Origin of the sequence: Mesorhizobium sp. CCNWLY176, from assembly GCF_037153935.1 — a bacterium.
In the GTDB taxonomy this organism is placed as follows: domain Bacteria; phylum Pseudomonadota; class Alphaproteobacteria; order Rhizobiales; family Rhizobiaceae; genus Mesorhizobium_M; species Mesorhizobium_M zhangyense.
In genome coordinates this window covers 54,721-169,678 of sequence record NZ_JBBBDZ010000005.1, presented here as the reverse complement: position 1 = coordinate 169,678, position 114,958 = coordinate 54,721, and the positions used below count along the sequence as shown (strand labels likewise).

The 114,958-nt window shown below is 62.9% G+C and carries 98 protein-coding genes, 1 tRNA gene and 2 pseudogenes (2 of these 101 running past the window's edge); 32 read left to right on the top strand and 69 right to left on the bottom strand.

Annotated features, from left to right (window positions below; all coding sequences use genetic code 11):
• Together phbB and WBQ96_RS10525 are read right to left on the bottom strand one after the other, a co-directional pair.
• Positions 1–408: the 5' portion of an acetoacetyl-CoA reductase gene (phbB, locus tag WBQ96_RS10530; RefSeq protein WP_336549956.1), read on the bottom strand. Its footprint begins 315 nt before the window's first position; the window shows 408 of its 723 coding nt (coding positions 1–408); its start codon is at positions 406–408; its stop codon lies off the left edge, out of view.
• Positions 409–553: 145 nt separating this feature from the next.
• Positions 554–1,738, bottom strand: coding sequence for an acetyl-CoA C-acetyltransferase (locus WBQ96_RS10525; RefSeq protein WP_336549958.1), 1,185 nt, complete (start codon positions 1,736–1,738; stop codon positions 554–556).
• Between the two features lie 278 nt (positions 1,739–2,016).
• On the opposite strand from WBQ96_RS10525, the gene phaR reads away from it, so the two are divergent.
• Entirely contained in the window at positions 2,017–2,616 is a 600-nt protein-coding gene (phaR, locus tag WBQ96_RS10520; protein WP_336549960.1) for a polyhydroxyalkanoate synthesis repressor PhaR, read from the top strand.
• Between the two features lie 225 nt (positions 2,617–2,841).
• Here the strand turns inward: phaR and WBQ96_RS10515 are convergent.
• The 3 genes and pseudogenes from WBQ96_RS10515 to WBQ96_RS10505 all read right to left on the bottom strand — a co-directional run bounded on the left by WBQ96_RS10515 (position 2,842) and on the right by WBQ96_RS10505 (position 6,329).
• A pseudogene (locus WBQ96_RS10515) lies at positions 2,842–4,209 on the bottom strand (PepSY-associated TM helix domain-containing protein).
• Between the two features lie 62 nt (positions 4,210–4,271).
• Positions 4,272–4,670: a DUF2946 family protein gene (locus WBQ96_RS10510; protein WP_336549962.1), complete on the bottom strand. Its 399-nt coding sequence runs from the start codon at positions 4,668–4,670 to the stop codon at positions 4,272–4,274.
• Positions 4,671–4,742: 72 nt separating this feature from the next.
• Entirely contained in the window at positions 4,743–6,329 is a 1,587-nt protein-coding gene (locus tag WBQ96_RS10505) for a gamma-glutamyltransferase family protein (protein ID WP_336549964.1), read from the bottom strand.
• Between the two features lie 127 nt (positions 6,330–6,456).
• Here WBQ96_RS10505 and WBQ96_RS10500 point away from each other — a divergent pair, with 127 nt between their 5' ends.
• The gene (locus tag WBQ96_RS10500; RefSeq protein WP_336549967.1) at positions 6,457–6,885 is read left to right on the top strand and encodes a GlcG/HbpS family heme-binding protein; all 429 of its coding nucleotides are present in this window, start codon (positions 6,457–6,459) and stop codon (positions 6,883–6,885) included.
• Between the two features lie 345 nt (positions 6,886–7,230).
• A complete protein-coding gene (locus tag WBQ96_RS10495; protein WP_336549969.1) occupies positions 7,231–7,866 on the top strand; it encodes a DUF1062 domain-containing protein in 636 nt (211 codons plus the stop codon).
• 5 nt (positions 7,867–7,871) lie between these two features.
• Here WBQ96_RS10495 and WBQ96_RS10490 read toward each other — a convergent pair whose 3' ends face one another.
• From WBQ96_RS10490 to mtgA, 3 genes are all read right to left on the bottom strand, one after another.
• Positions 7,872–8,276 (bottom strand): hypothetical protein, encoded by a 405-nt coding sequence (locus WBQ96_RS10490; RefSeq protein ID WP_336549971.1) that lies wholly within the window; start codon positions 8,274–8,276, stop codon positions 7,872–7,874.
• A 142-nt stretch (positions 8,277–8,418) separates the two neighbouring features.
• Positions 8,419–8,601 carry a 50S ribosomal protein L32 gene (rpmF, locus tag WBQ96_RS10485; protein WP_008834724.1) on the bottom strand — a complete coding sequence of 61 codons (183 nt, stop codon included), beginning with the start codon at positions 8,599–8,601 and terminating at the stop codon, positions 8,419–8,421.
• A gap of 144 nt (positions 8,602–8,745) precedes the next feature.
• Complete coding sequence (mtgA, locus tag WBQ96_RS10480; RefSeq protein ID WP_336550295.1) at positions 8,746–9,453, bottom strand: monofunctional biosynthetic peptidoglycan transglycosylase; 708 nt, start codon at positions 9,451–9,453, stop codon at positions 8,746–8,748.
• 156 nt (positions 9,454–9,609) lie between these two features.
• Here mtgA and WBQ96_RS10475 point away from each other — a divergent pair, with 156 nt between their 5' ends.
• Together WBQ96_RS10475 and WBQ96_RS10470 are read left to right on the top strand one after the other, a co-directional pair.
• A complete protein-coding gene (locus WBQ96_RS10475) occupies positions 9,610–10,527 on the top strand; it encodes a polyprenyl synthetase family protein (protein ID WP_336550068.1) in 918 nt (305 codons plus the stop codon).
• 248 nt (positions 10,528–10,775) lie between these two features.
• Positions 10,776–13,133 carry a response regulator gene (locus WBQ96_RS10470; RefSeq protein WP_336550070.1) on the top strand — a complete coding sequence of 786 codons (2,358 nt, stop codon included), beginning with the start codon at positions 10,776–10,778 and terminating at the stop codon, positions 13,131–13,133.
• Positions 13,134–13,139: 6 nt separating this feature from the next.
• On the opposite strand, the gene WBQ96_RS10465 is transcribed toward WBQ96_RS10470, so the two are convergent.
• The 5 genes from WBQ96_RS10465 to ispG all read right to left on the bottom strand — a co-directional run bounded on the left by WBQ96_RS10465 (position 13,140) and on the right by ispG (position 18,747).
• Positions 13,140–13,601, bottom strand: a complete 462-nt coding sequence (locus WBQ96_RS10465) for a hypothetical protein (protein ID WP_336550072.1) — start codon at positions 13,599–13,601, stop codon at positions 13,140–13,142.
• Between the two features lie 149 nt (positions 13,602–13,750).
• Entirely contained in the window at positions 13,751–15,496 is a 1,746-nt protein-coding gene (gene ggt, locus WBQ96_RS10460) for a gamma-glutamyltransferase (protein ID WP_336550074.1), read from the bottom strand.
• Positions 15,497–15,608: 112 nt separating this feature from the next.
• Positions 15,609–16,475: a hypothetical protein gene (locus tag WBQ96_RS10455; RefSeq protein ID WP_336550076.1), complete on the bottom strand. Its 867-nt coding sequence runs from the start codon at positions 16,473–16,475 to the stop codon at positions 15,609–15,611.
• 166 nt (positions 16,476–16,641) lie between these two features.
• A complete protein-coding gene (locus WBQ96_RS10450) occupies positions 16,642–17,493 on the bottom strand; it encodes a lytic transglycosylase domain-containing protein (RefSeq protein WP_336550078.1) in 852 nt (283 codons plus the stop codon).
• Between the two features lie 3 nt (positions 17,494–17,496).
• Positions 17,497–18,747 carry a flavodoxin-dependent (E)-4-hydroxy-3-methylbut-2-enyl-diphosphate synthase gene (gene ispG, locus WBQ96_RS10445; protein WP_336550080.1) on the bottom strand — a complete coding sequence of 417 codons (1,251 nt, stop codon included), beginning with the start codon at positions 18,745–18,747 and terminating at the stop codon, positions 17,497–17,499.
• 38 nt (positions 18,748–18,785) lie between these two features.
• On the opposite strand from ispG, the gene WBQ96_RS10440 reads away from it, so the two are divergent.
• Together WBQ96_RS10440 and WBQ96_RS10435 are read left to right on the top strand one after the other, a co-directional pair.
• Complete coding sequence (locus tag WBQ96_RS10440) at positions 18,786–19,259, top strand: ArsR/SmtB family transcription factor (protein ID WP_336550082.1); 474 nt, start codon at positions 18,786–18,788, stop codon at positions 19,257–19,259.
• Positions 19,256–19,663 carry a VOC family protein gene (locus WBQ96_RS10435; RefSeq protein ID WP_336550084.1) on the top strand — a complete coding sequence of 136 codons (408 nt, stop codon included), beginning with the start codon at positions 19,256–19,258 and terminating at the stop codon, positions 19,661–19,663. The genes WBQ96_RS10440 and WBQ96_RS10435 overlap by 4 nt, the downstream gene beginning before the upstream one ends.
• Positions 19,664–19,666: 3 nt before the next feature.
• Here WBQ96_RS10435 and WBQ96_RS10430 read toward each other — a convergent pair whose 3' ends face one another.
• Complete coding sequence (locus WBQ96_RS10430; RefSeq protein ID WP_336550086.1) at positions 19,667–20,599, bottom strand: bifunctional helix-turn-helix transcriptional regulator/GNAT family N-acetyltransferase; 933 nt, start codon at positions 20,597–20,599, stop codon at positions 19,667–19,669.
• Between the two features lie 167 nt (positions 20,600–20,766).
• On the opposite strand from WBQ96_RS10430, the gene WBQ96_RS10425 reads away from it, so the two are divergent.
• Both WBQ96_RS10425 and WBQ96_RS10420 read left to right on the top strand, forming a co-directional pair.
• Positions 20,767–21,549: a 3-hydroxybutyrate dehydrogenase gene (locus WBQ96_RS10425; protein ID WP_336550087.1), complete on the top strand. Its 783-nt coding sequence runs from the start codon at positions 20,767–20,769 to the stop codon at positions 21,547–21,549.
• 153 nt (positions 21,550–21,702) lie between these two features.
• The gene (locus tag WBQ96_RS10420; protein ID WP_336550089.1) at positions 21,703–22,833 is read left to right on the top strand and encodes a patatin-like phospholipase family protein; all 1,131 of its coding nucleotides are present in this window, start codon (positions 21,703–21,705) and stop codon (positions 22,831–22,833) included.
• A gap of 9 nt (positions 22,834–22,842) precedes the next feature.
• Here WBQ96_RS10420 and WBQ96_RS10415 read toward each other — a convergent pair whose 3' ends face one another.
• Complete coding sequence (locus WBQ96_RS10415) at positions 22,843–23,439, bottom strand: TetR/AcrR family transcriptional regulator (protein WP_336550091.1); 597 nt, start codon at positions 23,437–23,439, stop codon at positions 22,843–22,845.
• 115 nt (positions 23,440–23,554) lie between these two features.
• Between WBQ96_RS10415 and WBQ96_RS10410 the strand changes: the two genes are divergently transcribed.
• From WBQ96_RS10410 to WBQ96_RS10385, 6 genes are all read left to right on the top strand, one after another.
• On the top strand, positions 23,555–24,016 hold the full coding sequence (locus tag WBQ96_RS10410) for a (2Fe-2S)-binding protein (protein WP_336550093.1): 462 nt from the start codon (positions 23,555–23,557) through the stop codon (positions 24,014–24,016).
• A 2-nt stretch (positions 24,017–24,018) separates the two neighbouring features.
• On the top strand, positions 24,019–26,292 hold the full coding sequence (locus tag WBQ96_RS10405; RefSeq protein ID WP_336550095.1) for a xanthine dehydrogenase family protein molybdopterin-binding subunit: 2,274 nt from the start codon (positions 24,019–24,021) through the stop codon (positions 26,290–26,292).
• A complete protein-coding gene (locus tag WBQ96_RS10400) occupies positions 26,289–26,882 on the top strand; it encodes a hypothetical protein (RefSeq protein WP_165118266.1) in 594 nt (197 codons plus the stop codon). Before WBQ96_RS10405 ends, WBQ96_RS10400 begins: the two co-directional genes overlap by 4 nt.
• A gap of 259 nt (positions 26,883–27,141) precedes the next feature.
• Positions 27,142–28,275 carry an efflux RND transporter periplasmic adaptor subunit gene (locus WBQ96_RS10395; RefSeq protein ID WP_336550097.1) on the top strand — a complete coding sequence of 378 codons (1,134 nt, stop codon included), beginning with the start codon at positions 27,142–27,144 and terminating at the stop codon, positions 28,273–28,275.
• A gap of 15 nt (positions 28,276–28,290) precedes the next feature.
• Positions 28,291–31,461, top strand: coding sequence for an efflux RND transporter permease subunit (locus WBQ96_RS10390; RefSeq protein WP_336550098.1), 3,171 nt, complete (start codon positions 28,291–28,293; stop codon positions 31,459–31,461).
• A gap of 120 nt (positions 31,462–31,581) precedes the next feature.
• The gene (locus tag WBQ96_RS10385; protein WP_091909152.1) at positions 31,582–31,740 is read left to right on the top strand and encodes a DUF3309 family protein; all 159 of its coding nucleotides are present in this window, start codon (positions 31,582–31,584) and stop codon (positions 31,738–31,740) included.
• A 73-nt stretch (positions 31,741–31,813) separates the two neighbouring features.
• On the opposite strand, the gene WBQ96_RS10380 is transcribed toward WBQ96_RS10385, so the two are convergent.
• The 11 genes from WBQ96_RS10380 to WBQ96_RS10330 form a co-directional block, all read right to left on the bottom strand.
• Positions 31,814–32,995: an MFS transporter gene (locus WBQ96_RS10380; protein ID WP_336550101.1), complete on the bottom strand. Its 1,182-nt coding sequence runs from the start codon at positions 32,993–32,995 to the stop codon at positions 31,814–31,816.
• A gap of 202 nt (positions 32,996–33,197) precedes the next feature.
• Positions 33,198–36,656, bottom strand: coding sequence for a pyruvate carboxylase (gene pyc / locus WBQ96_RS10375; RefSeq protein WP_336550102.1), 3,459 nt, complete (start codon positions 36,654–36,656; stop codon positions 33,198–33,200).
• A gap of 169 nt (positions 36,657–36,825) precedes the next feature.
• Complete coding sequence (locus WBQ96_RS10370; RefSeq protein ID WP_165118258.1) at positions 36,826–37,944, bottom strand: branched-chain amino acid ABC transporter substrate-binding protein; 1,119 nt, start codon at positions 37,942–37,944, stop codon at positions 36,826–36,828.
• A gap of 135 nt (positions 37,945–38,079) precedes the next feature.
• Entirely contained in the window at positions 38,080–38,427 is a 348-nt protein-coding gene (locus tag WBQ96_RS10365; RefSeq protein WP_165118257.1) for a DUF6867 family protein, read from the bottom strand.
• A 138-nt stretch (positions 38,428–38,565) separates the two neighbouring features.
• Positions 38,566–39,294, bottom strand: a complete 729-nt coding sequence (locus tag WBQ96_RS10360) for an ABC transporter ATP-binding protein (RefSeq protein ID WP_336550108.1) — start codon at positions 39,292–39,294, stop codon at positions 38,566–38,568.
• Positions 39,294–41,087 (bottom strand): ATP-binding cassette domain-containing protein, encoded by a 1,794-nt coding sequence (locus WBQ96_RS10355; RefSeq protein WP_336550110.1) that lies wholly within the window; start codon positions 41,085–41,087, stop codon positions 39,294–39,296. The genes WBQ96_RS10360 and WBQ96_RS10355 overlap by 1 nt, the downstream gene beginning before the upstream one ends.
• 17 nt (positions 41,088–41,104) lie before the next feature.
• Entirely contained in the window at positions 41,105–42,673 is a 1,569-nt protein-coding gene (gene livM / locus WBQ96_RS10350; protein ID WP_336550113.1) for a high-affinity branched-chain amino acid ABC transporter permease LivM, read from the bottom strand.
• Between the two features lie 4 nt (positions 42,674–42,677).
• Entirely contained in the window at positions 42,678–43,580 is a 903-nt protein-coding gene (locus WBQ96_RS10345) for a branched-chain amino acid ABC transporter permease (RefSeq protein ID WP_165118253.1), read from the bottom strand.
• 328 nt (positions 43,581–43,908) lie between these two features.
• Positions 43,909–44,910: a 4-hydroxyproline epimerase gene (locus tag WBQ96_RS10340; protein ID WP_336550116.1), complete on the bottom strand. Its 1,002-nt coding sequence runs from the start codon at positions 44,908–44,910 to the stop codon at positions 43,909–43,911.
• Between the two features lie 6 nt (positions 44,911–44,916).
• Positions 44,917–46,173: an NAD(P)/FAD-dependent oxidoreductase gene (locus WBQ96_RS10335; protein ID WP_336550118.1), complete on the bottom strand. Its 1,257-nt coding sequence runs from the start codon at positions 46,171–46,173 to the stop codon at positions 44,917–44,919.
• Between the two features lie 30 nt (positions 46,174–46,203).
• Positions 46,204–47,097 carry a dihydrodipicolinate synthase family protein gene (locus WBQ96_RS10330; RefSeq protein ID WP_336550119.1) on the bottom strand — a complete coding sequence of 298 codons (894 nt, stop codon included), beginning with the start codon at positions 47,095–47,097 and terminating at the stop codon, positions 46,204–46,206.
• Between the two features lie 109 nt (positions 47,098–47,206).
• Here WBQ96_RS10330 and WBQ96_RS10325 point away from each other — a divergent pair, with 109 nt between their 5' ends.
• Positions 47,207–47,878, top strand: a complete 672-nt coding sequence (locus tag WBQ96_RS10325; RefSeq protein ID WP_165118248.1) for a GntR family transcriptional regulator — start codon at positions 47,207–47,209, stop codon at positions 47,876–47,878.
• Between the two features lie 436 nt (positions 47,879–48,314).
• Here WBQ96_RS10325 and WBQ96_RS10320 read toward each other — a convergent pair whose 3' ends face one another.
• Complete coding sequence (locus WBQ96_RS10320) at positions 48,315–49,811, bottom strand: CoA-acylating methylmalonate-semialdehyde dehydrogenase (RefSeq protein ID WP_336550124.1); 1,497 nt, start codon at positions 49,809–49,811, stop codon at positions 48,315–48,317.
• Positions 49,812–50,151: 340 nt separating this feature from the next.
• Here WBQ96_RS10320 and WBQ96_RS10315 point away from each other — a divergent pair, with 340 nt between their 5' ends.
• Positions 50,152–51,033, top strand: a complete 882-nt coding sequence (locus WBQ96_RS10315; protein WP_336550126.1) for a LysR family transcriptional regulator — start codon at positions 50,152–50,154, stop codon at positions 51,031–51,033.
• A 24-nt stretch (positions 51,034–51,057) separates the two neighbouring features.
• Here the strand turns inward: WBQ96_RS10315 and WBQ96_RS10310 are convergent, their stop codons facing one another.
• The 8 genes from WBQ96_RS10310 to rsfS form a co-directional block, all read right to left on the bottom strand.
• On the bottom strand, positions 51,058–52,311 hold the full coding sequence (locus tag WBQ96_RS10310) for a D-amino acid dehydrogenase (protein ID WP_336550128.1): 1,254 nt from the start codon (positions 52,309–52,311) through the stop codon (positions 51,058–51,060).
• 41 nt (positions 52,312–52,352) lie between these two features.
• Positions 52,353–53,486, bottom strand: a complete 1,134-nt coding sequence (gene alr, locus WBQ96_RS10305) for an alanine racemase (protein WP_336550129.1) — start codon at positions 53,484–53,486, stop codon at positions 52,353–52,355.
• A gap of 263 nt (positions 53,487–53,749) precedes the next feature.
• Entirely contained in the window at positions 53,750–54,271 is a 522-nt protein-coding gene (locus WBQ96_RS10300; RefSeq protein WP_336550130.1) for an RNA pyrophosphohydrolase, read from the bottom strand.
• An 8-nt stretch (positions 54,272–54,279) separates the two neighbouring features.
• On the bottom strand, positions 54,280–55,452 hold the full coding sequence (locus WBQ96_RS10295) for a divergent polysaccharide deacetylase family protein (RefSeq protein WP_336550131.1): 1,173 nt from the start codon (positions 55,450–55,452) through the stop codon (positions 54,280–54,282).
• Between the two features lie 212 nt (positions 55,453–55,664).
• Complete coding sequence (locus tag WBQ96_RS10290) at positions 55,665–56,993, bottom strand: S41 family peptidase (protein ID WP_165118234.1); 1,329 nt, start codon at positions 56,991–56,993, stop codon at positions 55,665–55,667.
• On the bottom strand, positions 56,983–58,302 hold the full coding sequence (locus WBQ96_RS10285; protein WP_336550132.1) for a murein hydrolase activator EnvC family protein: 1,320 nt from the start codon (positions 58,300–58,302) through the stop codon (positions 56,983–56,985). The genes WBQ96_RS10290 and WBQ96_RS10285 overlap by 11 nt, the downstream gene beginning before the upstream one ends.
• 143 nt (positions 58,303–58,445) lie before the next feature.
• On the bottom strand, positions 58,446–58,928 hold the full coding sequence (gene rlmH / locus WBQ96_RS10280) for a 23S rRNA (pseudouridine(1915)-N(3))-methyltransferase RlmH (protein WP_336550133.1): 483 nt from the start codon (positions 58,926–58,928) through the stop codon (positions 58,446–58,448).
• Positions 58,929–58,976: 48 nt separating this feature from the next.
• Positions 58,977–59,354 carry a ribosome silencing factor gene (gene rsfS, locus WBQ96_RS10275; RefSeq protein WP_165118228.1) on the bottom strand — a complete coding sequence of 126 codons (378 nt, stop codon included), beginning with the start codon at positions 59,352–59,354 and terminating at the stop codon, positions 58,977–58,979.
• Between the two features lie 277 nt (positions 59,355–59,631).
• On the opposite strand from rsfS, the gene WBQ96_RS10270 reads away from it, so the two are divergent.
• Positions 59,632–60,441: a mechanosensitive ion channel family protein gene (locus WBQ96_RS10270; protein WP_336550136.1), complete on the top strand. Its 810-nt coding sequence runs from the start codon at positions 59,632–59,634 to the stop codon at positions 60,439–60,441.
• 14 nt (positions 60,442–60,455) lie between these two features.
• Here the strand turns inward: WBQ96_RS10270 and WBQ96_RS10265 are convergent, their stop codons facing one another.
• From WBQ96_RS10265 to obgE, 4 genes are all read right to left on the bottom strand, one after another.
• Positions 60,456–61,046, bottom strand: a complete 591-nt coding sequence (locus WBQ96_RS10265) for a nicotinate-nucleotide adenylyltransferase (protein WP_336550297.1) — start codon at positions 61,044–61,046, stop codon at positions 60,456–60,458.
• A 244-nt stretch (positions 61,047–61,290) separates the two neighbouring features.
• Positions 61,291–62,577, bottom strand: coding sequence for a glutamate-5-semialdehyde dehydrogenase (locus WBQ96_RS10260; protein WP_336550138.1), 1,287 nt, complete (start codon positions 62,575–62,577; stop codon positions 61,291–61,293).
• A 3-nt stretch (positions 62,578–62,580) separates the two neighbouring features.
• Positions 62,581–63,726, bottom strand: coding sequence for a glutamate 5-kinase (proB, locus tag WBQ96_RS10255; RefSeq protein WP_336550299.1), 1,146 nt, complete (start codon positions 63,724–63,726; stop codon positions 62,581–62,583).
• A 13-nt stretch (positions 63,727–63,739) separates the two neighbouring features.
• Complete coding sequence (gene obgE / locus WBQ96_RS10250) at positions 63,740–64,774, bottom strand: GTPase ObgE (RefSeq protein WP_336550140.1); 1,035 nt, start codon at positions 64,772–64,774, stop codon at positions 63,740–63,742.
• A gap of 113 nt (positions 64,775–64,887) precedes the next feature.
• Between obgE and WBQ96_RS10245 the strand changes: the two genes are divergently transcribed.
• The gene (locus tag WBQ96_RS10245) at positions 64,888–65,748 is read left to right on the top strand and encodes an endonuclease/exonuclease/phosphatase family protein (RefSeq protein ID WP_336550141.1); all 861 of its coding nucleotides are present in this window, start codon (positions 64,888–64,890) and stop codon (positions 65,746–65,748) included.
• Between the two features lie 29 nt (positions 65,749–65,777).
• On the opposite strand, the gene WBQ96_RS10240 is transcribed toward WBQ96_RS10245, so the two are convergent.
• The 3 genes from WBQ96_RS10240 to rplU all read right to left on the bottom strand — a co-directional run bounded on the left by WBQ96_RS10240 (position 65,778) and on the right by rplU (position 67,215).
• On the bottom strand, positions 65,778–66,368 hold the full coding sequence (locus WBQ96_RS10240) for a GNAT family N-acetyltransferase (protein ID WP_165118216.1): 591 nt from the start codon (positions 66,366–66,368) through the stop codon (positions 65,778–65,780).
• A gap of 118 nt (positions 66,369–66,486) precedes the next feature.
• Complete coding sequence (rpmA, locus tag WBQ96_RS10235) at positions 66,487–66,756, bottom strand: 50S ribosomal protein L27 (protein ID WP_165118214.1); 270 nt, start codon at positions 66,754–66,756, stop codon at positions 66,487–66,489.
• Between the two features lie 24 nt (positions 66,757–66,780).
• A complete protein-coding gene (rplU, locus tag WBQ96_RS10230; RefSeq protein WP_091909049.1) occupies positions 66,781–67,215 on the bottom strand; it encodes a 50S ribosomal protein L21 in 435 nt (144 codons plus the stop codon).
• 272 nt (positions 67,216–67,487) lie between these two features.
• Between rplU and WBQ96_RS10225 the strand changes: the two genes are divergently transcribed.
• Positions 67,488–67,577: transfer RNA gene (locus tag WBQ96_RS10225), tRNA-Ser, on the top strand.
• Positions 67,578–67,625: 48 nt separating this feature from the next.
• Here the strand turns inward: WBQ96_RS10225 and WBQ96_RS10220 are convergent.
• Together WBQ96_RS10220 and WBQ96_RS10215 are read right to left on the bottom strand one after the other, a co-directional pair.
• A complete protein-coding gene (locus WBQ96_RS10220) occupies positions 67,626–68,198 on the bottom strand; it encodes an alpha-ketoglutarate-dependent dioxygenase AlkB (protein WP_336550145.1) in 573 nt (190 codons plus the stop codon).
• 33 nt (positions 68,199–68,231) lie between these two features.
• Positions 68,232–69,323, bottom strand: a complete 1,092-nt coding sequence (locus tag WBQ96_RS10215) for a helix-turn-helix transcriptional regulator (protein ID WP_336550146.1) — start codon at positions 69,321–69,323, stop codon at positions 68,232–68,234.
• A gap of 243 nt (positions 69,324–69,566) precedes the next feature.
• On the opposite strand from WBQ96_RS10215, the gene WBQ96_RS10210 reads away from it, so the two are divergent.
• A complete protein-coding gene (locus tag WBQ96_RS10210; protein WP_165118208.1) occupies positions 69,567–69,812 on the top strand; it encodes a hypothetical protein in 246 nt (81 codons plus the stop codon).
• Positions 69,813–69,837: 25 nt separating this feature from the next.
• Here the strand turns inward: WBQ96_RS10210 and WBQ96_RS10205 are convergent, their stop codons facing one another.
• The 14 genes from WBQ96_RS10205 to WBQ96_RS10140 all read right to left on the bottom strand — a co-directional run bounded on the left by WBQ96_RS10205 (position 69,838) and on the right by WBQ96_RS10140 (position 87,339).
• Positions 69,838–70,530, bottom strand: a complete 693-nt coding sequence (locus tag WBQ96_RS10205) for a response regulator transcription factor (RefSeq protein ID WP_336550147.1) — start codon at positions 70,528–70,530, stop codon at positions 69,838–69,840.
• Positions 70,527–73,223 carry a sensor histidine kinase KdpD gene (locus WBQ96_RS10200; protein ID WP_336550148.1) on the bottom strand — a complete coding sequence of 899 codons (2,697 nt, stop codon included), beginning with the start codon at positions 73,221–73,223 and terminating at the stop codon, positions 70,527–70,529. Before WBQ96_RS10200 ends, WBQ96_RS10205 begins: the two co-directional genes overlap by 4 nt.
• A 90-nt stretch (positions 73,224–73,313) precedes the next feature.
• On the bottom strand, positions 73,314–73,916 hold the full coding sequence (locus WBQ96_RS10195; RefSeq protein WP_336550150.1) for a K(+)-transporting ATPase subunit C: 603 nt from the start codon (positions 73,914–73,916) through the stop codon (positions 73,314–73,316).
• Between the two features lie 11 nt (positions 73,917–73,927).
• Positions 73,928–76,024, bottom strand: a complete 2,097-nt coding sequence (gene kdpB, locus WBQ96_RS10190; RefSeq protein ID WP_336550152.1) for a potassium-transporting ATPase subunit KdpB — start codon at positions 76,022–76,024, stop codon at positions 73,928–73,930.
• A 72-nt stretch (positions 76,025–76,096) separates the two neighbouring features.
• Positions 76,097–77,800 (bottom strand): potassium-transporting ATPase subunit KdpA, encoded by a 1,704-nt coding sequence (gene kdpA / locus WBQ96_RS10185; RefSeq protein WP_336550153.1) that lies wholly within the window; start codon positions 77,798–77,800, stop codon positions 76,097–76,099.
• 34 nt (positions 77,801–77,834) lie between these two features.
• Positions 77,835–77,924 carry a K(+)-transporting ATPase subunit F gene (kdpF, locus tag WBQ96_RS10180; RefSeq protein ID WP_165118196.1) on the bottom strand — a complete coding sequence of 30 codons (90 nt, stop codon included), beginning with the start codon at positions 77,922–77,924 and terminating at the stop codon, positions 77,835–77,837.
• Between the two features lie 411 nt (positions 77,925–78,335).
• Positions 78,336–78,734 carry a F0F1 ATP synthase subunit epsilon gene (locus WBQ96_RS10175; protein WP_165118192.1) on the bottom strand — a complete coding sequence of 133 codons (399 nt, stop codon included), beginning with the start codon at positions 78,732–78,734 and terminating at the stop codon, positions 78,336–78,338.
• 253 nt (positions 78,735–78,987) lie between these two features.
• Complete coding sequence (gene atpD, locus WBQ96_RS10170) at positions 78,988–80,634, bottom strand: F0F1 ATP synthase subunit beta (RefSeq protein WP_165118190.1); 1,647 nt, start codon at positions 80,632–80,634, stop codon at positions 78,988–78,990.
• Between the two features lie 77 nt (positions 80,635–80,711).
• Entirely contained in the window at positions 80,712–81,593 is an 882-nt protein-coding gene (locus WBQ96_RS10165; RefSeq protein WP_336550159.1) for a F0F1 ATP synthase subunit gamma, read from the bottom strand.
• A 16-nt stretch (positions 81,594–81,609) separates the two neighbouring features.
• Positions 81,610–83,139 carry a F0F1 ATP synthase subunit alpha gene (gene atpA, locus WBQ96_RS10160; RefSeq protein WP_165118186.1) on the bottom strand — a complete coding sequence of 510 codons (1,530 nt, stop codon included), beginning with the start codon at positions 83,137–83,139 and terminating at the stop codon, positions 81,610–81,612.
• Positions 83,139–83,699 (bottom strand): F0F1 ATP synthase subunit delta, encoded by a 561-nt coding sequence (locus WBQ96_RS10155; protein ID WP_165118184.1) that lies wholly within the window; start codon positions 83,697–83,699, stop codon positions 83,139–83,141. Before WBQ96_RS10155 ends, atpA begins: the two co-directional genes overlap by 1 nt.
• Before the next feature lie 237 nt (positions 83,700–83,936).
• On the bottom strand, positions 83,937–84,332 hold the full coding sequence (locus WBQ96_RS10150; protein WP_165118182.1) for an AGROH133_08824 family phage infection protein: 396 nt from the start codon (positions 84,330–84,332) through the stop codon (positions 83,937–83,939).
• Between the two features lie 96 nt (positions 84,333–84,428).
• On the bottom strand, positions 84,429–85,124 hold the full coding sequence (locus WBQ96_RS10145; RefSeq protein WP_336550162.1) for an aspartate/glutamate racemase family protein: 696 nt from the start codon (positions 85,122–85,124) through the stop codon (positions 84,429–84,431).
• Positions 85,125–85,155: 31 nt separating this feature from the next.
• Positions 85,156–87,339, bottom strand: coding sequence for a primosomal protein N' (locus tag WBQ96_RS10140; protein ID WP_336550164.1), 2,184 nt, complete (start codon positions 87,337–87,339; stop codon positions 85,156–85,158).
• A 94-nt stretch (positions 87,340–87,433) separates the two neighbouring features.
• Here WBQ96_RS10140 and fsa point away from each other — a divergent pair, with 94 nt between their 5' ends.
• Complete coding sequence (gene fsa / locus WBQ96_RS10135) at positions 87,434–88,090, top strand: fructose-6-phosphate aldolase (protein WP_165118177.1); 657 nt, start codon at positions 87,434–87,436, stop codon at positions 88,088–88,090.
• A gap of 58 nt (positions 88,091–88,148) precedes the next feature.
• Here the strand turns inward: fsa and WBQ96_RS10130 are convergent, their stop codons facing one another.
• The 3 genes from WBQ96_RS10130 to leuS are packed head-to-tail and all read right to left on the bottom strand — an operon-like array spanning position 88,149 to position 92,519.
• The gene (locus tag WBQ96_RS10130; protein ID WP_336550166.1) at positions 88,149–89,285 is read right to left on the bottom strand and encodes an AAA family ATPase; all 1,137 of its coding nucleotides are present in this window, start codon (positions 89,283–89,285) and stop codon (positions 88,149–88,151) included.
• A gap of 50 nt (positions 89,286–89,335) precedes the next feature.
• Positions 89,336–89,902, bottom strand: coding sequence for a hypothetical protein (locus tag WBQ96_RS10125; RefSeq protein ID WP_165118173.1), 567 nt, complete (start codon positions 89,900–89,902; stop codon positions 89,336–89,338).
• A complete protein-coding gene (leuS, locus tag WBQ96_RS10120; RefSeq protein WP_336550169.1) occupies positions 89,889–92,519 on the bottom strand; it encodes a leucine--tRNA ligase in 2,631 nt (876 codons plus the stop codon). The genes WBQ96_RS10125 and leuS overlap by 14 nt, the downstream gene beginning before the upstream one ends.
• Before the next feature lie 144 nt (positions 92,520–92,663).
• Here leuS and WBQ96_RS10115 point away from each other — a divergent pair, with 144 nt between their 5' ends.
• The 3 genes from WBQ96_RS10115 (at position 92,664) to WBQ96_RS10105 (ending at position 94,053) form a co-directional block, all read left to right on the top strand.
• A complete protein-coding gene (locus tag WBQ96_RS10115) occupies positions 92,664–93,326 on the top strand; it encodes a YggS family pyridoxal phosphate-dependent enzyme (protein WP_336550171.1) in 663 nt (220 codons plus the stop codon).
• Between the two features lie 71 nt (positions 93,327–93,397).
• Positions 93,398–93,652 (top strand): type II toxin-antitoxin system Phd/YefM family antitoxin, encoded by a 255-nt coding sequence (locus WBQ96_RS10110; RefSeq protein ID WP_336550172.1) that lies wholly within the window; start codon positions 93,398–93,400, stop codon positions 93,650–93,652.
• Positions 93,652–94,053 carry a type II toxin-antitoxin system VapC family toxin gene (locus tag WBQ96_RS10105; RefSeq protein ID WP_336550174.1) on the top strand — a complete coding sequence of 134 codons (402 nt, stop codon included), beginning with the start codon at positions 93,652–93,654 and terminating at the stop codon, positions 94,051–94,053. Before WBQ96_RS10110 ends, WBQ96_RS10105 begins: the two co-directional genes overlap by 1 nt.
• Positions 94,054–94,086: 33 nt before the next feature.
• Here the strand turns inward: WBQ96_RS10105 and WBQ96_RS10100 are convergent, their stop codons facing one another.
• Positions 94,087–94,359, bottom strand: coding sequence for an usg protein (locus tag WBQ96_RS10100; RefSeq protein WP_336550176.1), 273 nt, complete (start codon positions 94,357–94,359; stop codon positions 94,087–94,089).
• A 301-nt stretch (positions 94,360–94,660) separates the two neighbouring features.
• Here WBQ96_RS10100 and acs point away from each other — a divergent pair, with 301 nt between their 5' ends.
• Positions 94,661–96,616, top strand: coding sequence for an acetate--CoA ligase (gene acs / locus WBQ96_RS10095; protein ID WP_336550178.1), 1,956 nt, complete (start codon positions 94,661–94,663; stop codon positions 96,614–96,616).
• 387 nt (positions 96,617–97,003) lie between these two features.
• On the opposite strand, the gene WBQ96_RS10090 is transcribed toward acs, so the two are convergent.
• The 3 genes and pseudogenes from WBQ96_RS10090 to WBQ96_RS10080 all read right to left on the bottom strand — a co-directional run bounded on the left by WBQ96_RS10090 (position 97,004) and on the right by WBQ96_RS10080 (position 100,045).
• Positions 97,004–98,386, bottom strand: coding sequence for a TadE/TadG family type IV pilus assembly protein (locus WBQ96_RS10090; protein ID WP_336550179.1), 1,383 nt, complete (start codon positions 98,384–98,386; stop codon positions 97,004–97,006).
• Positions 98,387–98,676: 290 nt separating this feature from the next.
• Positions 98,677–99,546: pseudogene (locus WBQ96_RS10085) on the bottom strand (transglutaminase-like domain-containing protein).
• A gap of 280 nt (positions 99,547–99,826) precedes the next feature.
• Positions 99,827–100,045, bottom strand: coding sequence for a DUF1674 domain-containing protein (locus tag WBQ96_RS10080; RefSeq protein ID WP_165118157.1), 219 nt, complete (start codon positions 100,043–100,045; stop codon positions 99,827–99,829).
• Between the two features lie 110 nt (positions 100,046–100,155).
• On the opposite strand from WBQ96_RS10080, the gene htpX reads away from it, so the two are divergent.
• The 4 genes from htpX to purH all read left to right on the top strand — a co-directional run bounded on the left by htpX (position 100,156) and on the right by purH (position 106,116).
• Complete coding sequence (htpX, locus tag WBQ96_RS10075) at positions 100,156–101,175, top strand: zinc metalloprotease HtpX (RefSeq protein ID WP_336550180.1); 1,020 nt, start codon at positions 100,156–100,158, stop codon at positions 101,173–101,175.
• Between the two features lie 2 nt (positions 101,176–101,177).
• Positions 101,178–102,566: an RsmB/NOP family class I SAM-dependent RNA methyltransferase gene (locus tag WBQ96_RS10070; protein ID WP_336550301.1), complete on the top strand. Its 1,389-nt coding sequence runs from the start codon at positions 101,178–101,180 to the stop codon at positions 102,564–102,566.
• Positions 102,567–102,671: 105 nt separating this feature from the next.
• Positions 102,672–104,396 (top strand): heparinase II/III family protein, encoded by a 1,725-nt coding sequence (locus tag WBQ96_RS10065; protein WP_336550181.1) that lies wholly within the window; start codon positions 102,672–102,674, stop codon positions 104,394–104,396.
• A 103-nt stretch (positions 104,397–104,499) separates the two neighbouring features.
• A complete protein-coding gene (gene purH, locus WBQ96_RS10060; RefSeq protein ID WP_336550183.1) occupies positions 104,500–106,116 on the top strand; it encodes a bifunctional phosphoribosylaminoimidazolecarboxamide formyltransferase/IMP cyclohydrolase in 1,617 nt (538 codons plus the stop codon).
• A gap of 152 nt (positions 106,117–106,268) precedes the next feature.
• Here purH and WBQ96_RS10055 read toward each other — a convergent pair whose 3' ends face one another.
• Both WBQ96_RS10055 and WBQ96_RS10050 read right to left on the bottom strand, forming a co-directional pair.
• On the bottom strand, positions 106,269–107,645 hold the full coding sequence (locus WBQ96_RS10055) for an MFS transporter (protein WP_336550185.1): 1,377 nt from the start codon (positions 107,643–107,645) through the stop codon (positions 106,269–106,271).
• A gap of 119 nt (positions 107,646–107,764) precedes the next feature.
• Positions 107,765–108,844 (bottom strand): adenylate/guanylate cyclase domain-containing protein, encoded by a 1,080-nt coding sequence (locus WBQ96_RS10050; RefSeq protein ID WP_336550187.1) that lies wholly within the window; start codon positions 108,842–108,844, stop codon positions 107,765–107,767.
• Positions 108,845–108,960: 116 nt separating this feature from the next.
• Here WBQ96_RS10050 and WBQ96_RS10045 point away from each other — a divergent pair, with 116 nt between their 5' ends.
• The gene (locus tag WBQ96_RS10045) at positions 108,961–109,395 is read left to right on the top strand and encodes an SRPBCC family protein (protein ID WP_336550188.1); all 435 of its coding nucleotides are present in this window, start codon (positions 108,961–108,963) and stop codon (positions 109,393–109,395) included.
• Positions 109,396–109,441: 46 nt separating this feature from the next.
• Here the strand turns inward: WBQ96_RS10045 and WBQ96_RS10040 are convergent, their stop codons facing one another.
• Positions 109,442–114,247, bottom strand: coding sequence for an NAD-glutamate dehydrogenase (locus tag WBQ96_RS10040; protein WP_336550190.1), 4,806 nt, complete (start codon positions 114,245–114,247; stop codon positions 109,442–109,444).
• 275 nt (positions 114,248–114,522) lie between these two features.
• Here WBQ96_RS10040 and WBQ96_RS10035 point away from each other — a divergent pair, with 275 nt between their 5' ends.
• On the top strand, positions 114,523–114,849 hold the full coding sequence (locus WBQ96_RS10035) for a hypothetical protein (RefSeq protein ID WP_336550192.1): 327 nt from the start codon (positions 114,523–114,525) through the stop codon (positions 114,847–114,849).
• 9 nt (positions 114,850–114,858) lie between these two features.
• On the opposite strand, the gene WBQ96_RS10030 is transcribed toward WBQ96_RS10035, so the two are convergent.
• Positions 114,859–114,958 carry the 3' portion of a LysE family translocator gene (locus tag WBQ96_RS10030; protein WP_336550194.1) on the bottom strand. 512 nt of this gene lie beyond the right edge of the window, so 100 of the gene's 612 nt are visible here — the last part of the coding sequence; its start codon lies off the right edge, out of view — the gene reads right to left on this strand; it ends in the stop codon at positions 114,859–114,861.

Sequence of the window (114,958 nt, the reverse complement as noted above, 5' to 3'; positions counted from 1 at the left end):
GTTGATCGAGGAAATGGTAATGACGCGACCGAACTTACGCTCACGCATGCCGTTCCACAGCGGATGCGTCATGTTGAAGACGCCGTTGAGGTTGGTTTCCATCACCTCGCGCCACTGGTCGCGCGTCATCTTGTGGAAGGGCGCGTCCCGCGTGATGCCAGCATTGTTTACCAGCACATCGACCGGACCGAGATCGGCCTCGACCTGTTTGATGCCGGCCTCGCAGGCGTCGTAGTCGGCGACCGACCATTTGTAGGTCTTGATGCCGGTGTCGGCGGTGAATTTCTGCGCCGCCTCGTCATTGCCGGCATAATTGGCGGCAACCTTGTAGCCGGCATTCTTCAGCGCGACGGCGATCGCCGCCCCGATGCCACGCGATCCCCCGGTGACGAGTGCTGTTCTGGTCATGAAGTGCTCCTCCTCTTATTTTTATGGGAGTAGGGGAATAGGGGAGTAAGGCAGTAGGGAAACAAGCGAGGGGTGACATGCACTCCGAGGCTAATCGCGACTGTTTCTTCCACCTACTCCCCTACTGCCCTATTCCCTTATTCCCCTAAATCGCTTCCACACACATCGCCACGCCCATTCCGCCGCCGATGCACAGCGTGGCGAGGCCCTTCTTGGCGCCGCGGCGCTTCATTTCGAAGACCAGCGTGTTGAAGATGCGCGCGCCCGAAGCGCCGATCGGATGGCCGATAGCGATGGCGCCGCCATTGACGTTGACAATGGCCGGATCCCAGCCAAGACCCTTATTGACCGCGCAGGCCTGGGCAGCGAAAGCCTCGTTGGCTTCGACGAGGTCGAGATCGGCCACCGACCAGCCGGCCTTTTCCAGCGCCTTCTTCGATGCCGGGATCGGGCCTGTGCCCATAATCTGCGGATCGACGCCGGCGGTTGCCCAGGAGACGATGCGGGCAAGCGGGGTGATGCCGCGCCTCTCGGCTTCGGCCTCGGTCATCAGCACGGCTGCGGCCGCGCCATCATTGAGGCCGGATGCGTTGGCGGCAGTCACCGTGCCGTCCTTGTCGAAGGCGGGTTTAAGCTTCTGCATCGCGTCGATCGTCGCGCCGATGCGGATATATTCGTCCTGGTCGACGATGGTGTCGCCCTTGCGGCTCTTGACGGTGAAGGCGACGATCTCGTCCTTGAATTTTCCCGCTTTCTGCGCCGCCTCGGCCTTGTTCTGCGAGGCGAGCGCGAATTCGTCCTGATCGTCGCGGGTGATCTGGAACTGGCGTGCGACATTCTCGGCGGTGTTGCCCATGTGATAGCCGTTGAAGGCGTCCCACAGACCGTCCTTGATCATCGTATCGATGAGTTTGAGGTCGCCCATCTTGGTACCGGCGCGCAGATGCTGGCAATGCGTGGACAGCGACATCGATTCCTGGCCGCCGGCAACGATGATCTTGGCGTCACCCGTCGCGATCTGCTGCATGCCGAGCGCGATGGCGCGCAGGCCCGAGCCGCAGACCTGATTGAGGCCCCAGGCGGTGGTTTCAATGGGCAGGCCGGCGGCGATGGAGGCCTGCCGCGCCGGGTTCTGCCCCTGCCCCGCCGTCAGAACCTGACCGAGGATGACTTCATCGACTTCAGCCGCCTCCACACCGGCACGCGCCAGCACTTCCTTGACGACTACCGCGCCCAGTTCATGGGCCGGCGTGTTGGCGAATGAGCCGTTGAAGGAACCGACCGCGGTGCGGGCGGCGCTGGCGATGACGATGGAATTAGAGGCGGGCATTTCACTCTCCAGAACAGTTAGGGCGTGACCGAAGACGGTCTCCTCAAGGGCTTTTCTTGCCCGTTAAAGAACCCGAGTCAAACTGGAAATCGATTGGTCAGGATTGCTGCCGCAATAAAACGCCGCCAAAAAATCACCCTATGCTGCGCAGCATTTGCGGGCAAATTTCCCGCACTGCACAAAGCGCTTGGAATTGCAGACGTTTTGCGCATATCCTCGCCATGGCGCAATCGTTACCGGCTGCATACTTCGCGTTCCGGTCCCTGGGGAGGAATTTGATGCCCGCAAAAGACGATCCGGTCGTGATCAAGAAATACGCCAACCGCCGCCTCTACAACACTGGCACCAGCACCTATGTGACGCTCGAGGACCTGGCCGAGATGGTCAAGAAGGGCGAGGAATTCACCGTGCAGGACGCCAAGACCGGCGAGGACATCACCCACCCGGTGCTGACGCAGATCATTTTCGAGCTGGAGAACAAGGACGGGCAGAACATGCTGCCGATCCCGTTCCTGCGCCAGCTCATCGCTTTCTATGGCGACCAGATGCAGATGATCGTGCCGAGCTTCCTCGAACAATCGATGGTGGCCTTCGCCAAGGAGCAGGAGCGCTTTCGCGAGCAGATGAAAACCTCCCTCGGCAAGTCGCCGGTGGAGATGATGAAGCTTGCGCCGATGAAGGCGCTGGAAGAGCAGACGCGCCGCAACATGGAAATGTTCCAGAACGCCATGCGCCTGTTCACCCCCTTCCCGCAGGGCGGCACGGCATCTGCACCCGCCGAGCCGGTAAAGCAGGAAAGTTCCGAAAAGCCGGGCGACCTTCAGGAACTGAAGGAACAGATCGCCGCCATGCAGCGGAAAATAGATTCTATGGGGTGAGGAGCGGTCGCCACAGGCGATCAATCGACAACGATTTGTCGATTGAAGCGACGAACGCCCGGAGCCCTAGCGAAGGGCCGGGGTAGCGGTGACGTTTCCGAAGCGTGCGAACCGCCGGAGGCCTGATCATTTCAGCTTTTGATGGAAACAGCCCCTCACCCTTACCCTCTCCCCGTGAAGGACGGGGAGAGGGGGTCGTCAGCGCTGCGGCTAGCCTCCTTCCCTTCACGCCCTTCCCGCTCTCCTCGCCCGCGACCAGCCCCAATCCAACACCAGCATCACCACCAGCGAAGCCCCGACCAGCGGAAACACCACCCCTCCAACGGCAAGGATCGCAATCAGGCCACGAAACACCCGACTGTCCGAAGGCATCGGCGGCACGCCGAGCGAGCCTTGCGGGCGGCGCTTCCACCACATCACGCCCGCCGAAACCGCAAGTGCAACGATGGCGATGCAGGCTGCGAGCAGCACAAGCTGATTGGCGAGGCCGAATTGCTGCCCCATGTGAACATTGATCCCCCATTCCAGCTATTTGCCGAGTAGCCCGTAATCGGCATAGCTCATGTCGATCAACGGCTTGCCCGTATACTGGTCGAGGTGAACCACCCGCTGCTGCGCCACGTCGTCGGGATAGACCGAGCCGGTAAAGACGCCGGTCGGTGTCGACGGAATGTTGACGGCATAGCCGCGGTGCAGGCCGAGCCGGTCGAACGTCGAAACCGCGTCATCCAGGCTGATCGGGGCGGCACCGTGATGACCGGCAGGCGACTCCGGGACCTGCGCCTGCTCGAGCGACCATGATGTCTTGGCGACATGATCGAGATGTTCGTCCGACATAGGCACCGCGATCCGCACGCCGGCAGGGTAGCCGAAATTGTTGCCGTTGGCCCACTCATTGACCTTGCCGCCCCAGACGCCAGACCAGGGCATGCCGGTGACCGCCAGAAAGACGATGAAGAAGCCGACGAAAACGCCGGTGACGGCATGGGTATCGCGCCAGAACACCCGCTTCTTCGGCGTTCCGCGCACGCTCAGGACACCGCCCGTCTGCCGCCGCGGCCACCAGAGATAGATGCCGGTGCCGACAAGCAGGATCGACCAGCCGGCAGCGATCTCGATCACCATGCGGGCGGTTGGACCGAAATATTTCAGGCTGTGCAGATAGCGGATGGTCCACATCACCGTGCCGCGATCGGGGAGTGAGCCGAGCACCTTGCCGTCGTACGGGTTCACATAGACCGCCAGCTTGCCTTCTGACGGCGTGTTGACGGTGATCTCGGCCGATGCATCAGGCGAGCCGGGGTCGGTGAATTTAAGGGCAGCGCCCGGATGCGCGGCCAGTGCTGCGGCCACCATCGCCGAGGGCGCAACCTTGCCACTCTCCTGAATTTCGACACGCTTGAGGTCAGCGTGAATCAGGGCGTCCAGTTCGTCCCGGAACAGATAGAGCGCGCCGGTGACGGCCAGCGTAATCATGAAGGGCAGGACCAGCAGGCCTGCATAGAAATGCCAGCGCCAGACGGCGCGGTAGAGGTCGGACGCGGATTGCGCGGCAATGCCAGCACTTTCCCGCCCGATGGTCAGATCGGACATGGGTATCTCCATAGGCGTGAAATATCGAACGGCCTGTCAGGCCGGTTTCGTATCGTTCGACGTCACATGGAGAGTGGTGGTGCCCGGGCTTCTGCGAGAAGGCCCCGCAAGGCCGGTTGGAAAACGCCGGCTGGCTCGAAACGAACCGTATTCGTATCTTTCGGCGCGGCATAGGCAAAGACCGCGAGTTCACCGAGAACCGCCGGCGTGGCGGTCGCAGCAAGCTGGCAGAGCGTCGCGCAAGGACACTGGAACGCCTTGTCCACCGGCGAGCCGCCGGGCTCTTTCGCGGCGGTAGAGATCGTGCCGTCCGAAGCGCAGATGACATGCAAGGGATCGAGCGCCGAAGCGGCCATGGCCCCTTGCGAGAAACCGGCAATCAGCCCCTGAAGCAACAGCATGTAGCCGATCAGCGCAGCGATTGCGCCGACCGACAGCCTGTCCTTCAGTAGGTGCCGCATGAACTTCATGCAGCGTCAATGACATGCCCGCGCCGCGAAGTCACTGCGGCGCGATGTGCCGGGCCAGAGCCCTCACCAGCCCAGCGCCAGCCCGTCCTTGCGCGGGTCAGAGCCGCCGATCAGGAAGCCGTTCTTGTCGTCGATGACGATGACCTGTCCGCCGCCATGCGGCTTGGCCGCGTCGCGCAGCGTGTGGCCTTTATCAGTCAGCGTCTCGCGCACGTCCGCCGAGATCCCGGCCTCGGCCTCAAGCACGCCATCCTCGGCCCAGAACAGCCGCGCGTGATCCAGCGCTTCCTGCGGGTCCATGCCGTGATCGGCAAGGTTGGAGAAGACATGAGCGTGGCCCATCGGCTGATAGGCACCACCCATGACGCCGAACGAAACAGCCGCCTTGCCATCCTTCAGCGCCATCGCCGGAATGATGGTGTGCATGGGCCGCTTGCGCGGGCCGAGCTCGTTGGGATGGCCCTCTTCCAGCGAGAAGCAGGCGCCGCGATTCTGCAGCGCGATGCCGGACTTTTGGGTCACGATCTTGGAGCCGAAACTGTCGTAGACCGAGTTGATGAAGGACACGGCGCGACGGTCGCGGTCGACCACAGTGAGATAGACCGTGTCGGAGGCAGGCGTCTTTGGCAGCACGATCTTTGCGTTGCGCCGCGCCGGATCGATTCCTTCGGCAAGTGCAGCGGTATAGGTGTCCGAGAGAAGCTGCGCCGGCGTGACCGCCATCGACTTCGGATCGGCCACCAGATGGTCGCGCACCGAATAGGCCAGCCGCGCCGCCTCGATCTCGAGATGATAGCGCTCGGCACTGTCGGGAGCGAGCCTGCCGGTGCCGACCTTGGCCATCAAATTGAGCAGGATGAGCGCGGTGATGCCCTGCCCGTTCGGCGGGATTTCGAGGACGTCGTAGCCGCCATAGCGGGTCGAGATCAGCTCGACCCAATCGGCGGAGGTGGCGGCAAGATCGTCTTCGGTCATGAAGCCGCCCTTGGCGCGGATCGTGGCGGCGATTTCAGCGGCGATCTCGCCTTCGTAGAAAGCTTTCGCGCCTTGCGTGGCGATCTTGCGCAACGTTGCCGCCAGCGCCGGCACCTTGTGGCGCGTGCCGAGAGCAGGCGCCTTGCCGTCGACCAGATAGTGCCGGGCGGCACCCTCGTCTGTCGCGAGTTCCTCGACGACACCCGCCCAGTCCGAGGCGACGCGCGGATGCACCGCATAGCCGTTCTCGGCATAGCCGATCGCGTCCGCAAACAGGCGCTCGAAGGAGAGCTTGCCAAAGCGGGCATGCAGCGTTTCCCATGCGTTCACCGCACCCGGCACCGTCACCGAATGCGGTCCGCTTTCCGGCACGGCGCTGTAGCCGAGATCGCGCAAGCGCGCGGCATCGGCGCCAGCAGGCGCGCGGCCGGAGCCGTTCAAGCCATGAATCGAACCATCTGGCTCAGCGAGGATAACAAAACAGTCGCCGCCTATGCCGGTCATATGCGGCTCGACCACCGTCAGTGTTGCGGAGGCGGCGATGGCCGCATCGACGGCATTGCCGCCTTCCTTCAGCACGGCGATTGCCGCGGCAGTTGCCAACGGGTGCGAGGTCGCGGCCATGCCGTTTTCCGCGTAGACGGGCGAGCGCCCCGGCACATCGAATCTTCTCAAGCGTCAATCCCCTCTTTGCGGCTGGTCATGGCCGGTTTGGTAAAACAGCTTCTTTTCCGGAAGGCATACAAATTTCACGTCCCGCCGCATAAAAGCAATGGGCCAAATCGGCCTCACAGGAGAAACCATGCCAAGCCTGACACTCGCCAAAGCCAATGAAATCACCGAAGCAGCCTTTGCCAAGGCGAAAGAAGCCAATCTCAAGCCGCTTGGCATCGTCGTGTTCGATGCCGGCGGGCACGTCATCGCTTTCCAGAAGCAGGACGGCGCATCGTTTTTGCGATTCGAGATCGCGTCCGGCAAGGCCTATGGCGCGCTGGCGGTAGGCGCAGGCTCGCGCCGGGTCGAGGCGATGGCCAAGGAGCGTCCGCATTTCATGCAGGGCCTGTCCGGCGTTTCCGGCGGCAAGGTCGTGCCGGTTGCCGGCGGCGTGCTGATCCGCTCGCAGGGCGAGGTCATCGGCGCGGTCGGCGTTTCCGGCGACACCTCCGACAATGACGAGCTGGTGGCCATCGCCGGCATTCAGGCCGCTGGTTTCGAAGCCGACGGCGGCTGATCTTAGCCCCACATCTTGAGCCGCTGCGACCACTTCCCAACTTGCACGGCTTTCGCTAAAAGGCGCTCCAACGCAACAATCCCAGGTTCGGCTCGTCTTGCCTTTGTAATTCCGGTCTCGTCAGTTCCACCAGAAACGCGGCATGGCGCAGGCCTGTCGCAATCGCGAATTTGCGTGTTCTTCAGGTGGCGGATCGAGACCGGGATGGCATGGCTGGACCGCCGCCGGTGTCATCGCCGCCGGCTCGTCCTTGATCCGCACCCGACTTCTGCCAAACCGTGCCTCGCCTGAGGCTCTCCGACACCGCCGTCTTGAGGAACTTCCGACCAGGAAGATCAAGCCGGCATGTCAGCCCTCCTCTGCGTCCAATGGACCATCATCTCCCAAACCGCCCCGCAACCCTGGCTCCCATGCCGCCGATGCGGCGGCATCAGGCCTTTCAGCAGTTCCGGCAAGGCGCGGGTCAACGCCAATGGCAAGCGCATCGACGCGTGGCTGATCTATCGCTGCGTCGATTGCGACGGCACCTGGAACCGCTCACTGCTGGAACGCCGCAATGTCCGCTCGATCGATCCGGACCTGCTGCATGCGCTGCGCACGAACGATCCCGAATGGACAGCGCGTCTGGCCTTCGATCTCGACGATCTGCGCCGCAGCGCCGAGCGGGTCGAAGAGTTCGGCGATGTCGAAGTTCGAAAGAGCGTTGTCTCAGGCGATCTCTACTCGGTAGCGAAAATGGAAATCCATCTCACTGCGCCGTCCAAAACCAGCTTGCGCGTCGACCGCCTTCTTGCGAGCGAACTCGGCCTGTCGCGAAGCCGCATCCAGGCATTGCATGACAAGGGGCGCCTGAGCGCCTCGACGGACAGGCAGTTCATGCGCCGCCCGGCAAAGGATGGGATGCGCATTGCCGTCGACCTGTCGGCCGAAAGCGACGGTCCGCTTATCGCGATGACGACTTCCGGTGTCGACAGCAGCTGAACGGGTCAGCTCAGATTGACGTCACGCCCTGCCGAGCGCAGCGAGACCGAGAAGCCGCCAAGCACGTCGATCAGCGCGATCACCATCAGCGTGAAGAAGACGGGATGCGCCGCACTCCTGACCAGCAGGAACTCGACCAGAAAGGCGACGAAGACGAAGGTCGACAGCAGGTGATCAACGATCGAGGCATTGGAGGTGCGGGTCGATTTCATCATCTCGACGAAGAGCAGAAGCAGCGCCACCACGATCAGCAAATCGCCGACCGTCATCGTCCAGATGCCGCCCGACATCATCGACACGGAAAACATCTCAGTGGCGAAGGGATCGCCTGTGCCCGTTCCGAACAGGCCGGCTAGGCCAAGATTGAACAGGATGAAGGGGATGATCAGCAGCGGCACAAGGGACAGCATCTATTCTCTTCTCTCGCAAAAGATGGCGAAGTGCGTTGATTGGTTATCACATGGCCGAACCGAACGCCCGACAAACGAAAAAGGACCGGCGCGCGGCCAGTCCCTTGATCGTTCCACCGCATAACGGCGCGAGGAAGGCTTCTCAGCTTTCCTTGGGCGTCAGAACCTGGCGACCGCGATACATGCCGGTCTTCAGGTCGATGTGGTGCGGACGGCGCATTTCGCCCGAGTTCTTGTCTTCGACATAGGTCGGAGCCTTCAGCGCATCCGCCGAACGGCGCATGCCGCGCTTGGAAGGCGAGGTCTTTCGTTTTGGCACAGCCATGGAATTGCTCCATCCATCGTAAAAGCCCCGACTGCCCTCGCTAAAGGGCCGCACGTAACAGGCCGTAATCTGAGATAAGTGGCGTGCCTATACACGGCAAAGCGGGGGTTGACCAGCACCGCGGCGAATTTTTTTCAATCTCGCTCAGTCGACGCAGCCGACATAGGCGCCGGACCGCGAGGCCCGCCGCTGGACGAGGTTGGCGAGCCGCTTCAAACCGGCACCGGCTTTCGCCGGATTGCGGTCGATGGGATTGGGTAGCGTCACCGCCAGCAGCGCCGCCTGCCGTGCCGTCAGCTGCTTGGCCGGGATGCCGAAATGGTGCTGGGCGGCTGCCTCGATGCCATAGATGCCCGGTCCCCATTCAGCGATGTTGAGATAGATCTCCATGATCCGCTTCTTCGACAGGACAGCGTCGAAATAGACCGCCAGCGGCACCTCCAGCCCCTTGCGGATCATCGAGCGCCCTTGCCAGAGATAAAGGTTCTTCACCGTCTGCATGGGAATGGTCGATGCCCCGCGCGTCGCCTCGCCGGACAGCGCATCGTCGATCACCAGGCGCAGTTCACCCCAGTCGATGCCCCGGTGCGAGCAGAACTGGCCGTCTTCCGACATGATGACGGAGTGCGCCAGCACCGGCGCGACATCGTCGATCGAAACCCAGCGGCGGTCGTAGCCCGAGAAAGTCGCCAGATCCTTCAGCATCAGCGTCGAGACCGGATGCACGAAGGGCAGCATATAGAGAAACGTCAGCACGGCGGGAATCAGCGCAAGGGTGATGGCGGCGAGAACGGCGCGGCGAACCCACACGCGCATATCGCCGAGCGATCTTGCCTTCCGCCTCGGTGCCATTTCGAGCCCCCGCGTCTCGGGATCGATTATTGGTTCGTCCAAGCCTTCTGTCCCTCAGCGCTCCTTGCCTTCGGCATAATGGCGCTTGGCCGGCAGCGCAATGTCTCAATGCGACGAACTTGACCGCGGCTGCGATTGCCGTAAACCGTGGCGGCCATGATCGAGGAAGAAACCTTGCCCTTCGAAGCCCACCTTGAGTTGCGCGCCCAGTCTGTCGAGGCGCTGTTGCGACGCCTGCTCGACGAGCGCATCCTGCCCGGCGAGATTGTCCGGCCAGGCACGCTGCTGGCTGCCATGCGCCATGGCGTGCTCAACGGCGGCAAGCGCCTGCGGCCCTTTCTGGTGCTGGAAAGTGCAGCCCTTTTCGACGCTGACGGCGAGGCCGCACTGCGTGTCGCCGCAGCGCTCGAATGCGTACACTGCTACTCACTGATCCATGATGACCTGCCGGCGATGGACGACGATGATTTGCGCCGCGGTCAGCCCACAGTGCACCGCGCCTTCGACGAAGCCAGCGCCGTTCTGGCCGGCGACAGCCTCTTGACCTACGCCTTCGACATCATCGCCGATGAAGCAACCGAACTGCCGGCGCAGCGTAAGCTCGACCTCGTGCTCGGCCTTTCGCGGGCAGCCGGCATCGGTGGCATGGCCGGCGGCCAGGCGCTCGACCTCGAAGCCGAGCGCAAGCGTCCCGACGAGACCGGCATCATCACGCTTCAGGCGATGAAGACCGGCGCGCTGATCCGCTATGGCTGCGAAGCCGGTGCTATCCTTGCCGGTGCTGCACCCACCGATCGCGAGCGGCTTGCCGAATTCGGCTCGGCCATCGGCCTTGCCTTCCAGCTTGCAGACGACCTGCTCGACCTGACCTCCAACGCCGAGACCATGGGCAAGGCGACCGGCAAGGACGCCGCCGCCGGCAAGGCGACGCTGGTCGGACTGCATGGCGCGAACTGGGCCCAGGACCAGCTGCACGGCCTGGTGGAACAGGCGCACCTTCTGCTTGAACCTTATGGCGAGCGCGCAACTCTCTTGAAAGATGCGGCCAGCTTCGTCGCCAACCGGCGCAACTAGGGTATGTGGATATTCACGCCATGACGACCTGCAAACGGTAATTTTCTGCGCTTCCGGTGCTCATGGACCCAAATGTCCACTCCGCTCCGGTTCTCGAAAACCACCATTTTCGGTTCGTCCTGACCTGAATCTGCACACACCCTAGCGCAACCTGCGGAAGAATCGGGAAACCTCGATCACGAAATTTTAATGTAAATCAAGCGTAATCCGGCTCTGTAAAATTGTGCGTATGTGTCCGGAGTGTGTGCGTGCCTGATTATTCGCTGTTCATCCGTTCGATACGGATCAGATATCTGTCGGGTCTGCTGATTTTCGCGCTGACCTCGGGCGCGATCTTCTACATGCTGAACAGCATGAACGACCTGCGCAACGCGATCGACCAGATCGGCGGCAACCTTACCACGCTCGGGCGTGACCTGCGCAACGCCACGACATTCTCCGAGACCGCAACCACCGCCTGGCGCGCGGAAACCCGCGCCGACCTCTCCAATGCGGCGAGCGGCCACGCCAATCGGCTGCAGGAAAAGATCGACGCACTGACCGCCGATCTCGCGGCGGTGTGGCCCGATCTTTCGACGATGACCCTGGAAGACCTCAAATCCGCTTCGGTCAATGGCGACCTGTTCTGGTCGGCGCGCGATATCGTGCGCAATCTCGGCGTGCTTGCCGGCGCGCAGAAGATCGACGAGTGGGGCAACCGCGAAATCCGCAACCAGAACGATCTTTTCGCCCAGCCGCTGCTGATCCGCGCGCGCACCTCACTCGATCGCGAGCGCGCATTCGTCGAGCAGCGCAGCGACACCTTCCTGTCCTATGCCGGACTGGCGCTGATCGCTGTGCTTGGGCTGGTTGCACTGTGGATATTCCGGCCGATGGAAACGGCGATCCGCAAGGCCTTTGCCGAGTCGGCGGAATCGCTGTTCCAGGCCGAGGCCGCCGACCGCGCCAAATCCGAATTCCTGGCCAATATGAGCCACGAAATCCGCACGCCGATGAATGGTGTTCTCGGCATGGCCGAGCTTCTGGCCAAGACCGAGCTGACGCCGCGCCAGAAGACCTTTACCGACGTGATCGTCAAATCCGGCAACGCGCTGCTGACCATCATCAACGACATCCTCGATTTTTCGAAGATCAATGCCGGCCAGCTCACGCTCGACCCCGCCCCGTTCCGGCTTTCGGAGGCGGTCGAGGACGTCGCGACGCTGGTTTCAGCCCGCGTCGCCGAAAAGAACCTCGAGCTCATCGTGCGCGTCGATCCGCGCCTGCCGGCCCATGTCGTCGGCGATGTCGGGCGCTTCCGCCAGATCATCACCAACATGCTCGGCAATGCGGTGAAGTTCACCGAGAAGGGCCACGTGCTGATCGACGTCTCCGGCATCGTCGAGGACGGCACCGTTCAATTGAAGGTTCGGGTCGAAGACACCGGCATCGGCATTCCCGCCGACAAGCTGCAAAGCGTGTTCGAGAAATTCGCGCAGGTCGACAATTCTTCCACCCGCCGCCACGAAGGCACCGGCCTCGGGCTGGCGATCGCCGCACGGCTGGTCGACCTGATGGGTGGCACGATCGGCATCGAGAGCGAAGTCGGGCGTGGCTCGGTGTTCTGGTTCACAGTGCCGCTGCCAGCGCATGAGGCCACCGCACAGACGGAGATCGTGCCCACCGACGTCACCGGCGCGCGCGTGCTGGTCATCGACGACAATCCGGTCAACCGCGACATCCTGCTCGAGCAGCTCAGAAGCTGGGGCTTCGACTGCGCCGCCGCAGAAACCGGTGCCATCGGCCTCGCCTTCCTCGACCGCGCCCACCAGCTTGGCGCGACGGTGGACTGCGTCATCCTCGACTACCAGATGCCGGGCATGAACGGCGCCGACGTCGCCAAGGCGATGTCGTCAGACAGCAGGCTCGCTTCCATTCCGGTCGTGCTGCTGACATCAGTCGACCAGGTCGATTTCGGCCGCCTCGTGCTCGACTACGGCATCGCCGCGCACCTGACCAAGCCGGCCCGTTCGGCGATACTTCTGGGCACCGTCATCGGCGCCATCCAGAAGGCGCGCACCGTGCTTGGGAAAGCGCAGTTCGTGCGCGAGGCCGCACCTGTTGTCGCAGCCGCACCCGCGCCCAAACCCGCAGCACCCGCCTTCACCGTTTTGCGCGGCTCGGCTGCCGCGACGCCCATGCAGAGTGCGGCCCAGCCCTCGGCCAATGTACCGCTCGACATCCTCGTCGCCGAGGACAACGAGGTGAACCAGCTCGTCTTCGGCCAGATCCTCGACGGTCTCGGCCTATCCTACCGGATCGCAGCCAATGGCCGTACCGCGGTGGAGATGTACCGCACCTTCAGCCCGCGCCTGATCCTGATGGACGTGTCGATGCCGGAGATGAACGGCTATGAGGCCACGCGCGCCATACGCAGCATCGAAGCGGCAATAGGCGCGCATACGCCGATCATCGGCGTCACCGCGCATGCGCTGAAGGGTGACCGCGAGAAATGCATCGAGGCCGGCATGGACGATTACCTGCCCAAGCCGATTTCGCCCGACCGCCTCGGCACCAAGATCGGCGCGTGGCTCAGCGAAACGACGGAGCTCGCGCGGACGGCCTAGCGCCTGTTACGGCCCGTCCTGAATCGTAACGACCTTGGCATCGAAAGCCTTGCAGGCGCTGTCCTTGCAGATGCCGTTCATCCAGACCTGGCCGTCGCCGAACATGATGCCCTGATAGTTCACGAACAGGTCTTCATATTTCTGGTCCTCGACCACCTTGGCGATCTTCGGCGTGAAGATGGCGTCGTAGTGAGTGATGAAATCCTTCGCGGATTTGATCTCCGTCGCCTTGCCTTTGATGTTCACATTGATCGGATAACTGACCAGCGCAGCAACCGTCTTGGCGTCCTTGTCCTTGACGCCCTGCTGCAGGGCCTTGATCGCGGTTTCATACTGGACGTGGTTGCCGAGTGCGTCGTCGATCTCCTGATTTGTCGTCTTCGAGTCCTGTGCGAAAGCTGTCAGCGAAAACGGCGTCATGAGAGCTGTCAGACCCGCAGCCAGAACAATGGATCGCATTCCTGTCATTTTCATCCTCGTCAAAAGCGCAGGCAGCCCCGCAGACATGGCAGCCTAAACCGAACCTGTTCGCGGACTCAATTCAAACCCACGAACATCCCTCTTCCTCGAAGGAACAGCGTTAACGCTCGAAAAAGGCAATAAGCTGTCAGGGCCTTTTAATAGCCACGAGGCGCTCCCGCAGCGGCGCGGCTGTCCATCGCACCGTAATAGCGAGCCCCGCCGCCCTTCTCGATTTCGGCCAGGCTCTTGCCGCCGATGAGTATTCCGGCGGCCTGCCCCCATATCGTCCAGTCCGGGTCGATATCGACATCGTGCCCCATGCCGGTGAGCAGCCGCCGCGTGTCGGGCGACAGCGCATAGGGCTCCATATAGACCTTGTCCGGCAGCCACTGGTGGTGGATGCGCGGCGCGTCGATCGCTTCCTGGATGTTCATGCCGTGGTCGATGATGTTGACGATCGCTTCCAGCGTAATCGTGATGATGCGCGCGCCGCCAGGGCTGCCGATGACCATGAACGGCTTGCCGTCCTTCGAGACGATGGTCGGGCTCATCGAGGACAGCGGCGTCTTCTTCGGCTCGATCGCATTGGCTTCGCCCTGCACCAGCCCGTAGAGATTGGGTACCCCCGGCTTGGCTGTGAAATCGTCCATCTCGTTGTTGAGCAGGATGCCAGTGCCCGGCGCCACCACGCCGGCGCCGAAGGAGCCGTTGAGCGTGTAGGTGACGGCGACCGCATTGCCCTCGTCGTCGACGATGGAGTAATGCGTCGTCTCGTTGCTCTCGCCAAAACCTTCCGGCTTCAGATCCTGCGAAACGCCGGCCTTGAACGGACTGATCTTGCCGCGGATTTCCTTGGCGTAATTCTTGTCGAGCAGCTTCTCGACCGGGTTTTTCACGAAGTCGGGATCGCCCAGCGCCGTGTTGCGGTCGACATAGGCATGGCGCATCGCCTCGATCATGACATGCGTCGTGTCGGCAGAACCGTAACCGAGATAGGAAAGCGGATAGCCTTCCAGCACGTTGAGGATTTCGCAGATGATGACCCCGCCCGAGCTCGGCGGTGGCGACGACACGATCTCATAGCCGCGATAATTGCACTTGATCGGCTCCAGCTCGCGCACCGAATACTGCTCGAAATCCTCCTTCGCCAGAATGCCTTTCATGGACATGCTGGCGCTGACGATGGCATCCGCGATCGGCCCCTTGTAGAAAGCGTCCGGCCCCTTTTCCGAGATGCTGGAGAGCGCCGTGGCGAGGTCAGGCTGAACCAGCGTCTCGCCGGCGGCGTAAGTCTTGCCGTCCGGCTTGAGGAAAATAGCTGCGGCCGCCGGGTCCTTCGCCAGTTTCTTGGCACCGCCTTCCAGCGACGTCACATCGCCTTCCTCAAGGACAAAACCTTCCTTGGCCAGGCGAATGGCCGGCGCCATCAGATCCTCGCGCGACAGTTTTCCATATCTGGTCCGGGCCGTCTCGAAGCCCATGACCGAGCCCGGCACGCCGACGGCCAGATAACCGCTGGTGCTGAGGCCCTTTATGAATTCTCCCTTGTCGTCGAGATACATCGTCTTGGTCGAGGCAAGCGGCGCGCGCTCGCGGAAATCGAGGAACGTCGTCTTGCCGTCCTTCAGGCGGATGGTCATGAAGCCGCCGCCACCGATATTGCCGGCAGTCGGGTAGACGACGGCCAGCGCGTAGCCGACGGCCACCGCCGCATCCACGGCATTGCCGCCCTTCTTCAGCACGTCGACGCCGATCTCCGACGCCAGATGCTGCGCGGTGACGACCATGCCGTGCTCTGCCTCCAGCGGCTCGGGCGATACGGCGAAGGCGGGTGACAACGGGATGAGGCCGACCGCGCTGCCAACGGCAAGGACAATCGATCTGCGAAAGGATTTTTCCATGTGGCTGCCTCCGAGGATTCTGATCTCCGACAGACAAGCCCGTCACGCCGGCCGTGTCCAGCACGAATGAACAGGGCAGCATCCGCTCAAGGACACGTTGAATGATGCCGTGTCAGGCTGGGTGATCGGCGCCGCAATCCGCCCGCAGAGTGGCGAAGGCGGCCTGCGCAATGGCGTCCTGACCCGCCTGCATATCGGCAAGGAAATTGTCATAATCCTGCCAGAGAGGCTGCAAGATCTCGACCGGACTGCCCGGCTTGCCTTCGCAGCTGACAAACCCCGCGGCCTCCGCATCGACAAATATATTGCGGATATGCGTTCGCGAGACGCCAAGACGATCCGCGATGGAGCCGAAACTCTGTTCGCGGGGGTAGCGCGAGAGTGCGGCCTGCGCCACGAGCAGGAACGCGCAGTAGCCGGCATTGCGGGTGAGAAAGGTCATAATCGGTTGGTGGCGCGTGAAAACCGTGGCCTTGTCGAGTGCCAGAAACATCGCTTTGCGTATTTCGAAATGCACGCGGGGGTCCTGCCGCAAGGCCCAGTCGTAGCCGCGGTCGGGATAAAGATCGTGCAGGAAGCGATGGTAGACGGCGAGATGATCGCGATCATGCGCCAGCAACTGCTCGGTCGGCTTGAGGATGCGGACCCTGATATCGGATGGGGATTCAACAGAAACGACGTAGCCCACCTGACGAAAGCGGGCGACAAGGTCCTCGACACGGCGCGCACTTGCCAGGCCGCGCTCGACAAGGACATTTTGAACCTGCCCGAGCGTTGCCCAGGTCGTGCGGTCGTCCTCGTCATGGGAGACATGAAAGCCGACGAGCAGCGCCCTCAGCATGATCGTGCCGGAATCGATCATCAGCCGGGTGACGAAGCGGTTGTCGGCAAACAACCCGACCAGGGCATCAATATGGGCGCGCCGAGCCTCAGCAAAACGAGGATGAGCCAGAATCTCTTCCGCCGTCTTGCTGTTCATAGGCACGGCGCGGCAGCGTAAGCGTGCGGCGCCTCCACCTTCCCACTGCTTCCCATCCCGCAACTCGATCACATCGGGCTTGCAACCGCAAGATGCTGTTGTCACGTCGGATGTCGCGAATCAGACATAGCCACGCGTTACCGGAACCACACCGGAAAGATCTGGCCTACCGGTTTCGCATCACCACGCAGGCACCGCCGGCGCCGCGCAATTTCTGGCAGATGATGTCGGCAGTGGCGCGGCTGTCGGCGCCTATCCTGACAGCATAGATGCCGCGCCGGCCGATGGGCGAGCGTATGCGGCTGACCACCGGATCATAGCCACGCAACAGCGCCGGAAATTTCGCCCTCTCGCGCTGCCATTGGCGGATCGCCGCCGACTGGCGGAAATTGCCCGCCACCTGAATGCCCCACGGCTTGACGTTGATGCGGGCCATGGGGATCGTCGCGGCTTTGACGATCGGCAGTCGTCGGCAGGCTTCGGAAAAATCCTGCTTCTTGTCGAGCGGATGGATCGTGCCGGCATAGGAAGCGTTGGTGAAATTGTCCGCCGGCTCGCCCATGATGTCGAGCACGTAGTTTTCTGTTTCCATGGGCAGGAAGCCGCCGGAAGAGAGCCAGCGCGACACCCGGGTCTCGCCGGCATTGTAGGCAGCCGCCGCCAGGCCGAGATTGCCGAAGCCTGTTTTCAGCTCGCCGAGATATTTGGCCGATGCCTCGATCGCCTGCTCGATGTCGAACGGGTCGGCAAGCCCGCGTATCCTGGCCGTACCGGGCATGAACTGGGCAATGCCTTCCGCGCCCGCCGGGCTCACCGCATTGGCGTCGAAGCGGCTTTCCTTCCAGATCAGGCGGGCAAAGAAATCGCGCGGCACGCCGAAGCGGCCGGCATGGGTGTCGATGAGATTGCAGATGCGGCCGACAGTCGCCGGTTTTGTTCTTCCGGGCGGGTCGGCAAGGGCCGTCTCGCTCCAGGCGATCGCGCAAAAGAGCAGGGCTGCTTTTGCGAGGCTGCGCATGCGCTATTCTGCTGCCTGCTTGCCGCGGCCGAAGCGCTGCTCGATATAGTCGGCGACCAGCCTTTCGAAATCCTCGGCGATGGCGGGACCACGCAACGTCATCGCCTTCTTGCCGTCGATGAAGACGGGAGCCGCCGGCATCTCGCCGGTGCCGGGCAGCGAAATGCCGATATCGGCATGTTTCGACTCGCCGGGTCCGTTGACGATGCAGCCCATGACCGCGACCTTGAGCTCTTCGACGCCCGGATATTTCTCGCGCCACACCGGCATGTTCTTGCGCAGGTCCGCCTGGATGTTCTGGGCCAGTTCCTGAAACACCGTCGAGGTCGTGCGGCCACAGCCGGGGCACGCCGCCACGATCGGCACGAACTGCCTGAAACCCATCGTCTGCAGAAGTTCCTGCGATACCTGCACCTCGCGGGTGCGGTCGCCATTCGGCTCCGGCGTCAGCGAGATGCGGATCGTGTCGCCGATGCCCTGCTGCAGCAGGATACCCATGGCCGCCGACGAGGCGACGATGCCCTTGGAGCCCATGCCGGCTTCTGTCAGGCCGAGATGCAGCGCGTGGTTGGAGCGCTGCGCCAGCATCGTGTAGACGGCGATAAGGTCCTGCACTTGGCTGACCTTGGCCGACAGGATTATTTTCTCCCGCGCGAGACCGATCTCTTCAGCCGCTTCCGCCGAGATCAGCGCCGACTGCACGATCGCCTCGCGCGTCACTTCCTGCGCTGTCAGCGGCGAGCCGCTGTTCTGGTTCTCGTCCATCAGCTTCGTCAGAAGCTCCTGGTCGAGGGAACCCCAGTTGACGCCGATGCGCACCGGCTTGTCATATCTGATCGCCATTTCGACGATCGCCGCGAATTGCTTGTCCTTCTTGTCCTTGAAGCCGACATTGCCCGGATTGATGCGGTATTTCGCTAGGGCCTCGGCGCAGGCCGGGTGATCGGCAAGCAGCTTGTGGCCGATATAATGGAAGTCGCCGACCAGCGGTACATTGATGCCGATCCGCTCCAGCCTCTCGCGGATCGCGGGTACCGCGGCAGCCGATTCGTCGCGGTCGACCGTGATGCGCACGATCTCGGAACCGGCACGATGAAGGGCGGCCACCTGCGCCACGGTCTGGTCGATATCGGCCGTGTCCGTATTGGTCATCGACTGCACGACGACCGGCGCACTGCCGCCGACGATCACGCCACCGACGTCGACGCCGACCGAGTGGCGGCGGGGAAAGGGGGAGGAAAAATATCCGGTCATTACCGGCAGCCTCTTTGCGAAAGGTAGTCACGCCTGACGTGGAGGACGCCGCGCCCGATGTCAATGGCCGCGACGTTTCGCTCACCCGTCAGTCTATATCGAGCGGCATTATTGAACCAAAGGGTTTACAGTTTTTTATCGGGCTGATATTGAACCATATGGTTTTAGATGACACCCCCGCCCTGGATGGTATTTTCCGTGCGCTGTCGGACCCGACGCGGCGGGCGATGCTGCGCAGCCTGACGGCCCGCGAGCAGAATATCGGCGAGCTTGCCGCCCCCTTCGACATGTCGTTTGCCGCAGCCTCGAAGCATATCCGCGTGCTGGAAGCGGCCGGCCTCATCCAGCGTCGCGTCGAGGGACGCTCGCATGTCTGCCGCATCGAGCCCGCCCCTTTGAAAGCCGCCGACGAATGGCTGCGCTTCTACGAGAATTTCTGGTTGGACCGGCTCGACACGCTCGAAGCCATCTTGCGGGCCGAGGACGAGCAAAAGCAGGGAGAGAAGCCGTGATCCGGGTAAAACTCACCAGCGTACTGGTCGAAGACCAGCAGAAGGCAAAGGCTTTCTATACGGAAACGCTTGGCTTCGCGGTCAAGCGCGACATTCCCTTCGGCAATGGCGCAAGCTGGCTGACTGTGACGGCCGCCGACGAACCGGACGGCACCGAGCTGTTGCTGGAGCCGGTGCATGGCGTTGCCGAGGCGGTGACTTTTCAGAAAGCCCTGTTCGCCGCCGGCATTCCGATCACGGCCTTCGGCGTCGACGACATCCACGCCGAATGTGCGCGGCTGACATTGCTCGGCGTCGAGTTTCGTGGATCGCCGACGAAACCGGCAAGCGGCCCCACGACCGTCGCGCTCAACGACACTTGCGGCAATTACATCCAGCTGTTCCAGATCGACGAAGCGAACTGAGCCTCAAAGTGCGAGCTCCCAGGTCTGGCCGACCAGATCCTGGCCGAAGGAGTGGTGACGGTCTTCCTCGACCAGCTTGAACCCCGCCGTCTGATAGATGTGCCGGGCAGCCAGGAGTATGTCGTTGGTCCATAGCGTCATGGTCTTGTAGCCCTTGGCGCGGGCAAAGCCGATGCATTCCTCGACCAGCCGACGGCCGAGGCCGAGACCCCGCGCCGAGGGATCGACATAGAGCAGCCGCAGCTTGGCGACGGTTTCGGATTTACGCACGATAAAGACCGAGCCGACCACTTCGCCGTCCCGCTCGGCAATCCAGGCCCGTTCCCATTCAGGATCGAAATCCCTGACGAAGGTGCTGAGGATTTCAGCCACCAGCGCCTCGTAGCTCCCGTCGAAACCATATTCCTGCGCATAAAGCACGCCCTGCCGGTGCGTGATCCAGCCGATGTCGCCGACCTGCAACGGCCGCAGGCTATAGGGTTCCTTCGGTTCCGCACCGCCAAGCAGGCGCTGCATCGTCTGCATCGCCTTCACTGCCTTTTCCCGATCTTCGACGGACAGACGCCCCAGCAGCGTGGCGACCTCTTCTGCGGATGCAAGGTTCAGCGGCGCGAAAGCTGCGCGGCCGGCAACGGTCAGCGACAGAACCGTCTGGCGACCATCGAGCGTGGACGGTACGCGCGTCAAAAGACGACGGGTCTCGAACTTCTTTAGAAGCCGGCTGAGGTAGCCGGCATCGAGCCCCAGTTCCCGCGTCAGGTCGCTTGCAGTCAGGCCGTCGCGGTTCGCCAGCTCATAAAGAACCCGCGCCTCGGTCAGCGAAAAATCGCTTTTGAGCAACCCCTCTGTCAGCAAACCGATCTGCCGGGTGTAGAAACGGTTGAAGTTCCGCACGGCAGTGATCTGGTCTTCTGTGGGAGTGAGAATTTTGAGCATTGGAGCACCATGGAAAGCGTCCATCCTCGTCAAATTACTTGACTTAGTCAAGTAATTTTCGGCTTGTGGCACGTCCTTCCGTGCCGTCCTGTCGCACCACATTCGCAATTTTGCTGCAATGCAATATATAGAGTGCGCCGCACCATCATCGACAAAGGACATTCGTCATGGCCGCAACAAGAACAGCAATCGTCACCGGCTCGACCTCCGGCATCGGCCTTGCGATCGCCCATGCGCTTGCAGCACAAGGCTGCAACATCGTCGTCAATTCCTTCTCCGACACGGCTGACGACCACGCCACCGCGGACAAGATCGCGAAAGATCATTCGGTCGAGACGATCTACGTCCAGGCCGACATGTCGAAGCCGGCCGAATGTCGCGCGCTGGTTGCCAAGGCCGCCGAAAAATTCGGCTCGGTAGACATTCTGGTCAACAATGCCGGCATCCAGCATGTCGCGCCGGTCGAGGATTTCCCGATCGACAAATGGGATGCGATCATCGCCATCAACCTGTCGTCGGCCTTCCACACGATCGCGGCCGCGCTTCCGCTGATGAAGAAGGCCCGCTACGGCCGCATCGTCAACATCGCCTCGGCCCACGGCCTTGTCGCCTCGCCGTTCAAGTCTGCCTATGTCTCGGCCAAGCACGGCATCATGGGCCTGACCAAGACGGTAGCGCTCGAAGTTGCCACCGACGGCATCACCTGCAACGCCATCTGCCCCGGCTATGTGCTGACGCCGCTGGTCGAAGCCCAGATCCCCGACCAGATGAAGGCCCACAACATGGACCGCGAGACCGTCATCCGCGAGGTCATGCTCGACAAGCAGCCGACCAAGGAATTCGTCACCGTAGAGCAGATCGGCGCAACCGCCGCCTTCCTCTGCTCAAACGCCGCCGCCCAGATCAACGGCACGCATATCTCCGTCGACGGCGGCTGGACGGCCGAATGACAGCGCACTTTCCTTCTCCCCGTTTACGGGGAGAAGGTGGCCCGAAGGGTCGGGGCAGCGTCTCGTTTTCAAAAGCTGGCTCCGCCCCTCATCTGCCTGCCGGCATCTTCTCCCCGTGAACGGGGAGAAGAAAGCAATTGAAAGGACAACGCCATGACCACAAACGGCAAGGCGGAAGACAAAAAACCGATCAATGTCGCCCTTCAGGGCGGCGGCTCGCATGGCGCCTTTTCCTGGGGCGTGCTCGACCGCCTGCTGGAAGACGGGCGGCTTGATATCGCCGCTGTGTCCGGCACCAGCGCCGGCGCCATGAATGCGGTCGCACTCGCCGATGGCTGGGTGCGCGACGGCGCCGACGGTGCGCGGCAAAAACTTCACGATCTGTGGCGCGCGGTGGCGCGGAAGGGCCGCTTCAGCCCGGTGCAGCGCGCACCGTGGGATGTGGTTTGGGGCAACTGGTCGATCGAGAACACGCCGGGCTACATCTGGTACGACATGGTGTCCCGCTCGCTGTCGCCCTATCTCGCCAATCCGCTCAACGTCAATCCGCTGCGCGACGTGGTCGAGGCCGAGATTGACTTCGACAATGTCCGCTCCCGCAAGGCGATCAAGCTGTTCATCTCGGCGACCAATGTCGAGACCGGCCAGTTGCGGGTCTTCGACCACAACGAGATCACTCTCGACGTGGTCATGGCTTCGGCCTGCCTGCCGCAGATTTTCCAGGCCGTGGAAATCGAGGGGCAGCCTTATTGGGATGGCGGCTATGGCGGCAATCCGGCGATCTTTCCTTTCTTCGATCAGGCCGCGACCGAGGATGTGCTGCTGGTGCAGATAAACCCGGTGGTGCGCGAGGAAACGCCTAAAACCTCCAACGAGATCCAGAACCGCATCGACGAGATCACCTTCAACGCAGCCCTGCTGCGCGAATTCCGCGCCATCGCCTTCATCAAGGAGATGATCGCTTCCGGCCGCCTGCCGCATGGCGAGTATCGCGATATCCGCATGCACCGCATCGATGCCGACGAGGCCTTCAAGAATCTTTCGGCGTCATCGAAAATCAATGCCGAATGGGCCTTCCTCGAATATCTGCGCGATCTCGGCCGCAATGCTGCCGGCGACTGGCTGGAGGAGAATTTCGATGCCATCGGCAAGCGCGCGACGCTCGACCTGACCGACGAATTCGAAGGCCGCTTCGGCCCGCTGCATCGCAAGGATCCAGGCAAGCGTGTGCGCGAATTCTTGGCGACGCGCAAGAAACCGGCTGGCGCCCGTCCTCATGTCTGAGCGTGCGCCTCAGGGTCGGATAGCGAGTTCGACGACTTTGACGAGCCCGCGCACCGCCTTGCGCTGCTCTTCCGCACCGGTGATCCTCATCTTCATGCCTTCGAGACCGTCGAACAGCATGTCGGCGAGCACCATCGGCGACAGGCCGCGAGCGGCCAGATCGGCACCGGTGCTCTTGGCTTCGCTCTCGATTGCAGCCGCGAAATGACCGACCAGCATCGAGCGCCACGCCTCGACCACATCGCCTGCAAGGCTGCCCTTCATGTCGAGGATTTCCGCGCCATGCGGCGATTCCGAAATCTCCGCCATGACCGAGATGATTGCCGTGTCGATCGCAAGCCACATGCGCTCGCTGAGCGGCTTGCCGGTGGTCAGCGCAGCCTTTGCCCTGGCGTATGAGCCTTCAAGCAGGACCGACGCCAGCGCGCGAAAAATGTCGGTCTTGTTCTTGAACAGGAGATAGAGCGCCGGGCGTGAAACCTCGGCCGCCCGGGCAATGTCGTCCATGGTCGTGCGCGAGAAACCATAGGCGAGAAACATCTTCATCGCCCCGTCGAGAATGCGGGCACGTTTCGGGTCGATGGCTGTTTCTGCGGTCTCGGTCACGGCAAATCTGTCCTTGCAAACGTCTATTGACATAATGACGAATTTTGTCAAGATGTAGAAACATCGGAAGCGCAGGCTTCACGGCAGGCTGTGGACGACAACAAAGGGTATCCCCATGCGCCTCATCGTCGACGGAAAACCAATCGACATCGAAGCCGATCCGGAGATGCCCCTGCTTTGGGCGCTGCGCGACCTCGCCGGCAAGACAGGGCCGAAATTCGGCTGCGGCATCGCTGCCTGCGGTGCCTGCACCGTGCATATGGACGGCACACCCGTCCGCTCCTGCATCCTGCCGCTCAGAGAGGTGCATGGCGAAATTACCACCATCGAAGGCATCTCCACAGACGGCAAGCTGCACCCGGTGCAGCAGGCATGGCTGGAGGAGCAAGTCGCCCAATGCGGCTACTGCCAGGCCGGCCAGATCATGAGCGCGGTGGCGCTGCTCGACGAGATCGAGAGCCCGAGCGACGAGGACATCGACAACGCCATGGGCGGCAATCTCTGCCGCTGCGGCACCTATCCGCGCATCCGCGCCGCGATCAAGAAAGCGGCAGCACTCAAGACGGCGGGGATCTGACCATGGCCAGCGTTGGCAAGATCGCCCGCCGCACATTCCTGATCGGCGCAGCCGCCATCGCCGGCGGCGTCGCCATCGGCTACTACTATTACCGCAAGCCCTACCCCAACCCGCTCGAAGGCGAGCTTGCCGAGGGCGAAGCCACCTTCAACCCCTATGTGAAGGTCGCCTCCGACAACACCATTACCGTCATCGCGCCGCGCGCCGAGATGGGCCAAGGCGTTTCAACCTCGCTTGCCGCTCTGGTCGCCGAGGAACTGGATGTCGGCCTCGACCGGATCAAGGTCGAGCACGGCCCGGCCGCCTACGCCTACTACAATTCCGAAATGCTGGCCGAAGGCGGCCCCTTCGCCTTCTACAATGACGGCCTCGTCGCCGAGACGGCGCGTGGAGCCATGGGCGCGCTCGGCAAGATTCTCGGCTTCCAGGGCACCGGCGGTTCCTCCTCGATCCGCGACGGTTTCGACAAGATGCGCCAGGCCGGCGCCGCAACCCGCCATGTCCTGGTGGAAGCAGCAGCGAAGAAACTTGGCGTGCCGGCCTCCGAACTGGAGACGGCCGACGCAACCATCACCCACAAGGCATCCGGCAAGAGCGTCACCTATGGCGAGGTCGCGGTTGCAGCCGCGCAGATCGAGCCGCCGGCAACGCTGAAGCTCCGGGAAAAGGCCGAGTGGAAGCTACTCGGCAAGCCGCAGATGCGCACTGACATGCTGGCTAAGGTCACCGGCGCGCCGATCTTCGGCGTCGATGTCACCTTGCCCGACATGCTGCACGGCACGGTGAAGATGAGCCCGCGCTTCTGGTCGAAGCCGGTCAAGTCCGACCTCTCCAAGGCCGAAAAAATGTCCGGCGTGATCAAGATCGTACCGCTCGACACCACCTACGGCCATGGCTTCGGCGTGATTGCCGAAAATACCTGGGCGGCGTTCAAGGCTGCCGAAGCCATCGAGGTCGAATGGACTGAGGCCGAATATCCCGCTGACAGCACCGCAATCTCCAAGGCCCTGGCTGACGCGCTCGCCACGCAAGGCTCGGCGCTGCGCGACGACGGCAATGTCGACACCGCCTTCGCCGACGCGCCGCGTGAAAGGATCGTCGAGGCCGACTATGCCGCGCCCTATCTCGCCCATGCCTGCATGGAGCCGATGAACGCCACGGCCCGGCTGAAGGACGGCGTGCTCGATATCTGGTCGCCCAACCAGATGCCGACCATAACCCGCCAGCTTTGCGCCGGTGCTGCCGGTATCGAGCAGGACAAGGTCAATGTCCACACGACTTTCCTCGGCGGCGGCTTCGGCAGGCGCGGCGAGATGGATTTTTCCATCTATGCCGCCCTTCTGGCGAAGGAAGCCGGCGGGAAACCCGTGAAGGTCATCTGGACACGCGAGGAGGACACCCGCCACGATGTCTACCGCCCTGCGGCAGCTGGAAAATTCCAGGCCCGGCTCGGTGATGACGGCCTTCCGGTGGCCATCGACATGACGATCGCCTCCCCCTCGATCATCGCCAGCGTGCTGCGGCGGACGTTTCCGTCGCTGTCGCCCGTCGGACCGGACAAGACCATCGCCGAGGGCTCGTTCGACCAACCCTATGTCGTGCCGAACTATCGCGTCGCCGCGATCCCTGCGCAGATTTCGGTGCCCGTCGGCTTCTGGCGCTCCGTCGGCAATTCCTACAACGGCTTCTTCCACGAAGCCTTCATGGACGAGATCGCGACCGCCGGAAAAACCGACCCGGTCGAGCTGCGCCGGAAGCTGATGACGGCACACCCGACCGCGCTGAAGGTCGTCGAGAAAGTCGCCGAGATGTCGAAATGGGGCGAGACGCTGCCAGCCGGCAAGGCCAAGGGTTTTGCCTTCACGCTGAGCTTCGGCAGTTGGGTCGGTGAGGTCGTCCAAGTTGCCGACACGCCGGCTGGCATCCGCATCGAAAAGGTCTGGATCGCCGCCGACGTCGGCACGGCGATCGATCCCGGCATCATCGAGGCACAGCTGGTCTCCGGCGCGATCTACGGCCTGTCGGCGGCGATGGGCCAAGAGATCACCTTTGCCGACGGCATGGTGGAGCAATCGAACTTCCACGATTTCGACGCCATGCGCATCTTCCAGTGCCCAACCTTCGAGGTCGCCATTCTGGAGAACGCCAAGAAGATGGGAGGCGTCGGTGAGGTCGCCACGCCCCCGGCCATTCCCGCACTCGCCAACGCCGTCTTCGCACTGACAGGCAAGCGCATACGCAGCCTTCCGCTCTCGAAGGAAGTGAGTTTCGCATGAGGGCATTCATCGTCATCGCGACCTCGGCCATCATGGTCTTTGCCATGGCGACATGGGTTCTGGCGCAGGAAACCCAGACGCCGGCGACTGTCGATGCAGCGGCGGGATTGCCGGAATGGGAAAAGATCTACGCGGTGTTTTCGCATCCGCGCTGTGCCAACTGCCATGTCGAGGATGATCATCCGCGCTGGTCGGGCGCGCATTACGGCAAGACCCGCTTCCACGCCTTCAACGTTCAGCGCGGCATTGACGGTTCGGGCTTGGGCAATCCGGGGTTGCGCTGCATGACCTGCCATTTTGAGACCAACTCCGCCGTGCTGCACGGCCCGCCCGGTGCCGAGAACTGGCATCTGGCACCAGCCGAAATGGTCTGGTTCGGAAAGTCGTCCGGCGAAATCTGCGCCCAGATCAAGGACCCGGCGCGCAATGGTGGCAGGACGCTCGCCGAAGTCGCCGAGCATGTGCGCAGCGACAAACTCGTCGGCTGGGGCTGGAGCCCCGGGCCTGGGCGCGAACCGGCTCCCGGATCGGCCGAGGAAACCTATCAGGCAATAGAGAAATGGGCGGCCGCCGGCGCGCCCTGCCCGTAATCTGCAAACCGTCGGCCTGGATATGCAAGGCTGACGTCATCTTCGCCGGTTAACCAGAGCTCCTGACAACCCAATGTCAGGATTGGGCGACCTATGAATTTTTCTGACTATTTTGCGTCACAAACTTGCGATAAAAGGCGCTCACCGTTCAACTTTTCGCGAACGAACCGATTGAACCCGGCGATAGGCGCACCCATATCCGGCGGCGCGCCTCAAGCACGAGAGTGGCCTCGCCGGGGCCCTTACATTGGAAATGGTCATGGCCAAGATTAGGTTCCACAAGCTTGCCGCTATCATTGTGCTCATCGGCTTTGCCGCCTGGATGGGCACGGGCGAGTTCTCCTCCGTCGGCAGTGCTGCCACCGAAGCCGAAAAGAAGAAGGCCGAGACAGAGGTGCCAAAGGCTCCGCCCCGCACCGTCGCCGTCATCACGCCGCCGCAGCGCACCTATGCGCGCGTCATCCGCATCTCCGGATTGACCGAGGCCGACAAGCGCGCTGTTCTGGCGACCCGCGTCGCCGGCGTCATCGACAAATTGCCGGTCAAGCAGGGCGATCGCGTCAAGACCGGCGATCTCGTGCTGATGCTGGCGGCAGAGGAAAAGCTGTCGGCGGTTGCCAACGCCAAGCAGGTCCTGGTGCAGCGCAAGGCAGAGCTGGACGCGGCCGAGCGGCTGGCCAAGACCGGCAATCTGGCAAAACTCCTGCTCGACACCGCGCGCTCCAATCTCTCCTCGGCCCAGTCGTTGCTCGACACAGCCCAGGCCGAACTCGACCGCAACGAGGTGAAGGCCCCGTTCAACGGCGTCATCGACCGCGTTCCGGTGGAACTTGGCAGCGCCGTCATGCAGGGCGGCGAGGTTGCGACCATCCTCGCCCTCGACCCGGTGATCGCGCGCGGCGAAATCAGCGAGCGCGACCTGCGCTACATCAAGATCGGCGACGAGGCCGATGTGCGCATGGTCAACGACCAGACGGTCAAGGGCAAGGTGCGCTACATCAGCCGCGATGCGTCTTCGGCGACCCGCACCTTCCGCATCGAAATCGCCATCCCCAATGCCGACGGCGCAATTCCGGCCGGCATGACCGCCGAAATCGCGCTGAGCGCACAGCCGACCGACGCAGTGATGCTGCCGCGCTCGGTGGTGACGCTGGGCGACAAGGGCGATCTCGGCATTCGTTCCGTCGACAAGGATGACAAGGTCACCTTCTTCCCGATCGATCTCGTCGATGATTCGCCGAAAGGGCTGGTGCTCGGCGGCATTCCAAGTGACGCCCGGATTATCGTAGCTGGCCAGGAACTGGTGAAGGAAGGCGACGTGGTCAAGCCCGTCGATGCCGACCAGGAAACCTTGCGCAAGCTGATGGGCGAAACTACCGGCAGCACGCAATAAGCGGGACCACAGAGCATGAATATCGTCAAGCTCGCAATAAACAACGCGCGCCTAACAATATCGGTGCTGTTCTTCCTCGTGCTGGCGGGCGCCATCGCCTATGAGTCCACGCCCAAGGAAGCGGAACCTGACGTTCCGATTCCGATGATGTATATCAGCCTGATCTACCAGGGCATTTCGCCGGAAGATTCCGAGCGCCTTCTGCTCCGGCCGATGGAAAGCAAGCTGAAAAGCCTCAAGGGCCTGAAGGAAATGCGCTCTGCCGCCTTCCAGGGTGGTGGTTACGTGCTGGTCGAATTCCAGCCGCAGACCGATCTGGCGACCGCGTTGCAGGACACCCGCTCCAAGGTGCAGGACGCCAAAGCCGACCTGCCGCAGGCGGCAGAAGAGCCGACCGTCAACGAAGTCAACATCTCGGAGTTTCCCGTCCTTGTCGTGACGCTGTCGGGCGACGTGCCGGAGCGCGTGCTGACCGCTGCCGCGCGCGAACTGCGCGACCGCATCGAAGAGATCCCCGGCGTGCTCGAAGGCTCGCTGCAGGGCGCCCGCGACGACCTTGTCGAGGTGCTTATCGACCCGATGAAGCTGTCGTCCTACGGCCTGCAGCTCGACCAGCTGATCCAGGGCGTTGCGGCGTCCAACAGCCTTGTCGCCGCCGGCAACATCGAAGGTTCAGAAGGCAAATACGCGGTCAAGGTACCGTCCCTGATCGAGACGCCCGAGGATGTGGCCTCACTCCCGATCGTCGCCGGCCCGAACGCTGTAGTCCAGGCCAAGGACATCGCCACGGTGCGATCGACCTTCGCCGACGCAGAGACGATCACCCGGCTTAACGGCAAGCCGGCCATCGCCATCGAGGTCAAGAAGCGTATCGGCTCCAATCTTATCGATACGATCGGCCATGTGAAGGAAGTGGCCGACGCCTATATCAAGGTCATGCCGCAAGGCATGAACGTGACCTACACGCAGGACAAGTCGGTTTTCGTCAACCAGTTGCTCGGCGACCTGCAGAACCACGTCATGATCGCCGTGATCCTGGTGTTCATCGTCATCCTCTACGCGCTGTCCGGCCGGGCCTCCCTGCTCATCGGCCTGGCGATCCCGTCCTCGTTCCTGATGGGCATCCTGCTGCTCGCCATGATGGGCTTCACGATCAACATGATCGTGCTGTTCAGCCTGATCCTGGCGGTCGGCATGCTGGTGGACGATGCCATCATCGTCACCGAATTCGCCGAGCGCCGCATGAGCGAAGGCATGCCCAAGGAGGAGGCGTTCGCGCTGGCCGCCCAGCGCATGGCCGGCCCGGTCATCGCCGCCACCATGACCCGCATCGCCGCCTTCTCGCCGCTGCTGTTCTGGCCCGGCATCATCGGCGATTTTATGAAATACCTGCCGATCACACTGATCGTCACGCTTGCAGCGTCCATGCTCTATGCGCTGGTGTTTGCGCCGACGCTCGGGGCCATCTTCGCCAAGGCGCCTGTCCACGAGGAAGAACATCGCGACGGCCGCTACATGGCCATCGTCAAGCAGGCCGTGCGCTATCCGATTACCGTCTGCCTGCTGACCGTGGCGCTGCTGGTGGGCGTGTTCATGGCCTATGGCAAATATGGCGCTGGCGTCGAATTCTTCCCCAATGTCGAGCCCGACTACGGCCTTCTCTACGTCCATGCGCGCGGCAACCTGTCGCTCGCCGAAATGGACGCCGCCACCAAGGCTGCCGAAAACAGGCTGCTCGGCTGGCCCGGCATCAAGTCGGTCTACACCCGCGTCGGCAAGACGCAGGGCGGCGGCCAGGACATACCGGAAGACGTCGTCGGCGTAATCCAGTACGAGTTCGTCGACTGGCGCGAGCGCAAGTCGGCCAACAGCATCCTCGACGATCTGCGTGGCGTGATGGCCGGCATTCCGGGCGTCGACGTGGAAGTTCGCGTGCCTGACGCCGGCCCGCCCACAGGCAAGCCGGTGCAGATCAGGCTTTCCGCCGCCGACCCGGCCGGCCTCGACCAGAAGGCGCGCGACGTTGCTGCCCGCATTGCCCAGGTACCCGGCGTCATCGACATTTCGGACGGCCTGCCGCCGCCCGGCGTCGACTGGGCGCTGACCGTCGATCGGGCCAAGGCCGCGCAATACGGCATCAGCCCGACTTCGGTTGGAACGGTCGTCCAGCTGGTGACGAACGGCCTGAAGCTCAGCGAGTACCGGCCCGCCGGCGCCGACGACGCGGTCGACATCCGCCTGCGCCTGCCGGAAGACCGGCGTACCCTGTCGGCGCTCGACGAACTCCGGGTCCAAACGAGCCAGGGCTCCGTGCCGATCTCCAACTTCGTCGTCCGCAAGCCGGAGCCGACCACCGGCATCCTCCATCGCATCGACGGCGCCCGCACAGTGGTGGTGCAGGCAAACGTCGCCGCCGGCCAGCAGGTCGCCGCGGTGCAGGCGCAGGTCAGCCAGGCAGTCACCGACATGAAGCTGGAAGGCGTGCGCTGGAAGCTCGCCGGCTCCAACGAGGACAGCGAGGAGGCCAGCGCCTTCCTCAGCAAGGCCTTCGGCGCCGCGATCTTCCTGATCTTCCTCGTGCTTCTGGCGCAGTTCAACAAGTTCACCAGCGTCTGGCTGGTGCTGTCCTGCGTGGTCATGGCGACGATCGGTGTGTTCCTCGGCCTGCTCCTGACCGGTGGGGCTTTCGGCATCGTCATGTCCGGCATCGGCGTCATCGCGCTGGCCGGCGTGGTGGTGAACAACAATATCGTGCTGATCGACACCTACGACCGGCTGCGCGAGGAAGGCTGGGACAAGACAGAAGCCGTCCTTCAGACCTGCCGCGAGCGTGCACGGCCGGTGGTGCTGACCGCGGTTTCGGCCATCCTCGGCGTTCTGCCGATAGCCTTCGGCCTCGGGCTGGAAATCTTTCACCACGAGACGACGATCAACGCGCCGTCGACCCAGTGGTGGATTTCGCTGTCCAGCGCCATCGTCTTCGGCCTGTCGTTTGCCACCGTGCTTACGCTGGTGGTGACGCCGGCCATGCTGATGGTGTTCACCCGCGCAAAGCGCCAGCCCGGCGCGCAGCGCAACTGGTTCAGCCGGCTGTTCCGGCGCGGCAAGAAGGCCGACGCGACCACCGAGGGAGCTCCCGTGGTGACCACTGCCGAACCGGTCGCCTACCCCAAGGCCGCCGAATAAATCGAAGCGAAAGCGACCGTCCCGGGCAATCGGGGCGGCCGCTGTTTCGCAGCTGGCGGAACAATGTGGCGCGATTGCGCATTGTCAGTTCATTGCAACACTCCACACGAGGGAATTGCCATGACGCTGACAACACTTCTGATCATCATTCTCATTCTGATCCTGATTGGCGCGGTTCCCGCCTGGCCGCACTCTCGCGCCTGGGGTTATGGCCCATCCGGCATCGTCGGCATCATCCTCGTCGTGCTGCTCGTCCTGCTTCTGATGGGACGGATTTGACAGGCAATCTGCCTGCAACAAAAAAGCGCGCCGCATAACGGCGCGCTTTTTTGTATGGCCTTGAAACCCAAAGCTATTCGGCAGGCTGCGCCGCCGGCACAAAATCAGCCGAGCGTGCCAATCCGGCAAGCAGGAACACCACGACCAGCAGTGCCGAAACCGCCACGAACACCGGCGCAAAACCGGTGTGCCCGCCGATGAAGCCTATGGCGGACGGCGCCACCAATATACCGGAATAGCCCATGGTGGTGACGACGCTCATGCCGGCACCCGCCGACATGCCGGGCTGATTGCCGGCAGCCGAAAAGGCGATCGGCACCATGTTCGCAATGCCAAGGCCGCAGAAGGCGAAGGCGGCGATGGCAATCCACGGCGTCGGCGCAAAGCCCGCGACGAGCATGCCGGCAGCCGCGATCAGGCTCGAGACCCTGAGCGTGGTCACGGCACCATAGCGGTTCCTGATGGCATCGCCCAAAAACCGCACCAGCGCCATGGTGCCGGCAAAGCAGCCGAAGGCGAAACCGGCCGTAGCGATATCCGCACCAAATTCCTGCTGCAGGTAAAGCGCCGCCCAGTCGAGCACGGTACCCTCCGGGATCATCGAGAACAGGGCCATCACGCCGACCAGGTAGATCGCCGGATTTCTCGGCAGCGAGAACTTGCGATGCTCGGCCGCGACATGCCTGTCCTCTACGATGAGGTGGCGCAGCGCAAATCCCAGGACGACAAGCGCCACCACGGTGACGCCCACCGCATGGGCGAGATAGCCATAGGTCTGGATCGCGATGCCGCCGATGCCGCCGCCGACGAAACCGCCAAGGCTCCAGAAGCCGTGCGAGGACGACATGATCGCCCGCGAAAGCTTCTTCTCGACGGCAACCGCATTGGAATTCATCGCCACATCCATGCCGCCGATGACCCCGCCGAACAGCAGCATCGAGAGTGCGGCCAGAGGCACATTGGGCGCGAGTGCCACGATCAGCAGGCCGAAGGCGGCCGCAATGCCGAACCAGCGCATGACGCTGCGCGAGCCGTGACGCGCGATAAGATGACCGCACCACGACATGAAGGCGATGGCGCCGATGCCGAACACGAGGATCAGCAGGCCAAGCGTGAATTCGCTGATCTCGAGCCGCGTCAGGAAAACGGGAATCTGCGGCGCCCAGCTTCCGGTGACGAAGCCATTGGCGAAGAAGGCGGCGGCAACTGCCCAGCGGCCTTTCTTCGCGGCAGCGATCGTGTTCGATGCGTTCATAGGCGATTCTGCGTCCGGATTTACGATTTACCGACAATTAAATCGGTTTAATTGCTTGTCAACGCATAAAGCCCGGCGAAATATTGGGCCAGCCGCGTTGTCCAGCCCGCTTATTTCGCGCCAATGCGGCAAGAGTAGGAAGTCGTTGAAACTTCTCCCTGCCGATACATTTGGCGGCAGGGTAGAATTAGCGAGCGGTCTCTCAGCCGAAGACCACCAGCAGATCCTTGGCGTCGATCTGGTCGCCCGCCTTGACCAGCACTTCGACTATCGTGCCGTCGCGCTCGGCATGGAGCGCGGTTTCCATCTTCATCGCCTCGATCGACAGAAGCACGTCGCCGGCCTTCACCGCTTGCCCAGCCGCCACCGCCAGCGTCGAGACGACACCCGGCATCGGCGCGCCGACATGGGCCTCGTTGCCCGGCTCGGCCTTGCGGCGGGCCTTGGCTGCAGAAGCGCCATGGGCGCGATCCGGTACCTTCACGCGGCGAGGCTGGCCGTTGAGCTCGAAGAAGACGGTGACCATGCCCTTTTCATCGACATCGCCGATGGCGAGGCAACGAATGACCAGCGTCTTGCCTTTTTCGATGTCGACGAAGATCTCGTCCTCGGACGCCATGCCATAGAAATAGACCGGCGTCGGCAGCACGCTGACCGGACCATAAGTGTCCTGCGCGCCGGCGAAATCGGTGAACACCTTGGGGTACATCAGCCATGACGAGAACTCGAATTCGCTCAGTTCGCGGCCAAGCCTTTCCTCGATCTCCTTGCGGTCGGCCTTGAGATTCGCAGGCTTGAGCAGCGAGCCGGGGCGCACAGTGATCGGCTTTTCGCCCTTCAGCGCCTTTTTCTGCAACGCCTTCGGCCAGCCGCCCGGCGACTGTCCGAGATCGCCGCGCAGCATCGACACGACCGAGTCCGGGAACGCGATGTCCTTGTCGGGGTTTTCGACATCGGCCACCGTCAGGTCCTGGCTCACCATCATCAGCGCCATGTCGCCGACGACCTTGGAGGACGGCGTCACCTTGACGATGTCGCCGAACATCAGGTTGACGTCGTGATAGGCCTGCGCCACCTCGTGCCAGCGCGTCTCAAGCCCCAGCGAGCGCGCCTGTTCCTTGAGGTTGGTGAACTGGCCGCCCGGCATCTCGTGCAGATAGACCTCCGAGGCCGGACCCTTGAGGTCGCTTTCGAAGGCGGCATACTGGTTGCGTACCGCTTCCCAGTAGAAGGAGATGCGGCGGATCCATTCCGGGTCGAGGCCGGGATCGCGAGGATCGCCCTTCAGCGCCTCGACGATCGAGCCGAGACAAGGCTGCGAGGTGTTGCCGGACACCGAATCCATCGCCGCATCGATCGCATCAACGCCGCTTTCCACGGCAGCAAGCACTGTCGCTGCAGACAGGCCGGACGTGTCATGCGTGTGGAAATGGATCGGCAGGTCGGTCGCCTCGCGCAGCGCCTTGAACAGCACCCGCGCCGCTGCCGGTTTGAGCAGGCCGGCCATGTCCTTGACGGCGATGATATGCGCGCCGGCTTTCTCCAGTTCGCCGGCGAGGCCGACATAATATTTGAGATCGTACTTTGCCCGCGCGGGGTCGAGGATATCGCCGGTATAGCAGATCGCCGCCTCGCAGAGCTTGCCCTCGGTGCGCACGGCGTCCATGGCCACGCGCATGTTCTCGACCCAGTTCAGGCAGTCGAAGACGCGGAACAGGTCGATGCCGCCATCGGCTGCCTGTTTGACGAAGTGCTGGACGACATTGTCGGGATAGTTGGTGTAGCCGACGCCGTTTGCACCGCGCAGCAGCATCTGCAGCAGCAGGTTCGGGGCCGCCTCGCGCACCAGCGACAGCCGTTCCCACGGATCTTCGGTGAGGAAGCGCATGGAGACGTCGAAGGTCGCACCGCCCCAGCACTCCAGCGACAGAAGCTGCGGCAGGGCGCGGGCATAGGTGCCGGCAATGCGAGCGATGTCGTGGGTGCGCATGCGCGTCGCGAGCAGCGACTGGTGGCCGTCCCGCATCGTTGTGTCGGTAACGAGAACCTGCTTCTGATCGCGCATCCAGGCCGCGAACTTTTCAGGCCCGAGCGCATCGAGTCGCTGCTTGCTGCCGTCCGGAACCTTGCCGTTGAGATAGGGCACGATCGGGGCTGCCGCATCATCCTTCGGTGCGGGACGGCCCCGCGTTTCGGGATGACCGTTGACCGACACATCGGCCAGATAGTTGAGCAGCTTGGTTGCGCGGTCCTGCCGCTTCACCTGCGCGAACAGTTCCGGCGTCGTGTCGATGAAACGCGTCGTGTAGGAATTGTCGTGGAAACTCGGATGCGTGATGATCGCTTCGAGGAAGGTCAGGTTGGTTGCCACGCCGCGGATACGGAACTCGCGCAACGCCCGGTGCATGCGGGCGATAACTTCGGTCGGCGTCGGCGCCCAGGCGGTGATCTTCTCGAGCAGCGGGTCGTAGAACCGCGTGATGACCGCCCCCGAATAGGCTGTGCCGCCGTCGAGACGAATGCCGAAGCCGGTCGCACCGCGATAGGCAGTGATGCGGCCATAGTCGGGAATGAAATTGTGCTCCGGGTCTTCCGTCGTGATGCGGCATTGCATGGCATGGCCGTTCAGCCGGATTTCCGACTGCGACGGCACGCCCGATTCCGGCTTGCCGATCTCGAAGCCGTCCAGGATATGGATCTGCGCCTTGACGATGTCGATGCCGGTCACCTGCTCGGTAACCGTGTGCTCGACCTGGATGCGCGGATTGACCTCGATGAAATAGAATTTGCCGCTGTCAGCATCCATCAGGAACTCGACGGTTCCCGCGCCGATATAATTCGTGGCGCGCGCGATCTTCAGCGCATAGTCGCAGAGCTCGCCACGCTGGATAGCGTCGAGATAGGGCGCCGGCGCGCGCTCGACGACCTTCTGGTTGCGGCGCTGGATCGAGCAGTCGCGCTCGAACAGATGGACCGCATTGCCATGCGTATCGCCCAGCACCTGCACCTCGACATGGCGCGCGCGCTCGATCAGCTTTTCGAGATAGACCTCGTCCTTGCCGAAGGCAGCCTTGGCCTCGCGCTTGCCTTCCACGACTTCGCGGGCAAGATCTGCCTCCGAGCGAATGGCGCGCATGCCGCGTCCGCCGCCGCCCCAGGATGCCTTGAGCATCACCGGGTAGCCGATCCCGGCAGCAAGCTTCTTCACCACCTCCATGTCATCGGGCAGCGGCTCCGTGGCGGGCACCACCGGCACGCCGACCTCGATGGCCAGGTTGCGCGCCGCCACCTTGTTGCCGAGGCGGCGCATCGTCTCCGGCTTCGGGCCGATGAAGGTAATGCCTGCCTCGGCACAGGCGTCGGCGAATTCCGGGCTTTCCGAAAGCAGGCCGTAGCCGGGATGGATGGCATCCGCGCCGGACTGCCTGGCGACCCGGATCACCTCCTCGATCGACAGATAGCTCTCGATCGGGCCCATGTCCTTGGCGAGATGCGGCCCGCGCCCGACCTGATAACTCTCGTCTGCCTTGAAGCGGTGCAGCGAATATTTGTCTTCCTCGGCCCAGATCGCGACCGTTTTCAGCCCGAGTTCATTGGCGGCGCGAAACACGCGAATGGCAATCTCGGAACGGTTGGCGACGAGGATCTTCGAAATGGGCACTAGCAAGGCTCCATACACCGAGGGAAATTGGCCGGCGCATGATTAGCGGGAAATTGCTGCAGTGCAACCCAAATCGAAGAACTAATTTCAATCGATTTAATTTGCAGCAAGAAAAAATGCCCGACGCAAGCGCCGGGCATCTGTTCAAGACAGTCTGAAGCCAGTCGGCTTACATCTGTGGCTTGTAGGTGTACTTGCCGTCGTCGCCCTTGACCCACTCATACATGATGTAGCCCGGCAGCTTCGGGTCGCCCTTCTCGTCGAACGACATGTCGCCGAGCACCGTCGGGAACGGAGCGAGGCCCTTCATGGCTTTCGCAACTTCCTGTGGATCGACCGACTTGGCGGCGGCAGCGCCGGCGGCCAGCGACTGCATGGCAGCGTAGGAGTACAGCGTATAGGCTTCCGGTTCGAAGCCCGCGGCGCGGAACTTGTCCACCAGTTCCTTGTTGGCCGGGTTCAGGCGCGGATCGGGGCCGAACGTGTTCAGCGTACCCGCGACTGCGTCGCCGGCGATCGAGGCCAGTTCGTTGGAGACGATGCCGTCGCCCGAAACCAGCGTCGCCTTCAGGCCCTGGTCAGCCGCCTGGCGGATGATCAGGCCGGCTTCGGTGTGCAGGCCGCCCCAATAGATGATGGTAACGCCGGCTTCCTTCATCTTGGCGATCAGCGCGCCGAAATCCTTGTCGCCGACATTGATGCCTTCATACATCACTTCGGTGACGCCGGCGGCATTCATCGCCTTCTTGGTTTCGTCGGCAAGGCCCTGGCCATAAGGCGTCTTGTCATGGATTACGGCAATCTTGCCGTCCTTGAACTTCGCCGCCAGGTAAGCGCCGGCGATGCCGCCCTGCTGGTCGTCACGGCCGCAGGTACGGAACACATTCCACAGGCCGCGCTCGGTGAAGACCGGGTTGGTCGCGGCAGGCGTGATTTCCAGGATGCCGTTTTCGGCATAGACTTCCGACGCCGGGATCGAAACGCCCGAGTTGAAGTGGCCGACAACGAATTTGACGCCATCGGCGACGAACTTGTTGGCGACCGAGATGCCCTGCTTCGGATCGGAGACGTCGTCGCCGATCGCGATCTTGATCTGCTCGCCATTGATGCCGCCAGCCGCATTGATGTCGGCGGCCGCCTGTTCGGCGCCCTTCTGGAGCTGCGCGCCGAAGGCGGCGTTAGGTCCCGTCATCGGACCGGCAACGCCGATCAGGACGTCCGCCCATGCGCTGCCGCTGAACGCCACGAGAGCGGTCAGTGCAACTGCGGACAAAAGTGATTTTCTCATTGAAACACTCCCATTAACTGAGTGGGCGTGGATGATGCTTTCATGCGATGCCCACCCTATCGCAGAAAGATGAGTTTGCCGATTTTCCGGCCGTTGTCACGCCGTTTCACGAGGACGCGGCGTTAATCATGAACGTCAACCTTTCGGCTTCCAGCTCAACAGTGAAGCTCTCTCGTAGAGCCAATTATATTGCGTCACCATCTGGTTGGTGCGCGTGTATCGAAAGCCGATCGATCCCAGGACCAGAAGGATGATCGTGTCGACGATGTAGAAATGCAGCGAAAACATCGTGCCGTTGAACAGCGCATGATGGATGAACCGGATCGCGATGCCGAGCAGCAGCAGATAAAACACCAGCGCGACATAATTGCGCCAGGTCTGGGCGCAGGCGCGCCCCGTCATCCACGCCGCCCACCCGCCGAGCAGGCAGGTGACGAAGAAGAACTGCCAGATCGAGGGTTCTTCATAAAGAATGCCCTGCATTTTGCTTCCCTCCGGACAGACCTTGAAGGGTCCGTCTCCTTTTCTTCACCGCGCCGAAACCGTCATCGCGCCGACACTCTTCTTTTTCTTGACCATGATCTTGTCCGAAAACCGGTTTCCACTTTTCGGGATCATGGTCTAATGACGCCCGCCTTCCAGATAGGCTGCGCGCACTTCCGGATTGGCGAGCAGTTCCTTGCCCGTGCCGCTCATCGTCACATTGCCGTTGACCATCACATAGCCGCGGGTGGCCAGCTTCAGCGCGCCGAACGCGTTCTGCTCAACGAGGAAAACGGTCAGCCCCTGCGTCTTGTTGAGCACGCGGATGGCGTCGAAGATCTGCTTGACGATCAGCGGCGCCAGGCCGAGCGACGGCTCGTCCAGAAGCAGCAGCTTCGGCCGCGCCATCAGCGCGCGCGCAATCGACAGCATCTGCTGCTCACCGCCCGACAGCGTGCCGCCGCGCTGGCCGATGCGTTCCTTCAGGCGCGGAAACAGCGTGAACACCTTTTCGGCGTCCTCGTCGTAATGCTTCAGATTGTCGAGGCTCGCGCCCATCTGAAGATTTTCCAGCACCGTCATGCGCGGAAAGATGCGGCGTCCTTCCGGCGACTGGGCAATCCTCAGCCGCGCGATCTCATGCGTCGGCATTTCGGTGATGTCGGTTCCGGCAAACGTGATCTTGCCGGCGCGCGCACGCGGCGAACCGAAGATGGTCATCATCAGCGTCGACTTGCCGGCGCCATTGGCGCCGATCAGGGCAACAATCTCGCCCTCCTTGACCGACACGTTGACGCCGTTGAGCGCGCGAATGTTGCCGTAGTAGGTCTCGACGCCCTCGACCTGAAGCAGGGTTTTGCCGGTCATTATTTACGCTCCCCGCTCTTGGCCGCTTTCGGCGCGGCGCTCTTGGGCTTCTGCGAAGGATGGCTGGTCGCGACCTTGCCGGCGTCGACGCGCTTCGAGAACTCCGTCTCCTTGCCCTTGTCCAGCAACGCAGCCTGCTTCACCCACTCCTCGCGCGCGATGCGCCCGTCGAAGGCAAGATAGGCTTCCGCCGCAACCACATCCGCCTTCTTCCACGCCGCTATCTGGTCGAAATGGAAGATGCCGTGCTCGTTGAGCTTCTTCTCGTTGACGAGGCCGATGCCCTTGATGCGGGTCAAGTTATCGGCCCTGTTGCCGCGCGGCGCGGCGAGCCGATTGGAAACGCCGGCTGCCTTGGGCGCAGGCGCGGCCTTGGCGGCTGGCTTGGCACTGGCTGGCTTGGGTGCTGCCTTCACTGGCTTGCTGGTGGCGGCCTTAGCGGAAGCAGCAGCCTTGGCCGACGCAACCGCCTTGGCTGCAGGCTTGGCGGGCGCAGCGCTCTTGGCCGAGGCCTTGCCAGCGGAAGCGGCTGCCGGCTTCGGGGGAGCTTTCGCCGCCGTAGAAGCAGGTTTCGCTGTCGCGACCGGTTTGGGCGAGGCAGAGGGCTTTGCCGGCTTCGCCGCCGCTTCAGATATCGCCGCGGCTTTCGGCTTTGCTGCCTTTGCTTCGGGCTTCGCCGCGGCGGAAGCAGGTTTCGCCTCGACCGGTTTTGCGGCGGGCTTCCTGGCAGCCGACTTGACTGGTGCCGCTTTGGGGGCTGCTGCCAGCGGGGCGGGTGCGGATGCAGCTCTGGCTGCCCGGGCATCGACCTGCGAGGCCTTGGATGCGCCGTCAGCTACCGTGATGCGTTCGCCTTCGCTGTGGCCGATCGTGTCGCTTACCGGCCCCGCGAGCATGGAAGAGGACGTGCCCGGACCGTGCGCGGCATCCGGACCAACATCCAGCTGCTCGATGACGTGATCGTCGCCGACCGCTATCAGGACGTCCTCTACCTCCTCGTCGTCGACGCCGAGATAGGCGGCGATGACGCGCGGGTCGTTGCGAACCGATTCCGGATTGCCGTCGGAAATCTTGCGGCCATATTCCAGGACCACGACGTGGTCGGAAATCTGCATGACCACCGACATGTCGTGCTCGATCAGAAGGATCGACGTGCCGGTATTGTCCTTGATGTCGATTAGCAGCGTATTCAGCGCCAGCGATTCCTTGGGATTGAGGCCGGCTGCCGGCTCATCCAGGCACAGAAGCTCCGGCCCCGTGCACATGGCGCGTGCGATCTCCAGGCGCCGCTGCGCGCCATAGGGCAGGTCGCCCGCCGGATCGTCGGCGCGGTCGATCAGTTCGGCTTTTTCGAGCCAGAACTTCGCCAGATCGACGGATTCGGCCGAAGCCTTGCGATAACCGCCAATGCCGAGCAGGCCGAGCACCGTGTAGCCCGAGGCCTTCATGAGCTTGTTGTGCTGGGCAACGAGCAGGTTTTCCAGAAGCGTCATGCCCGAAAACAGGCGGATGTTCTGGAAGGTTCGCGCCACCTTTGCCTGCGCCGTGATGCGGAAGTCCGGCATGCGTTCCAGCAAGAACTCCTTGCCGTCATGCCCGCTCAGCCGGATCATGCCTTCCGACGGCTTGTAGAAGCCGGTGATGCAGTTGAACACCGTGGTCTTGCCCGCACCGTTCGGCCCGATCAGCGCGGTGATCTCGCCGCGCTTGGCCTCGAAGGAAAGGTCGCCGATGGCGACCAGCCCGCCGAACTTCATCGAAAGATGCTCGACCGAAAGTATCGGTTTGCTCATGTCTGTTCCCGTAGCCATCAGCCGTGCCCTTCCTTGGTGAAGGAAGCTGAAACGGATTTTCGTTCATTCAGGAAGGCGGTTGGTTCCCGGCTGCCGACGAAGCCGCGCGGCTTCCATAGCATGACGATCACCATGGCGCAGCCGAACAGCAGCATGCGATAGAGTTCCGGCGTGAAGCTGTCGCCGAAGATCGCCTTCAGGAACTGCATTTCACGCAGGATCTCGGTGCCGCCGATCATCACCAGCGCCGCGATGGCGATGCCGGTGAGCGAGCCCATGCCGCCAAGGACGACGATGGCAAGGATGATCGCCGATTCCAGGAACACGAACGATTCCGGGCTGACGAAGCCTTGCCGTGCGGCGAAGAACGAGCCGGCGAAGCCGCCGAACATCGCGCCGGTGGCAAAGGCGGTGAGCTTGGTGGTGGTCGTGTTGATGCCGAGCGAGCGGCAGGCGATCTCGTCTTCGCGCAGCGCTTCCCACGCACGGCCGACCGGCATGCGGCGCAACCGGATGGTGACGAATGCGGTGAGCAGCGCCAGAGCGAGGATCAAATAATAGAGGAAGATCTTATAATAGGCGCCGGACTGGGCGATGTTGAAGACCTTGGCGATGTAGTTCGGATCGCTGACGTTGAACGAGAACAGGCCGAAGAAACTGACCTTGGGAATGCCCGAAATACCGGCCGAACCGTTGGTGACTTCGCGCCAGTTGATCAGCACGAGGCGGATGATCTCGCCGAAGGCCAATGTGACGATCGCCAGATAGTCGCCGCGCAGGCGCAGAACCGGAAAGCCGAGGATGACGCCCCAGAAGGCGGCCATCAGGCCGGCAGCCGGCAGCAATATCCAGAACGACCAGCCGAAATGCGTACCGAGCAGCGCATAGGAATAGGCGCCCACCGCATAGAAGGCGACATAGCCCAGATCGAGCAGGCCGGCGAGGCCGACGACGATGTTGAGGCCCCATGCCAGCATCACGTAGATCAGGATCTGGATGCCGAAATTGTCCACCCATTTGAGCGAACCCTGGAAGCCGAACATCAGCACCATGGCGACCGGGTAGAGCACCAGGAGAATGACCGACAGCAGCGAAAAATGCGCCAGGATGAAGCTGCGGAAATAGAACAGAACCGACGCCAGCGCGTAGATGATGGCAACGCCGCGCAGCAGGCCGACATAGGCGGCCGACTGCGGGCTGAGAGCACCCGCCAGCGTGCCGCTGAAGAACAGCAGAACGGCGGCAATGACGACGGCGGCGATGAAATAGGGAAGCCGGAAGAAGCGCGTCGCAGCGCTGTCGGGAAACAGGCCGGTCGCGATGTTGGCGATTTTTTGGTTCGCCACGAACGGGCGGATATAGGCGACGGCGACGAAACGCCCGATCATAACCAGCGCCACGACGATGGCGAGCAGGCCCCAGCGCTGGACGAGGATCAGTTCGTTGCGGATGTTCTGGTCGCTCTTGAGGCCGATGAACAGAACGAACAGGCCGAAGGAGATCGCGCCGGCATAGAGCGCTTCACGGATAGCCTGCGGGAAGGGGTTTGCGACCTCTTCCCGGCTGGTGGAGACGGTTTGAACCATGATGTCAGACCTTTTCCACTTCTGGCCGGCCAAGAATGCCGGAAGGCAGGAAGATCAGCACGATCGCCAGGATGGAGAAGGCGGCCACGTCCTTGTAGTCGATGGAGAAATAGGCCGACCACATCGATTCGATGAAGCCGATCAGCAATCCGCCGAGCACAGCACCGGGTATGGAGCCGATGCCGCCGAGAACGGCCGCGGTAAAGGCTTTCACCCCGGGCACGAAGCCGTCGGAGAAAACCACGACGCCGTAATACATCAGGAACAGCGTGCCGGCGACGGCGGCCAGGCATGCGCCCATGATGAAGGTGATCGAGATCGTCCGGTCGACATCGATGCCGAGGAGTGCCGCCATCTTGCGGTCCTGCTCGCAGGCACGCTGCGCGCGGCCCAGCGAGGTCTTGTTGACGAGGTACCAGAAGATCGCCAGCAGGGCTGCGGTCACCACCACGATGATGATCTGCTTCAGCGATACGCTGATGCCCTCGATCGTGTAGACTTGGCTGACCATCGGCGGGATCGGCTTGTTGCGCGGGCCTTGCGTGACCTGCACGAAGTTCGACAGCGCGATCGACATGCCGATGGCAGTGATCAGCGGCGCGAGCCGGAAGGAGCCGCGCAAGGGCCTGTAGGCGACCTTTTCGATCGTCCAGTTGTAGAGGCTGGTGAGCAGCATCGCCACGATCATCATGATCAGCAGCGCCACGACCACGGGCACCGAATAGAACAGTCCGACCAGGATGAGGAAGACGATGAGCGCGGTGAACGCGCCGACCATGAAGATATCGCCATGGGCAAAGTTGATCATGCCGATGATGCCGTAGACCATCGTATAGCCGATTGCGATCAGCCCATAGATCGATCCCAGCGTCAGCCCGTTGATAAGCTGCTGGATAAAATATTGCATCTAGCTGCGGCTCCCCTGGAATGTCGCCTTTTGGGTCGCATTCCTTTTCGTATTTCCCCTAGTCCTAAAGCCTCGCACTCGGATTGCAACGTCAATTTTCGCGACCGGGCGGAAAGGCTTCAGGCATGCGTCCAAGCTGCTTGTTTTTGATCCTGGCTTGCTGGACTATAGCGAAAGCTAGCATTGGCCCAACGCAATGTCCTTGCTGAATTTGTGATACCTTTTCCATTCTATCGTACAATCGTGCGCCCAATAGGCAAATCACGACGAATTGTTGCATCAATCGCGGCAGCATTGTTTCGGCAACCCCTGCGTGCTGCGGCCCCTTTCAAGTAACAACGAAGCCATGGGCGAAGGGATCGCGATCATCTATGAAGATTGTATTCAATCCCGTCATCCGCGCCCATCCGCCGATGGAGGGAACGATCGCCGGCTTTTCGGCAACGCGCGTTTCGCTTTCGACCCGGCCCTTGAACAGCGAGCCGATGATCGATTCGTGGATGAAATCGTCCCCGGTCTTCAGCCTGCCCTTGGCATGGAGTTGCGCCATGCGCGCCGAGGTGCCGGTGCCGCAAGGCGAGCGGTCGATCGCCTTGTCGCCGTAGAAGACGGCATTGCGCGCATCCGCTTCCTCGTGTTTCGGCGCGCCGGTCCACAGCATGTGCGACAGCCGGTTGATGCCGGGATTTTCGGGATGCACGAAGGTGTATTTCTCGTTCAGCCGCTGCCGCACCACCGGGCTCCAGGCGATCAGGTCGCCGGCCGAATGATCGGCCATGTCGCGGTAGTTGTCCTGCGGCTCGACGATGGCGTAGAAGTTGCCGCCATAGGCAACATCGACCTTGATCTCGCCGAGCACCGGGCACTCCACCGTCAACCCTTCCGCATAGAGGAAGGACGGGACGTTGGTGATGCGCACCTCCTCGACATATTCGCCGACCTGTTTGTATTCGGCGATGACCAGTCCCGCCGGCGTATCGAGGCGCAGCGTGCCCGGCGTCTTCGGCTTCACCAGCCCATGTTCGATCGCCATCGTCACCGTACCGATGGTGCCGTGGCCGCACATCGGCAGGCAGCCGGAGGTCTCTATGAAGAGGATTGCGATGTCGCAATCCTCGCGCGTCGGCGGATAAAGGATCGAGCCGGACATGACGTCGTGACCGCGCGGCTCGAACATCAGCCCGGTGCGGATCCAGTCATATTCGGCGAGGAAATGTGCGCGCCGCTCCATCATGGTCAAGCCGTGAAGCTGCGGCCCGCCGCCGGCAACGAGCCGGACCGGATTGCCGCAGGTGTGACCGTCGATGCAGAAGAAGGAATGCCGAGCCATGATGCCTCAGAAGCGTTGAGCAGAAAAAGGTGACAGGTCGATTTCCGGAGCCTGCCGCAGAACGAGGTCGCGGATCAAGGCGCCAGTGGCCGCCGATTGCGTCAGGCCAAGATGGCCGTGGCCGAAAGCGTAGAAGACATTGTCACGGCCCTTGGCGTGGCCGATGACCGGCAGCGAATCCGGCAGCGACGGGCGATAGCCCATCCATTCGCGCCCGCCCGATGGATCGAGCCCCGGCATGAATTTCTGCGCCTTTTTCATCATCGCTTTTGCGCGGGCGAAATTCGGCGGACGATACAACCCGCCAAGCTCGACCGCGCCGCCGACGCGGATGCCGGTTTCCAGCGGCGTGACGACGAAACCCTGATGCGAGAAGATGATCTGGCGCTTCAGGTCGAAGGCGGTTGCCGGTAGCGTCGTGTTGTAGCCACGCTCGGTTTCGAGCGGAATCCGGTCGCCGAACTGTCGCGCCAGAAGATGAGACCACGCGCCGGCAGCAATGACGAGTTTATCCGCCAGGATCGTGCAGCCCTGTTTCAGCTGTATCGTGATCCTGCCGTTCGACGGCATGGCGAGCGCGACGTCGCCCTGCACGAACTTCGCGCCTCTGCTCTCAGCATATTTCCAGATCGCCTTACCGAGCAGTTTCGGATCCGAAACGGTCTTCCAGCCCGGAACGAAAGTGCCGCGGACCAGATCCGGCGACAGGCCGGGTTGATAGGCCGAGATTTCATCCTTCTCGAGATGGCGATAGCCGATACCAAAACGGTCGCGCGCGGCCCAGCCAGGCAGCGAGTCGCGAAACTCCTGCTCGCTCTCATAGAGTTCCAGCGAGCCGTCCTCGCGCAGCATGGATTTCGTGCCGGAGCGCTGCATCAGCCCGGCCCAGGCAGCCTCGGCGAGCTTCATCAGGCTGGCCTGCGCGACCAGCCCGCTCTCATACTTGTCAGCCGCACCGGCGCGCCAGAAGCGATAGAGCCAGGGCAGAAGCTTTGGGAAATAGGCCGGCGGAATGGCCAGCGGGCCGAGCGGATCGAGAAGCCATTTCGGCACCTGCGCCAGCATGCCCTTATGCGCCAGCGGCAGCACATCGGAAAAGGCGAGTGCTGCAGCATTGCCGGAACTGGTTTCTTCGCAGATGCCGGTGCGGTCGAACACCGTCACCTTGAGCCCGGCCTCAGCGAGATGAGCCGCAGCACAGATGCCGACGATGCCGGCACCTATGATGGCCACTTCCACCTCGCCTGAACTGCTTCCACTCATGACGCCTCCCGCCGTCTCTGATTTCAGCGATCAGAAGGACGGCAATACCGGCCTGACTGCAAGTGCATCCCTAACGATCTTCTCGACCGCGTTGCGGCGCTCGCCCGAAAGCGGCTGGCGCGGCATGCGTACGCGGTCATTTGTGCCGATGGCGTGAACCTCGGCAAGCTTGATGTTCTGGACCAGATAGCTCGAGACGTCGAGGTCTAGCAGCGGGCGGAACCAGCGATAGATGGCGAGTGCCTCTTCCCGGCGACCCTGCTTCATGAGCTGGTAGATCGCCACCGTCTCGCGCGGAAAGGCCGTGACAAGACCGGCAACCCAACCAATGGCGCCAACGCTGAGCGCCTCGAAGGCCAGATTGTCGACGCCGGTGAAAAGATCAAAACGGTCGCCGAAGCGGTTGATGATCTCGGTCGAGCGGCGGATGTCGTCTGACGATTCCTTGACCGCCACGAACAGCGGATCGGATGCCAGTTCCTCCATCACCTCGACGGTGACATCGACGCGGTAGGCGACGCGGTTGGAATAGATCATCACCGGCAAGCCGCCGCCTGCGGCCATCGCCTTCAGCGTGGCGACCGTCTCCTGCGGGTTGGTGTGATAGATCGGGCTCGGCACGATCATCAGGCCGTCAGCACCTGCAGCCGCCGCCTGCTTGGCAATCGCAGCACCCTCACGCGTTCCCGCCTCATTGATGGTCAGAAGCACCGGCTTGCCATTGGCCACGCCCTGCGCCGTCTTCAGCACCGAAAGCTTTTCCTCGACCGACAGCATCGGCCCCTCGCCCAGCGAACCGGCGACGATGATGCCGTCGCAACCCGCCTCCATCTGCAGCGTAAAGCAGCGCTCCATCTCGGCATGGTCGAGGCGGTCGTCCTCGGTGAATTTGGTCGTTACTGCGGGAAAGACTCCGGTCCACATATCGGTCGCTCCATCTGATATACCACAGATATATCTGTAAAGAATTCCTTCTGTCAATTGGCTTTACAGCCTGATATATCAAAAAATATATCAACCGGAATGAGCAGCCTTGAATACCGTCGACAGCAAGCCGGAACGCGTGGACATCGCCGAATCCGCCAGCGCGAAAGCCTATCGCGTGCTCGAAAAAATGATCGTCACGCTCGAACTGGCGCCCGGCAGCGTCACCACCGAGAAGGCGCTGATCGAAAAATTGTCGCTCGGGCGCACCCCCGTTCGCGAGGCGATCCAGCGCCTGGCATGGGAAGGGCTGGTCTCGGTGCGTCCGCGCGCCGGCCTCGAGATCGCACCGCTGCATGCCGGCGACTGGCTGCGCGTCCTCGATGCACGCCGTGGCGTGGAGGTGATTCTGGCCCGTTCGGCCGCGCGCTTCGCCACCGCTGAAATGTCCAGCCGTTTCCAGGAGACGGCGATGGCCATGCACGATGCCGTGCTGACCAACGACGTCGCCGGCTATCTCGAGGCCGACAAGTCGCTCGACGAGGCCATGGCGCTCGCCGCCGACAACCGTTTCGCCGCCCAGCTCGTCGCCCCGCTACAGACGCATAGCCGCCGCTTCTGGTTTCGCTTCCAGAGCGGAACGGGCCTCGCCGAGGCCGCCGGCAACCACGTCTCACTCATCCGCGCCATCCTCGAACGCGACGAGGAAGCCGCCGGCATCGAAGCCGACCGACTGATGGCGCTCCTGCGCTTGCACGCGCAGGCCGCTGCGATGCGGTGATTCCCACGCCGAAGCAGCGGTTCCTCGCCCCCGCTCTTGCGTGGGAGAGGTGGTTTGCGAAGCAAACCGGAGAGGGGGAGGATGAAGCGCGGTAGGCTGGCGGAGGGGCGTCGATCATATCGGTATTGCCGAGATCAACGAGACCCCCTCTCCGTCTTGGGCTTCGCCCGAGCCACCTCTCCCCCACTTCGTAGGGGCGAGGAATCGCTAATCGCCAACCCCGCGCCCCCCACAAACAAACAAAAAGAGCGCGGACGATGCCGCGCTCTTTGAAATCAATTCATCGCAGGCCCGGAGGCTGCTTGATAACTCGCCCTGCCGAGTCATATGGGGTGGTTTTCGAGAACCGGAGCGGAGCGTACATTTAAGTACGTGAGCACCGGAAGCGCAGAAAACCGCGTCAGATGGCCAGCAGGGTAGAGTTAGCGGGCGGTCTCTAGTTCATCGTCGGAATGACGAACTCGGCTCCATCCTTGACACCCGACGGCCAGCGCGAGGTTACCGTCTTGGTCTTGGTGTAGAAGCGGAAGGCGTCCGCGCCGTGCTGGTTGAGGTCACCGAAGGACGAAGCCTTCCAGCCGCCGAAGGTGTAGTAGGCGATCGGCACCGGGATCGGCACGTTCACGCCGACCATGCCGACCTGAACGCGGGATGCAAAATCGCGTGCCGCATCGCCGTCGCGGGTGAAGATGGCAACGCCGTTGCCCATTTCATGATCGTTGGCGAGCTTGATGGCGTTTTCGTAGGTCGGCGCGCGGACGACCGAAAGCACCGGCCCGAAGATTTCTTCCTTGTAGATGCGCATGTCGGCGGTAACATTGTCGAACAGGCAGCCGCCCATATAGTAGCCGTTCTCATAGCCCTGCATCTTGAAGCCGCGGCCGTCGACGACGAGCTTGGCGCCTTCTTTCACGCCGATGTCGACGTAATCCTTGATGCGCTCCAGCGCCTGGGCGGTCACGACAGGACCGAAATCGGCCGAGGAGTCGGTCGAGGGGCCGACCTTCAGGCTTTCGACGCGGGGGACCAGCTTTTCCATCAGGCGGTTGGCGGTGTCCTCACCGACCGGAACGGCAACCGAGATGGCCATGCAACGCTCGCCGGCCGAGCCGTAGCCGGCGCCGATGAGGGCGTCGACGGTCTGGTCCATGTCGGCGTCGGGCATGATGATCATGTGGTTTTTGGCGCCGCCGAAGCACTGCACGCGCTTGCCGTTGGCGCAGCCGCGCGAATAGATGTACTGCGCGATCGGCGTCGAGCCGACGAAGCCGATGGCCTTGATATCGGGATCGTCGAGAATTGCGTCGACCACCGTCTTGTCGCCATTCACGACATTGAGCACGCCTGCCGGCAGGCCGGCCTCGAGGAACAGTTCGGCGATGCGCAGCGGCACGCCCGGATCGCGCTCGGATGGCTTGAGGATGAAGGCGTTGCCACAGGCGAGTGCCGGGGCGATCTTCCACAGCGGGATCATGGCCGGGAAGTTGAAAGGGGTTATGCCGGCAACGACGCCGAGCGGCTGGCGCATCGAATAAACATCGATGCCGGTGCCGGCATTGTCGGTGAATTCGCCCTTCATCATATGCGGCGCGCCGATGCAGACCTCGACCACTTCGAGGCCACGCTGGATGTCGCCCTTGGCGTCGGCAATGGTCTTGCCATGCTCGCGGGCCAGAAGTTCGGCCAGTGAATCATATTCGCGGTTGGCCAGTTCGAGGAATTTCATCAGCACGCGCGCGCGGCGCTGCGGGTTGGTCGCGGCCCAGCCGACCTGAGCGGCCTTGGCGTTCTCGACGGCTGCGCGCAGTTCGGCAGCCGATGCCAGCGCCACCGTACCGCGCACCGTGCCATCCATCGGCTGCATCACGTCCTGCTTGCGTCCGCTGGTGCCGGCGACATGCTTGCCGCCGATGAAATGACCGTAATCGACCATGATTTCTCTCCCTGGGGATTGTTGATTAAGGCCATTGTCCTGCTTTGCGGACCACATTGCAACGCGAGCAGAAAACCAACCGTTGTGCAGAAAGTAGAGTACAGCGCGCTGCGGAATATGATTTAATGCAAATAAGAGGACGCTGGCACTTCCTTCTCCCCGTTCACGGGGAGAAGGTGGCCTCCCCGGGTCTTGCCTTTGGCAAGCCCAAGGACAGGCTAAGGGTCGGATGAGGGGCAGCGCCTGTGCTGGCAGGGTTCGCTCCGCCCCTCATCTGCCTGCCGGCATCTTCTCCCCGTATAGAGACGGGGAGAAGAAGGCTTGCCGCAATGGAGGCTCGATGAACTGGGACGATGTAAGAATATTCCTCGCGGTCGCGCGCGCCGGCCAGATCCTGGGTGCGGCACGCCGTCTGGAACTCAACCACGCCACCGTATCGCGCCGCGTTGCAGCCCTTGAGGAAGCGCTGAACACAAAGCTGTTCCGCCGCCTCACCACCGGCAGCGAACTGACGCCTGCCGGCGAGCGCTTTCTGGAAGTCGCAGAGCGCATGGAAGCCGACATGATCTCGGCGCGGGCCGAGATTGCCGGCGAAGGCGACGCGGTTTCGGGCACAGTGCGCATCGGCGCGCCGGACGGTATCGGCGTTGCCTTCCTCGCATCGCGTCTTGGAAAACTCACCGCGATGCACCGCGACCTGAAGATCCAGCTCGTGCCGGTGCCGCGCTCCTTCTCGCTGTCGCGGCGCGAGGCCGACATCGCCATCACCGTCGAGCGGCCGAGCGAAGGCCGCCTCGTCGCCGGCAAGCTGGTCGACTATACGCTCGGCCTCTTCGCCTCGCGCGCCTATGCCGAGGAAAACGGCCTGCCGCAGACGGTGGCCGAACTCGCCAATCATCGCCTCGTCGGCTATGTGCCGGACCTCGTCGTCAGCCCCTCGCTGGACTATGCCGCCGAATTCAGCCCGGACTGGAACGCCGGCTTTTCCATCTCGTCGAGCCTCGGCCAGACCGAAGCGGTGCGGGCAGGCGCCGGCATCGGCATGCTGCACACATTCATCGCCCGCTCGCTACCCGAACTCGTGCCGGTGCCGGCGGCAAAACCGATCCGCCGCGCCTATTGGCTCGTCTACCACGAATCCGTGCGCCCGCTGCGCCGCATCCAGACTGTCGCCGGCTACATCACCAAGGCGGTGGAAGCGGAGCGCGCGCTGTTCGTGTAATGCACCGGGGGCACCGGGGACAGTTTAGCCGTAGCGGCTGAGGTTGAGTGCGCCCGTATCGATCTCCGGCTTCGTCCCGGAGACGATATCCGCAAGCACACGGCCCGAGCCGCAGGACATGGTCCAACCCAGCGTGCCGTGGCCGGTGTTGAGGAAGAGATTGTCATAGCGCGTCTTGCCGATGATCGGCGGGCCGTCCGGCGTCATCGGGCGCAGGCCGCACCAGAAGCTCGCTTCCTTCACCGCGCCGCCATTCGGGAACAGGTCGGAGACCGAATGTTCCAGCGTGTCGCGCCGCGCCTGGTGCAGGCTGAGGTCGTAGCCCGAGATTTCCGCGGTGCCGCCGACGCGGATGCGGTCGCCGAGACGCGTGATCGCGACCTTGTAGGTTTCGTCCATGACCGTCGAGACCGGAGCGCCGTCAGCATTGGTGATCGGCACGGTGATGGAATAGCCCTTTACGGGATAAACCGGCACGGAAAGCCCTAGCGGCTTCAAAATGATCGGCGAATAGCTGCCAAGCGCCACGACATAGGCGTCGGCGGTCAGCACCCCGGCGCTGGTGGCGACGCCGGTGATCCGCCCGCCTTCGGTGATGATCTTCTCGATCTTCGTGTTGAAACGGAAGCTCACGCCGCGCCCGGCGCAATGCGCGGCCAGACGCTCGGTGAACATCTGGCAGTCACCCGTCTCGTCGCCCGGCAGCCGCAGGCCACCGACGAATTTTCCTTTCACGGCGGCCAGCGCCGGCTCAGCGCCGATGCAGCCGGCAGGGTCCAGCACCTCGAACGGCACGCCGAACTGCTTCAGCACCTCGACGTCGCCGCCAATGCCGTCGAGCTGCTTCTGCGTGCGGAAAAGCTGCAGCGTGCCCTGGCTGCGCTCGTCATAGGCGATGCCGGTCGAGGCGCGCAACGCCATCAGCATGTCGCGGCTGTATTCGGCAATCGGCACCATGCGCGCCTTGTTGACGGCGTAGCGCGCCGAGGTGCAGTTGCCGAGCATCTTCAACAGCCACGACCACATCGCCGGATCGAATTTCGGGCGAACGACCAGCGGGCCATGGCGCATCAGCAGCCATTTGATCGCCTTCATCGGAATGCCGGGCCCGGCCCAGGGCGAGGAGTAGCCGGGCGACACTTCGCCGGCATTGGCGAAGCTGGTTTCCAGCGCCGGGCCGCTCTGGCGGTCCACCACCTCGACCTCATGGCCGGCTTCCGCCAGATAATGCGCGCTGGTGATACCCACCACGCCGCTTCCCAGAACAAGAACCTTCATTGCAGAACCCCTTGAAAATTGCCTGCGGCGGGAGAGCCCCCTCAGCCGCCTTCGTAAATCCGATGAAAACGATGGCCGAGCCCGGTCAGCACCTCGTAGCCGATGGTGCCGGCATGACCGGCAACGTCGTCCACCGTCTGGTGGCTGCCGATCATCTCGACCAGATCGCCGGCCTTCAGCGCGCCTTCGGGCAGCGCCGAGATGTCGATGATGATGCTGTCCATCGAGACGCGGCCGACGAAGGGCAGCCTGACGCCGTTGAAGAAAGCACCGGCAGCCGCACGGCGATGCCAGCCATCGGCGTAGCCCAGCGAGATGGTAGCCACCCGCAGCGGTCCAGTGGTGCGAAAAGTGTGGCCGTAACCGACGCCGATATCCGTCTCCAGCGTGCGCGTCTGGATGACTTTTGCCGAAAGCCGGATGACCTCGCGCATCGGGTTCGGCTTGCCCGGGGTCGGATTGATGCCGTAGAGCGCCGCACCCGGCCGGGCGAGATCGTAATGATAATCCGGCCCGAGAAATATGCCTGACGAATTGGTGAGCGACGCGGGTGCCGCCGGCAGCAGAGAGCGCAGGAGATCAAAAGCCTTCTTCTGCGCGGCATTGGCCGGATGCTCCGGCTCGTCGGCGCAGGCGAGATGGCTCATCACCAGCCTGACCTCGACGCCGTCGAGCAGGCCGGGATTGCGCGCCAGCGTCTCGACCTCTCCAGGCATCATGCCGAGCCGCGACATGCCGCTGTCGACCTGAAGCGCCATGGGCAGCTTTTTGCCGAGCGCCTTTGCAGCGGTAGCCCAGGCAGCAAGCTGCTCGAGGCTGTTGGCGATCGTGATCAGATCAGCGGCGGCAGCTTCGGCTTCCGCACCGGGCGGCGTGCCGTTCAGGATGTAGATTTTGGGGCCGTCACCGAGCATGGCGCGCAGGGCCAGCCCCTCGCCGAGATGCGCAACGAAGAACGTGTCGCAGCCCTCAGCAAGCAGCGCCTTCGCCACTTCGGCAGCACCCAGCCCATAGGCGTCGGCCTTGACCACGCCGGCGCAGCGCGTGGCTCCGAGATGGCTCTTCAGCAGCCGGTAGTTTTCGCGCAACGCCGAGAGGTCGATCGTCAGCACCGCACCCGCCTCCGCGAGGCTCGGCTGCGATGTTTCGCATATTCTTGCGTTGTCCCGGTCCATTCCGCTCGAAATCCTCAGATTTCAGCGCGCAATCATCAATTTTAGATGATTGCTTGCGCAACATTCAAAAATTACGCAGAATCCTTTCAATAAGTCCGACATTCTTCGAGGATCGTGCGTAAACCTCCCATAATGCAAACAAGGTTGCACTGCAACATCAGCTTGCAGCGAAAGCGCAGCTTACGTTGGATCAGGCGACGGCGAAACGCCGCGCGCGCGGGGAATTTATCAGAGGTGTCGGCGGAGGCCTCAGCCCGCGCCTATCACGGCGCCAGATGGCGGAAGGCCGCGACGACCTCCTCATAGAGCTTGCGCTTGAACGGCACGATCAGCTCGGGCAGGTCGGTCATCGGCTTCCACGCCCAGTCGTCGAACTCCGGCTCGTGGCCGCCGGGCGGCGGGTTGATGGCGATTTCGCTCTCATTGCCTTCGAAGCGGAAGGCGAACCATTTCTGCGTCTGGCCGCGATATTTGCCCTTGAAGGCGATGCCGAGCTTGTCGGCGGGCAGGTCGTAATTGATCCAACGCGGCGCTTCGGCCAGCAGCGAGACGCTGCGCATACCGGTTTCCTCATAGAGCTCGCGCAGGGCCGCCGGCAGCGGGTCTTCGCCCTTGTCGATGCCGCCCTGCGGCATCTGCCAGAGCTTGTCGGTGCCGGCCATCTCGCTGTCCGGCTCGGCGATGCGATGCCCGGACCAGACCAGCCCGTCGCCATTCAGCACCATGATGCCGACGCAAGGGCGATAGGGCAGCGATTCCGGGTCGATCTTCTTGTGCTTTGCCATGATGTCCTTCAGCCGCGTTCCGGGTCGGTGGCGAGTGCCGAGATCGGCACGATCTCGATGCCGCGCCGCTTTGCTTCCTCGACCCAGGAGGACACGGCATCGACAGTCATGTCAAAGGCCGATCCCGTGCCGACGGCAAAGCCCTTGGCGCGCGCCGTGCTTTCGAGCTGGTCGAGTTTCTTCAGGATTTCGCCACGGTCGCGCACCGCATCGATCGTGGCATCGGCAACGGCAACCGGCACGCGGTTCTTCAGCGCCAGTTCCGGCGCCACGCTGCGCGCAGTCGAGCCATCGTCGAGATAGAGCAGGCCGCGCTTGCCGAGTTCGGCCATGATCGGCCCCATCGCCGCAGCATCGGCGGCAAACCGCGCGCCCATATAATTCATCACGCCGGTGTAGTTGGTCGTCCGCGACAGCGTCCAGCGCAGGTTCTTCAAATTCTCGGCAGCCGGTGCCGCCACCGTCAGCGTGTTGCGGCCGGGATTTACGTTCGGGTAGTCGAACGGCTCCAGCGCCACCTGCATGACGATCTCGTGGCCCTCGCGGCGGCCTTCCTGCATCCAGCGGCCGATGCTGTTGCCCCCCGGCGCGAAGGCCAGCGTCACTTCCGGCGGCAGCTTGGCGATGGCTTCCTGCGTGCCCGTCTGCGACAGGCCGAGACCGCCGATGACGATCGCCACACGCGCGCCGCGCGCGCCGGACCACGGTCGCGCATAGACATCGAACGGCCGCCGGCCGTCAGCGGCGCGGATCGGCAAAAGCCCCGTCTCGCTCTGCTCGATCAGCGCCTTGTCGGGCAGATGCGCGACGCGCAGGTTCTGGCCCAGAGCCGACGGATCGCGGATGACGACAACGCCGTTCGAAGCCCCTTCCGGCGGTTCGACATGGATGATCGATGGGCCATCGGCGGGCTGGGCAGCCGTGTTGGCGGAGGACACCGAAGCAGGCCCGGCGGCAGCCTCCGTTTTTGCAGGCTCGGTCACCTGCGGCGTCGAAACGGCAACCAGCGACGGATTGCGGAACGGCCGTTCCCGAAAGGCGATCAAACTGGAGCCGGCAACGATCACGATTGCCGCCAGCGCCAGGGCGGCTGGACCGGCGCGCAACGAAAAGCCGCGCGATGACCGGCGCGTAGCCGCGGCAGCCTGACCTAGCGGGCGATCGATTTCCTTATCGGACAAGCCGTATTCCTTAGAGAATCGGACCGGACAACGGATATCCGTTGTCGCAGAATCCGGCGTTCAACTAAAGAGCGTGCGGCTTGAGAAAACCCGATTTTCGATTGGTTCGGAGTGATATCGGCGAGAAGCTGCGCCGTAAAAAAATCCGCCGGAAAATTTCCGGCGGATTTGCATTTCAAACACTGGGGCAGATCGCGTCTGCCCGGCAGCGCTTACTGGTTGTTCATGACAGCCTTTTCAGGGCTCGGCGGGAAAGCCGGGTCGGTCTTGTTGCCACGGAGCAGGTCCAGCGCATAGTTGAGCTGGATGTCGTCCTTGGCTTCCGGCGGCACATAGGCCGACGAACCGGAACCCTGGTCGCTCTCTTCCACGCCCTTGATATGGCCCTTCAAGTCGGATTCGCCACGCGTCAGGTCGCGTCCCTTCAGGTCGTCCGGCAGCGGCTGGTCGACCTTGATGTCAGGCGTGATGCCCTTGCCCTGGATCGATTTGCCCGACGGCGTGTAATAGAGCGCCGTCGTCAGCCGCAGTGCGCCGTTCTCGGCGAGCGGGATGATGGTCTGCACCGAACCCTTGCCGAAGGACTGCGTGCCGACCACGGTGGCGCGGCGATGATCCTGCAGCGCACCGGCGACGATTTCCGAGGCACTGGCCGAACCGCCATTGACGAGCACGATCAGCGGCTTGCCATCGATCAGGTCGCCCGGACGGGCGTCGAAGCGGGTGATGTCCTTCGGATCGCGGCCACGGGTCGAGACGATCTCGCCCTTGTCCAGGAAGGTGTCGGACACGCTCACCGCCTGGTCGAGCAGGCCGCCCGGGTTCAGGCGCAGGTCGAGCACATAGCCCTTGAGCTTGTCGTTCGGCACCTGCTTCTTGATCGTGTCGATCGCGTTTTGCAGGTCGTCGAAGGTCTTTTCGGTGAAGGAGGTGATCTTCATGTAGCCGACGTCGTTCTCGACGCGGTACTTCACCGCCTTGACCTTGATGATGTCGCGCGTGACCGACAGCTCGATCGGCTTGTCGGCGCCTTCGCGCAGGATCGTCAGCTTGATCGGCGTGCCGACCGGCCCGCGCATCTTCTCGACCGCGTCGTTGAGCGTCAGGCCGCGCACTTCCTCGCCATCGATCTTGGCAATGAAATCGCCGGCAAGCACGCCGGCCTTGGCGGCGGGCGTGTCGTCGATCGGGGTGATGACCTTGACCAAGTCGTTTTCCATGGTGACTTCGATGCCAAGGCCGCCGAACTCGCCCTTGGTCTGGACGCGCATATCCTTGGCTGCTTCAGCGTTCATGTAGGACGAATGCGGATCGAGCGAGGTCAGCATGCCGTTGACGGCGCTTTCGACCAGCGACTTCTCATCCGGCGGTGTCACATACTGCGCCCGCACGCGCTCGAAAATGTCGCCGAAGATCGCCAGCTGGCGATAGGTCTCGGACCCTGCCGCATTGGCTGTCGAGCCCGGCGCCCCATAGACGAGCGTCATTGCCGATGCGCCCATGAGCGCACCTGCAAACAGAAGCGACAATTTACGTATCATTTCCTGTCCTTCCAGAAAGACGCTCCGCCCACCATGGGGTCGGATCGACCGGTTTTCCATCCTTGCGGAACTCGACATAGAGTTCCGGACCAATATTTCCATTGGGTGATGCCGCGGTGCTTGCCACCCTGGCCTCTCCCATCGCGCCAATCGGTTCGCCTGCAAGGACGGACTGACCCAGCGAGACACTGATTCTGCTCATGCCCGCCAGAACGACATGATAACCGTCGCCCGCGTTCAGGATCAAGAGTTGTCCATAAGAACGGAAGGGCCCCGCATACAATACGCTTCCATCGGCCGGCGCGGTGACGATGGCTCCCGATTGTGTCGCAACCATGTCGCCATGCATCACGCCGCCGTTATCGTCCTTGGCGCCGAATCGCTTCTTGACGCGGCCCGTGACTGGCAGCGAAACCTGCCCGCGCAGGGCCGAAAAAGGCGCAGTTGCGGTCAGGCGGTTAGCCTCGGGCGGCGCGGTGCGCTCGGCCTCGCTGGCAAGGCGTTGTTCTTCCGCCTTTTTTTCTGCTTCCGCCTGCTTGCGGCTGTCGTCAGCCTGCTTTTCCAGCGAAGCGATAAGCCCCTGCAGGCTGCCCGCCTTCGCAGCGAGCTTTTCCGAATTGCTCTGCTCGTCCTTCAGGGCCGTCTCGGTCTCGCCCTGCAGGCGCTGCTTCTGTTCGAGCAGCAGGCTGAGACGCTTCTTCTCGGTCAATTGATCGGCGACCGACGCCACCAGCCGCTGGCGCTCGGCATCGATGGAAGCGGTGACGCGCGACATTTCCTTCATGTCGGCAAGGAGAATTTCGGTCTCCGAGCGCAGTTCGGGCACCACGGCACCGAGCAGAATGGCGCTGCGGACGGAAGACAGCGCATCCTCCGGTTTCACCAGGATCGCCGGCGGCGGGTTCAGCCCCATGCGCTCCAGCGCGCCCAGAACCTCGGCGAGAACGCCGCGCCGCGCCGCCAGAGACTGGCGGATGCCGTCTTCCTGATCCTTCAGGCCTTCAAGCCGGCCGGTGATGTCGTCGATATCCTCGCTGAGTTTCTTTTCGGTCTTGGCCGACTGGATAAGGGCTGCGGTGATCGTCGCATGGTCCTTGCGGACCTTGGCGATGTCGGCGGAAAGCTGCTCCAGCCTGGCGGCCGAAAGCGTCATATCCTGCGAGACTTTTTCGTATTCGGCCTGACGCGCGGCCTGATCGGCAACGATCGCGTCTGCGTCCTGGCCCTGGGCGGCGGTCACGGCAAGCACGATCGCAGCCACGGCGAAGACGCCGCGGCGCAACCGCCCAAGCCCTGATCTCGCAACCATCGTTCCAGTCATTCCCGACGCGCTGTGTGTTCCACCCGACCTTAGCGATCTCTTCGTTAACGAACCATCAACCATGTCGTGAAGGTTCGATCGATGCGCAAACCCACGGTGGATTTTGTCGAACTTTCGCGCGAAGGCCGAAATCACGAACGATGATAAGGATGCCCAGAAAGAATGGTCGCGACGCGATAAAGCTGCTCGGCCAGCATGATGCGCACCAGCTGGTGCGGCCAAGTCAGCGCCCCGAAGGACAGAACGAGAGCGGCACTCTCTCGCAATTCTGCATCGTGGCCATCAGGCCCGCCGATGGCGACGACGAGATTTCGCTGTCCACCGTCGCGCAAGGTGCCGATCCTGCCGGCGAGATCTTCCGAGGAAATGTTCTTGCCGCGCTCGTCGAGCAGGATAAGTGCAGCACCCGAGACCAGTTGCGCGCGAAGTTTTTCCGCTTCCTCGCGCTTGCGTTCGGCAACGGTCTGCGCGCGGCTTTCCGGCGTCTCGACGACGCCGGTGAACTCCAGCCCTATGGCCGGACCGCTCTTGGCGAAGCGGTCCAAATAGCGGTCGGCCAGCTCCTTGTCGGGGCCGGCCTTCATCCGGCCCACGGCATGTACAGCAATCTTCATCCTGTCCTGACCCTAAAGTCCTGTCCCGATCCTTCGGGACGCTGGACCTTAGTGAACCGTTTCTCCGTCGAGATCCGGCGCCTGCCACATCTTTTCAAGATTGTAGAAGTCGCGGACTTCGGGGCGGAAGACGTGGACGATGATATCGCCAGAATCGATCAGGACCCAGTCGGCGCCCTCAAGCCCCTCGACGCGCGCAGTGCCGAGACCGGCTTCCTTCAGCGCCTTCAGGAGTTGATCGGCCACCGCTGCGACATGACGGTGCGACCGGCCCGACGCGATCACCATGTGATCGGCGAGGCTCGACTTCCCGTAAAGATCGATGGGGACGATGTTTTCGGCCTTGGAGTCTTCCAGACTGGCAAGGACAGTTTCTAAGGCGCGGGACACGGAGTCGTTTCCGCTCATCCCGGCCGGCGAAGGCATGATGGTTGCCTTCTTCCGCAGTGCTGTTCTCAGTGTCTTTCCTTCCGAAACAAGAACAACGAAACGCCCTGCTTTTTATCGCAGGACACCTCATAGATAGGCAGAGTCGTGCAACACTTTCAAGACGCACAAATGCATGAGCCTCAATCGGCTGCCGACAGTGGCTGAACAGGCACGGGTTGCGATCACCCGTCCGAAGCTGCCATCATGAAATCTTTCGAGCAGGAACCGATGGGCGGGGTGGCTTATTCGTTTCGCAGACGTGAAAGGAGCCCCTATGGAACTCGACACCCAGGAAGCTATGGCCGCCGTTCAGGCCGGGGTGAGCCAGGCGAGCGCACTCGCCGTAACCTATTCCTTCTCGGTGCTTGGCGCGATCATCCTGCTGATCGTCGGCTATCTCGTCGCCGGCATGATCGAGCGCGCGATATTCGCCGGCCTTAGCCGCATTCGCGGCTTCGACCCGACCCTTTGCCAGTTCTTCTCCAAGATCGCGCGCTACGCGATCCTCGTGCTGGTCATCGTCATGGTGCTGGGCCAGTTCGGCGTCCAGACAGCTTCCATCATCGCCGCCATCGGCGCGATCGGCCTCGCCGTCGGCCTGGCGCTTCAGGGCACGTTGCAGAACATCGCGGCCGGCATCATGCTGCTCGTGCTCAGGCCCTTCCGCATCGGAGAATATGTCGAGATCGGTTCTGTTACCGGCACGATCGAGGAGATCGGCCTGTTTGCCACCCGCCTGCGCGCCGCCGATGGCATTTTCGTGCTGGCGCCCAACTCCACGCTGTGGAACCAGCCGGTCCGCAACCTCACCCGCAATGGTGTCCGGCGCAATGACATCACCATCGGCATCGGCTACGACGCCGATATCGACCTGGCGCAATCGACATTCATGGATCTGGCGAAAGCCGACAGCCGAGTCAAAAAGGACACCGCACCGTCTGCTTTCGTCAACGAGCTGGGCGACAGCACTGTCGCGATCACCCTGAGATACTGGACATCCGCCGCCGATTTCTTCGCAACCAAGCTCGACCTGACCAAGAAGGCAAAACTGGCTTTCGAGGCCAAGGGCATATCGAACAAGTAGAACCAAAACGGCGCTCAGCCGCCGCCGTTCGCCTTGCGGATGGCCGTGGACGACAGCGAGGAGCGCGGGCCATGGATAAAGGTCCAGGCCGGCGCCTTCATCCGCGCCAGGCGCGGTGCATCCGCCTCGTCGACGCGGGCATAGTCGAAGGTCTTGGCCACCGCCGACGACAGGAACGACAAGGTCGCGCCGGGCCGGTCGATCACCGCGATCGGAAAAGTCATGACGATCTGGCGCCAGCGCTGCCAGCGGTGAAAATCGCGCAGATTGTCGGCACCCATGATCCAGACGAAATCGACGCCCGGATTGCGCGCCTTGATCAGTGCCAGCGTATCGGCGGTGTAGCGCACATGATGCGCCGCCTCGAAGGCGGTGACTTTTACGCGCGGGTCCTTGGCGATCTTCTCCGAAAGGCCGATGCGCTCGGCCAGCGGGGCCTGCATGCGCGAACTTTTCAGCGGGTTGCCCGGCGTCACCATCCACCAAAGCTGGTCGAGCCGCAGCCGCCGCAGCGCGATTTCGGCAACCAACGCATGACCGCCATGGGGCGGATTGAACGAGCCGCCGAACAGGCCGACCTGCATGCCCTTCTCGACATGCGGCATACGGAGATAATGGGACGCGACGCTCTCACCCTCCCCCTTGCGGGGGTCCGAAGGACGGGCGAGACCCGCGGCTCGCCCTGGCGAGTCGATCCGCGTAGCGGAGCGGGGTGGGGGTGGTGAAACCGGCACTGTCAGGTCGGAATGGAGCACATCGTCTCCACCCCCACCCCGGCTCGCAAATGCCGCTTCGCGGCATTGGTTCGCCGACCCTCCCCGCAAGGGGGAGGGTAAGACGCAAGCTTGCTCACGGCCGCACCTGCCCGGCCCCGCGCACGCGGTACTTGAAGGAGGTCAGCTGCTCGACGCCGACCGGGCCTCGCGCATGCATCTTGCCGGTGGCGATGCCGATCTCGGCGCCCATGCCGAACTCGCCGCCATCGGCGAATTGCGTCGAGGCGTTGTGCAGCAGGATGGCCGAGTCGATCTCGTTGAAGAACCGCTCCACGGCGTTAGCGTCCTCGGCCACGATCGCCTCGGTGTGGTGTGAGGAGAAGGTCTCGATATGCTCGATCGCGCCCGAGACGCCGTCGACGAGCTTCACCGCGAGGATCGCGTCGAGATATTCCGTCACCCAGTCGGCATCGGTTGCCGGCTTTGCATCGGAGAAGGCCTTCAAAACCTCCTCGTCGGCATGGATTTCGCAGCCTGCCGCCCGCAGCGCCTCGAGGATCGGCACCAGATGCGTGGACGCCACAACGCGGTCGACCAGCAGCGTCTCGGCCGCCCCACAAATGCCGGTGCGGCGCATCTTGGCGTTGACGGCGATTCCCACCGCCATGTCGAGCTTGGCCGACTTGTCGATGTAGAGATGGCAGATGCCTTCGAGATGGGCAAAGACCGGTACACGCGCCTCGGTCTGCACGCGCTCGACCAGGCTGCGCCCGCCGCGCGGAATGATAACGTCGAGATTGCCGGAAAGCCCTTTCAGCATTTCACCGACCGCCGCGCGATCCGTCGTCGGCACGAGCTGGATCGCCTCTGCCGGCAGGTTCGCCGCCTTCAGCCCCTCGACGAGGCAGGCATGGATCGCAGCCGACGAATTGAGCGAATCCGAGCCGCCGCGCAGGATGACGGGATTGCCGGCCTTCAGGCACAGCGCGCCGGCATCCGCCGTCACATTCGGGCGGCTCTCATAGATGACGCCGACAACGCCGAGCGGCGTGCGCACGCGCTCGATATGAAGGCCATTGGGACGGTCCCATTCGGCAATGACCTCGCCGACCGGATCGCGCAGTTCGGCAATCGCCCGGATGCCGTCAGCCATGTCACGAATTCGCTTCGGATCGAGCTTCAACCGGTCCATGAAGGAGCCGCTGATCCCCGATTCTTCGCCGTTCTGCACGTCGATGGCGTTGGCATCCAGAATCGCCTGCTCGCCGCGGATGATGGCCTCAGCCATGCCGATCAGGGCGGCATTCTTGCGCTCGGTGCTTGCAATGGCCAACGGTCGCGCAGCCGCGTGCGCCTTGCGGCCGATGTCGGCCATCAGGGAGATCGTGTCTTCACCGGATTTTTCATGCGTCGTCAGCATGGTTCATCCTTCCGCCTGCACCGTTTCCATAACGCCCGAATGGCTCACCACCAGATCGTCGCGATGGATCATAGCCGACCGTCCTTCATAGCCAAGCACGGCGGCGATTTCGTTCGTCTTCAACCCAGCGATCCTTACGGCATCGGCTGCGTCATAGGCAATTAGGCCACGCGCAATCTCCCGCCCCTCCGGGCTGACGATCGCGACGGTGTCACCCCGCGAAAAGTTGCCGCTGACGTTCCGGACGCCCGCCGGCAATAGCGACTTGCCCGAAAGCAGCGCGCCGACCGCGCCGGCATCGACCGTCAGCCGGCCCGCAGGCTCGAGCTGCCCTGCAATCCAGGTCTTGTAGCCCTTCACCGGATTGGCGCTGGGCTTGAAGAAGGTGGCGCGTTCGCCGCGCTCGATGGCGCTCAGTGGATTGAGCCGCGTGCCGGAGGTGATGATCATCGCCGTGCCCGCCGCCGTCGCGATCTTGCCAGCGTCGAGCTTGGTGCGCATGCCGCCACGCGACAGCTCCGAGGCCGCAGCCCCCGCCATCGCCTCGATGTCGGGCGTGATGCGCTCGACCAGTGGAATGAATTTCGCCGCCGGATCGAGTGCCGGCGGCGCGGTGTAGAGCCCATCGATATCGGACAGCAGCACCAAAAGGTCCGCGCCCATCATCGTCGCCACGCGGGCGGCCAGCCGGTCGTTGTCGCCATAGCGGATTTCGGAGGTCGCCACCGTGTCGTTCTCGTTGATGACCGGCACCGCCTTCATCTTGAGCAGGGTCGAGATGGTCGCGCGCGCATTGAGATAGCGCCGGCGCTCCTCGGTATCACCGAGCGTCACCAGCACCTGGCCGGATTTGAGCCCGTTGCGCCCAAGCTCGTCCGACCACGCGCCGGCAAGGGCGATCTGGCCGACAGCCGCACAGGCCTGGCTCTCCTCCAGCTTCAGCACACGCTTGCCGAGGCCGACAACAGTGCGCCCGAGCGCAATGGCGCCGGAAGACACCACCAGCACCTCCGCCCCATTCGCCGCAAGGGCGGCGATATCGTCGGCAATCGAGGCCAGCCAGTCACGTTTCAACCCCGCCGCGCGATCGACCAGCAGGGCCGAGCCGATTTTCACCGTGATGCGCCGGTATTTTTTGAGGGAATGCACGCTCATGACCAGCCTATTTTGCCCACCGGTCGTCTGCCTCTACAGGCTCCGCCTCGGCCCGCGACGCCTGAACCTCGCCCATCAACGCGCGCAGCGTCTCTTCCACGCCCTCTCGCGTCGCCGCCGAAAGCAGGATCGGCGCACGGCCTGCAGCCCGCTTCAGCGAAGCGACCTTTTTCTTGCGCGCATCTGGGTCGAGCGTATCGACCTGGCTCAGCGCAACGATCTCGACCTTGTCGGCCAGGCCGTGGCCATAAGCCTCAAGCTCGGCACGCACGGTCTTGTAGGCCTTGCCCGGGTTCTCTTCCTGGGCCGAGACCAGATGCAAAAGCACGCGGGTGCGCTCGACATGGCCGAGGAAGCGGTCGCCGATGCCGACGCCTTCATGCGCGCCTTCGATCAGGCCCGGAATATCGGCGATGACGAATTCGCGCGCATCGATGCGCGCAACGCCAAGGCCCGGATGCAGCGTAGTGAAGGGATAGTCGGCGATCTTGGGCTTGGCCGCCGTCACCGCCGCAAGGAAGGTCGACTTGCCGGCATTGGGCAGGCCGACGAGGCCGGCGTCGGCAATCAGCTTGAGCCTGAGCCAGACCCACATTTCCTGGCCGTCCAGGCCGGGATTGGCGCGGCGCGGCGCCTGATTGGTCGAGGTCTTGAAATGCTGGTTGCCGAAACCGCCATTGCCGCCCGCTGCCAGCCGGAAGCGCTGCCCGACCTGGGTCAGGTCGCAAATCAGTGTCTCGTTGTCTTCTTCATAGACCTGCGTGCCGACCGGCACCCTCAGCGTGATGTCGGCGCCTTTGGCGCCCGTCATGTTGCGGCCCATGCCATGCACGCCGGTCTGGGCCTTGAAATGCTGCTGGTAGCGATAATCGATCAGCGTGTTCAGCCCATCGACGACTTCCAGCCAGACATCGCCGCCACGGCCGCCGTCGCCGCCGTCCGGCCCGCCGAACTCGATGAACTTTTCCCGCCGGAACGAGACGCTGCCGGCACCCCCGTTGCCGGAGCAGATGTAGACTTTGGCCTGATCTAGAAATTTCATCGCAACAAGGGTTTCACTGTTATTGGTTTTTCTTCGACTGTGCTGTAGCGCAAAGAGCACGCGAGCGCGAGGGTGGGATTGGCGGTTCGCATCGACGGCGGCGAGGAGAAGACATGAAGCTGGTCACCTACAATATCCAGTACGGCATCGGCCGCGACGGCAAGTTCGATCTCGAACGCATTGCCGCCAGCCTCGATGGAGCCGACATCATCACGTTGCAGGAAGTCACGCGTAACCTCCCGCACAATGGCGGCGTCGATCTGGTTGCCGGACTGGCGTCGCTGCTGCCTGACTACTTCTATATCTTCGGACCCGCCATGGATGTCGATTTCGGCACCCGGGACGCAAATGGCAAGCCGGCAAACCAGCGCCTGCAATTCGGCAACATGGTGCTGTCGCGCTGGCCGATCGTGGCTTCGCGCAACCTGCTGCTGCCGCGCACGCGCCGCTTCAACCGCCTCAACCTGCAACGCTCGGCCCTTGAGGCCCTTATCACCGCGCCTTCCGGACCGATCCGTGTCTATTCCGTCCATCTCGACCACCTCAATCTCGAGGAGCGCGCCACCCAAATCCGTTATCTCAAGGAACGCGTCTACGCCTATGCCATGGAAGGCGGTGCTGCGAGCGGCGTTTCCGAATTCGGCTTCCCCGAACTGCCAAGCCCGGAGGAGTTCGTGCTTTTGGGCGACTTCAACATGGACCGCACCTCGCCGGAATATATCGTCATGGCCGGCGAAGCCGACTACGCCGAGGGCCGCCAGATCGTCGCTCACCATCCTGTCGACGCCTTTTCGCTCGCCGGCGGCGTCCCCGAAGGCGCTGTAAGCTGGGTGGACGACGGGAAGCCGGAAAAGAACCGCCTCATCGACTTCGCCTTCGTCCACGCTTCGCTTGCCGGCCGCGTCAAGCGCACATGGATCGACACCGACGCAAAGGGCTCCGACCATCTGCCGGTGTGGCTCGAACTGGATTGAGCGGCCGGCCTGAACCGGCCGCTCAATTATCAGTACTTCGGCCACGTCCGCAGGCTGACCCAGGTCTTGCGGTCCAGCCGGTAGCGTTCGACCGGCACCTGCCCGGCGACGATCGAGTTCAGCATGCCCTGCCCCGCATACTGGAAGCCGCACTTGTGGATCACCCGCCGCGACGACGGGTTGATGACCCGGCACGAGACGTGCAGCACGTTGATCTGGGTCGCCCGGAAAGCAAGATCCACCAGAGCGTGTGCTGCCTCAGTGGCAAACCCACGCTTCCAGTAGGGTTCGCCGATCCAGTAGCCGAGCTCGAGGCCGCGATCCGTGCCGTTGAGACCGGCGCAACCGATGAAGGTGCCGGTATCGGCCAGCGTCAGCGCATAGACGCAGCCGGCCACACGCTTCTGCCCCGACATGGCGAGGAACGAACGCGCCTCGGCCTCGCCATAAGGGTGCGGCATGCGCGACAGCATCTCGGCCACCCGGCGGTTGTTGGCGAGCATCGCCAGCTCGGGAATGTCGTCGGCATGCGGCGGACGCATCACCAGGCGCTCGGTAACCAGCACCGGGCACTCTATCGCCAGACTCTCGTCTTCAAAATCTTCCGATTCGGCAACCATTTCAGTCCTCCAGGCAAAGAAAAAGGGGAGACGGCGACCCATCTCCCCTGTTCCTTTTTCTGGATTTTGCCAGACACCGGTCCCGAGATGGGGCGCCGGTGTTGTCTCGCGGATCCGGCTATTCCGCTGCTTTGGTAATTGGGTTGACCGATACGTAGGTACGGCCATTGGCTTTTTTGCGGAACGCGACCGCGCCGGTTGCCATCGCAAAAAGCGTATGATCAGTGCCCATGCCGACATTGACGCCGGGATGCCACTGGGTGCCGCGTTGACGGATGATGATGTTGCCCGGAATGACGGCTTCGCCACCGAACTTCTTCACGCCGAGGCGCTTGGATTCTGAATCGCGACCGTTGCGCGACGAACCGCCAGCTTTCTTATGTGCCATTGCTGTTCTCCTTCGTGCTCAGTCTTATTCGGTTTCCGCCGCGGCTGCAGCCTTTTTCGGCGCGGCCTTCTTGGCGGGCTTTTCGGCAACTTCCGCCGTGGCGGTAGCTTCCGGCTTTGCTGCGGCCTTCTTCGCCGGCTTGGCGCCACCGGTCAGGATCTCGGAGATCCGGATGGTGGTTTCATGCTGGCGGTGGCCGCGGGTGCGGCGCGAGTTCTGGCGGCGGCGCTTCTTGAATGCGATGACGGTGCGTGCGCGGCCCTGTACGACCACTTCCGCCGTTACGACAGCACCTTCCACGAAGGGAGCGCCGATCGTTGCATTCTCGCCCTCGCCGACAGCGAGAACTTCACCGAATTCGACAACATCGCCGGCTTCGGCGACGAGCTTTCCGATTTTTAGTACGTCATTGGCGGCAACGCGATACTGCTTGCCACCCGTTTTAATGACTGCGAACATTTTTTGCCTTTCGCTGTTCGGTCCGGCTTTTTGACCGCATGGAAGCGGTCGGGCCGTCTTTTTGTCAGTCTGCGGGGTTCAAAGTACGACCGGCGCGGAGAAAGACCCCACGCCGGAATGGTGCGCGTTTAGCCAATGGCCTTCAACGTGTCAAGCCAAACCGGACAAACCCGCAACCGAAACTGCAGAAAGCGCGTTACGGGGCCTTGTGCAAGACCCCATCAGCCGTTATCTAGAGCGCCGCGCCGGCAACGGCCCGACCAGTACACCGCGGAGAGGTGGCAGAGTGGTCGAATGCACCGCACTCGAAATGCGGCATGGGTGCAAGCCCATCGGGGGTTCGAATCCCTCCCTCTCCGCCAGTTTGCCTTTGCAAGTATATACTCGGGGTCTTACGCCATCGGCGCGGATCACACTGCTCTCACCACCTTCCTGAAAGTCAGCGAAACCCGCCTTTCGCGCTGTCGTTTTTCGCCCGCGACCGTATCGGTCTTGCGGGATGGAATCTCATGCGTCCATTCATAACGTGCCGCGCCCGACATAATGAGCAATGAACGCGGCTCGAGCATTAAGGAAATAGTTTCGCGGCTCTTCACGTTCCGGAAGATCATTTCGCAGCTGGAAAGCAAACTCAGAGAAGCTATCCGTTCGGAAAAGCAAGGCACGCAATCGACATGCGCGCTGATGCCTTGGCCAGGCACGTATTCGTTGGCGATAATTTGATCCGGAACATCGTTATAAGCATTCAATTCCGTCAAGCGCTCGCTAAGTGATCGAAGCCACTCCGGCGGTTTACCCAGATAAGCGTCGTCAGTGACCATTCGGGCGCGATAGTCATAACGATAGCCGAAATGCTGGACGCGCCGCTTGAGTTCGGAACTCCATTCGCCCCGATCCAGACAATCGATAAGTGTCTGCTCCTCCTCTTGCGAGACGAAGAACGGGAGATAAGCCGCTCCGGGGGGAAGCGTTCGGGCATCCATCGTGCTTCAGTCCCTACTTGCAGGTTGCTTCCCTCACCCGTCCGGCCCGCGAAGCACCGCCCCTGAAAGCAGCACGCCGAGCTCAGCCTGGCGGCTCACGCCTGTCTTGCTGAAGATGGCCTTCAGGTACCAGCGCACCGTTTCCCGTGAGAGGTTGAGTGCGGCGGCCGCTTCCTCGGTGGTCTTGCCTTCGGAAATGCTGCGCGCTACCCGCGCTTCGGCTGGCGTCAGGTCGAACAAGCCGCCCAGCAGTTCTGCTGAAGGTGCTGCCGGACGGTCGAGCCGCGTCACCACCATGAGCGCATGGGCGCGAAAGAAAACGTCGGCTGCTTCGCCCGGCAGCGGAAGAACATGTGCGACCGCGGCCGCATGGCCCGGCAATGCGGGAACCGGGATGGAGCGGGTCGACGATGCCGAAGCAAGTCGTTCGATCGACTCGCCGAACAAGGCATTGGCGCCGGCATCCGCAAGGGCGATGCGGTCGTGCGCCCGGAACACGAATTGCGCCGACATGCCTTCGAGAAGCGCATTGGCCGCAAGCACGCGTCCGGTTATCCCGAGAATCGCTGCGGCGAGGCCAGCACTTTCAAGCGCGTCGACGACGACGCGCGCGCGTTCGAGATTGAGGCGCGTCGCCAGAACGGCGGCGCGCCCGAGATGAGGACGCAGCACATCCAGAACGGTGATCTCCTGCTGCGAAACCGGCCCGTCGGCATAGCGGCGCTCGAGGTCGAATGCGGCCATGTCGCCATTCGGCATCGGAAAGACCGTGCCTGCGCAGTATCCAAGGCCTCGCGGCAGGAAGAATTTCGAGTAGACGAAACTGCTTTCCATCTCCTCGCGGCCATAAAGCTCGTCATTGCCGAAGAACCCGTGGCGGTTTGCTGCTATGCCGCGTTGCAGGCGAATATTATTGGCCTGTATTTCCGGGTCGCCGGTGAAATCCGTCATGAGTTCGTGGACATTACTCGAACTGGTCCAGCGTCCGATCTTGTCGGGCGTCGCCGTAAAAAGGATGCCGCCGAAACATCCCGCCAGCGTCGATACGTCCTGCAGCACCCCGGGCCACAGTTCCGGAACGACAGCCGCCTCGTAGATGCGGTCGATAAGCCCCTCGTGGTTCATGCCGTTCCAATCGCGCCAGACGACTGAAACTAGCGGTTGCTTAAAACCCTGTCCATGTTGCTTCGCGGCAGGACCGGCCCTTGCGCCCCAAACTGCCCGGTGCGTCGTGAATTGCATCTCACTGTTGCGCGCCGGCTTCACTCCTGCCCCGCCAGAACCGCTTTCCGGTCCTATCCTGCGAACAGCCATTGCCGAACCCGACGCCATCCGGCACATTCGGGCCGGACGACAAGAGGATGAGTAATGGATTCGGTCGAGAAATTCGCGCTGTCTATAATGCTTCTGTTCGGCGCGCTGATCGTCGGCGGCCTGATGGCTGTCGGCATAGCCTGGAACGACAAGCCTGCCTTCCTCTATGCGCTGTCCGCCGCGATCGTCATCTGGGGTTCGGCCTTCGCCGTGCTGTTCGGCAAGCCGCCGATCTATGGTGCGCTGCTGTTCCTCGCCGGCCTTCTGATCGCTGCGTCGATAACCTCAATCGTCACCTGACAAGGGGCGAGCGGCGGCCGCCACTTCAATCCGCCTCGCTCAGCCTGTAGCCGACCCCGGTTTCGGTGCGGATATAGCGCGGCTGCTCCGGGTCCGGCTCGATCTTCTGGCGCAGCTGGCGCACATAGACCCTGAGATACTGCACATCCTGCACCTCGCCCCACACCTGCTTCATCAGAAAATTGTGGGTCAGAACCTTGCCGGCATGCTGCACCAGCGCGCGCAAAATGTCGTATTCCTTGGGCGACAGTTTTATCTCCTCGCCACCCAGCCTGACGATGCGCCGCACGAGATCGACCGACAGATCACCCGTCTTGAAGACCGGCTTCTCGCCCTGTTCCTGCAGCCGGTGGCGCAGCGCCACGCGGATGCGGGCGATCAGCTCATTCACGCCGAAGGGCTTGGTCACATAGTCGTCCGCACCAAGATCGAGCGCCTCGACGATGCCGGGCTCGTCAGTGCGGCTGGACAGGATGACCACCGGCACCGTGCTGCCTCCCTCGCGCCAGCGCCGCAGCAATTCCTGGCCGGAAATATCGGGCAGGCCGAGATCGAGCACCACCAGATCGGGCGAGGCATTCGCCATCTCCTCCAGCGCCGTGCGCCCGTTCGGCGCGTCGATGATGTCATAACCTTGCGTCGACAGCCCCGCCCGCAGCAGCTTGCGGATCGGCTGCTCGTCATCGACGACGAGGATTTTTATCGCGGACGCCGTCATGACAACTCCGTGCCTTCAATTTGCCCTGCAGGCAGCTTCATGCGGATGGTAAAGACAGCACCGGGGCGGTCGGTACGGTTCCCGGCCACGATGGTGCCGCCCATGGCTTCGACGAAACCGCGGCAGATGGCAAGGCCGAGACCCGTGCCGGCCGGCACGCTGTCGCCCTTGCGGGCGCGGGTGAACTTGCCGAAAATGTCTTCCAGCTCGTCCGCCGGGATGCCCGGTCCTTCATCGAGGACCTGGATCGTCAACGCCTTTTCGCCCTGGAACGACTGGATGCGTATGCGCGAGCCCGCCGGCGAATATTTGGCCGCATTGTCGAACAGGTTGAACAGAACCTGCTCGAACAGCACCGGGTCGACGCGCAGCATCGGCAGGTTGGGCGGCAGGTCGACCTCGATCTGATGGGAGCCAAGGATTTTCTTTGCCCGCGACAGCGCGCTGCCGACGATCTCGTTCAGGTCGTGCATGCCGAAATTCGGGCTGATCGCGCCCGATTCCAGCTTCGTCATGTCGAGCAGATTTGCGATGAAGCGGTTGAGCCGTTCCGACTCGTCGAGCACAGAGCCGAGAAGCTCGTCCTTGGTCGGCGCGTCCAGGGCGCCTGAAAATTCCTTCAGCGTTCCCGCCGCCCCCATGATTGCAGCGAGCGGCGTTTTCAGGTCGTGCGAGATGGAGGTCAAAAGCGCCGAACGCAGCCGGTCGGCCTCCACCGCCAGCTTGGCGTTGTCTAGGTCTTCGACCAGATGGACGCGCTCGATGGCAAGTGCTGCCTGGTCGGTCAGCGCATCCATCAGCCGCCGCCGCTCGGGCGTCAGCATTGGTCCTTGCCGGTCGTCGTCGATGCCGACCACGGCGATTGCGCCGCGCGCCGTGCGCACGGGCAGAAACAACCGCTTGGCGCCCGGCAGCGTATCGGCGCTGCGGCCGGCCGGGCGATCGTTCTCCCAGGTCCATTTGGCCGCCGCCAGGTCGGCTTCGTCCAGCGTGTCCTCCGGCGGATAGCCCGCCTTGACAGTGATGCGCCCCTCTTCCGGCAACAGCAGCACGACGCGCACCTTCAGCATCGAGGCGATCTGGAAGGCCGTCGCCCACAGGACATCGTCCAGCGTCGCGGTTCCGGCCAGCTTCTTGGAGAACATATAGAGGTCTTCATTCATTCGCGCCCGCTGGCGCGCCGCGATCGCCTGCCCACGCACCCGCGCCGAAAGGTTGCTGGCAATCACCGACACGACGAGGAAAAAGACGAAGGTGACGATGCTTTCCGAATCGCCGATGTCGAATGTGTAGAGCGGCGGCAGGAAGAAGAAATTGAAGGTTATGGCGCCGATGACGCTGGCGAAGATCGCGGGGCGCAGGCCGAACCACAATGCGCTCGTCAGCACGCCCATCAGGAAGACGACGCCGATATTGGCAACGTCGAGCAATTGCCGCAGCGCGAACGCACATATCAGCGCGATGCCGATGATCCCCAGGCTCACCAGATAGGGACGGAAGGAAAAAACCGTCGTGCCGGCATCCTGCACCGAGCCTCTCGGCGGCTTGGGCGCGACCTCCCGGCCCGAGATCACATGCACGCTGATATCGCCGGAAATGCGGATCAGGTCATGCGTCACCGAGCCTTCGATCCACTCGCGCCAGCGCGCCTTGTCGGAGCTGCCGACGATGATGTGGGTGACATTGCGCTCGCGCGCATAACGCATGATCTCCTCGGCGACCGTGCGCCCCGGCAAGGTCGCAGCCTCCGCGCCCAGGCTCTCGGCAAGCCGCAGCGCGCTGGCGATCCGGTCCCGCTCGGCCTCGGAGAGGCGCGCCGCATGCGTCGTCTCGACCGTCACGACAGACCACGGCGCGCGCAATCGTTCCGCCAGCCGCCTGCCATAGCGCACCATCGCGGCAGCACGTGGCGCTTCATCAATGCACACCAGCACCCGCTCGCCGGCCGCCCATGGCCCAGAGATGGCATTCTCGCGCATATGGCTGACAAGCTGCTCGTCGACGCGTTGGGCGGTGCGCCGCAGCGCAAGCTCGCGCAGCGCCGTCAGATTGCCCGGCGAAAAATAGTTTTCGACAGCAGCCTTGGCCGTGCGGGGCATATAGACCTTGCCCTGCTTCAGCCGCTCGATCAGGTCGCCGGGCGTGAGGTCGATGACCTCGATGTCGTCGGCGCGGTCGATAAACGAATCCGGCACCGTTTCGCGCACCCGCACGCGGGTGATCTGCGCGACGATGTCGTTCAGACTTTCGACATGCTGGATATTGACCGTGGTGTAGACATCGATACCGGCGGCGAGCAGTTCCTCGATGTCGAGATAGCGCTTGGGATGGCGGCTGCCGGGCGCATTGGTGTGGGCGAGTTCGTCAACCAGAACCAGCTGCGGCCGGCGCGCGAGGATGGCGTCGATATCCATCTCGTCAAGCGCGCGCTCCTTGTAGGGCACAGGCACACGCGGGATGATCTCGAAGCCCTGTAGAAGTGCCTCGGTCTCCTTGCGGCCGTGGGTTTCGACGACGCCGATAACGACATCGACACCCTCGGCCTGCCGGGCGCGGCCGGCAAGCAGCATCTCGAAGGTCTTGCCGACGCCGGGTGCCGCGCCCAGGAAAATACGCAATTTACCGCGAAGCTCTCGCTCCGCGGCTTCCAGAAGGGCGTCTGGCGAAGGACGCCTGTCGCTGTCGTCAGGCATGCGCACTGCTCGGTTTCGGGCGAATGGCCCGCATCATTCCTCATGCAAAGCCGCCGCGAGGTCAATCGCGGCGGAGAAAGCTCCGAATATCTACTTCGCCATCGCATCGAGCGCGCGGTTGAGGGCCAGAACATTGACGCGCGGCTCGCCCAGAATGCCGAGGATCGGCGCCTGCGTCAGATCGCTCACTAGATCGCGAAGCTTGTCTTCCGGAACACCACGCGCCTTGGCGACGCGCGGCACCTGAAACATCGCGCCCTCCGGCGAGACGTCCGGGTCGAGACCGCTGCCGGTGGTGGTCACCAGATCGATCGGCACGGGCTGGCCGGGGTTTTCCGCCTTCAGTTTCTCGAGGTCACCCTTGACGCGCTCGATCAGAGCCGGATTAGCCGGGCCGAGATTGGAGCCCATCGAGTTCACGGCGTTGTAGGGCACGACAACCGATTTCGACGGGTCGGCCGGGTCGGGGCCGAGCGTCACCGAGGGGCGGCCATGGAAATACTTTTCACTGGCAAAGTTCTGGCCAATCAGCTCGGAGCCGATGACGGTTCCGTTCTCGGTGATCAGGCTGCCCTCGGCCTGCCGCGGAAACAGCACGCCCGAAATGCCGGTCATGGCGAGCGGGTAGGCAAGGCCGGTGATCGCCGTGAAGATGACGATCATGACCAGTGCGGGGCGAAGTTGCTTCAACATGATGGTCTTCCTTATGCCAGGCCGAGGGCGGAGACGACCATATCGATCGCCTTGATGCCGATGAAGGGCACTATGATGCCGCCCAGGCCGTAGATGACGAGATTGCGGCGCAGCAGCGAGGCCGCACCCACGGCGTGGTATTTGACGCCGCGCAGCGCCAGCGGGATCAGCGCGATGATGATCAGCGCATTGAAGATGATCGCCGACAGGATCGCCGATTGCGGCGTCGACAGGTTCATGACGTTCAACACCCTAAGCTGCGGATAGAAGGCCAGGAACATCGCCGGGATGATGGCGAAATATTTGGCGATGTCGTTGGCGATCGAAAACGTCGTCAGCGCGCCGCGCGTCATCAGCAGCTGCTTGCCGATCTCGACGATCTCGATGAGTTTCGTCGGATCGCTGTCCAGATCGACCATGTTGCCGGCCTCGCGCGCCGCCACCGTGCCGGTGTTCATGGCAACGCCGACATCGGCCTGCGCAAGTGCGGGCGCGTCATTGGTGCCGTCGCCGCACATCGCCACCAGCTTGCCCTTGGCCTGTTCCTCGCGGATGAGCTGAAGCTTGTTTTCGGGTGTCGCCTGGGCGAGGAAATCGTCGACGCCGGCTTCGGCGGCGATGGCTGCCGCCGTCATCGGGTTGTCGCCGGTGATCATCACCGTGCGGATACCCATGCGGCGCAGCTCGGTGAAACGCTCCTTGATGCCGCCCTTGACGATGTCCTTGAGATGGATGACGCCGAGCGGACGACCGTCGCGCACCACCGCCAGCGGCGTTCCGCCGGACTTGGCAATCTGTTCGGCGATTGCGCGGATTTCGGCGATGCTGGCGCTCGATGCCTGCATCGTCGTCACGCCCGAAGCCGAACTGGCAAGGGCTGCCGCCGGACCTTTGGCGACATGGTCGAGGATGGCGTCGACCGCGCCCTTGCGAATCGAGCTGCCTTCGACATCGACGCCGCTCATGCGGGTCTGCGCCGTGAAGGGCACGAAGCTCGCATGCAGCGTGCGCATGTCGCGCTCGCGGATGGCATATTTCTCCTTGGCCAGCACCACGATCGAGCGGCCTTCCGGCGTTTCGTCGGCAAGTGAGGCGAGCTGGGCGGCATCCGCCAGTTCCTTCTCGGTCACGCCCTTGATCGGGCGGAATTCGCTGGCCTGACGGTTGCCGAGCGTGATGGTGCCGGTCTTGTCGAGCAACAGCGTGTCGACGTCGCCCGCAGCTTCGACCGCGCGGCCGGACATGGCCAGCACGTTGAAGCGCACCAGACGGTCCATGCCGGCAATGCCGATGGCCGACAAGAGTGCGCCGATGGTGGTCGGGATCAGCGTCACGAACAGCGCCACCAGCACCACGACCGGAACCGAGCCGCCGGCATAGGTGACGAAGCTCGGGATGGTCGCGGTCGCCAGCACGAAGATCAGTGTCATGCCCGCAAGCAATATGTTGAGCGCGATCTCGTTGGGCGTCTTCTGACGCTCGGCACCTTCCACCAGCGCGATCATGCGATCGAGGAAGGTCGAGCCGGCGGCAGCCGTGATGCGCACTTTGATCCAGTCCGACAGAACCTGCGTGCCGCCGGTGACGGCCGAGCGGTCGCCGCCCGATTCGCGGATGACGGGCGCGGATTCGCCGGTGATTGCCGCCTCGTTGACAGAGGCTACGCCTTCGACCACTTCGCCGTCCGAGGGGATGATGTCACCCGCCTCGACCAGCACCAGGTCGCCGACTTTCAATCCGGCACCCGGCACCATGACGAACTTGGCACGGTCGTCGCCGGTCAGCAGCTTGGCCTGCGTCTCGGTGCGGGTGCGGCGCAGCGAATCCGCCTGCGCCTTGCCGCGCCCTTCGGCCACCGCTTCGGCGAAGTTGGCGAAAAGCACGGTGAACCATAGCCAGACGATGATCTGGAAGGAGAAACCGAGGTTGGAATTGCCGACGGCGATATCCTTGAGGAACAGCACCGTGGTCAGCGCCGAGACCACGGCGACGACGAACATCACCGGGTTTCTGGCGAGCGAGCGCGGATCGAGCTTCTTGAAAGCCGCGCCGATGGCCGGGACGATTATGGCTGCATCCATGATGCTCACCGATTTCATTTTGCTCATGGTTTTGATCCCAAACTATTGATTGACCATGTTCTTTTCCGAAAACCGGTGTCCACTTTTCGGGATCATGGTCTAGAAAGTCTGGCCGGCGGCGATCGCCAGATGTTCGGCGATCGGGCCGAGCGCCAGCGCGGGCAGGAAGGTGAGGCCGCCGACGATCAGGATGACGCCGACCAGCAGGCCGACGAACAGGCCGCTGTCGGTCGGGAAGGTGCCGGCCGAGGCCGGAACCGTTTTCTTGGCCGCCAGCGAGCCGGCAATTGCCAGTGCGGGCACGATGACCAGGAAGCGGCCCATCATCATGACGATGCCGAGCGTGATGTTGTACCAGGGCGTATTGCCGGTGAGGCCGCCGAAGGCCGAGCCGTTGTTGGCCGCCGCCGAAGTATAGGCGTATAGGATCTCCGAAAAGCCGTGCGGCCCCTGATTGGCGATCGACACCACCGCCGACGGCATGACGACGCTGATGGCGGTGAAGACCAGCATGGCCAGCGGCAGGCACAGCATGGCGAGCATCGCCATCTTCACTTCCTTGCCCTCGATCTTCTTGCCGAGATATTCGGGCGTGCGCCCGACCATCAGGCCGGCGACGAAGATGGCGATGATGACGAAGATCAGGATGCCGTAGAGGCCGGCGCCGACGCCGCCGATGATGACCTCGCCGAGCTCCATGTTGATGATCGGGATCATGCCGCCGAGCGCGGTGAAACTGTCATGCATGGCATTGACCGCGCCACAGGACGCCGCCGTGGTGACGACTGCGAACAATGCGGAAAGCGGGATGCCGAAGCGCACCTCCTTGCCTTCCATATTGCCCCCCTCGACGCCGAGCGCGTGGATCAGCGGGTTGCCGGCGGCTTCGGCCCAGTAGGTGACGATGACGCCGACTATGAACAGCACGCCCATGGCGGCGAGGATCGCCCAGCCCTGGCGCTGGTTGCCGACCATGCGGCCGAAGACATTGGTAAGGGCCGCTCCGATGGCGAAGATGGTGACCATCTGGACCAGATTGACCAGCGCGTCGGGGTTTTCGAAGGGATGCGCCGAGTTGGCGTTAAAAAAGCCGCCGCCATTGGTGCCGAGCATTTTTATTGCAAGCTGGGAGGCCACGGGGCCGACCGCGATGGTCTGCCTGGCGCCTTCGAGCGTCGTCGCATTGACATAAGCGCCGAGCGTCTGCGGCACGCCGCTATAGACATAGAACAGCGTCAGCACGATGCAGAGCGGCAACAGGATGTAGAACGTCGAGCGTGTCAGATCGACCCAGAAATTGCCGATCGACTTGGCCGAGGCACGCGAAAAGCCGCGCACCAGGGCGATGGCAAGCGCCATGCCGGTGGCGGCGGAAACGAAGTTCTGCACCGTCAGCCCGGCCATCTGCACGAGATAGGACATGGTGCTTTCGCCGCCGTAGTTCTGCCAGTTGGTGTTGGTGACGAAGCTGGTGGCCGTATTGAAGGCGAGCTCGGGCCCGACAGCACCCATGCCGGCGGGATTGAAGGGCAAACCCGCCTGGAAGCGCTGCAGCGCATAGAGCGCGAGGAAGCCGAGCAGGTTGAAGGCCAGCATGCCGGCGGCATAGGTCGTCCAGTGCTGGTCCTCGTTTTCGCTGGTGCCGGCAAGGCGATAGAGCAAGCGCTCGAAAGGCGCGAAGATGAAGGACAGGAAGGTGCGCTCGCCCTGGTAGACGCGCGTCATGTAGCCGCCGAGCGGCTTGACGAGAAGAACGACGATCCCGCAGAAAATCAGGATCTGGATCCAGCCGTTGATGGTCATGGCTTTTCTACTTTCGCAGTCATGATGATGGCCGTCAGAAGCGCTCGGGGCGGATCAGGGCGAAGATGAGATAGGCGGTGAGCAGCAGCGTAACGCCGCCTGAGAGGACGTAGTCGATCAACATCAGTCTCGCTCCTAAAGCCGGTTGCAGCCGAGCGCGTAGGCATAGAAGAGCCCGAAGGAGACGATGCCCAAGGCTACGAGGATGAAGTCCCACATGTGACGCAGTCTCCAAAAGCTCTCGCCGCGCGACGAGCGCCGCGCGGTCAAAGAGAAATGACGGATGATGCCGCGCCCACCGAAAACCGTCGGTCGCGAAGCATCACTTGCAGGGAGAAGATGTCACCAACGCCATAAAGGTTCGAGACGGGCCGAAGGCCAAAGAAATAGGAATTTCATAAAGATCGCGCGGGCGCATGGACGGGAAGTTCACACCCGACAAAGTCCATACGCGAGTGGTATCGCCAAAATGAAAAAGCCTCCGTCCCTTTCGGGACGAAGGCTTCTCAAAAGATTGAGACTTTGAGGCCGGCTCTTAGAGCGCGGCTTCCAGCGTCGTGAGCTGGTTTAAAAATGCCTCGGCGCGGGTCTTGGTCTCGTCGTCCTTGGCGTCGGCTGCATCCTCGCGCGCATCCTGGATGCGACGGGCGAGATCCTCGCGGTCGATGCTCGCCACCGGCACGGCCGATTCGGCAAGCAGCGTGCAGCCGGAGGGCAGGATGTCGGCGAAACCGCCGAACACGACGTAGCGCTCGTCGGCACCAGTCACGGTCTTGACCGTGACGACGCCCGGCTTGATCGTGGTCATCACCGGCGCGTGGTTGGCCAGAACCGTCATCTCGCCTTCCGCACCCGGAATGACGACGGACTGCACCTCTTCCGAAACGAGCAGACGCTCGGGCGAGACCAGTTCGAATTTGAAAGCTTCAGCCATTACCGTATCCGCTCAACCCATTTAGGTGGCACCCAGACCGAATGGCTTCGCGCCTCTCCAGTCTTGGTCTTGATCCAGCAAGTAATTTCTACCTGCTCGATCGGGGCATGCCACTCATCGACGGTCCATACCTGCCCGATGAGTAACGTTAATTCTGCAACGTCTTCCTTAGGCAAGTCAGCCAGGAATTCGTCACTAAGTGTAATTAGACGGACCCGATCGCCAGAGGCGAAGTCGGGCCCGTCCAATTTTATTACGCAGCTTCCGCTGCCAGACGCTGTGCCTTTTCGATGGCCATGTCGATCGAGCCGACCATGTAGAAGGCTGCTTCCGGCAGGTGATCGTATTCGCCTTCGACCAGACCCTTGAAGCTCTTGATCGTGTCTTCGAGCGGCACGAGCTGGCCCGGCGAACCGGTGAACACTTCGGCCACGAAGAAGGGCTGCGACAGGAAGCGCTCGACCTTGCGGGCGCGGGCAACCGTGATCTTGTCCTCTTCCGACAGCTCGTCCATGCCCAGGATGGCGATGATGTCCTGCAGCGACTTGTAGCGCTGGAGGATTTCCTGGACGCGGCGGGCAACCTGGTAGTGCTCTTCGCCGACGATCAGCGGGTCGAGCATGCGCGAGGTCGAGTCGAGCGGATCGACGGCCGGGTAGATGCCCTTCTCCGAGATCGCGCGGTTAAGCACGGTCGTCGCGTCAAGGTGCGCGAACGAGGTCGCAGGCGCCGGATCGGTCAAGTCGTCGGCCGGCACGTAGATGGCCTGCACGGACGTGATCGAGCCCTTGTGGGTCGTGGTGATGCGTTCCTGCATCTGGCCCATGTCGGTCGACAGCGTCGGCTGATAGCCCACGGCCGAAGGAATACGGCCGAGAAGTGCCGACACTTCCGAACCCGCCTGCGTGAAGCGGAAGATGTTGTCGACGAAGAACAGAACGTCCTGGCCCTGATCGCGGAAATGCTCGGCGATGGTCAGGCCGGAGAGAGCGACGCGCGCGCGCGCGCCGGGCGGCTCGTTCATCTGGCCGAACACCAGGGCGCATTTCGAACCTTCGGTCGAGCCGTTGTTCTCATGCGGGTCCTTGTTGACGCCCGATTCGATCATTTCGTGGTAAAGGTCGTTGCCCTCGCGGGTGCGCTCGCCGACACCGGCAAACACCGAGTAACCACCGTGCGCCTTTGCGACGTTGTTGATCAGTTCCTGGATCAGAACGGTCTTGCCGACGCCGGCGCCGCCGAACAGGCCGATCTTGCCGCCGCGAGCGTAAGGAGCCAGAAGGTCGACGACCTTGATGCCGGTGACGAGAATCTGCGCTTCCGTCGACTGGTCGACATAGGCCGGAGCGTCCTGGTGGATGGCGCGACGCACCTTGGTCTTGACCGGGCCTGCTTCGTCGACCGGCTCGCCGATGACGTTCATGATGCGGCCGAGCGTTTCGTCACCGACCGGAACCGTGATCGGCTCGCCCGTGTCGTAGACGGCCTGGCCGCGAACCAGACCTTCCGAAATGTCCATGGCGATGCAGCGCACGGTGTTTTCGCCGAGATGCTGCGCCACTTCGAGAACGAGACGGTTGGAACCGTTCATGGTCTCAAGTGCGTTCAGGATCTTCGGCAGGTTGCCGCCTTCGAAGGAAACGTCGACGACAGCGCCGATGACCTGGCTGACCTTGCCGGCCGCGCCCTTGGCCGACATGGCCGTCGACGACGACTTGGCCGCCACTGCCTTGGTGGCAACGGCTTTCGCCGGGGCTGCCTTGGCAGGAGCTGCCTTGGCCGGGGCCGCCGCTGCCGTCACGGCAGGAGCCTTTGCAGCCGCTGCCTTGGCGGGCGCTGCCTTCTTTGCTGCCGGGGCCTTCGCCGCCGGAGCCGCTTTCGGAGTAGCTGCTTTAGCCATTGTGGTAACCTCTTTGGTCCGTTTTCTGTTTCCACATGATCGATCGAAAAGCCGGCGGCTTTTCTCAGGTCACGTGACTAGAGCGCTTCCGCGCCCGAAATGATTTCGATCAGTTCTTTGGTGATCTGCGCCTGACGCTGGCGGTTGTACGACATCGTCAGCTTGTTGATCATGTCGCCGGCGTTGCGCGTCGCATTGTCCATCGCGCTCATCTTGGCGCCCATCTCGCCGGCGGCGTTTTCGAGCAGCGCCCGGAAAACCTGCACGGAGATGTTGCGCGGAATGAGGTCGCTCAGGATCTCGCCCGGCTCCGGCTCGTATTCGTACACGGCGCTGCCTGCCGATTCCGGCTCACCCTCGGCAACCGCCGCGGCCGGAATGATCTGCTGCGCGGTCGGAACCTGGCTGATCACCGACTTGAATTCCGAATAGAACAGCGTGCAGACGTCGAAGGCGCCTTCATTGAACAGGCCGATCACCTTCTTGGCGATCGCATCGGCATGAACGAAGCCGACCTGCTTGGCTTCGCGCAGATCGACGCGCTCGATGATCAGCGAGGCGTAGTCGCGGCGAAGGATATCAAAGCCCTTCTTGCCGACGCAGATGATCTTCACGGTCTTGCCGGAGGCGATCAGCTTGCGGGCATGATCGCGGGCAAAGCGCGCGATCTGCGAGTTGAAACCGCCGCAAAGACCGCGCTCGGCCGTGCAGACGACGAGCAGGTGCACGTCATCCTTGCCGGTGCCGGTCATCAGCGCCGGGGCTTCGCCACCGCCGCCGACCGCCTGGGCGATATTGGCCAGAACAGCACCCATCCGCTGCGAATAGGGCCGGGCGGCTTCTGCCGCTTCCTGGGCGCGGCGCAGCTTCGCCGCGGCGACCATCTGCATCGCCTTGGTGATTTTCTGCGTCGCCTTGACCGAGGCGATACGGTTACGGAGGTCTTTTAACGAGGCCATGCCTTACCCGTCAGTGTCAGGCGAAGTTTTTCGCGAAAGCGTCGATATGGGCCTTGAGCTTGCCACGAACGTCGTCGCTCAGCGCCTTCTCCTTGCGGATCGCGTCGAGAACGTCCTTGCCGTCGGCACGCATATGCGCAAGCAGACCCTGCTCGAACTTGCCGACCTGGTTGAGGGCAAGCTTGTCGAGATAGCCGTTGACGCCGGCATAGATCACCGCGACCTGCTCTTCCGTCTTCAGCGGCGAGAACTGCGGCTGCTTCAGGAGTTCGGTCAGGCGTGCGCCGCGGTTGAGCAGGCGCTGCGTGGCGGCATCGAGGTCAGAGCCGAACTGCGCGAAGGCCGCCATTTCGCGGTACTGCGCGAGCTCGCCCTTGATCGAGCCGGCGACCTGCTTCATCGCCTTGATCTGGGCCGAAGAACCGACGCGCGACACCGAGAGACCGACGTTCACGGCAGGACGGATGCCCTGGAAGAACAGGTTGGTTTCAAGGAAGATCTGGCCGTCGGTGATCGAGATCACGTTGGTCGGGATGTAGGCCGAAACGTCGTTGGCCTGCGTTTCGATGACCGGCAGAGCCGTCAGCGAGCCATTGCCGTTTTCGTCGTTGAGCTTGGCAGCGCGCTCGAGCAGGCGCGAGTGCAGGTAGAAGACGTCGCCCGGATAGGCTTCGCGGCCCGGCGGGCGGCGCAGCAGCAGCGACATCTGGCGGTAAGCCACGGCCTGCTTGGACAGATCGTCATAAGAGATCAGCGCATGCATGCCGTTGTCGCGGAAATATTCGCCCATGGCGCAACCGGCAAACGGTGCCAGGAACTGCATCGGCGCCGGATCGGAAGCGGTGGCGGCGATGATGATCGAGTAGTCGAGCGCGCCGCGCTCTTCCAGAACCTTCACGAACTGCGCGACGGTCGAGCGCTTCTGGCCGACGGCGACATAGACGCAGAACAGCTTTTCCGCTTCCGGACCGCTGTCGTGGATGGCCTTCTGGTTGAGGATGGTGTCGAGAATGATGGCGGTCTTGCCGGTCTGGCGATCGCCGATGACCAGCTCGCGCTGGCCGCGACCGACCGGGATGAGTGCGTCGATGGCCTTGAGGCCGGTAGACATCGGCTCATGCACCGACTTGCGGGGGATGATGCCGGGCGCCTTGACGTCGACGCGGCGACGCTCTGCTGCCTTGATCGGGCCCTTGCCGTCGATCGGGTTGCCGAGCGCGTCGACGACGCGGCCAAGCAGGCCGGGACCAACGGGCACGTCGACGATGGCGCCGGTGCGCTTGACGGTGTCGCCTTCCTTGATGTCACGGTCGTTGCCGAAAATAACGACGCCGACATTGTCGCTTTCGAGGTTCAGCGCCATGCCGCGGATGCCGCCGGGGAACTCGACCATTTCGCCCGCCTGGACGTTGTCGAGACCGTAGACGCGGGCGATACCGTCACCGACGGAAAGCACCTGACCGACTTCGGAGACTTCAGCCTCCTTGCCGAAATTCTTGATCTGGTCTTTGAGAATTGCGGAAATTTCCGCGGCGCGGATGTCCATCAGCCGACCTCTTTCAGTGCAAGCTTGAGCGAATTGAGTTTGGTTTTGAGCGACGTGTCGATCTGGCGCGAGCCCATCTTGACCACCAGTCCGCCGAGAAGCGACGGATCGACGGTGACCGTGATGGACACGTCCTTGCCGGCAACACTTTTCAGCGCAGCCTTCAGTTCGGTTTTCTGGGCGGCAGACAGGTCATGTGCCGAAGTCACTTCGGCAGCAACCTCGCCACGCGCCTCGGCAGCGATCTCGCGGAACGCCTTGATCATGCCGGGCACCGCGAAGAGACGGCGGTTCTGCGCGACGACGCGCAGGAAGTTACCGACCAGGCCGGTGATCTTCGCCTTGTCGGCGATGGCGGTGATGGCCTTGAACTGCTCATCGGCCGAGAACACCGGGCTCTTGATCATACGGTTGAGATCGTCGCTGCCGGCGAGCAATGCTTCGAAGCGACCGAGGTCGCCTTCGACCTTGGAAATCTGCTTCGACTGCGCTGCCAGTTCGTACAGCGAACCCGCATAGCGTTCGGCAACTGCGGAGATTGGCGAGCTAGACTTTGCCACGGTCCGTCTTTTCTCTTGTCTGACAGGCCGGAAGATTCTTAGGCTGGAGTCTGGAACTCTGGCTAAATCTTTGACCTTGCTGCGTTTTATCGATCTGGCGGAAGCGGCTGTCGCATCCCCCGATCGAAAGTCGATTGCCGTCTAGCACACGCTTTTCAGAGTCGCAACACGTTGGCGAAGCGGCTTTTAGGCAGATTTGTCGCATGCTGCGCGCAGATAGGCGCCAACAGGCCCCAATCAGGGCACGAAGCCGAAGGCGAAGGCCAGCGGCAATGCAGCCAGAACGAGTGCCACGATCAGCCAGACCCAGTTGTAAAGCCTGTTTCCCTGATCCGACAGCATCGAGACGATACGCCCGAAAACAGTGAACAGCCAGGAGAACCCGAGCGCCATGTAAAGCAGCGGCTGGGCAAGCAGAATGCAGCACAGGCCAACGCCGAGATAGAAGCCGGACATCGTCGCCCGCGCCTCCGAAACCGCCTCGGGATGGTGCTCGACGGTCTGCAGGCGCAGGATGCGTAGCGACAGCCTTGGCCCGAAAAGCAGCAGCAGGCCAAACAGCACCGTTACAACGGCTGAAGACCACGCCAGCCATTCGCCTTGCGTGACCGGCCAGGGAAACGCGAATTCCATGATGTCCCCTCGAAAAATATCTGGTTCGAAACCGCACGCATTCTAGCGTGCGCTGGCAGCAGCGCCAGATGGAGAAAACAGTTTCTACCGGCAAGATCAGCTTAAGGCGAACTCGACAGCCGTCTCCGCATGGATGCGGGTCGTATCGAACACGGGAATATCGAAGTCCTGCTCGCCAATGAGCATCGTTATCTCCGTGCAGCCCATGATGACGCTGTCGATACCGTCATCGCGCCGCATCCGCTCGACCTCGGCGATGTACGCGACTTTCGAAGCGTCGGTGACGATGCCGCGGCAGAGCTCCTCATAGATGACGCGGTGGACCATATCGCGCCCCGGCGCATCCGGCACCACCGGCGAGAGCCCGAATTTCTCGGCCAGCCGGCCTTTGTAGAAATCCTCTTCCATGGTGAAGCGCGTCGCCAGAAGCGCCGGCCGCACGCACCCTGCCCGCTTGACGGCCGCAGCGGTCGCGTCGGCGATGTGGATCAACGGGATCGAAACGGCTGCCTGAACGTCGTCAGCCATTTTGTGCATCGTATTCGTGCAGATCACCAGTCCCTCGGCGCCTGCCGCCTCCAGCTTGCGAGCCGCATCGATCATCAGCGCCGCTGCCGCGCGCCAGTCGCCGGCATGCTGGCGCTCGGCGATCTCGGCGAAATCGAACGACCACAGCAGCAGCCTGGCCGAATGCAATCCGCCCAACCGCTCGCGCACGATCTCGTTGAGATGACGATAATAGATCGCCGTGCTTTCCCAGCTCATGCCGCCGATAAGGCCAAGGGTTTTCATGATTGGTCATCCTTGTCCATTTTGCGAACCCTCACAAAAAGCTCTGCGGATCGATGTCGACCTGCACCCGCACCGAGCCGCGGACCTTCGGCCCATTCGCCAGCATGGCGCGCAGATAGCCTTGCATGTCTGCCGGCCGGTCACCCTGCACCAGCAGGCGAAAACGGTGCCGCCCGGCAACCATTGCCAGCGGCGCCTCGGCCGGCCCCAGCACATGGATATCCTTCGCCGGCGGGGCTGCGCGGCGCAGCAGCCGCGCATGGCTTTCGGCGTCCGGTCGATTGTCGGCACTGACGATGATGCCGGCCAGCCGCCCGAAAGGCGGCAGCGCAGATTTTTCCCGCTCGAGGATTTCGCGCTCGTAAAACGCCTCGGCATCGCCCGAAACGATCGCCCGCATGACCGGATGCTCCGGCTGGTAGGTCTGGAGCAGGCCGAGGCTCTTCTTGCCGGTGCGCCCTGCCCGCCCCGTCACCTGGCTCAGCAGCTGAAACGTCCGCTCGGCAGCGCGCGGATCGCCATTGGCGAGGCCGAGATCGGCATCGATGACACCGACCAGCGTCATGTTTGGAAAATTGTGCCCCTTGGCCACCAGTTGCGTGCCGATGACGATATCGGCCTCGCCCTTGGCAATAGCCTCCAGCTCCAGCCTGAGCCGCTTCACGCCGCCCATCATGTCCGAAGAAAGCACGATCGTTCTTGCGTCCGGAAAGTGCCCGACGACTTCCTCGGCGATGCGCTCCACCCCAGGCCCGCAGGCGACGAGGTGATCGAGCGTTCCGCATTCGGGGCAGGCCTCGGGGCGCTTTTCATTGTGGCCGCAATGGTGACAGACGAGCTGGCCACGAAAGCGGTGCTCGACCAGCCAGGCCGAGCAGGACGGGCACTGGAAACGATGGCCGCAGACCCGGCACAGCGTCAGCGGCGCATAACCGCGCCGGTTGAGGAACAGCAGCGACTGTTCTTGTCTCTCCAGCGTGCGGCGCATGTGATCGACAAGCACCGGCGAAAGGAAGCCGCCGCGTGCCGGCGGGGCGCGGCGCAGGTCTATCGACTTGATGTCGGGAAGCGCTGCTTCGGCAAAACGCGCTGACAGCACGGCACGGCCATAGCGCCCCTGCTGCGCATTGACCCGGCTTTCAACCGACGGCGTGGCGGAAGCCAGCACCACCGGAAAACTCCCGATATGGCCACGCACCACAGCCATGTCGCGGGCATTGTAGAAGACGCGGTCCTCCTGCTTGTAGGCAGGGTCGTGTTCTTCATCGACGACGATCAGCCCGAGTTCCTTGAAAGGCAGGAACAGCGCCGAGCGGGCGCCGGCAACCACCCGCACGCCGCCTTCGGCCAGTTGCCGCCAGACGCGCTCACGTTTTTTCGGCGCAAGATCGGAATGCCATTCGGCGGGCTTTGCGCCGAACCTGTCCTGGAAGCGCTCCAGAAACGCCTGCGTCAGCGCGATTTCCGGCAGCAGGATCAGCACTTGCTTGCCCTTTTCGAGTGCGGCTGCAACCGCCTCGAAATAGACTTCCGTCTTGCCCGAGCCGGTCACACCGTCGAGCAGCGTCACGCTGAAGCCGCCGGCCTCGCCTTTGGCGCGCAATTCCTTCGCGGCAATGTCCTGGTCGCCGATCAGTTCGGCCTTGCCATAGGTCGGGTCGGGCGCGGCCACCACCGGGCGCGGCGGGATCATCACCGTTTCGAACACGCCCTGCGCCTTCAGCCCGTCGATGACGGTGGACGACACGCCCGCCGCATGGGCAAGGCCGGAGCGTGTCCAGGCCATGCCGTCGGACGCCATTTCCAGCACACGAGCGCGTGCCGCCGTCATCCGGTCGGGATCATTGGCCGCGCGTTGCAGGCCCTCTACCCATGGCTCGGGATCGAAGGCTTCCGGCGCGCGCAGGATCATGCGCGCCACCATGCCGGGCGGCGACAGCGTATAGGCAGCAATCCAGTCGACGAAGCGGCGCATCGCCTGGTCCACCGGAGGGCAATCGAATACATGCGAGATCGCGCGCAGCTTCCTGGCGTCGACTGCTTCGCCCGGCCCATCCCAGACGATGCCGGCCACTTCGCGCGGCCCCAACGGCACGCGCACGATCGAGCCCGGCACCACGCTCATGCCAGCCGGCACGGCATAGGTGTAGGGGCGCTCGGCCGGCATCGGCACCAGAACCGGCACTGCCTTGGTTTCGAACGAATCGTGCTTCATGGCGCGTGACCTTGCCCGGACTTTGCGTTAGAGCAAAGGCCGATCAACGACGCGCCTCCTGAGACGCTGACATTTTTGCCAAGGAGATACTCCCATGAAATTCTTCGTCGACACCGCCGACGTGAAGGAAATCCGCGAACTCAATGATCTCGGCCTTCTCGATGGCGTCACCACAAACCCGTCGCTGATCCTCAAGTCTGGCCGCAACATCGCCGAAGTCACCAAGGAAATCTGCGACATCGTCGACGGCCCGGTTTCGGCGGAAGTGACGGCCACCGAATACTCCGAGATGATGAAGGAAGCCAAGGTCCTCGCCAAGATCGCCGACAATGTCTGCATCAAGGTGCCGCTGACGCTTGACGGCCTCAAGGCCTGCAAGTCGATCCGCACCGACCTCGGCCGCCAGGTCAATGTCACGCTGTGCTTCTCGGCCACCCAGGCACTGCTTGCCGCCAAGGCCGGCGCCAGCTTCATCTCACCCTTCATCGGCCGCCTCGACGATATGGGCTTCGACGGCATGGAGCTGATCGCCGAGATCCGCCAGATCTACGACAACTACGATTTCGACACCGAAATCCTCGCCGCCTCGATCCGCACCGTCGACCACGTCAAGCGCGCCGCCCTCATCGGCTCCGATGTCGCCACCGTTCCGCCGGCAACGCTGAAGGCGCTGGTCAAGCATCCGCTGACCGACAAGGGCCTCGAGCAGTTCCTGGCCGACTGGGCCAAGACCGGCCAGAAGATCGGCTAATCGCTTACAGCACCGCGCGTCCAATTGGACGCGCAAAGGACGCTGTAACATCTGGAATCTAGTCGAAATCGCCGGCGGGCATCATGCCCGTCGGCCGCATGCCTTCGATCATCGTCGCGCCGTTCAGGCGCACGACCGTCAAGGCCCGGGCACCGGTGCGCTCCCCGATCATCTCCGCCAGTTCGCGCGAATGGGTCACCACCCAGACCTGCGTCCGCTCGGCCGCCCGCGCGATCATATCGGCCAGCGCCGGCAGCATCTGCGGATGCAAGCTTGTTTCCGGCTCGTTGAGCGCGATCAGCCGCGGCAGGCGGTAGGATAGAAGCGCTCCGGCCAAAGCAACGAAACGCAGCTGCCCGTCGGAAAGCTCTTCCGGCCTGAACACGCGCTTCGGGAATTCCGGCGTGACGAGACCGAATGAAGCGGTCTCCTTCGGCACGGCAATATCCAGCTCTGCCCCACCCAGCGCCTCGGCGATACAGCGGTCGAGATCGACCGTGTCCTGCCGGATGTGCTTCAGCGTGGCGAACACGGCGGCGAGATTGGCGCCATCCTCATCGAGCAATGGCGAAGTTACGGCCAAGGCCGGTTTGCGAACCGGCGAATCGCGATCGGTCCGAAAACCATGGAAGAAGCGCCAGCCGAGCACCGCTGCACGCAGGTCGCCAATCTCGGGATAGCGCCCGGAATTGCCGAGCGACGAAAGCGCCGTTTCCGAGTTGAGCATCTTCACCGGATGTTCGACGCGCCGCCCGTCGCCGTCGCGGGCAAAGACTGCCGGACCCTTGCGCGTCATCATCTCCACCGGCCGGCGGCCGGGTTCGACGGACAGCGTCTCTTCCTTGATATGCGGCTCGAAACCAAAACCCGCCGAAGCAGGCGGCGGCAGTCCGATCTCGACCTGATAGGACGATTTCACCGCCGTATCATCGTCTTCGAAATCGGCGCGAAGGATGACACGCACCGGCTGCCCGGCCCGGCGCCTGCCTGACCACAGTGCCGACTGCATGCCGCCTTCGCGCGCGATTTCAGTGGCAAGCGTGCCTTCGGCCGAAGCCTTGATGAGTTGAAGCGCGCGGTAGAGGTTCGACTTGCCGACGCCGTTTTCGCCGACGAACAGCCCGACCTGTCCGACATCGAGCCGGATCGACATCAGCGATCGGTAACCGGCAGCGGAAAGCGACGTCAGGCGCATATTTCACGACACCACGGCGATTCCCGCCTGCAAGAAAGCGCGAGCCGGAATCAGAGCTTCGACAGATCCTGTGCGATCGCGAGCCTCAGAAGTTCGGCCAGTTCGCGAGCCGCCCGGTTCTGTGCATCGAGCTCGGCCCGGTACTGGGCAAATCCCTGTCGCGGAATGTCATAGGAAGACGATATGGTACGCTTCCCTTTCCCGACGATATTCCCGGTCTTAATCTCTCTCAGCACATAGACCGACGTCAGCATCATCGTACCCGCCGTCGGCTCGTCCTCGGTGGTGCGCTGTACGAGCACCGCTGAAGTCTTCTGCGCGACTGCGTTCAGCTGAAGCGTGTATATCGGGTTTGCCGGCTGGCCGGCCCCGCCATTCAACCCGAATATCAGCTGGTTGCGGATTTCCTGCCCGTAACGCGTTTCCACCGGCAATATCTTGATTGAATTCAGCCCCGTCGCCGCTCCTGCCGGCGCGCCGGACGCAGTAGGCGCAGTGGAATACAACGGCCGCACGGTGCAGGCCGAGACCATGACCGCCGACGCGACGAGTGCCGCCACGGCCATGCCGCGCGAGAAAGAGACCGGGAATTTCCGCGACTGATCAGGCAACGACATTGACGATCCTCTGAGGCACCACGATTACCTTGCGGGGGGTCTTTCCTTCAAGCGCCTTCTGGACGGAATCGAGCGCCAGCGCCGCCTTTTCGACGGCACCTTGATCTGCGTCGCGGGCAATTGTCAAATCGCCGCGCTTCTTGCCGTTGACCTGCACCGGATAGGTGAATTCATTGTCCACGACCAGCGCCGGATCGAACACCGGCCATGGCCGCTCGGAAACGAGTCCCTCGCCGCCAAGCGTTGCCCAGCATTCCTCGGCCAGATGCGGCATGATCGGCGCGATCAGCTGCACGAGGATTTCGGCCGCCTCGCGCGTTGCCGCCTTCAGCGCTTCGTCCCCCTTGCCTTCACCGATCTCACCGACCGGCCCGGTCATCGCATTCGCGAGCTCGTAGATGCGCGCAATCGCGCGGTTGAAGGCGAGCTTTTCGATATCCTCACCGACTGCCTTCAGCGCCTTGTGGGCAGCCTTGGACACGGCGCCCGCCTCGCCGTCCTGCGACGATGCAGGCTTCACGCCGGCAAGCTGCTCGGCAGCCGTAGAGACGAGACGCCAGACGCGCTGGATGAAGCGGTGCGCGCCGGCCGCACCGTCGTCGGTCCATTCCACATCACGCTCGGGCGGCGAATCCGACAGCATGAACCAGCGCGCGGTGTCGGCGCCGTAGCCGTCGGTGATCTCTTCCGGGCTCACCGTGTTCTTCTTCGACTTCGACATCTTTTCGAGCGGACCGATCTCGGCGACCTCGCCGGTCTCGATCACGATCGCGCGGCGATCGGCATCGCTGCCCTCGATGCGGACCTCAGTCGGCGTCAGCCAGCGTCCGTTCGATGCACCGCCGACGCGGTAGGTCTCGTGAACCACCATGCCCTGCGTGAACAGGCCCTTGAACGGCTCGGCCAGATCGACATGTCCGGTCTCGCGCATGGCGCGGGTGAAGAAGCGCGAATAGAGCAGATGCAGGATCGCGTGCTCGATGCCGCCGATATACTGGTCCACCGGCAGCCATTCATTGGCAGCCTTCGGGTCGGTCGGCTCGTTCTCCCAGGGTGCGGTGAAGCGCGCGAAATACCACGACGAATCGACAAACGTGTCCATCGTGTCGGTTTCGCGCCGCGCATCCTTGCCGCACTGCGGGCATTTCACATGCCGCCAGGTCGGGTGACGGTCGAGCGGATTGCCCGGCTTGTCGAAATCGATGTCGTCGGGCAGTTTCACCGGCAGGTCGGCCTTCGGCACCGGCACCACGCCGCAATCGTCGCAATGGATCATCGGGATCGGGCAGCCCCAATAGCGCTGGCGCGAGATGCCCCAGTCGCGCAAGCGGAATTGCACCTTGCGCTCGCCCATCGGGCGATTGCCGATCGTCTTGCCTTCCAGCAGCTTGGCGACCTCGTCGAACGCGCGGTCGGGCGTCATGCCATCGAGGAAGCGCGAATTGATCATCACGCCGTCGTCGGTATAGGCCTCCTCGGTGACCTGGAATGTAGCCGCATCGCCGTCTTCCGGCATCACCACCGGAATGACCGGCAGGCCGTATTTGTTGGCGAAATCGAGATCGCGCTGGTCGCCCGATGGGCAGCCGAAGATCGCGCCCGTGCCATATTCCATCAGCACGAAATTGGCGACGTAGACCGGCAGCGTCCAGCTGTCGTCGAAAGGATGCACGACGCGGATGCCCGTATCGAAACCCTTCTTCTCGGCAGTCTCGAGGGCGGCCACCGACGTGCCCATGCGCCGGCATTCGTCGGCAAAAGCTGCGAGCTCCGGATTGGTCTCGGCGGCTTTCTTCGCCAGCGGGTGGTCGGCTGCGATCGCCATGAAGGAGGCACCGAAGATCGTGTCGGGCCGCGTCGTATAGACTTCCAGCTCACCCTCACCGTTAGGGGAAGTACCCCCGGCGATCGGCCAGCGGATCAGCAGGCCTTCCGACCGGCCGATCCAGTTCGACTGCATGGTGCGGACCTTTTCCGGCCATTCGGTCAGCCCGTCGAGCGAATCGAGCAGGTCCTGCGCATAGTCGGTGATCTTGAAGAACCACTGCGTCAGCTCGCGCTGTTCGACCAGCGCGCCGGAGCGCCAGCCGCGCCCGTCGATGACCTGCTCGTTGGCGAGCACGGTCATGTCCTCCGGGTCCCAGTTGACCTTGGAGGATTTGCGCGTCACCAGCCCCTTGGCGACGAAGTCAAGGAACAGCATCTGCTGGCGGTGGTAATAGTCGACGTCGCAGGTCGCGAATTCGCGCGTCCAGTCGATCGACAGGCCCATGACCTTGAGCTGCGCGCGCATCGTCGCGATGTTCTCATAGGTCCAGTCCTTGGGATGGACCTTGTTCTGCATCGCGGCGTTTTCCGCCGGCATGCCGAAGGCGTCCCAGCCCATCGGGTGCAGTACGTTGAAACCCTTGGCGCGCTTGTAGCGGGCCACAACGTCGCCCATCGTGTAGTTGCGGGTGTGGCCGATATGGATGCGTCCCGACGGATAGGGGAACATCTCCAGCACGTAGTATTTTGGGCGCGGATCGTCGTTCTTCGTCTCGAAGAGCTTTTTTTCGTCCCAGGCTTTTTGCCACTTGGGTTCGGATGCGCGCGGGTTGTATCGTTCGGTTGCCATCGGGTGTTTTTCACTTAAAAGCATGCGCGAAACCGCAGGCCGCAGCCTGGCAGTTCGCAAAATGTGGTCCGGGTGTTCACCATGGATTGCCGAACCCGTCAACTCCGGCAGCCCGAACCCCGACAAAATGCAGCAGGACGTGACATGGAAAAATCGGTCGAACAGCTCGCTTCGGTGAAGGAAAAGATCGCCGCCTCCGAGCGCGAAATCAGGCGCCCCGCGGGTTCCGTGACGCTGGTTGCAGTGTCAAAAACTTTCGAGGCGACCGAAATCCGCCCGGTGATCGAGGCCGGCCAGCGCGTCTTCGGCGAGAACCGCGTGCAGGAAGCGCAAGGCAAGTGGCCGGCGCTGAAGGAGGAATTTCCCAATCTCGAACTGCATTTGATCGGCCCGCTGCAATCCAACAAGGCGAAGGAAGCCGTAGCCCTGTTCGACGTCATAGAAACCGTCGACCGCGAAAAGATCGCCGCCGAACTCGCCAAGGAAATCGCCAGGCAAGGAAAAGCGCCAAAGCTCTACGTACAGGTCAACACCGGCTCCGAGCCGCAAAAAGCCGGCATCGAACCGAAAGAGGCCGTCGCCTTCGTCAAGCGCTGCCGCGAGGTTCACAATCTCGCGATCGAAGGCCTTATGTGCATTCCCCCCGCCGACGAAAACCCCGGCCCACATTTCGCCCTTCTCGAAAAACTGGCCCGCGAGGTAGGCCTCGAAAAACTGTCGATGGGCATGTCCGGCGACTACGAACTGGCCGTCGCCTTCGGCGCGACCTCGGTGCGTGTGGGCTCGGCGATTTTTGGTAGCCGGTAGCGGAGGCACGCAATCCTTGAAGTTCAGGCATGGAACCGATATATCTAGCCAAGCTAGCTAGGAGTGTCGTCATGAACTGGCATCTTCAGGACGCGAAGAACAATTTCTCCAAAGTCGTGCAGCGAGCACGGACGGAAGGTCCGCAGACAGTCACGCTACGCGGCGAGCGGGCGGCTGTCGTGATCTCGGCTGAGGAGTATGACCGGCTTGCCGGTAAGAAGAAGAGTCTGGCCGAACATCTGCTCTCTGGACCGGTCTGGGACGATGAATTCGCCGAGGAGGTCAACCGTCGTTCCCAGACCATGATCCGCGACATCGATCTCTGATGTATTTGCTGGATACCAATGTCGTTTCGGATATTCAGAGGCGTTTGTCAGCGCCAACCGACTGGTTGGCTTCGGTAGATCCGGATTCGGTCAATCTCAGTGTTATTACAATCGGCGAGATCGAAAGAGGCATCATAAAGCTGCGTAAGCTCGACACAAAAAGGGCCACTCAGCTTGAATTATGGCTTCGCCAGATTCGGCATGACAACGCAGATCGGATACTCTCGATCACCGAAGAAATCGCCCTAACCTGGGGCCGTATCACCGCCGGTAGAACACGGGGCAGCGCCGATACGCTTATCGCCGCCACAGCCCTTGTCCACGATCTCATCCTCGTCACCCGCAACGTGGCCGATTTCGAAGATACGGGCGTGACGATCCTCAATCCCTGGGCGACCTGATCCTTCAGTGGCCAACGCTCTGCAGGCGGTTTCTCAATGCATCACAAACTCGCCGGCCACGTTGCGCCATTCGTTCGGCGCGATCAGCTTCCGGTGCGTGTAGCTGACCGAATGCAGCGGACCGTCGAGCTTGGCCTTCCAGAATTCGATGAAACTGAACAGGCCCGGGAATTTCGGCGCCAGGTCATAGTCCTGCCAGATGAATGTCTGCAGCACATGAGGGTGGTCGGGCATGTGATAGAGAAGCTGTGCCGTGGTCAGCCCGTAACCCTTCAGCATCAGTTCCAGTTCAGAAGTCTCACGCATGGCAATTCTCCCGCCTCAGCCGATCCTCCACAGTCACGATGATGCGACCCGATGATTAACCGGCTACTAACAACCTATCACGATTCGCGTAATTTCACTTATGAAATCAAATGCTTGGCAGCAGGCATAGGCGAGTGCTGATAGCGCCGCGGTTCCGCACAGGCATCGAGCGGGTCGCAACCACGCCCAAACCCTATGTCTAATATTGTCGCCGGCCCGGGAATGATATTAAGTCCGGCGAATTCCGCGCTACGAAGCGCAGCCGGCGGAGATCGACCGCCGGTCACTATGGGGAGAGAACATGTCCGATGTAAAAGTCCACCGCGTCCAGCCGGCGTGGAAAAAGAACGCGTTGATCGACAACGACACCTACCTGAAATGGTATGGCGACAGCGTCAAGAATCCCGACAAGTTCTGGGCCAAGCACGGCAAGCGCATCGACTGGTTCAAGCCATACACCAAGGTCAAGAACACCTCGTTCACCGGCAAGGTCTCGATCAAATGGTTCGAGGACGGGCTGACCAACGTCTCCTACAACTGCATCGACCGCCACCTCAAGAAGCGCGGCGACCAGACCGCGATCATCTGGGAGGGCGACAATCCTTACGACGACAAGAAGATCACCTATAACGAGCTTTACGAGCATGTCTGCCGGCTCGCCAATGTGCTGAAGAAGCACGGCGTGAAGAAGGGCGACCGCGTCACGATCTACATGCCGATGATCCCGGAAGCAGCCTATGCGATGCTAGCCTGCACGCGCATCGGCGCCATCCATTCGATCGTCTTCGGCGGCTTCTCGCCCGACGCGCTGGCCGGCCGCATCGTCGATTGCGAATCGACTTTCGTCATCACCGCCGACGAGGGCCTGCGCGGCGGCAAGACCATCCCGCTCAAGGAAAACACCGACAAGGCGATCGACATCGCCGCCAAAAACCACGTCAGGGTCAAGACCGTCGTTGTCGTGCGCCGCACCGGCGGAAAGGTCGGCTGGGCTCCGGGCCGCGACGTCTGGTATCACGACGAGGTTGCTTCGGTGAAACCCGACTGCAAGCCGGAAAAGATGAAGGCCGAAGACCCGCTGTTCATCCTCTACACCTCCGGCTCCACCGGCAAGCCGAAGGGCGTACTGCACACCACCGGCGGCTATCTCGTCTTTGCCTCGATGACCCACCAATATGTCTTCGACTATCATGACGGCGACATCTACTGGTGCACCGCCGATGTCGGCTGGGTCACCGGTCACAGCTACATCGTCTACGGCCCGCTCGCCAACGGTGCGACCACGCTGATGTTCGAGGGCGTGCCGAACTATCCGTCCGCCTCCCGCTTCTGGGATGTCGTCGACAAACACAAGGTCAACATCTTCTACACCGCCCCCACCGCTATCCGCGCGCTGATGGGGGCCGGCGACGACCATGTGAAGAAGACCTCGCGCAAGAGCCTTCGTGTGCTCGGTTCGGTCGGCGAGCCGATCAACCCGGAAGCCTGGGAATGGTATTTCAATGTCGTCGGCAACAAGAAGGTACCAATCGTCGACACATGGTGGCAGACCGAGACCGGCGGCATCCTGATCACGCCGCTGCCCGGCGCCACCGACCTCAAGGCCGGCTCGGCGACGCGGCCCTTCTTCGGCGTCCAGCCGCAGCTCGTCGACAATGACGGCAAGGTGCTGGAGGGTGCCGCCGACGGCAATCTCTGCATCGTAGACTCGTGGCCCGGCCAGATGCGCACCGTCTATGGCGACCATGAGCGCTTCATCCAGACCTATTTTTCCACCTACAAGGGCAAATATTTCACCGGCGATGGCTGCCGCCGCGATGCCGACGGCTATTACTGGATCACCGGCCGCGTCGACGACGTCATCAACGTCTCCGGCCACCGCATGGGTACGGCCGAGGTCGAATCCGCGCTGGTCTCTCACGACAAGGTCTCGGAAGCCGCCGTCGTCGGCTACCCCCACGACATCAAGGGCCAGGGCATCTACAGCTATGTCACGCTGATGAGCGGCGTCGAATGGTCGGAAGATCTGCGCAAGGAACTCATCGCCCATGTCCGCAAGGAGATCGGCGCCATCGCCTCGCCCGACAAGATCCAGTTCGCGCCGGGCCTGCCCAAGACGCGCTCCGGCAAGATCATGCGCCGCATCCTGCGCAAGATCGCCGAAGACGACTTTGGCGCGCTCGGCGATACGTCCACGCTTGCCGATCCGGCGGTGGTCGATGACCTGATCGAGAACCGGCAGAACAAGAAGGGGTAACCCAGATCATCTTATTCCCCTCCCCCTTGTGGGGAGGGGTTAGGGGTGGGAGTCCCATACTCGATTGCCCCGTGATCGGACGCCCCGCACAAGAATGCAAACACCGTTGCAGATTTGCACTTGCGAAATCGGGCAAACAGTCCCACCTTCGGGTTGTGTTCAACAAATGAAAGGAGGTGATCCGATGTCGAGTGGTTTCGGTTTTCAGAGCGAGGGCTCAGCGGATTACCTTTCTGGAGAGCAGTCTCTCCTCTAAAGGTTTTGACGTGCGGCCAGCGGTCCTGAGGGATTGCGGCTGACGCCACGCACTGGACGAAAGTCACGGGAAGGCCGCCTGCTTCTTCGGAAGCGGCGGCCTTTTCCGTTTATTCGGATCCTTCCCCAGGTCTATTTCGTCAGCGCAAGGCCCTCGATATTGTTGACGATCTGCTGGAAGGCCTGATCGAGCTGCGAGCCGCTCGACGTGTCGTAGAAATGTTTGATGCCGCCATTGTCGGGTGTCGCGCAGTCGCGCATCAGCTTGCGCGCCGAATCCGGCAATTTAAACCCGATCGTGAATATTTCTATACCAGCCTTGCGCATCTCGGCGCACAGCTTTGTGGCGTGCGGAATTGAGCGATTGGCCGCGCCCGTACCATAAACTTCCTGAACGGTCGAAGCACCGGAAAAGCCGAGATTGAACTCGCCGTCTGTCATCAGGATCGCGTATTTGGCAACCTTGTCGTACGGCCCAGGTGCTGCCGATGTGGCGAGGACATTCTTCCATTTGTCGGACAGCATGTACCAGGTCCACTGAACCCCGATATGCCCTCCTGTGCCACCATCAGCGACGAACGTGCCGATGGAATCGGTGAGTGTTTTCAGGTTTGCCGTCAAGGGCACCATCACAGCCTTGGGACACTTCTCGCTCTTTGCATATGTGATTTTTCCGTCAGTATAGCCCCCCGCAAACTCTGTGAGGAGAAAATCCCGGTTGACCATGGCGACGTCAGGGCCATCGTCGGTGTAAACATATGTAGTCCCCTTGCGCTCCGTCGCGCAGTTGTCGGGACGACCGGAGCCGGAGGAGGTCACATTTTTTGGATCGGCGTTCGAAACAACCCTGCCACGGTCTGCCCCATTCTTTTCGATGTAAACCGCTTTCTCAGCGATCGCGGCACCGACATTCACGGAATTCGCATAGGGAACAAGTGCGACGCGAACCCGGTCGTTGAGGTTTTTTCCGTCTAGCAGCGCCTCCACTGCTCGCTTTGCCGCCTCCTGCAGATCCCCAAGCTTGTCGTCGGTACCGGCCTTTTTCATCGAGCCGGTCAGATCCAGCATCATCGCCACCTCGATCTTTTTGTCCGAGTAGATTGCCGCTGACTCTCCACCCACGCGCGGGTCGCCGATGTTGAACATCGGGAAGGCCAGAACGACATTGGCATGGGCCGTCGCCGTGAGCGTCCTCGCCGTCTTGTCAATGACGAGGTTATCCAACACGAAACGGTCCTTCGTCGAGAATCGCGAGGTGCTGTTGGCGCTTAGAAATGCCTCCACCATCCTCCGCGCGTCCTTTTCCTCGATTGTGCCGGTGGTCAGGTCGCGCGCCGTCGAGGTCACAGCCGAATCGAGCGCGGACTGAAGGCTCGATTTCACGTTCAGCGACTGCGCCACATTGATGCCGAACCCTATCGTCAGAAGCACCACCGACATGGTTACCGCCGCCAGCAGGGTGAAATTGCCGCTTCTGTTATTCGCAAAATCGGATAGTGCCCGCGCCATACGCATGGTTTTCACCCCTCAGCCAAGAAACCCGAGAGGGTCGTAGCAGGAATTTCATCGAATCAGGTTTACAACCTGAAGTTCAATCTGCCCGACGGATATAAGCTTTTGATTTCGAACCGAATTGATCAATCCTGTGCTTAATCGCCGGTAAACCGGGCACTTCAATTGCACCAGCTTTCGCGCCGTCCGCCCCAATAGGGTCGCACAAGGCGTAGCGTCAGCAGGATTTTCACCACCGGAAGTATTCACTCCGGCCAGCGCGCGCCCATATTCGGAAATCAATGCAACGCCGTTCAGGAAAGCATCTGCGCATCGAAGGTGCGGTCGATGCCATGAGCCGGAGGCGTCGCCGGATGGCTGTCCTGCTCGTAGGTCCAGACCTTGAAGCCGGTCAGCGTGTGTGCGCCGAAGCTGTGCAGCAGCGGCACGTCGGTTGCGTCGCGCCCGCGCGCGATCGCCACGCGGCCAATGCGGCGCTTGTTGTGGCGGGCGTCGAATGTGTACCATTTGCCGTCGAGGAAAACCTCGAACTAGGCGTTGAAATCCATCGGCGACGGGTCCGGCGGAATGCCGATATCGCCGAGATAGCCGTTCACGTAGCGGGCCGGAATGTTCATGCAGCGGCAAAGCGCGATCGCAAGATGCGCAAAGTCGCGGCACACGCCGACGCGCTCGTCATGCGCCTGCGCGGCGGTGCGTGTTGCACGGGCATAACCGTAGCCGAAGGACAGCCGGTTGTGGACATATTCGGTGATCGCCTGCACCCGCGCCCAGCCGCTTGGCACATGGCCGAACTGCTGCCAGGCGATGTCGCCGAGATGATCGGTCTCGCAATACCGGCTGCCTAAGAGATAGCCGATCACCTCGTCGGGCAGGTCCTGCACCGGCATTTCCTTGGCCAAGGCGTTCAACTCGTCCGGCTCGCCGCTGTCTTCGACCAGCGCGTCATAGAGGATACGAAAACCTCCCGCTGGCGCCATGAAACGGCGGCAGAGATTGCCGTGGACGTCCTCGTAAGTGTGATTTGGAACACTTGGCGAGGTCAGCACCTTGGTCTGCCGCTGGATGTCGGCCTGCCGTTCCTTGCAGATTTCCAGCACCGATATCACCGGCATTGGTTGAGCGCATTCAATGGCTATCTCATAGCCTAGCCTTATCAGCATGGCGCTACCTCGCGATCTTGAGAAAAGATTTTTCCCTCAACGCACAATGCCGGCTATCGTTCCGGGGAGGAGACGGGCGAATGGGAGAGGATTGGCAAAAATCCCCTCTCCGTCTCGGCTTCGCCGAGCCACCTCTCCCCATTTCATGGGGCGAGGAACCGGCACTTGCGGAGGTCGCGGCATTGCAGAACTTGGGTTCCTCGCCCCGCTTGCGGGGAGAGGTGGCGCGCGAAGCGCGACGGAGAGGGGTCTTTTCCCTATGATCCCTATGACGCCACTCTCAAAAATCGCTCGCCAAACCCTTTATCTCCCAGTCGCCGTAGCGCACCGGTTCGTTGCCGCCGCGGCCGCCGATCTCGCGCGGCAGGGCGGACTCCTGCTTCCTGTAGGCCTGGCGTCGTGCTTCCGCTTCCTTCAGCGCGCGCTCGGCAGCCGGCGACAGCGCCTTGCGTTCAACAAGCTCTGCGGCGGCGTCATGCTCGGCCTTGCTATCGGACATTCTCGGACTCCCGCAGCGGATGATTGAAACCGGACCAATTCTTACCCATCATATAGCGAAGTTTTATCGCGTATCGACCCTTTCCTTGCGCGCGTTTACGGAGCCGAAGAATGAACATCATGCGTACCGCAATGCTGCTGGCCTTCATGACCGCGCTGTTCATGGCTGTCGGCTACGCCATCGGCGGCTCCGGCGGCATGATGATCGCCTTCATGATGGCTGCCGCCATGAACCTCTACAGCTACTGGAACGCCGACAAGATGGTTCTGCGCATGAACCATGCCGTCGAGGTCGACGAGAAGAACGCGCCCGAATATTACGGCATCGTGCGCGCGCTGGCCGAACGCGCCGGCCTGCCGATGCCGAAGGTCTATCTCATCGACAATCCGCAGCCCAACGCATTCGCCACCGGGCGCAACCCGCAGAACGCGGCGGTTGCGGCCTCCACCGGCCTGCTTCAGCGTCTGTCGCATGAGGAAGTGGCCGGCGTGATGGCGCATGAGCTTGCCCATGTCCAGTATCGCGACACGCTGACCATGACGATCACCGCGACCCTTGCCGGTGCGATTTCCATGCTCGGCAATTTTGCCTTCTTCTTCGGGGGAAATCGCGAAAACAACAATCCGCTCGGCTTCGTCGGCGTGCTCGTCGCCATGATCGTCGCCCCTCTTGCCGCCGGCATGGTGCAGATGGCGATCAGCCGGACGCGCGAATATTCCGCCGATCGGCGCGGCGCGGAAATCTGCGGCAATCCGCTCTGGCTGGCATCAGCCCTTGACAAGATCGCCCGTAACGTCGAACGCATCCACAACCCCGACGCAGAGCGCAATCCCGCAATGGCTCCGCTTTTCATCATCAATCCTCTTTCCGGCGAGCGCATGGACAATCTTTTCTCGACCCACCCCGATACGGCGAACCGCATAGCCGCTCTCGAAGAGATGGCCCGCCAGGGCATGGGTGGCAGCGGCGGCGCGCGCCCTGCTCCTGCGCCACGCAATCCTGAGCCGCAGCCGCGCGAAGCCGGCCCGTGGGAAGCTCCCGCAAAGCCCGCCGTGGAGGAAAAGCCGACGCAGCCGAATGCCGGACCCTGGGGGCGCAACCCGACCGGGCCGAAAGGCCGATGGTCTTGACCGTGAACGACCGTCAGCGCTCCAAACCGAAGCCATTCAGGCAATCGGAATACCAGAGACAAGAGGATGCGAATGCGCCCGGCCTCGCCGCGCGCAAGGCGGCGGCAAAGCTGCTGGCAGCCGTCATCGACGCAAAGACCTCGCTCGACGGCCTTACCGACCATGACAATGGCCACCCGCAGTTCAAGGCGCTCGACATGCGCGACCGCTCGCTGGTGCGGGCGATCCTCGCCACCGCGCTGCGCTACCGCCGCACCATCGACAACCTGATTTCGGCGCGGCTTGAAAAGGCCCTGCCAGCCAACGCCACAGCACTCACCCACATCCTGCACGTCGCGGCAGCGCAGATCCTGTTCCTCGACATTCCTGACAGCGCCGCCGTCGATATCGCGGTTACCCACGCCAAGTCCGATCCGCGCACCGGCCGCTTTTCGGGCCTCGTCAACGGCGTGCTGCGCTCGCTGGCGCGCGGCAAGGCCGAGGAACTGCCGGCCATGCTGGCCGAGACCGACGATGCGCCGGAATGGTTCCGCGCCCGGCTCGTCTCCGGCTATGGCGCGGATACGGCAAAGAAGATCCTCACCGCACACAGGCTCGAAGCGCCGGTCGATTTCACGGTAAAATCCGATCCTGAATCCTGGGCCGAAAAACTCGGCGGCATTGTAATGCCGACCGGCTCGGTGCGTGTCGAGCGGCTCGCCGCCAACGTGCCGGAGCTGCCCGGTTTCACCGAGGGCGAATGGTGGGTGCAGGACGCCGCCGCTGCACTTCCCGCGCGGCTTTTCGGCGACGTTTCCGGCCTGCATGTCGCCGACCTTTGCGCCGCCCCCGGCGGCAAGACGGCACAGCTGGCGCTTGCCGGCGCGCGCGTCACTGCCATCGACAGTTCGAAGAACCGGCTCGCCCGGCTGGAGAAAAACCTTCAGCGCCTCGGCCTGACAGCCGCGACCGTCCAGGCCGATATTCTCCGCTATGAGCCGGAAGAACTCTTCGATGCCGTGCTGCTCGACGCACCCTGTTCCTCAACCGGAACGGTGCGCCGCCACCCGGACGTGCCGTGGACGAAATCGCCTGCCGATATCGAGAAGCTGGCCGACCTGCAGCAGCGCCTGCTCGCCCGCGCCGTCACTTTGGTCAAGCCCGGCGGGCGGATCGTCTTTTCCAACTGCTCTCTCGATCCGCTCGAAGGCGAGGCACTTCACGAAGCATTCCTCGCGGCCACGCCCGGCGTTGCTGCCGATCCGGTCAAGCCCGGCGAGGTCGCAGGCGCCGACGCCTTCCTGACACCACAAGGCACATTGCGCACCACACCGGCAGACATGGATATGGGCCGGCCGGAGATTTCAGGGCTCGACGGCTTCTTCGCGGCGCGCCTTACCCGAATTGGGTAGGTCACAACTTATCCCCAGGCCGCACCGGTAGCGAAATTCAACTTCGCATAGAATCTTGAATCATATAACGTTCTCGCCGGGCGGACGTCTTTTTGGAGGAACTTCTTGTCGATTGCGGCAGGCAACACGACAGGCCTTTGGGCGCTCGTCGCCAAAGAGCTTTGGCGCAAGACCCGCCGCCGCTTGCGCGCCGGTCCGGTTTATCGCTGGCGCTATACCGGCCGCACGCCGGAGCGCGTGCTGATTGCGCCGCCTGATCTGAGGCTCGCCGATCAGCAGGTCGCGCTGGAAATCTACTATGGCCGCTACCCGCTTTCAGGCCATCTCGTCGAGACCGGCGGCAAGTCGCCGTTCCAGATCGAGGTGCCCAATCGCGGCTGGCAGAAATCGCTGCACGGCTTCCGCTGGCTGCGCCACATGCGCGCCGCCAACACGGAGCTTGCCGCCGCCAATGCACGCGCGCTGGTTTCGGACTGGATCGCCACCCATGGCGGCCGCATTTCCGGCGTCGCCTGGGAGCCGGCGACAACCGCCAAGCGCATCATCGCCTGGCTGCAGCATTCTTCCGTCGTGCTGCAGGGCGCCGAGTTCCCTTTCTACCGCGCCTTCCTGAAATCGCTGGCGCTGCAGATCCGCTATCTGCGTTCCATGGCCCGCGAAATGCCCGATGGCGAAGAGCGCCTGCGCACCCGCATAGCACTCGCCTTCGCCGCATTGTCGCTGCCCGCGCCGCAGACGGCGCTGCGTAGCGCCACGCGCAACCTCGCCGATGAACTGAACCGCCAGGTCCTTGCCGATGGCGGCCACATTTCGCGCAATCCGATGGCGGTGCTGGAACTGCTGGCAGACCTGCTGCCGCTGCGCCAGACCTATGCCAACCAGGCCGAAACGCCGCCTGAAGCGCTGATCGGCGCGATCGACCGCATGCTGCCGGCGCTGCGCTTCTTCCGCCATCAGGACGGCACCATCGCCCGCTTCAACGGCATGGGCGTCACCATTCCCGACCGCATCGCCGCCATCATGCGCCATGACGACACCGCCGGCGCGCCGCTGCTCCATGCCCCGCACTCCGGCTATGAGCGCCTGTCGATGGGCGGCACCACGGTGATTGCCGACACCGGCACTGCGCCACCCAGCGAAGTCTCGGAAGCGGCACATGCCGGCTGCCTGTCCTTCGAAATGTCGTCGGGCCGCCAGCATTTCATCGTCAATGCCGGCATCGACGCTTATGGCGCGGAGGAATTCCGCCCGCTGGCGCGCGCCACCGCCGCCCACTCCACCGCTTCGCTCAACGACACGTCGTCGGCGCGCTTCAGCCATTCGCCGCGCGTCAACGGCCTGCTCGGCTCGCCGCTGATTGGCGGGCCGCGCCACGTGCCTTCCGAACGCACCGACAGCAAGGGCACGCAAGGCTTCGTCTCCAGCCACGACGGCTATGTCGCGCGCTTCGGCCTTTATCACGAGCGCGAAATGGCACTGGCCGCCGATGGCGATATCCTGACCGGCATCGACCGCTTCCTGCGCTCCCGCGGCGCGCCGCCGCTGGACAATGGCCGCGATCTCGTCACCATCCGCTTCCACATCCACCCGGATATCGAACTTTTCCACGACGACAAGGACCGGCTGGTACTGGCCGCGCCCCATGCCGACAACTGGCTTTTCACCGCCGGCGAAATGACGCCGACGGTCGAGGAATCGATTTTCTTCGCCGGCCTCGGCGGACCGCGCCACAGCCGCCAGATCGTGCTTTCCTACAAGGCGTCGCAATTTCCCGAAATGCACTGGCAGTTCACGCGCACGCATTCGGCCGGTTACCCGCAGAATAACTGAGTGGCCCGTTTGGCCGATTTTCTGTCCCTCGAAGCTTGATTTACCTTGCGTCTGTGCTAGGCCGCGCGCATCCGCCTCCCAAGCTCGAAAGGCCCGCTCCGACATGGCCGTCGCCTCCAAGAAAATTCCTGCGCCCGACCTCGTTCCCGTCCGCCGCGCGCTTCTCTCCGTCTCCGACAAGACCGGCCTGGTCGACTTCGCGGCCGCGCTGGTCAAGGCCGGCGTCGAACTGGTCTCGACCGGCGGCACCGCCAAGGCGATCGCCGAGGCCGGCATCGCCGTGCGCGACGTCTCGGAACTTACCGGTTTCCCCGAGATCATGGATGGCCGCGTGAAGACGCTGCACCCGTCGGTCCACGGCGCACTGCTCGGCGTGCGCGACGATCCCGACCATGCCCACGCCATGCGCGTCCACGGCATCGAGCCGATCGACCTCGTCGTCGTCAACCTCTACCCGTTCGAGGAAGTCCGCCAGTCCGGCGCCGACTATGCCTCGATCGTCGAGAACGTCGATATCGGCGGCCCGGCGATGGTGCGTGCGTCTGCCAAGAACCACGCCTATGTCGCCATCGTCACCGACCCGGAAGACTACGCCCCGGTGATCAACGCGCTTGAAATGAACATCGGCAGCCTCTCCTTCGAGTTCCGCCAGAAGCTCGCCGCCAAGGCCTTTGCTCGCACCGCGGCTTACGACGCCGCAATCTCCGGCTGGTTTGTCGAGGCGCTCGCCATCGAGCACCCGACCTGGCGCGCCTTCGGCGGCAAACTCGAAAACGTCATGCGCTATGGCGAGAACCCGCACCAGCAGGCCGGCTTCTACGTCACCGGCGAAAAGCGCCCGGGCGTCGCCACAGCGCGGCAGCTTCAGGGCAAGCAGCTCTCCTACAACAACATCAACGACACCGACGCGGCCTTCGAGCTGGTCGGCGAGTTCGACCCAGCCGGTTCTGCGGCAGTGGCTATCATTAAGCACGCTAACCCCTGCGGCGTTGCCGAAGGCACGACACTGAAGGCCGCCTATGCCAAGGCGCTGGCCTGCGATCCGGTCTCTGCCTTCGGCGGCATCGTCGCCGTCAACCGCCTGCTCGACGCTGAAGCTGCCGAAGAGATCGTCAAAACCTTCACCGAAGTCATCATCGCACCGGAAGCCAGCGCGGAAGCGCAGGCGATCATCGCCGCCAAGAAGAACCTGCGCCTGCTCGTCACCGGCGGCCTGCCCGATCCGTGCACGGCTGGCGTGATGGTCAAATCGGTCGCCGGCGGGCTTCTGGTGCAGTCACGCGACAACGCCGTGGTCGACGGGCTTGAGCTCAAGGTCGTGACCAAGCGCGCGCCGACCGCGCAGGAGCTTGCCGACCTGAAATTCGCCTTCCGCGTCGCCAAGCACGTCAAATCGAATGCGATCGTCTATGTCAGGGACGGCGCAACCGTCGGCGTCGGCGCGGGCCAGATGAGCCGGGTCGATTCCGCGCGCATCGCCGCCCGCAAGGCGCTGGATGCGGCTGAAGCGGCAGGCCTCACCGAGCCGCTGACCAAGGGCTCGGTCGTCGCCTCGGATGCCTTCTTCCCCTTCGCCGACGGGCTTTTGTCGGCCATCGAAGCCGGCGCCACCGCGGTCATCCAGCCCGGCGGTTCGATGCGCGACGATGACGTCATTGCGTCTGCGGACGCGCATGGCATCGCCATGGTGTTTACCGGCGTGCGGCATTTCCGGCATTGAGCCGCCCTCACCTTCTCCCCTTGTGGGAGAAGGTGGATTGGCGCGCAGCGCCAAGACGGATGAGGGGTGTTGAACGGAGCGCCAGACTGGAACACCCCTCATCCGCCTTCGCTACGCTCAGGCACCTTCTCCCACAAGGGGAGAAGGGGTGGCTATCCCCCCACCTTGTCCGCGGGATAGGGTGTCGGCCACAGCACGGCCATGCCGACCACCAGAAACAGCAGGATCATCGCCATGCCCAGCCGCGGTGAGCCGCTGAGAGCCGTCACCGTCGCGACCAGAAACGGCGCGGCGAAACTCGTCGCGCGTCCGGCCAGCGCATAGATGCCGAAATAGCGCCCCGCTTCCTCGGCAGTGACGCTGCGCGCCAGATAGGAGCGCGAGGAGGCCTGAACCGGGCCGAAGGCCAGCCCGATCAGCAGGCCGAAAAGGATATAAGCTTTCTCAGCCGGCGTGCCGAACAGCCCGCCCGTATCGGCGCCCGGCAGCATCAGCGCGCCGAACAGCGTGAACCCCGGACCGGTCGAGACGATACCCACCGTCGCGATGGTCAGAAACACCAGCGAAATCATCACAACCGTCTTGGAGCCAAACGCCGTATCAAGCCGCGCCGCGATCCAGCAGCCGAAGATCGCGACGACATTGAGGATGATGCCGAAAACGCCGATCTCGGTGATCGACCAGCCGAACATAGCCGCAGCGAAGACGCCGCCCAGGCCGAGCACGGCGTTGACGCCGTCCTGGTAGATCATCCGCGCCACCAGAAAGCGCAACACGCCGCTGCGCTGGCGCACCTCGCCCAGCGTCGATTTCAGCTCGGCGAGGCCCTCGCGCACGGCAGGACCGATCGGCTTGCCCTTGGCACCATCGGGCGTGAAGAAGAACATCGGCAGGATGAAGATGAAATACCACAGCGCCGAGAGCGGCCCGGTCGCGCGCGCATCCTCGCCGAGCTTGGGATTGAGGCCGAACAGCGGATCGACGCCGATGATCGTCTTGCCCGTCTCCTGGGAACCGGCGAGCATCGTCACCACGAAGATCAGCGCAATCATGCCGCCGAGATAGCCGAGCCCCCATGCAATGTTGGAAATCTTCCCGATCTCAGCCTTGGAAACGAGGCGCGGCATCATCGAATCGTTGAACACGGTGGAGAATTCGGCGGCAATCGACGCCAGCGAGAAGAGCACGATCACCGGCACCAGCGGCGAGCCGGGTGCGGCGAACCAAAGTGCGCACAGGCTGGCGATCTTGATCGCGGCGAAGAAGGCGATCCATGGCTTGCGCGGACCGGTCTGATCGGCGATCGAGCCCAGCACCGGCGACAATATGGCAATCACGAAGCCGGCAGCGGCGATGCCGTAGCCCCAGGCGGCCTGCCCCATGGCCGGGTCGCTGGCCATGCGCGAGACGACATAGGGGCCGAAGATGAAGGTCGTCACCACCGTGAAGAACGGTTGCGCCGCCCAGTCGAAGAACATCCAACCCCAGATGCCGCGGCCGGAGGCGCGCTGAACTGTCACGTCGGCCATATTTCCTCCACCCGCCTGCGTCGCGTTTTAGGCTGGCGCCATGTCTGCATGTTTTTGGGAGCCGTGCAAAGGGAGACTGCCTGCGCCGGAAATTCCTTGTCTGGCAACGCGCGTTTGCCTCACGCCTCTGGCGCATACACCACACAGGGCACGGCAATCCCGCGTAGCCTGTGCTCGCCGAGCGGGATCAGGGCCTGCGCCGTTTCCGCTGCAAACGCCTCCGAGAGCAGCACCGGTCGGCCGAGCGGCCGGCACAAGCCTTCCAACCGGCTGACGAGATTTACCGCAGAGCCGATGGCGGTGAAATCCAGCCGGTCGGCAGTGCCGATATTGCCCCACAGCATCTCGCCGATATGGAGCGCCGTGCCGAAGGGCAGAGGCGCCAGGCCTTGTGCGGCGCGGGTGCGATCGAGGTGATCCATGCCGGCGCGCGCAGCAGTAACCGCGCGTAGCGCCGCATCGCAAGCGGTAGCAGCGTCGCGCTCGCCGATCGGGAAGATCGCCAGAATGCCGTCGCCGATAAACTTCAGCACCTCGCCGCCGAAGGCATGAACCGCACCGGCGATGCGGTCGAACCAGGCGTCGAGCGCGACGACCACCTCCTTCGGCGCGGTCGTTTCCGACAGCTCGGTGAAGCCGCGCAGATCGGCATAGAGCAGTGCTGCGCGGATCGTCTCGCCGGGCTCGCGCCGCAGCCGGCCAGCCAGCACCTGTGCGGCGCTGCGCCGGCCCAGATACGTCTCCAGCAGCACGGCCTGTGTTGCGCGCGCAGCGAGCACGGCAAGCGGCGCGACGGCAAAGCGGGCCACCTCGCGCAGCAGTTCTAGTTCAGGCTCGCTGAATGGCCGCGTCGCGGCCCAGCCAAGCACGGCACCATCGGGGGCACTGCCGGCGAAATCCTCCTGCACGGCGCCGGCACCGAGTTGCGCCAGCCAGTCGCGTCCGACATTGGCATGCTTGGCATCGGCAGGCCCGGCGAGGCTAAAACCCAGCGCCTCGATGACCCTTCCCGTATCGCCGCGCCACAACCATGTGCGCCGCGCGATGATCGGGTGCGGCGCTGCCTGGGTGAGCGCGCCACCGGCGAGCGGCAGGCCGTCAGCGACGAGCCGCGCGGCAAGCTCGGTGAGGAAGACATCGGCGCCGGGCAGGTCGATCGCCTCATCGACGAGAAACGACAGAGCGGAGTGAAGTTGCATGGCCGCCATCATGCAATGGTGTCAGGCGCATGTCATGAGGCGGCGGGCGCTTTCTTGCGCCGCATGCCGATTGGGCTACAGTATAGCCATTGCGCCCGAGCCGGAGGAGGCTGACGATGGCCGAGACGCTTCGCACCGAGATCCAGATCGCGGCCCCGCAGGCGACGGTCTTTGCCTTCCTTACCGATCCCGACAAGATCTCGCGCTGGATCGGCCCGGCGACCACCGAAGCCCGTCCCGGTGGCATCTATCTCGTCAGCGTCGGCGACAAGCACATCGCCCGCGGCCAGTTCACCGAGGTGATCCCGATCCACCGCCTCGCCTACAGCTTCGGCTGGGAAGCGCGTGAGGAGATGCCGCCTGGATCGAGCCTGGTCGAGATCGATCTCGTCGAGAAGGATGGCGGCACCCTGGTGCGCTTCACCCATAGCGGGCTGCCCAACGAGAACGAGCGCGACAGCCACGAGAAGGGCTGGAACCACTATCTGCGCAGGCTGTCGATAGCTGCGGCCGGCGGCGATCCGGGACCGGACACGTCACCCGAAACGTGAGGGGTGCCAAGCTTGAAAACGGGAGATGCATTGCGTCTCCCGTGGTTTACATCCCCGTCAAATCGCTCATCAGCCCGGATGCCACCGAAAGCCGCGACACGGTGATGTCGCCGCCTTCCGTCAGCCCTTGCAGGCGCTCGCGGATGATGGCGATGCGCGCGCCGCCGGCATCGAGCCAGGCCGTGACGGGATCGGCCGCCTTGCCGAAGCCGGTGAGTGCCGCCACCGCAATGCCGCGCCTTGCCGTGTCGATCGTGTCGGTTGCCCGCGACAGCGCCAGCCCGTCATAATAGTCGGATGGCGTGATCGCGCGCGCAGCGTCCTCGATGCGGGCGATGCGGAAGGCGTCGCTGACGCCGAAGAAGGCTTTTGCGGCGGCCACGATATCGGCCTTTGCCGTGCGGGCAACCAGCGCGATATCGGGAATGAGTTCGGCGACATCCGTCTGCGCCAGCCGCTCGGCCAGCCCCTCCGGCGCGCCGGCAGCAATGAAGCCGAGGCGTTTTTCTTCCAGCCTTGCCTTGTTGAAGGCCGGCAGCAGCGAGGCGAGTTTCGGCTCCAGCGCCTTGCGCGCCTCGGTCAGCTCGGCGATCTGCTTGTCCACCGCACCGTCGCCCACACCATGCCTGAGGTACCAGCCGCAGGCCACGAAGATAAGCCGGCCAACGGCCTGATAGAGGTCAAGCTGCACCTGGCCGTCGATCCGGTTATCCAGCGCGTCGATATCGCGATAAAGCGCCGGCAGGCCGAAGCCCGCCCGCACGATCGTGAAGGCCCGCACAACATCGGCAGCCGTGCTTCCCGTCGCTTCCTGCAGCCGGTTGACGAAGGTCGGCCCGCCGCGATTGATCAGGTCATTGGCCAGAACGCGGGCGATGATCTCGCGCCGCAGCCGGTGCGTACCGATCTCGGCGGCGTATTTCTTCGCCATCTTTTCCGGGAAATAGCCCATCAGGTCGCGCTCGAAATGCGGATCGTCGAGCAGGTCGCTGGAGACGATATCGGAAAACAGCACGATCTTGGCATAGGCCAGAAGCACGCCGAGCTCGGCCCGGGTCAGCGGCTCGCCACGCTTCTCGCGCTCCGTGAGGGCTGCCGGCGAAGGCAGCGTCTCGACGGTGCGGTCGAGCAGACCGCGCGCTTCCAGAGCGCTCATGAAGCGTCCCTGATAGGCAATGTCGGCCAGCCCGCGCTTTCGCTGCAGCGAAAGCGACAGCGTCTGCTGGTAGTTGTTGGAAAGCACCAGCGCGCTGACCTCGCTGGTCATCTCGGCAAGCAGCTTGTTGCGCGCCGGCCGTGTCAGCGAGCCCTTGCGCATGGCGGACGCCAGCGCGATCTTGATATTGACCTCGACGTCCGACGAATTGACGCCGCCGGAATTGTCGATCGCGTCGGAATTGCAAGCACCGCCGAGAAGGCCGAACTCGATGCGCGCGCGCTGCGTCGCACCCAGATTGGCACCCTCGCCGATCACCTTCACCCGCAATTGGGCGGCGGTCACGCGGATCGCGTCATTGGCGCGGTCGCCGACTTCCTGGTTGCTCTCGCCGGCCGCCTTCACATAGGTGCCGATGCCGCCGAACCAAAGCAGGTCTACCTCGGCCCTGAGGATCGCGTTCATGATCTCGTTGGGCGAGGCCGTCGTCTTGTCGAGGCCGATCGCCTTGGCCGCCGCTGCCGGCAACGTGATCGATTTCTGGCCGCGCGAAACGATGATGCCGCCAGGCGACAGCTTTGTCTTGTCATAGTCCTGCCAGCTCGAGCGCGGCAGGTCGAACACGCGCTTGCGCTCGGCAAAGGAGGCCGCCATGTCCGGATCGGGATCGATGAAGATATCGCGGTGGTCAAAAGCCGCGATCAGCCGCGTCTGCTCCGAAAGCAGCATGCCATTGCCGAAGACGTCGCCCGACATGTCGCCGACGCCGACGACGCTGAAGGGCGAGGTCTGGATATCGCGGTTCATCTCGCGGAAATGCCGCTTCACCGCCTCCCACGCGCCCTTGGCGGTGATGCCCATCTTCTTGTGGTCGTAGCCGGCGGAGCCGCCGGAGGCGAAGGCGTCGTCGAGCCAGAAGCCATGCGCCTCGCTGATCGAATTGGCCGTGTCGGAGAAGGTCGCGGTGCCTTTGTCGGCGGCGACGACGAAATAGGGATCGTCAGTATCGCGCCTTATCGTGCTTTTCGGCGGCACCACCTTGTCGCCATCGAGATTGTCGGTGATCGACAGCAGGCTGGAGACGAAATTGATATAGGCGCTCTTGCCCGCCTCGAACACGGCTTCGCGCGTGCCGCCGACAGGCGAGCGCTTGGGAAAGAAGCCGCCCTTGGCGCCGACAGGCACGATCACGGCGTTCTTGACCTGCTGCGCCTTCACCAGCCCCAGCACCTCGGTGCGGTAGTCCTGCGCCCGGTCAGACCAGCGCAACCCGCCGCGCGCCACAGGGCCGAAGCGCAGATGCACGCCCTCGACCTCCGGGCCGTAGACGAAGATCTCACGCCATGGCCGCGGCTCCGGCAGGCCGTCCACATTGCGCGAATCGAGCTTGATCGCCAGCGACTGGCCCTTTTCCTTGATGCCGGCAACGAAATGATTGGTGCGCAGCGAGGCTTCGATCAGGTTGGCGTAGCGCCTGATGATCGTGTCGTCATCGATGTTCGGCACCTGCTCCAGCGCGTCCTTGATCGCAGCCTTCAGGTGCTTGGCAGTAACGTCGCCATCCTTGGCCTTGGGGTCGAAGCGGGCGACGAAGAGGTCAAACAGCGCGCGCGCGATCTGCGGATAGCGATTGAGTGCTGCGGCAATGAAATCCTGGCTCTGCGGAATGCCGGCCTGCTGCAGATAGCGGCCATAGGCGCGCAGGATGCCGATCGAAGTCGACGGCAGCGCCGCCGTCTGGGCGAGCGCGTTGTAGCCGTCATTGTCGGCGTCGCCGCGCCACACCGACAGGAACACCTCCTCGAACAGCGCACCGCCGTCGGAAAGGTCTATCGGCTTGCCGAAGGAATTTTCCAGGTCCATGTCGTGGACGAAGACCATGCCGGCCGCATCGTCGCCGACCTCGAAAGTGCGCTCACTGATCACCCTAAAACCGGTGTTTTCCAGCACCGGCACGCGCCGCGACAGCGCCACCGGCGCGCCGTAGTGATAGATTTTCAGCGCTGCCTGCTCGGGGCTCTGGCCGGCGTGGCGGTAATAGTCGATGGCGATCGGGCTTTCAGCGCTGAGCGACGCGATCTGCTGCGCGTCGACGAGGGCCTCGGCCGGGGTGAAACTGTTGCGGTAGCTCTCGGGGAAACGGTTGGCTATCGCTGTCAGACCGGAATCCGCACCGGAAGTCGCGGCAGCCTCCGCCATCGCGTCTTCCCAGGTCCGCACGATGTCGCGTATCGCCGCCTCGATGGTCTTATGCTCGACCTTCGGCGTCTTGCCGCCGGAACGGCCGATGATGAAATGGACGCGCGCCAGCCCGCCTTCCGGGAAGGCCGGATAATAGGCCGAGAGCCGCCCGTCGAAGACAGTCTTCAGATAGGTACCGATCTTTTCGCGCGCCACCGAATCGTAGCGGTCGCGCGGCACGAAGACGAGCACGGAGACGAAGCGGTCGAACTGGTCGACGCGCACCAGCGCCCGCACGCGCGGCCGCTCGACAAGGCCGAGGATCGCCTCCGAATGCTTGCGCAGCGTTGGCAAGGCGATCTGGAACAGCTCGTCGCGCGGATAGCTTTCCAGCACGTTGATCAGCGCCTTGCCGGAATGGTCGGCGGGGTCGAAGCCGGACTTGGTGACGACCGTCTGCGCCTTGGAACGCAGATAGGGTATCTTCATCACCGAGCGCGTATAGGCAGACGACGTGAACAGGCCGACCATGCGCAGTTCGCCGGCAAGCCGGCCCTTGGCGTCGTAGGTTTTCACCCCGACATAGTCGAGATAGATGCGCCGGTGCACCACCGACTTGGCATTGGCCTTGGTGACGATCAGAGGGTCCGGCCCATGCAGGAAGGCGCGGATTTCCGGCGTCGTCGTGTTGTCACCATCGATCTCGCGGCGCAGCACCATCACGTCGGGATCGCGCAAGATGCCAAGCCCCGGCTTGCCGGCGCGGTCTAGCGTGCCGCTCTTCTCGCCGCCGGTGTAGCGAAACTCGCGCATGCCGAGGAAGGTGAAATTGTCGTCGCGCAGCCATTCGAGGAAGGCGATGGCCTCCGTCACCGCATCCTTGTCGAGCGGGATCGGCGCATAGCGGAATTCGGAGATAGCCTGATCGAGACGGGCCAGCATCGGCTTCCAGTCGACGACGGCGTCGCGCACCTGCGAAAGCACGCGCTTCAGCCGCTCTTCCAGCCCCTTGGCCTGATCCTCGCTCAGCGCGCGGATGTGAACGTGGATGACGCTCAGCCGGTCGGCGCCCTGGTCGCCCTTGCCCGCACCGCCCTCACCCAGTATCGCCTCGACGCCGCCCTTGCCGTGCTTCACGGCGATGACCGGATGGGTCACGAAGGCAGGTTCGCCGGCGGTGTCGGTGATTTCACCCAGCACCGAATCGAACAGGAACGGCATATTGTCGTTGACGACCGTGACGACGGTCAGCGGCCTGTCGCCAACCGACACGCCGGCATCGCGGTCGATGGCGACCACGCATTCGCCCTTCTTGTGCTTTGCCACCGCGCGGCCGGCCAGTTCGGCAGCCTTGGCGAGTGCCGTCGCTTCATAGGCGGCGACATCTTCGGCCGGGGCGCGGGCCAGAAGATAATCCGCCAGCTGAACGGATTTTTCGGCGGTCTTTGTCGAAGGGGCTTTCTTGGCTGGCAGCGCTTTTTTCGCTGCGGTTCTGGATTTGAGACCGGATGCCATTGGAAATCTCCCCCGTCATATTCTTTTGCGACTATCGTAGCAGATGAAGCGCGTTTGGCGACATGCCATCAACGCAAAATGCGAACTTCTTATGAAGGGCAGATGACGCGGGATCGGCGACAGAATTACGGCATTGAAGCCGATTTCTTCGCAGCGGCTCTCAACGCACGATAGGCGTGCCATCTGCGGTTGATTGCCGGCTCAAAGATTCAGGCAGATTATCTGCGTGTGGCGTAGCCACATGCCGGCTACGCCGAATTCTCTGGGAGGAGAACATGGCGAAATTTCTCTACGTCTATCATGGCTCCGGAAAGATGCCGGAAACCGAAGCCGAGAAGAAGGAAGTGATGGACGCCTGGACCGGCTGGTTCGACGGGCTGGGTGCAGCGGTCGTCGACGGCGGCAATCCGGTCGGCATGTCGAAAACGGTGCTGCCCGGCGGCAAGGTCGAGAACAATGGCGGCTCGAACCCGACCGGCGGCTATTCGATCATCGAGGCGAAAGACATCGACGATGCCGCCAGCAAGGCCAAGGACTGCCCGATCCTGTCGGCGCCCAACTGCAGCATCGAGATCGCGCCGATCATCGAGATGAGCATGTAGCTGCGGCAGTCACCGTGCCGCGATTGCAGCCGCCGCGCCCGCCATGGTCGTAGCGCTGACGCGGTTGGCGATCTTCATGGCGCGCTGGCTTTTCAGCAGCCGGCGTGCT

Excerpts from the sequence above, each read along its gene's own strand:
- kdpA (WP_336550153.1), bottom strand. The coding sequence starts at position 77,800 with ATGACCATCAACGGCTGGATCCAGATCCTGATTTTCTGCGGGATCGTC.
- WBQ96_RS10355 (WP_336550110.1), bottom strand. The coding sequence starts at position 41,087 with ATGAGCAAACCGATACTTTCGGTCGAGCATCTTTCGATGAAGTTCGGC.
- WBQ96_RS10165 (WP_336550159.1), bottom strand. The coding sequence starts at position 81,593 with ATGGCCTCGTTAAAAGACCTCCGTAACCGTATCGCCTCGGTCAAGGCG.
- phaR (WP_336549960.1), top strand. The coding sequence starts at position 2,017 with ATGCCCGCAAAAGACGATCCGGTCGTGATCAAGAAATACGCCAACCGC.
- WBQ96_RS10450 (WP_336550078.1), bottom strand. The coding sequence starts at position 17,493 with ATGCGCAGCCTCGCAAAAGCAGCCCTGCTCTTTTGCGCGATCGCCTGG.
- WBQ96_RS10110 (WP_336550172.1), top strand. The coding sequence starts at position 93,398 with ATGAACTGGCATCTTCAGGACGCGAAGAACAATTTCTCCAAAGTCGTG.
- WBQ96_RS10455 (WP_336550076.1), bottom strand. The coding sequence starts at position 16,475 with ATGAACAGCAAGACGGCGGAAGAGATTCTGGCTCATCCTCGTTTTGCT.
- livM (WP_336550113.1), bottom strand. The coding sequence starts at position 42,673 with ATGGTTCAAACCGTCTCCACCAGCCGGGAAGAGGTCGCAAACCCCTTC.
- rpmF (WP_008834724.1), bottom strand. The coding sequence starts at position 8,601 with ATGGCTGTGCCAAAACGAAAGACCTCGCCTTCCAAGCGCGGCATGCGC.
- WBQ96_RS10270 (WP_336550136.1), top strand. The coding sequence starts at position 59,632 with ATGGAACTCGACACCCAGGAAGCTATGGCCGCCGTTCAGGCCGGGGTG.
- WBQ96_RS10300 (WP_336550130.1), bottom strand. The coding sequence starts at position 54,271 with ATGGCAAAGCACAAGAAGATCGACCCGGAATCGCTGCCCTATCGCCCT.
- fsa (WP_165118177.1), top strand. The coding sequence starts at position 87,434 with ATGAAATTCTTCGTCGACACCGCCGACGTGAAGGAAATCCGCGAACTC.
- WBQ96_RS10490 (WP_336549971.1), bottom strand. The coding sequence starts at position 8,276 with ATGCTGTCCCTTGTGCCGCTGCTGATCATCCCCTTCATCCTGTTCAAT.
- WBQ96_RS10370 (WP_165118258.1), bottom strand. The coding sequence starts at position 37,944 with ATGAGAAAATCACTTTTGTCCGCAGTTGCACTGACCGCTCTCGTGGCG.
- WBQ96_RS10360 (WP_336550108.1), bottom strand. The coding sequence starts at position 39,294 with ATGACCGGCAAAACCCTGCTTCAGGTCGAGGGCGTCGAGACCTACTAC.
- WBQ96_RS10390 (WP_336550098.1), top strand. The coding sequence starts at position 28,291 with ATGAATATCGTCAAGCTCGCAATAAACAACGCGCGCCTAACAATATCG.
- WBQ96_RS10285 (WP_336550132.1), bottom strand. The coding sequence starts at position 58,302 with ATGGTTGCGAGATCAGGGCTTGGGCGGTTGCGCCGCGGCGTCTTCGCC.
- alr (WP_336550129.1), bottom strand. The coding sequence starts at position 53,486 with ATGGACCGGGACAACGCAAGAATATGCGAAACATCGCAGCCGAGCCTC.
- WBQ96_RS10150 (WP_165118182.1), bottom strand. The coding sequence starts at position 84,332 with ATGGAATTCGCGTTTCCCTGGCCGGTCACGCAAGGCGAATGGCTGGCG.
- htpX (WP_336550180.1), top strand. The coding sequence starts at position 100,156 with ATGAACATCATGCGTACCGCAATGCTGCTGGCCTTCATGACCGCGCTG.
- WBQ96_RS10125 (WP_165118173.1), bottom strand. The coding sequence starts at position 89,902 with ATGTCGTTGCCTGATCAGTCGCGGAAATTCCCGGTCTCTTTCTCGCGC.
- purH (WP_336550183.1), top strand. The coding sequence starts at position 104,500 with ATGGCCGTCGCCTCCAAGAAAATTCCTGCGCCCGACCTCGTTCCCGTC.
- WBQ96_RS10035 (WP_336550192.1), top strand. The coding sequence starts at position 114,523 with ATGGCGAAATTTCTCTACGTCTATCATGGCTCCGGAAAGATGCCGGAA.
- WBQ96_RS10340 (WP_336550116.1), bottom strand. The coding sequence starts at position 44,910 with ATGGCTCGGCATTCCTTCTTCTGCATCGACGGTCACACCTGCGGCAAT.
- WBQ96_RS10310 (WP_336550128.1), bottom strand. The coding sequence starts at position 52,311 with ATGAAGGTTCTTGTTCTGGGAAGCGGCGTGGTGGGTATCACCAGCGCG.
- WBQ96_RS10210 (WP_165118208.1), top strand. The coding sequence starts at position 69,567 with ATGGATTCGGTCGAGAAATTCGCGCTGTCTATAATGCTTCTGTTCGGC.
- WBQ96_RS10040 (WP_336550190.1), bottom strand. The coding sequence starts at position 114,247 with ATGGCATCCGGTCTCAAATCCAGAACCGCAGCGAAAAAAGCGCTGCCA.
- rlmH (WP_336550133.1), bottom strand. The coding sequence starts at position 58,928 with ATGAAGATTGCTGTACATGCCGTGGGCCGGATGAAGGCCGGCCCCGAC.
- WBQ96_RS10265 (WP_336550297.1), bottom strand. The coding sequence starts at position 61,046 with ATGCCGCATGTCGAGAAGGGCATGCAGGTCGGCCTGTTCGGCGGCTCG.
- WBQ96_RS10050 (WP_336550187.1), bottom strand. The coding sequence starts at position 108,844 with ATGCAACTTCACTCCGCTCTGTCGTTTCTCGTCGATGAGGCGATCGAC.
- atpA (WP_165118186.1), bottom strand. The coding sequence starts at position 83,139 with ATGGACATCCGCGCCGCGGAAATTTCCGCAATTCTCAAAGACCAGATC.
- WBQ96_RS10380 (WP_336550101.1), bottom strand. The coding sequence starts at position 32,995 with ATGAACGCATCGAACACGATCGCTGCCGCGAAGAAAGGCCGCTGGGCA.
- WBQ96_RS10195 (WP_336550150.1), bottom strand. The coding sequence starts at position 73,916 with ATGTTGAAGCAACTTCGCCCCGCACTGGTCATGATCGTCATCTTCACG.
- obgE (WP_336550140.1), bottom strand. The coding sequence starts at position 64,774 with ATGAAATTTCTAGATCAGGCCAAAGTCTACATCTGCTCCGGCAACGGG.
- WBQ96_RS10115 (WP_336550171.1), top strand. The coding sequence starts at position 92,664 with ATGGAAAAATCGGTCGAACAGCTCGCTTCGGTGAAGGAAAAGATCGCC.
- WBQ96_RS10100 (WP_336550176.1), bottom strand. The coding sequence starts at position 94,359 with ATGCGTGAGACTTCTGAACTGGAACTGATGCTGAAGGGTTACGGGCTG.
- atpD (WP_165118190.1), bottom strand. The coding sequence starts at position 80,634 with ATGGCTAAAGCAGCTACTCCGAAAGCGGCTCCGGCGGCGAAGGCCCCG.
- WBQ96_RS10425 (WP_336550087.1), top strand. The coding sequence starts at position 20,767 with ATGGCCGCAACAAGAACAGCAATCGTCACCGGCTCGACCTCCGGCATC.
- WBQ96_RS10145 (WP_336550162.1), bottom strand. The coding sequence starts at position 85,124 with ATGAAAACCCTTGGCCTTATCGGCGGCATGAGCTGGGAAAGCACGGCG.
- WBQ96_RS10365 (WP_165118257.1), bottom strand. The coding sequence starts at position 38,427 with ATGCAGGGCATTCTTTATGAAGAACCCTCGATCTGGCAGTTCTTCTTC.
- WBQ96_RS10130 (WP_336550166.1), bottom strand. The coding sequence starts at position 89,285 with ATGCGCCTGACGTCGCTTTCCGCTGCCGGTTACCGATCGCTGATGTCG.
- WBQ96_RS10105 (WP_336550174.1), top strand. The coding sequence starts at position 93,652 with ATGTATTTGCTGGATACCAATGTCGTTTCGGATATTCAGAGGCGTTTG.
- ggt (WP_336550074.1), bottom strand. The coding sequence starts at position 15,496 with ATGGAAAAATCCTTTCGCAGATCGATTGTCCTTGCCGTTGGCAGCGCG.
- WBQ96_RS10240 (WP_165118216.1), bottom strand. The coding sequence starts at position 66,368 with ATGGTTGCCGAATCGGAAGATTTTGAAGACGAGAGTCTGGCGATAGAG.
- WBQ96_RS10405 (WP_336550095.1), top strand. The coding sequence starts at position 24,019 with ATGGCCAGCGTTGGCAAGATCGCCCGCCGCACATTCCTGATCGGCGCA.
- WBQ96_RS10290 (WP_165118234.1), bottom strand. The coding sequence starts at position 56,993 with ATGATACGTAAATTGTCGCTTCTGTTTGCAGGTGCGCTCATGGGCGCA.
- WBQ96_RS10430 (WP_336550086.1), bottom strand. The coding sequence starts at position 20,599 with ATGCTCAAAATTCTCACTCCCACAGAAGACCAGATCACTGCCGTGCGG.
- WBQ96_RS10510 (WP_336549962.1), bottom strand. The coding sequence starts at position 4,670 with ATGCGGCACCTACTGAAGGACAGGCTGTCGGTCGGCGCAATCGCTGCG.
- WBQ96_RS10200 (WP_336550148.1), bottom strand. The coding sequence starts at position 73,223 with ATGCCTGACGACAGCGACAGGCGTCCTTCGCCAGACGCCCTTCTGGAA.
- WBQ96_RS10410 (WP_336550093.1), top strand. The coding sequence starts at position 23,555 with ATGCGCCTCATCGTCGACGGAAAACCAATCGACATCGAAGCCGATCCG.
- WBQ96_RS10465 (WP_336550072.1), bottom strand. The coding sequence starts at position 13,601 with ATGACAGGAATGCGATCCATTGTTCTGGCTGCGGGTCTGACAGCTCTC.
- rplU (WP_091909049.1), bottom strand. The coding sequence starts at position 67,215 with ATGTTCGCAGTCATTAAAACGGGTGGCAAGCAGTATCGCGTTGCCGCC.
- rsfS (WP_165118228.1), bottom strand. The coding sequence starts at position 59,354 with ATGCCTTCGCCGGCCGGGATGAGCGGAAACGACTCCGTGTCCCGCGCC.
- WBQ96_RS10080 (WP_165118157.1), bottom strand. The coding sequence starts at position 100,045 with ATGTCCGATAGCAAGGCCGAGCATGACGCCGCCGCAGAGCTTGTTGAA.
- WBQ96_RS10495 (WP_336549969.1), top strand. The coding sequence starts at position 7,231 with ATGTCAGCCCTCCTCTGCGTCCAATGGACCATCATCTCCCAAACCGCC.
- WBQ96_RS10205 (WP_336550147.1), bottom strand. The coding sequence starts at position 70,530 with ATGACGGCGTCCGCGATAAAAATCCTCGTCGTCGATGACGAGCAGCCG.
- WBQ96_RS10245 (WP_336550141.1), top strand. The coding sequence starts at position 64,888 with ATGAAGCTGGTCACCTACAATATCCAGTACGGCATCGGCCGCGACGGC.
- kdpB (WP_336550152.1), bottom strand. The coding sequence starts at position 76,024 with ATGAGCAAAATGAAATCGGTGAGCATCATGGATGCAGCCATAATCGTC.
- WBQ96_RS10420 (WP_336550089.1), top strand. The coding sequence starts at position 21,703 with ATGACCACAAACGGCAAGGCGGAAGACAAAAAACCGATCAATGTCGCC.
- WBQ96_RS10055 (WP_336550185.1), bottom strand. The coding sequence starts at position 107,645 with ATGGCCGACGTGACAGTTCAGCGCGCCTCCGGCCGCGGCATCTGGGGT.
- WBQ96_RS10175 (WP_165118192.1), bottom strand. The coding sequence starts at position 78,734 with ATGGCTGAAGCTTTCAAATTCGAACTGGTCTCGCCCGAGCGTCTGCTC.
- WBQ96_RS10385 (WP_091909152.1), top strand. The coding sequence starts at position 31,582 with ATGACGCTGACAACACTTCTGATCATCATTCTCATTCTGATCCTGATT.
- WBQ96_RS10525 (WP_336549958.1), bottom strand. The coding sequence starts at position 1,738 with ATGCCCGCCTCTAATTCCATCGTCATCGCCAGCGCCGCCCGCACCGCG.
- WBQ96_RS10215 (WP_336550146.1), bottom strand. The coding sequence starts at position 69,323 with ATGAACCACGAGGGGCTTATCGACCGCATCTACGAGGCGGCTGTCGTT.
- WBQ96_RS10400 (WP_165118266.1), top strand. The coding sequence starts at position 26,289 with ATGAGGGCATTCATCGTCATCGCGACCTCGGCCATCATGGTCTTTGCC.
- kdpF (WP_165118196.1), bottom strand. The coding sequence starts at position 77,924 with ATGTTGATCGACTACGTCCTCTCAGGCGGCGTTACGCTGCTGCTCACC.
- WBQ96_RS10335 (WP_336550118.1), bottom strand. The coding sequence starts at position 46,173 with ATGAGTGGAAGCAGTTCAGGCGAGGTGGAAGTGGCCATCATAGGTGCC.
- rpmA (WP_165118214.1), bottom strand. The coding sequence starts at position 66,756 with ATGGCACATAAGAAAGCTGGCGGTTCGTCGCGCAACGGTCGCGATTCA.
- WBQ96_RS10140 (WP_336550164.1), bottom strand. The coding sequence starts at position 87,339 with ATGAAGCACGATTCGTTCGAAACCAAGGCAGTGCCGGTTCTGGTGCCG.
- WBQ96_RS10475 (WP_336550068.1), top strand. The coding sequence starts at position 9,610 with ATGATCGAGGAAGAAACCTTGCCCTTCGAAGCCCACCTTGAGTTGCGC.
- leuS (WP_336550169.1), bottom strand. The coding sequence starts at position 92,519 with ATGGCAACCGAACGATACAACCCGCGCGCATCCGAACCCAAGTGGCAA.
- WBQ96_RS10330 (WP_336550119.1), bottom strand. The coding sequence starts at position 47,097 with ATGTGGACCGGAGTCTTTCCCGCAGTAACGACCAAATTCACCGAGGAC.
- WBQ96_RS10320 (WP_336550124.1), bottom strand. The coding sequence starts at position 49,811 with ATGGTCGATTACGGTCATTTCATCGGCGGCAAGCATGTCGCCGGCACC.
- WBQ96_RS10090 (WP_336550179.1), bottom strand. The coding sequence starts at position 98,386 with ATGCGTATGGCGCGGGCACTATCCGATTTTGCGAATAACAGAAGCGGC.
- acs (WP_336550178.1), top strand. The coding sequence starts at position 94,661 with ATGTCCGATGTAAAAGTCCACCGCGTCCAGCCGGCGTGGAAAAAGAAC.
- ispG (WP_336550080.1), bottom strand. The coding sequence starts at position 18,747 with ATGACCGGATATTTTTCCTCCCCCTTTCCCCGCCGCCACTCGGTCGGC.
- WBQ96_RS10395 (WP_336550097.1), top strand. The coding sequence starts at position 27,142 with ATGGCCAAGATTAGGTTCCACAAGCTTGCCGCTATCATTGTGCTCATC.
- WBQ96_RS10220 (WP_336550145.1), bottom strand. The coding sequence starts at position 68,198 with ATGGATGCCCGAACGCTTCCCCCCGGAGCGGCTTATCTCCCGTTCTTC.
- WBQ96_RS10345 (WP_165118253.1), bottom strand. The coding sequence starts at position 43,580 with ATGCAATATTTTATCCAGCAGCTTATCAACGGGCTGACGCTGGGATCG.
- WBQ96_RS10500 (WP_336549967.1), top strand. The coding sequence starts at position 6,457 with ATGCCAAGCCTGACACTCGCCAAAGCCAATGAAATCACCGAAGCAGCC.
- mtgA (WP_336550295.1), bottom strand. The coding sequence starts at position 9,453 with ATGGCACCGAGGCGGAAGGCAAGATCGCTCGGCGATATGCGCGTGTGG.
- WBQ96_RS10315 (WP_336550126.1), top strand. The coding sequence starts at position 50,152 with ATGAACTGGGACGATGTAAGAATATTCCTCGCGGTCGCGCGCGCCGGC.
- WBQ96_RS10260 (WP_336550138.1), bottom strand. The coding sequence starts at position 62,577 with ATGCTGACGACGCATGAAAAATCCGGTGAAGACACGATCTCCCTGATG.
- WBQ96_RS10045 (WP_336550188.1), top strand. The coding sequence starts at position 108,961 with ATGGCCGAGACGCTTCGCACCGAGATCCAGATCGCGGCCCCGCAGGCG.